The 114507-nt window shown below is 65.2% G+C and carries 100 protein-coding genes and 2 tRNA genes (2 of these 102 running past the window's edge); 43 read left to right on the top strand and 59 right to left on the bottom strand.

Going from position 1 to position 114507, the window contains the following annotated elements; genetic code table 11:
* On the top strand, positions 1-770 hold the 3' portion of the coding sequence (locus tag EN857_RS08005; RefSeq protein WP_127391347.1) for a zinc-binding dehydrogenase. 268 nt of this gene lie to the left of the window's left edge; the window shows 770 of its 1038 coding nt (coding positions 269-1038); the start codon falls outside the window, past its left edge; it ends in the stop codon at positions 768-770.
* 196 nt (positions 771-966) lie between these two features.
* Here the strand turns inward: EN857_RS08005 and EN857_RS07995 are convergent, their stop codons facing one another.
* The 3 genes from EN857_RS07995 to EN857_RS07985 form a co-directional block, all read right to left on the bottom strand.
* Positions 967-4098 (bottom strand): efflux RND transporter permease subunit, encoded by a 3132-nt coding sequence (locus EN857_RS07995; protein WP_127391348.1) that lies wholly within the window; start codon positions 4096-4098, stop codon positions 967-969.
* Entirely contained in the window at positions 4095-5258 is a 1164-nt protein-coding gene (locus EN857_RS07990) for an efflux RND transporter periplasmic adaptor subunit (protein ID WP_127391349.1), read from the bottom strand. Before EN857_RS07990 ends, EN857_RS07995 begins: the two co-directional genes overlap by 4 nt.
* Before the next feature lie 166 nt (positions 5259-5424).
* Positions 5425-6252, bottom strand: a complete 828-nt coding sequence (locus tag EN857_RS07985) for a MurR/RpiR family transcriptional regulator (protein WP_127284149.1) — start codon at positions 6250-6252, stop codon at positions 5425-5427.
* Positions 6253-6401: 149 nt separating this feature from the next.
* Here EN857_RS07985 and EN857_RS07980 point away from each other — a divergent pair, with 149 nt between their 5' ends.
* The 12 genes from EN857_RS07980 (at position 6402) to EN857_RS07920 (ending at position 21024) form a co-directional block, all read left to right on the top strand.
* A complete protein-coding gene (locus EN857_RS07980; RefSeq protein ID WP_127308953.1) occupies positions 6402-7199 on the top strand; it encodes an N-formylglutamate amidohydrolase in 798 nt (265 codons plus the stop codon).
* Between the two features lie 40 nt (positions 7200-7239).
* Complete coding sequence (locus EN857_RS07975) at positions 7240-8796, top strand: amino acid permease (protein WP_127284147.1); 1557 nt, start codon at positions 7240-7242, stop codon at positions 8794-8796.
* A gap of 87 nt (positions 8797-8883) precedes the next feature.
* Positions 8884-10254, top strand: coding sequence for a glutamine synthetase family protein (locus EN857_RS07970; RefSeq protein ID WP_127393994.1), 1371 nt, complete (start codon positions 8884-8886; stop codon positions 10252-10254).
* A 178-nt stretch (positions 10255-10432) separates the two neighbouring features.
* Entirely contained in the window at positions 10433-11821 is a 1389-nt protein-coding gene (locus EN857_RS07965; protein ID WP_127393993.1) for an aldehyde dehydrogenase family protein, read from the top strand.
* 20 nt (positions 11822-11841) lie between these two features.
* Entirely contained in the window at positions 11842-13014 is a 1173-nt protein-coding gene (locus EN857_RS07960) for an iron-containing alcohol dehydrogenase (RefSeq protein WP_128346300.1), read from the top strand.
* Between the two features lie 244 nt (positions 13015-13258).
* Positions 13259-14365 carry an ABC transporter substrate-binding protein gene (locus tag EN857_RS07955; RefSeq protein ID WP_127308957.1) on the top strand — a complete coding sequence of 369 codons (1107 nt, stop codon included), beginning with the start codon at positions 13259-13261 and terminating at the stop codon, positions 14363-14365.
* 61 nt (positions 14366-14426) lie between these two features.
* A complete protein-coding gene (locus EN857_RS07950) occupies positions 14427-15341 on the top strand; it encodes an ABC transporter permease subunit (protein ID WP_127308958.1) in 915 nt (304 codons plus the stop codon).
* On the top strand, positions 15338-16129 hold the full coding sequence (locus tag EN857_RS07945) for an ABC transporter permease (RefSeq protein ID WP_126058391.1): 792 nt from the start codon (positions 15338-15340) through the stop codon (positions 16127-16129). Before EN857_RS07950 ends, EN857_RS07945 begins: the two co-directional genes overlap by 4 nt.
* Before the next feature lie 11 nt (positions 16130-16140).
* Entirely contained in the window at positions 16141-17205 is a 1065-nt protein-coding gene (locus EN857_RS07940) for an ABC transporter ATP-binding protein (RefSeq protein ID WP_127393037.1), read from the top strand.
* A gap of 396 nt (positions 17206-17601) precedes the next feature.
* Complete coding sequence (locus tag EN857_RS07930) at positions 17602-19152, top strand: sodium:proton antiporter (protein WP_128346301.1); 1551 nt, start codon at positions 17602-17604, stop codon at positions 19150-19152.
* Positions 19153-19253: 101 nt separating this feature from the next.
* Positions 19254-20171: an endonuclease/exonuclease/phosphatase family protein gene (locus EN857_RS07925; RefSeq protein WP_127393036.1), complete on the top strand. Its 918-nt coding sequence runs from the start codon at positions 19254-19256 to the stop codon at positions 20169-20171.
* Positions 20172-20178: 7 nt separating this feature from the next.
* Positions 20179-21024, top strand: coding sequence for an EamA family transporter (locus EN857_RS07920; protein ID WP_128346302.1), 846 nt, complete (start codon positions 20179-20181; stop codon positions 21022-21024).
* A 12-nt stretch (positions 21025-21036) separates the two neighbouring features.
* Here EN857_RS07920 and EN857_RS07915 read toward each other — a convergent pair whose 3' ends face one another.
* The 13 genes from EN857_RS07915 to EN857_RS07855 all read right to left on the bottom strand — a co-directional run bounded on the left by EN857_RS07915 (position 21037) and on the right by EN857_RS07855 (position 35698).
* A complete protein-coding gene (locus EN857_RS07915) occupies positions 21037-21351 on the bottom strand; it encodes a Dabb family protein (RefSeq protein ID WP_127394099.1) in 315 nt (104 codons plus the stop codon).
* A gap of 10 nt (positions 21352-21361) precedes the next feature.
* Complete coding sequence (locus EN857_RS07910) at positions 21362-22990, bottom strand: choline dehydrogenase (protein WP_127394098.1); 1629 nt, start codon at positions 22988-22990, stop codon at positions 21362-21364.
* A 12-nt stretch (positions 22991-23002) separates the two neighbouring features.
* The gene (locus EN857_RS07905; protein ID WP_128346303.1) at positions 23003-23764 is read right to left on the bottom strand and encodes a 3-ketoacyl-ACP reductase; all 762 of its coding nucleotides are present in this window, start codon (positions 23762-23764) and stop codon (positions 23003-23005) included.
* Positions 23761-25263 carry a GMC family oxidoreductase gene (locus EN857_RS07900; protein WP_128346304.1) on the bottom strand — a complete coding sequence of 501 codons (1503 nt, stop codon included), beginning with the start codon at positions 25261-25263 and terminating at the stop codon, positions 23761-23763. Before EN857_RS07900 ends, EN857_RS07905 begins: the two co-directional genes overlap by 4 nt.
* Before the next feature lie 5 nt (positions 25264-25268).
* Positions 25269-26384 (bottom strand): ABC transporter ATP-binding protein, encoded by a 1116-nt coding sequence (locus EN857_RS07895; protein ID WP_127310893.1) that lies wholly within the window; start codon positions 26382-26384, stop codon positions 25269-25271.
* 25 nt (positions 26385-26409) lie between these two features.
* Entirely contained in the window at positions 26410-27354 is a 945-nt protein-coding gene (locus EN857_RS07890) for a carbohydrate ABC transporter permease (RefSeq protein ID WP_127391823.1), read from the bottom strand.
* On the bottom strand, positions 27351-28310 hold the full coding sequence (locus EN857_RS07885; protein WP_126058401.1) for a sugar ABC transporter permease: 960 nt from the start codon (positions 28308-28310) through the stop codon (positions 27351-27353). Before EN857_RS07885 ends, EN857_RS07890 begins: the two co-directional genes overlap by 4 nt.
* 125 nt (positions 28311-28435) lie before the next feature.
* Positions 28436-29689 (bottom strand): ABC transporter substrate-binding protein, encoded by a 1254-nt coding sequence (locus tag EN857_RS07880; RefSeq protein WP_126058402.1) that lies wholly within the window; start codon positions 29687-29689, stop codon positions 28436-28438.
* 58 nt (positions 29690-29747) lie between these two features.
* Positions 29748-31259, bottom strand: a complete 1512-nt coding sequence (locus tag EN857_RS07875) for an aldehyde dehydrogenase family protein (RefSeq protein ID WP_135858272.1) — start codon at positions 31257-31259, stop codon at positions 29748-29750.
* Positions 31260-31268: 9 nt separating this feature from the next.
* Positions 31269-32045 (bottom strand): enoyl-CoA hydratase/isomerase family protein, encoded by a 777-nt coding sequence (locus tag EN857_RS07870; protein WP_128346770.1) that lies wholly within the window; start codon positions 32043-32045, stop codon positions 31269-31271.
* Positions 32038-33639 (bottom strand): acyl CoA:acetate/3-ketoacid CoA transferase, encoded by a 1602-nt coding sequence (locus EN857_RS07865; protein ID WP_127391820.1) that lies wholly within the window; start codon positions 33637-33639, stop codon positions 32038-32040. Before EN857_RS07865 ends, EN857_RS07870 begins: the two co-directional genes overlap by 8 nt.
* Positions 33636-34652, bottom strand: a complete 1017-nt coding sequence (locus EN857_RS07860; RefSeq protein ID WP_127391819.1) for a Gfo/Idh/MocA family oxidoreductase — start codon at positions 34650-34652, stop codon at positions 33636-33638. The genes EN857_RS07865 and EN857_RS07860 overlap by 4 nt, the downstream gene beginning before the upstream one ends.
* Positions 34649-35698: a LacI family DNA-binding transcriptional regulator gene (locus tag EN857_RS07855; RefSeq protein WP_135858270.1), complete on the bottom strand. Its 1050-nt coding sequence runs from the start codon at positions 35696-35698 to the stop codon at positions 34649-34651. Before EN857_RS07855 ends, EN857_RS07860 begins: the two co-directional genes overlap by 4 nt.
* Before the next feature lie 238 nt (positions 35699-35936).
* Here EN857_RS07855 and EN857_RS07850 point away from each other — a divergent pair, with 238 nt between their 5' ends.
* The 5 genes from EN857_RS07850 (at position 35937) to EN857_RS07830 (ending at position 40992) form a co-directional block, all read left to right on the top strand.
* Positions 35937-37091 (top strand): dihydrodipicolinate synthase family protein, encoded by a 1155-nt coding sequence (locus EN857_RS07850; protein ID WP_127391817.1) that lies wholly within the window; start codon positions 35937-35939, stop codon positions 37089-37091.
* Between the two features lie 99 nt (positions 37092-37190).
* Positions 37191-38273 carry a GDP-mannose 4,6-dehydratase gene (gmd, locus tag EN857_RS07845; RefSeq protein ID WP_127391816.1) on the top strand — a complete coding sequence of 361 codons (1083 nt, stop codon included), beginning with the start codon at positions 37191-37193 and terminating at the stop codon, positions 38271-38273.
* On the top strand, positions 38270-39232 hold the full coding sequence (locus tag EN857_RS07840) for a GDP-L-fucose synthase (RefSeq protein ID WP_127391815.1): 963 nt from the start codon (positions 38270-38272) through the stop codon (positions 39230-39232). The genes gmd and EN857_RS07840 overlap by 4 nt, the downstream gene beginning before the upstream one ends.
* A complete protein-coding gene (locus EN857_RS07835) occupies positions 39177-40655 on the top strand; it encodes a hypothetical protein (RefSeq protein WP_245518494.1) in 1479 nt (492 codons plus the stop codon). The genes EN857_RS07840 and EN857_RS07835 overlap by 56 nt, the downstream gene beginning before the upstream one ends.
* A 133-nt stretch (positions 40656-40788) precedes the next feature.
* Positions 40789-40992 carry a hypothetical protein gene (locus tag EN857_RS07830; protein WP_127393614.1) on the top strand — a complete coding sequence of 68 codons (204 nt, stop codon included), beginning with the start codon at positions 40789-40791 and terminating at the stop codon, positions 40990-40992.
* A gap of 497 nt (positions 40993-41489) precedes the next feature.
* Here the strand turns inward: EN857_RS07830 and EN857_RS07825 are convergent.
* Both EN857_RS07825 and EN857_RS07820 read right to left on the bottom strand, forming a co-directional pair.
* A tRNA-Val gene (locus tag EN857_RS07825) sits at positions 41490-41564 on the bottom strand.
* A gap of 114 nt (positions 41565-41678) precedes the next feature.
* Positions 41679-42041, bottom strand: a complete 363-nt coding sequence (locus tag EN857_RS07820; RefSeq protein ID WP_006199474.1) for a response regulator — start codon at positions 42039-42041, stop codon at positions 41679-41681.
* A gap of 163 nt (positions 42042-42204) precedes the next feature.
* Here EN857_RS07820 and EN857_RS07815 point away from each other — a divergent pair, with 163 nt between their 5' ends.
* The gene (locus EN857_RS07815) at positions 42205-43146 is read left to right on the top strand and encodes an N-formylglutamate amidohydrolase (protein ID WP_127393615.1); all 942 of its coding nucleotides are present in this window, start codon (positions 42205-42207) and stop codon (positions 43144-43146) included.
* 317 nt (positions 43147-43463) lie between these two features.
* On the top strand, positions 43464-44237 hold the full coding sequence (gene hisN, locus EN857_RS07810; protein ID WP_127393616.1) for a histidinol-phosphatase: 774 nt from the start codon (positions 43464-43466) through the stop codon (positions 44235-44237).
* Positions 44238-44340: 103 nt separating this feature from the next.
* Here the strand turns inward: hisN and EN857_RS07805 are convergent, their stop codons facing one another.
* Positions 44341-45297: an alpha/beta hydrolase gene (locus EN857_RS07805; protein WP_127393617.1), complete on the bottom strand. Its 957-nt coding sequence runs from the start codon at positions 45295-45297 to the stop codon at positions 44341-44343.
* A gap of 455 nt (positions 45298-45752) precedes the next feature.
* Here EN857_RS07805 and EN857_RS07800 point away from each other — a divergent pair, with 455 nt between their 5' ends.
* Together EN857_RS07800 and EN857_RS07795 are read left to right on the top strand one after the other, a co-directional pair.
* Positions 45753-46220: an Hsp20 family protein gene (locus EN857_RS07800; RefSeq protein WP_126058414.1), complete on the top strand. Its 468-nt coding sequence runs from the start codon at positions 45753-45755 to the stop codon at positions 46218-46220.
* 148 nt (positions 46221-46368) lie between these two features.
* Positions 46369-47121, top strand: a complete 753-nt coding sequence (locus EN857_RS07795; protein ID WP_127392019.1) for a sulfite exporter TauE/SafE family protein — start codon at positions 46369-46371, stop codon at positions 47119-47121.
* A gap of 3 nt (positions 47122-47124) precedes the next feature.
* Here the strand turns inward: EN857_RS07795 and EN857_RS07790 are convergent, their stop codons facing one another.
* Both EN857_RS07790 and EN857_RS07785 read right to left on the bottom strand, forming a co-directional pair.
* Entirely contained in the window at positions 47125-48015 is an 891-nt protein-coding gene (locus EN857_RS07790; protein WP_127392018.1) for an MBL fold metallo-hydrolase, read from the bottom strand.
* Positions 48016-48041: 26 nt separating this feature from the next.
* Complete coding sequence (locus tag EN857_RS07785) at positions 48042-49094, bottom strand: low specificity L-threonine aldolase (protein ID WP_127392017.1); 1053 nt, start codon at positions 49092-49094, stop codon at positions 48042-48044.
* 480 nt (positions 49095-49574) lie between these two features.
* Here EN857_RS07785 and gltB point away from each other — a divergent pair, with 480 nt between their 5' ends.
* Complete coding sequence (gene gltB / locus EN857_RS07780; RefSeq protein WP_127392016.1) at positions 49575-54311, top strand: glutamate synthase large subunit; 4737 nt, start codon at positions 49575-49577, stop codon at positions 54309-54311.
* Between the two features lie 142 nt (positions 54312-54453).
* Positions 54454-55908: a glutamate synthase subunit beta gene (locus tag EN857_RS07775; protein WP_127392015.1), complete on the top strand. Its 1455-nt coding sequence runs from the start codon at positions 54454-54456 to the stop codon at positions 55906-55908.
* Here EN857_RS07775 and EN857_RS07770 read toward each other — a convergent pair.
* Positions 55905-57131, bottom strand: a complete 1227-nt coding sequence (locus EN857_RS07770; RefSeq protein WP_127392014.1) for a DUF459 domain-containing protein — start codon at positions 57129-57131, stop codon at positions 55905-55907. The genes EN857_RS07775 and EN857_RS07770 overlap by 4 nt on opposite strands.
* Positions 57132-57157: 26 nt before the next feature.
* A complete protein-coding gene (locus EN857_RS07765) occupies positions 57158-58381 on the bottom strand; it encodes a lytic murein transglycosylase (protein WP_127392013.1) in 1224 nt (407 codons plus the stop codon).
* A 202-nt stretch (positions 58382-58583) separates the two neighbouring features.
* On the opposite strand from EN857_RS07765, the gene galU reads away from it, so the two are divergent.
* Positions 58584-59498 (top strand): UTP--glucose-1-phosphate uridylyltransferase GalU, encoded by a 915-nt coding sequence (galU, locus tag EN857_RS07760; RefSeq protein ID WP_187331333.1) that lies wholly within the window; start codon positions 58584-58586, stop codon positions 59496-59498.
* Positions 59499-59611: 113 nt separating this feature from the next.
* Here the strand turns inward: galU and EN857_RS07755 are convergent, their stop codons facing one another.
* On the bottom strand, positions 59612-61411 hold the full coding sequence (locus EN857_RS07755) for an outer membrane beta-barrel protein (RefSeq protein WP_135858268.1): 1800 nt from the start codon (positions 61409-61411) through the stop codon (positions 59612-59614).
* Positions 61412-61619: 208 nt separating this feature from the next.
* Here EN857_RS07755 and EN857_RS07750 point away from each other — a divergent pair, with 208 nt between their 5' ends.
* Entirely contained in the window at positions 61620-62621 is a 1002-nt protein-coding gene (locus EN857_RS07750; protein ID WP_127392802.1) for a KpsF/GutQ family sugar-phosphate isomerase, read from the top strand.
* A gap of 80 nt (positions 62622-62701) precedes the next feature.
* Here EN857_RS07750 and EN857_RS07745 read toward each other — a convergent pair whose 3' ends face one another.
* The 12 genes from EN857_RS07745 to EN857_RS07690 all read right to left on the bottom strand — a co-directional run bounded on the left by EN857_RS07745 (position 62702) and on the right by EN857_RS07690 (position 75950).
* Positions 62702-63166 carry an NfeD family protein gene (locus EN857_RS07745; protein ID WP_127284907.1) on the bottom strand — a complete coding sequence of 155 codons (465 nt, stop codon included), beginning with the start codon at positions 63164-63166 and terminating at the stop codon, positions 62702-62704.
* 20 nt (positions 63167-63186) lie between these two features.
* Positions 63187-64137, bottom strand: coding sequence for an SPFH domain-containing protein (locus EN857_RS07740; protein WP_127284908.1), 951 nt, complete (start codon positions 64135-64137; stop codon positions 63187-63189).
* 158 nt (positions 64138-64295) lie between these two features.
* Entirely contained in the window at positions 64296-65360 is a 1065-nt protein-coding gene (gene hemH / locus EN857_RS07735) for a ferrochelatase (RefSeq protein ID WP_127284909.1), read from the bottom strand.
* Positions 65361-65521: 161 nt separating this feature from the next.
* On the bottom strand, positions 65522-67504 hold the full coding sequence (locus EN857_RS07730) for a bifunctional metallophosphatase/5'-nucleotidase (RefSeq protein ID WP_127392803.1): 1983 nt from the start codon (positions 67502-67504) through the stop codon (positions 65522-65524).
* 189 nt (positions 67505-67693) lie between these two features.
* The gene (locus EN857_RS07725) at positions 67694-68068 is read right to left on the bottom strand and encodes a hypothetical protein (protein ID WP_127284911.1); all 375 of its coding nucleotides are present in this window, start codon (positions 68066-68068) and stop codon (positions 67694-67696) included.
* A 171-nt stretch (positions 68069-68239) separates the two neighbouring features.
* A complete protein-coding gene (locus EN857_RS07720) occupies positions 68240-69685 on the bottom strand; it encodes a homospermidine synthase (protein ID WP_127392804.1) in 1446 nt (481 codons plus the stop codon).
* A gap of 132 nt (positions 69686-69817) precedes the next feature.
* Entirely contained in the window at positions 69818-70744 is a 927-nt protein-coding gene (locus EN857_RS07715; protein ID WP_128347013.1) for a DUF3445 domain-containing protein, read from the bottom strand.
* On the bottom strand, positions 70741-71028 hold the full coding sequence (locus tag EN857_RS07710) for a YciI family protein (RefSeq protein WP_127394285.1): 288 nt from the start codon (positions 71026-71028) through the stop codon (positions 70741-70743). Before EN857_RS07710 ends, EN857_RS07715 begins: the two co-directional genes overlap by 4 nt.
* Before the next feature lie 19 nt (positions 71029-71047).
* Positions 71048-71710, bottom strand: coding sequence for an aminotransferase class IV family protein (locus EN857_RS07705; protein ID WP_127394286.1), 663 nt, complete (start codon positions 71708-71710; stop codon positions 71048-71050).
* Complete coding sequence (locus EN857_RS07700) at positions 71659-72804, bottom strand: aminodeoxychorismate synthase component I (protein WP_128346138.1); 1146 nt, start codon at positions 72802-72804, stop codon at positions 71659-71661. Before EN857_RS07700 ends, EN857_RS07705 begins: the two co-directional genes overlap by 52 nt.
* 163 nt (positions 72805-72967) lie before the next feature.
* Entirely contained in the window at positions 72968-73756 is a 789-nt protein-coding gene (locus EN857_RS07695) for a proton-conducting membrane transporter (RefSeq protein ID WP_128274616.1), read from the bottom strand.
* A gap of 355 nt (positions 73757-74111) precedes the next feature.
* Positions 74112-75950 (bottom strand): M3 family oligoendopeptidase, encoded by a 1839-nt coding sequence (locus EN857_RS07690; protein WP_187331325.1) that lies wholly within the window; start codon positions 75948-75950, stop codon positions 74112-74114.
* 141 nt (positions 75951-76091) lie between these two features.
* Here EN857_RS07690 and EN857_RS07685 point away from each other — a divergent pair, with 141 nt between their 5' ends.
* The 3 genes from EN857_RS07685 to EN857_RS07675 all read left to right on the top strand — a co-directional run bounded on the left by EN857_RS07685 (position 76092) and on the right by EN857_RS07675 (position 80079).
* Positions 76092-77618: a sigma-54 dependent transcriptional regulator gene (locus tag EN857_RS07685; RefSeq protein ID WP_127286201.1), complete on the top strand. Its 1527-nt coding sequence runs from the start codon at positions 76092-76094 to the stop codon at positions 77616-77618.
* Between the two features lie 391 nt (positions 77619-78009).
* Positions 78010-79869: a DUF882 domain-containing protein gene (locus tag EN857_RS07680; protein WP_127286202.1), complete on the top strand. Its 1860-nt coding sequence runs from the start codon at positions 78010-78012 to the stop codon at positions 79867-79869.
* Between the two features lie 136 nt (positions 79870-80005).
* A tRNA-Gln gene (locus EN857_RS07675) sits at positions 80006-80079 on the top strand.
* 109 nt (positions 80080-80188) lie between these two features.
* Here EN857_RS07675 and EN857_RS07670 read toward each other — a convergent pair.
* The gene (locus tag EN857_RS07670; RefSeq protein WP_127286203.1) at positions 80189-80827 is read right to left on the bottom strand and encodes a 2-dehydro-3-deoxy-phosphogluconate aldolase; all 639 of its coding nucleotides are present in this window, start codon (positions 80825-80827) and stop codon (positions 80189-80191) included.
* A 171-nt stretch (positions 80828-80998) separates the two neighbouring features.
* Here EN857_RS07670 and EN857_RS07665 point away from each other — a divergent pair, with 171 nt between their 5' ends.
* Positions 80999-81928: a rhodanese-related sulfurtransferase gene (locus EN857_RS07665; RefSeq protein WP_127393550.1), complete on the top strand. Its 930-nt coding sequence runs from the start codon at positions 80999-81001 to the stop codon at positions 81926-81928.
* Between the two features lie 23 nt (positions 81929-81951).
* On the opposite strand, the gene EN857_RS07660 is transcribed toward EN857_RS07665, so the two are convergent.
* Positions 81952-82314 (bottom strand): nuclear transport factor 2 family protein, encoded by a 363-nt coding sequence (locus tag EN857_RS07660; protein WP_127311956.1) that lies wholly within the window; start codon positions 82312-82314, stop codon positions 81952-81954.
* Positions 82315-82515: 201 nt separating this feature from the next.
* Between EN857_RS07660 and EN857_RS07655 the strand changes: the two genes are divergently transcribed.
* Entirely contained in the window at positions 82516-83259 is a 744-nt protein-coding gene (locus EN857_RS07655) for a tellurite resistance TerB family protein (RefSeq protein WP_127285380.1), read from the top strand.
* A gap of 231 nt (positions 83260-83490) precedes the next feature.
* Positions 83491-84243 carry an SDR family oxidoreductase gene (locus tag EN857_RS07650; RefSeq protein WP_127285389.1) on the top strand — a complete coding sequence of 251 codons (753 nt, stop codon included), beginning with the start codon at positions 83491-83493 and terminating at the stop codon, positions 84241-84243.
* Positions 84244-84272: 29 nt separating this feature from the next.
* On the opposite strand, the gene EN857_RS07645 is transcribed toward EN857_RS07650, so the two are convergent.
* On the bottom strand, positions 84273-85457 hold the full coding sequence (locus tag EN857_RS07645; RefSeq protein WP_127285381.1) for a pyridoxal phosphate-dependent aminotransferase: 1185 nt from the start codon (positions 85455-85457) through the stop codon (positions 84273-84275).
* A gap of 83 nt (positions 85458-85540) precedes the next feature.
* Here EN857_RS07645 and EN857_RS07640 point away from each other — a divergent pair, with 83 nt between their 5' ends.
* Genes EN857_RS07640 through denD form a run of 4 tightly spaced genes read left to right on the top strand, consistent with a single transcriptional unit; the run spans position 85541 to position 88412 of the window.
* Positions 85541-86227, top strand: a complete 687-nt coding sequence (locus EN857_RS07640) for a GNAT family protein (protein WP_127285382.1) — start codon at positions 85541-85543, stop codon at positions 86225-86227.
* 13 nt (positions 86228-86240) lie between these two features.
* Positions 86241-87227: a cation diffusion facilitator family transporter gene (locus EN857_RS07635; protein ID WP_127393348.1), complete on the top strand. Its 987-nt coding sequence runs from the start codon at positions 86241-86243 to the stop codon at positions 87225-87227.
* Positions 87227-87433 (top strand): hypothetical protein, encoded by a 207-nt coding sequence (locus tag EN857_RS07630; RefSeq protein WP_127285384.1) that lies wholly within the window; start codon positions 87227-87229, stop codon positions 87431-87433. Before EN857_RS07635 ends, EN857_RS07630 begins: the two co-directional genes overlap by 1 nt.
* A gap of 1 nt (position 87434) precedes the next feature.
* Positions 87435-88412 (top strand): D-erythronate dehydrogenase, encoded by a 978-nt coding sequence (gene denD, locus EN857_RS07625; RefSeq protein ID WP_135858265.1) that lies wholly within the window; start codon positions 87435-87437, stop codon positions 88410-88412.
* A gap of 7 nt (positions 88413-88419) precedes the next feature.
* On the opposite strand, the gene EN857_RS07620 is transcribed toward denD, so the two are convergent.
* From EN857_RS07620 to EN857_RS07605, 4 genes are all read right to left on the bottom strand, one after another.
* The gene (locus tag EN857_RS07620) at positions 88420-89568 is read right to left on the bottom strand and encodes a nickel/cobalt transporter (RefSeq protein ID WP_187331334.1); all 1149 of its coding nucleotides are present in this window, start codon (positions 89566-89568) and stop codon (positions 88420-88422) included.
* A gap of 160 nt (positions 89569-89728) precedes the next feature.
* On the bottom strand, positions 89729-90397 hold the full coding sequence (locus EN857_RS07615) for a DUF1007 family protein (protein ID WP_127285386.1): 669 nt from the start codon (positions 90395-90397) through the stop codon (positions 89729-89731).
* 88 nt (positions 90398-90485) lie between these two features.
* Positions 90486-91385, bottom strand: a complete 900-nt coding sequence (locus EN857_RS07610) for a LysR family transcriptional regulator (RefSeq protein ID WP_127285387.1) — start codon at positions 91383-91385, stop codon at positions 90486-90488.
* A 3-nt stretch (positions 91386-91388) separates the two neighbouring features.
* Positions 91389-92588: an amidase gene (locus tag EN857_RS07605; RefSeq protein WP_127285388.1), complete on the bottom strand. Its 1200-nt coding sequence runs from the start codon at positions 92586-92588 to the stop codon at positions 91389-91391.
* Positions 92589-93128: 540 nt separating this feature from the next.
* Here EN857_RS07605 and odc2 point away from each other — a divergent pair.
* Positions 93129-94262 (top strand): ornithine/lysine decarboxylase, encoded by a 1134-nt coding sequence (gene odc2 / locus EN857_RS07600; protein ID WP_135858262.1) that lies wholly within the window; start codon positions 93129-93131, stop codon positions 94260-94262.
* Between the two features lie 98 nt (positions 94263-94360).
* Positions 94361-95068, top strand: a complete 708-nt coding sequence (locus tag EN857_RS07595) for an N-acetyltransferase (RefSeq protein ID WP_320319539.1) — start codon at positions 94361-94363, stop codon at positions 95066-95068.
* Positions 95069-95118: 50 nt separating this feature from the next.
* On the opposite strand, the gene EN857_RS07590 is transcribed toward EN857_RS07595, so the two are convergent.
* The 4 genes from EN857_RS07590 to EN857_RS07575 form a co-directional block, all read right to left on the bottom strand.
* Positions 95119-95403: an SCP2 sterol-binding domain-containing protein gene (locus EN857_RS07590; RefSeq protein ID WP_127310776.1), complete on the bottom strand. Its 285-nt coding sequence runs from the start codon at positions 95401-95403 to the stop codon at positions 95119-95121.
* A gap of 175 nt (positions 95404-95578) precedes the next feature.
* A complete protein-coding gene (locus tag EN857_RS07585; protein ID WP_127286090.1) occupies positions 95579-96103 on the bottom strand; it encodes a hypothetical protein in 525 nt (174 codons plus the stop codon).
* A 34-nt stretch (positions 96104-96137) separates the two neighbouring features.
* Positions 96138-96554 carry a hypothetical protein gene (locus tag EN857_RS07580; protein WP_127392410.1) on the bottom strand — a complete coding sequence of 139 codons (417 nt, stop codon included), beginning with the start codon at positions 96552-96554 and terminating at the stop codon, positions 96138-96140.
* Positions 96555-96561: 7 nt separating this feature from the next.
* Positions 96562-97116 carry a rod-binding protein gene (locus EN857_RS07575; RefSeq protein WP_245493300.1) on the bottom strand — a complete coding sequence of 185 codons (555 nt, stop codon included), beginning with the start codon at positions 97114-97116 and terminating at the stop codon, positions 96562-96564.
* Positions 97117-97394: 278 nt separating this feature from the next.
* Between EN857_RS07575 and EN857_RS07570 the strand changes: the two genes are divergently transcribed.
* Entirely contained in the window at positions 97395-97982 is a 588-nt protein-coding gene (locus tag EN857_RS07570) for a transglutaminase-like cysteine peptidase (RefSeq protein ID WP_127392409.1), read from the top strand.
* 42 nt (positions 97983-98024) lie between these two features.
* Here the strand turns inward: EN857_RS07570 and EN857_RS07565 are convergent, their stop codons facing one another.
* Genes EN857_RS07565 through flhA form a run of 3 tightly spaced genes read right to left on the bottom strand, consistent with a single transcriptional unit; the run spans position 98025 to position 101249 of the window.
* Positions 98025-98408 carry a hypothetical protein gene (locus tag EN857_RS07565; protein ID WP_127310775.1) on the bottom strand — a complete coding sequence of 128 codons (384 nt, stop codon included), beginning with the start codon at positions 98406-98408 and terminating at the stop codon, positions 98025-98027.
* Between the two features lie 4 nt (positions 98409-98412).
* Positions 98413-99165 (bottom strand): flagellar biosynthetic protein FliR, encoded by a 753-nt coding sequence (gene fliR, locus EN857_RS07560; RefSeq protein WP_127392408.1) that lies wholly within the window; start codon positions 99163-99165, stop codon positions 98413-98415.
* A complete protein-coding gene (gene flhA / locus EN857_RS07555) occupies positions 99162-101249 on the bottom strand; it encodes a flagellar biosynthesis protein FlhA (RefSeq protein ID WP_127392407.1) in 2088 nt (695 codons plus the stop codon). Before flhA ends, fliR begins: the two co-directional genes overlap by 4 nt.
* 140 nt (positions 101250-101389) lie before the next feature.
* On the opposite strand from flhA, the gene EN857_RS07550 reads away from it, so the two are divergent.
* The 4 genes from EN857_RS07550 to EN857_RS07535 all read left to right on the top strand — a co-directional run bounded on the left by EN857_RS07550 (position 101390) and on the right by EN857_RS07535 (position 105584).
* Positions 101390-101689, top strand: a complete 300-nt coding sequence (locus EN857_RS07550) for a putative quinol monooxygenase (protein WP_127392406.1) — start codon at positions 101390-101392, stop codon at positions 101687-101689.
* A gap of 146 nt (positions 101690-101835) precedes the next feature.
* Positions 101836-103617 (top strand): chloride channel protein, encoded by a 1782-nt coding sequence (locus EN857_RS07545; protein WP_127392405.1) that lies wholly within the window; start codon positions 101836-101838, stop codon positions 103615-103617.
* Between the two features lie 95 nt (positions 103618-103712).
* Positions 103713-105098 (top strand): FAD-binding oxidoreductase, encoded by a 1386-nt coding sequence (locus EN857_RS07540; protein WP_127392404.1) that lies wholly within the window; start codon positions 103713-103715, stop codon positions 105096-105098.
* Between the two features lie 117 nt (positions 105099-105215).
* Positions 105216-105584: a cupin domain-containing protein gene (locus EN857_RS07535; protein WP_127392403.1), complete on the top strand. Its 369-nt coding sequence runs from the start codon at positions 105216-105218 to the stop codon at positions 105582-105584.
* 29 nt (positions 105585-105613) lie between these two features.
* On the opposite strand, the gene EN857_RS07530 is transcribed toward EN857_RS07535, so the two are convergent.
* The 9 genes from EN857_RS07530 to EN857_RS07490 all read right to left on the bottom strand — a co-directional run.
* Positions 105614-107257, bottom strand: coding sequence for an MFS transporter (locus EN857_RS07530; RefSeq protein WP_128346275.1), 1644 nt, complete (start codon positions 107255-107257; stop codon positions 105614-105616).
* Positions 107258-107468: 211 nt separating this feature from the next.
* A complete protein-coding gene (asnB, locus tag EN857_RS07525; RefSeq protein ID WP_127393885.1) occupies positions 107469-109340 on the bottom strand; it encodes an asparagine synthase (glutamine-hydrolyzing) in 1872 nt (623 codons plus the stop codon).
* A gap of 150 nt (positions 109341-109490) precedes the next feature.
* Positions 109491-109757 carry a flagellar biosynthesis protein FliQ gene (gene fliQ / locus EN857_RS07520; RefSeq protein ID WP_126058467.1) on the bottom strand — a complete coding sequence of 89 codons (267 nt, stop codon included), beginning with the start codon at positions 109755-109757 and terminating at the stop codon, positions 109491-109493.
* Positions 109758-109779: 22 nt separating this feature from the next.
* On the bottom strand, positions 109780-110187 hold the full coding sequence (gene flgD / locus EN857_RS07515) for a flagellar hook assembly protein FlgD (RefSeq protein WP_127310921.1): 408 nt from the start codon (positions 110185-110187) through the stop codon (positions 109780-109782).
* A 5-nt stretch (positions 110188-110192) separates the two neighbouring features.
* Positions 110193-110630 (bottom strand): flagellar biosynthesis repressor FlbT, encoded by a 438-nt coding sequence (flbT, locus tag EN857_RS07510; RefSeq protein ID WP_127310922.1) that lies wholly within the window; start codon positions 110628-110630, stop codon positions 110193-110195.
* A complete protein-coding gene (gene flaF, locus EN857_RS07505) occupies positions 110627-110974 on the bottom strand; it encodes a flagellar biosynthesis regulator FlaF (protein ID WP_127286503.1) in 348 nt (115 codons plus the stop codon). Before flaF ends, flbT begins: the two co-directional genes overlap by 4 nt.
* A gap of 31 nt (positions 110975-111005) precedes the next feature.
* Complete coding sequence (locus EN857_RS07500; RefSeq protein ID WP_128346276.1) at positions 111006-112055, bottom strand: flagellar hook-associated family protein; 1050 nt, start codon at positions 112053-112055, stop codon at positions 111006-111008.
* 3 nt (positions 112056-112058) lie between these two features.
* A complete protein-coding gene (flgK, locus tag EN857_RS07495) occupies positions 112059-113492 on the bottom strand; it encodes a flagellar hook-associated protein FlgK (RefSeq protein WP_127393854.1) in 1434 nt (477 codons plus the stop codon).
* 30 nt (positions 113493-113522) lie between these two features.
* Positions 113523-114507: the 3' portion of a flagellar hook protein FlgE gene (locus EN857_RS07490; RefSeq protein WP_127310926.1), read on the bottom strand. 269 nt of this gene lie beyond the right edge of the window; the window shows 985 of its 1254 coding nt (coding positions 270-1254); its start codon lies beyond the right edge, outside the window; the stop codon is at positions 113523-113525.

The following is a 114507-nucleotide window of genomic DNA, read 5'->3' as shown; positions in this document are numbered from 1 at the left end:
CCGGCGGCGAGCCCTACGCAACGGGTCTGGCCGGCAAGCGCGTCGCCTTCGCCACCGGCCTGTCGAACTGGGGCGCCTGGGCCGACTATGCGGTCGCGGAAGCGGCGTCCTGCATCCCGCTGCTCGACACGGTGCGCGACGAGGATGCGGCGGCGATGATCGTCAACCCGCTCACCGCGCTCGCCATGTTCGACATCGTCAAGCAGGACAGCGAGAAGGCCTTTGTCATGACAGCCGGCGCCAGCCAGCTCTGCAAGCTGATAGCGGGCCTCGCCAAGGAAGAGGGCTACAAGCCGATCGTCACCGTGCGCCGCGACGAGCAGATCGCGCTGCTCAAGGAAGTCGGCGCCGCCCATGTGCTCAACGAGAAGGCGCCGGATTTCGAGGCCAGGCTGCGCGAAGTGATAAAGGCAGAGCAGCCGCGCATCTTCCTCGACGCGGTCACCGGGCCGCTGGCCTCGGCCATCTTTAACGCCATGCCGAAGCGCTCGCGCTGGATCGTCTATGGCCGGCTCGACGCGGAGCCGACGGTCATCCGCGAGCCGGGCCAGCTGATCTTCCAGCACAAGCATATCGAAGGCTTCTGGCTCGCTGAATGGATGCGCGAGCACCGCGACCGGATGGGTCCGGCGGTCATGGAGGCGCAGAAGCGCTTTTCCGACGGCCGCTGGTCGACGGATGTGACGGCGGTGGTGCCGCTGGAAGAGGCGATCGGCCGCGCGGCGGGGGAGCTCGCCAAACCGAACGGCAAGGTGTTCATCAAGCCGTAGGTTTTCCCTTCACCCCGTTCACGGGGAGAAGGTGCCCGAAGGGCGGATGAGGGGCGGCGCTGACGGCCGTGATTGGCCGTGCTGCTGGCGTTCGTCGTCATCGATACCAGGCGGCAATCTCGCAAGCTTGGTGCTGCCCCTCACCTGCCTGCCGGCATCCTCTCCCCGTATAGTGACGGGGAGAGGAGAGCTAGACCTACTCCGCCGGCTCGACGTTGGTGTAGGCGGCTTCCTCGAGCTCGCGCTTCAGCCGTGCTTCCTCGTGCGTCTTCGGCGTAACGAAACGGCCGAGCAGCAGATAGGCGACCGGGGTCAGGAACAGGGTCGAGACGGTGGCGAGGCCAAGCCCGCCGACGATCACCCAGCCGAGCGCAATGCGCGCCTCGGCGCCGGCGCCGACGGCCAGCACCAGCGGCACGCCGCCGAGCACGGTGCAGATCATCGTCATCATCACCGGGCGCAGGCGGATGATGGAGGCCTGCTCGATCGCCTCGCGCACCCCGAGCCCGCGGTCGCGCAGCTGGTTGGCGAACTCGACGATGAGGATGCCGTTCTTGGCCATGACGCCGACGAGCAGCACCAGGCCGATCTGGCTGTAGGCATTGAGGCTGGTCCCTGAGAGCAGGAGCGCGAAGATCGCGCATGCCAAACCCAATGGCACCGTCGCCATGATGATGATGGCGCTGACGAAGCTTTCGAACTGCGCGGCAAGCACCAGCAGGATGATGACCAGAGCGAAGCCGAAGATGGTGATCATGGCGCTGTTGGTCTCGCCCAGCGTCGCCGCCTCGGCGAGCGGCAGGATGCGGCTGCCCGGCGGCAAGAGCGGCGTGGCGATCTCCTCGGCGCGGCTCAGCGCGTCGCCGAGCGCGAAGTCGCCTGACAGGTTCGAGGTGATAGCGACCGACGGCTGCTGCTGCTCGCGCGTCAGCGACGGCGGCACGGCGCGTTCGGTCAGCGTGGCGATGGTCGACATCGGCAGGAAGCGACCGTCGCCGGTCTTCAGGAAGATGTTCTCGAGGTCGGTCGGGTCGTTGATCGGGTTGGTCGTCGACACCAGCTTCACGCCATAGCTGCGGTCGGCGATATAGACGTCGACGACGTCGTTGCCGTCGAGCATGGCCTGCAGCGTGTCGGCCAGCCCGGTGATGTCGATGCCGAGGTCGGAGGCGCGTTCGCGGTCGATGGCGACGGCAAGCTGGGGCTGGGTCGGGTCGACGGTGAGCCGTGGCGTCTGGAAGCGCTGATCCTTCTGCATCTCGGCAATGACCTTGCCGGCCGCCTCGCCGAGCGCCTTGCGGTCGTTGCCGACCAGCGCGAACTGCAGGCCGTTGCCGGCGCCGCGAATGCCAAGGCTGTTGGGCTGTACGGGGAAGACGCGCACGCTCGGCACCTGCCTCGTCAATCGGCTGATCTCGGCCACGATCTGCTGCTGGCTGCGCGCGCGCTCGCTCCACGGCGCCAGCGTCATCACCATGAAGCCTGAGTTGTAGGCGCCGTTCTGGCCGGCGTTTTCGAAGGTGCTGCGGATATCGCCGGAATCGCGTAGCGGCTGGATCAACCTCTCGATCTTCTGCATCTGCTCGGTCGTGTAGTCGAGGCTGACGCCTTGCGGCGCGCTGATGCGCAACAAGACGACGGCGCGGTCCTCGCTCGGCGTCAGCTCCTGGCGGATGGTGCCGAAAAGCGTGAAGGCGATGCCGGCAAAGAGCACGGCCACCAGCACCACCAGCCACGGCGCGTCGAGGCAGGCGTGCAGGCAGCGCCGGTAGGTCGCGTTCAGCGCGCCGCCGATGCGGGCGCCGACGCCCTTGCCGCCTTCATGGTGGAGCGAGGCGCTGGACAGCATGCGCGAGGCGAGCATCGGGCAAAGGGTGAGCGCGACCACGCAGGACAGAAGCACCGACATCGCCAGCACGAAGCCGAATTCGCGAAACAGGCCGCCGGTCTGGCCGGGCAGGAAGGAGATCGGCACGAAGACGGCGACCAGCGTCAGCGTGGTGGCGATGACGGCGAAGAACACTTCCTGCGCGCCGAGCACGGCGGCGGCGCGGGGCCCCATGCCTTCGTTGCGCCGGCGCACGATGTTTTCGAGCACGACGATGGCGTCGTCGACGACGAGGCCGGTCGCCAGCACCAGCGCCAGCAGCGTCAGGATGTTGACCGAGAAGCCGGCGAGATAGATCGCGGCGATGGTGCCGATCATGGCGACCGGCATCGACAGGCCGGGGATCAGCGTCGCGCGCCAGTCGAGCAGGAAGGCGTAGATGACGATCAGCACGATCGAGACCGAGAGCGCCAGCGCGATCTCGACCTCGTGCACGGCGCCGTTGACAAAGACCGCGTCGTCGCTGGTGACCTTGATCGACATGCCCTTGGGCAGGTTCTCCTGCAGCTTGGCGACCGCCGCCCTGACGCCGGTCGAGATGTCCAGCGTGTTCGATTCCGCCTGGCGGATGATGCCGAGGCCGATGCCGGTCTTGCCGTCCGAACGCAGCGCCGTCTGGCCGACGTCGGGGCCGAGCGTGACGGTGGCGACATCGCGGATGCGCGTCTTGCCGCCGACGGTGATGTTCTCGAACTCCTCCGGCGTCGTCACGTCCGCCGTCGTGCGCACGATCAGGTCCTGGTTGGTGGTGGTGATCGAGCCGGCCGGCGAATCGAAGGCGACCGAGGCAAGGGCCGTGCGGAGATCGGCGACGGTGAAGCCGTGGCTGGCGAGCTTGTTCTGGTCGACGTCGATGCGGAAGATCTTGTCGCGGTCACCGGAGACCTGGACGTCGGCGACGCCCGGGACGGCGGCGAGCTCGTCCTCGATCTGGTCCTGGACGATCACCGTCATGTCCTGCACCGACATGGTGTCGGAGGTGACCGCCAGTCGCATCACCGGCTCGGAATTGGCATCGGCCTTGACGATGCGCGGCGTGTCGGCCGTGTCCGGTATCTGGTTGGAGATGCGGCTGACGGCGTCGCGCACATCGGAGGCGGCGACGTCGAGATCGACACCGTCGTTGAACTCGATGGTGACGCGGCTGTTGCCGAAGGAGGAGGTCGACGAGATCGACTTGACGCCGGAGACGCGCGCGACCGCACCCTCGATCGTGTCGGTAAGCTCGCGATCGACGGTCTCGGCTGCCGCGCCCTCGAAGGTGGTGCTGACGGTGATGACGGGGCGGTCGACATCCGGCAGTTCGCGGATCTCGACGCCATAGAAGGCGGCAAGGCCGGCGACCGCGATCAGCGTGTTCAGCACCAGGGCCATGACCGGCCGGCGGATGAACAGCGCGGTGAAGCCGCTCTCGCTGGCGATGTTGGCGCCGCCGCTCATGGGTTGCCGGCTTCGGCGGCGCGCTGCTCCTCGCCGGCGATGCGGACCTCGCCGCCCTCGCTGACGCTCTGGGTGCCTTCGGTCACCACCATGTCGCCGCTGACGATCGGCGCGTCGATCAGCACTGTCTCGGTGTTGCGCTGGATGATGCGCACCGGAACGCGTTTGGCCTTGCCGTCGGCGACCGCCCAGACATAGGCGCCGTCGGACCCCCACAGGATGGCCAGCGGACTGACCGCCGGATAGGAGTCGCCCGGGAATTTCATGCTGATCTGGAACGACATGCCGGCGCGCAGCGAGTCCGCCGGGTTGGCGATCGTCGCCTTGACCAGCAGCGTGCGGCTGACCTCGTCGATATGGTTGTCGATTGCCGAGACCGTGCCGGTATAGACCTGGCTGGGGTTGGCGATCGGCGTCGCCGACAGTTGCGCGCCGACCTTGACGGCGGCGGCGAAGCGCTCGGGCACCAGGAAGTCGACCAGTATCGAGGAGCGGTCGTCGAGCGTGGCGATGGCCGACTGGCTGGTCACGTAATTGCCGGCGGAGATCGGCAGGATGCCGACCGTACCCGCTATGGGCGCCACGATCGAACGGCGCTGCAGGGCTAGCTCGGCGTCGCGCAACGACAGCTTGGCGTTGGCCAGCGCCACCTCGGCATCGGCGACGGCGACCGGCGTCGCGGCGTTCGAGGCCCGCAGCGACTTGACCCGGTCGAGCTTGTCCTGCGCGTCCTGCAGGCCGACCTTGGCGCGGTCCTCGGCAATCACCTCGGTGTCGGAATCGAGCGTGGCGATGACCTGGCCCTTGTCGACATGGGTTCCGGAGGCGACCAGGAATTGCACGAGACGTCCGGAACTGTAAGGGTTGACCGTCACCGAGGCGTTGGCTCGGCCGGTGCCGATCGCTTGCAGGCGGTCGTTGATGGTGGCGGTGCTCGCCGGCAGGGCGACGACATTGGCCGGTCGCCGGGTGCTGTCGCGACCGCTCGCCTGCCTTGCCGGGTCGACGGCGCCGGTCGTCTGCGCCGATGTCGCGGCATCGGCCCATTCGATGCCCCAGCGTGCCAGCACCTCATGCGCGCCGGGGAAAAAGCGTACCCAGGCGGCCGCGGCGGCCACCAGGATCACAAGCGCAAAAACGATCTGTTTCCAGGCGGCCATCGGCACTCCGGTCGGCAAAACGCCTACAGTTTCCCCAAGCAAAAAACGCAGCGACGCACCCCGGCAATGTGCGAAGCCACGCGATATCATGGCTTTATGGCAATTCTGCCGCTGCCGTGCACATTAAATCTGCGTAACGTTGGCCGGCCGCCGGACCAAAGGTTGCCTAGCGCAGCCCTTCCAGCTCACGGATGCGCTTGGCGCCGTCGGCCTCGAGCTGCCTCGTGACGGCGCCGATCAGCGTCTCGGCGACGACGAAGAGGGCGGCCGAGGAATCCCAGGCCGAGGGCACGGCGGTGCGCCCGGCGATGACATGGCGGGCGAAACGGGCGATCGGCGACAGCCACTGGTCGGTGAACAGCACGATCTGGACGCCGCGCTGATGCGCCGTCTCGGCAAAGCGCACCAGGCTGTCCTGGTAGCGCCTGATGTCGAAGATCACCAGCACGTCGCGCTTGCCCATGTCAATCAGCCGGTCGCGCCAGATGCTCTCCTGTCCGGCGAGGTGGTAGACGTCCGGCTGGACGATGGCGAGGTGGGCGGCCATGTAGCGCGCCAGCGGATCGGTGAAGCGGCCGCCGATCAGGAAGGTCTTGCCGCGCCGCTCGGCAAGTTTCGCGGCGATGTCGGCCAGTTGCTTGTCGGACAGGTGCCTGAAGGTCTCGCGCATGTTCTCGAGCGTCGCCTCGAGCATCGGCGACACCGCGCCGCCGCCGGGCGAGGCCGGGTTGAGCGTGCGCGATGCCGGCGACTGCAATTGCGCCGCCAGCTCGTCCTGAAGCGCCGACTGGAATTCCGGATAGTTCTGGAAGCCGAGACGGGCAACGAAACGCAGGATCGTCGGCGAGGACACGCCGGCGGCGGCCGAAAATTCGGCGACGGTCTTAAGCCCGATCAACGGATAGTTGGCGATCAGCGTCTGCGCCGCGCGCCGCTCGCCGGCCGGCATGGCGCCGATGCGGTCGGAAATCAGTTCGGCGATGCTGGAGATCATGGTTTTTCCCCCACCTATTGGCCCGGTCGACGCCGTTCCCCGAAATCGCGTTTGACAAAGCCGGACAAACTGTATGAAATCATCCGCAGGGACGCAATGAGACAAAATACGTAACATACGATACAGCGCTCCCGAGGGGACGACTGACTATGGAGACAGCACGGCCCGCCAGCCCTGCATCGCCTGAAACCGTAAGGGTGACCAACCCCGGCGGGGCGAGCCCATTTGTTCTGACTTGCGACCACGCCTCCAACTTCCTGCCGCCTGAATTCGGCACGCTCGGCCTGCCGACGGAGGACCTCTCCCGCCACATCGCCTGGGATCCCGGCGCACTGCCCGTCGCCCATCGCATGGCCGCCGCGCTCGATGCCACGCTGGTCGAAACCCGCATCTCGCGCCTCGTCATCGACTGCAACCGGCCGCTCGATGCGCCGGACCTCGTGCCTCCGGTCAGCGAGACCACGGTCATTCCCGGCAATGCCGGTCTGTCGGACAATCAGCGCGCCGCGCGTATCGATCTGTCGTGGCGGCCGTTCCATGACTCGATCGCAGGCATCATCGACGAGCGGCTGGCGCGCGGACAGGAAACGCGGCTGGTGTCGGTGCATTCCTTCACGCCGGTCTACAAGGGCAAGAGCCGGCCCTGGCACATCGGCATCATCCATGACGAGGACCGCCGGCTGGCAGCGCCCCTGATCGCAGCGCTCAAGCGGCTCGCCGGCGTCACTGTCGGCGTCAACGAACCCTATTCGCCGGCCGACCGCGTCTATTTCACGCTGGAACGCCATGCGCGCTCGCGCGGCCTTGCCTGCGCGATGATCGAAATCCGCAACGATGAAATCTCCGGCGAGGCCGGGCAGCGGAGATGGGCGGATCTGCTCACCGGCATTTTTTCTGATCTGGAGCCCGAGGAGGCCAGCGGCTCCCGACAACGCGCAGTGGGATAGTCAGTACAATCGGCCAGCTAAGAACTAAAGGGGACTTCAAATGGCAGCACCGGGTTATACCGAAGTTGATAAGGCGGAGGACGTAAAGCACCTCCACAGCATGGGCTACGCCCAGGAACTGGAGCGGCGCCTCAGCCGCTTTTCGAATTTCGCGGTTTCGTTCTCCATCATCTGCATCCTGTCCGGCGGCATCAATTCGCTGGCGCAGGCCACCTCCGGCGCCGGCGGCATCGGCATCGGCATCGGCTGGCTGGTCGGCTGCTTCGTCTCGCTGACCTTCGCGGTCGCCATGTCGCAGATCAGTTCGGCCTATCCGACGGCCGGCGGCCTCTATCACTGGGGTTCGATCCTCGGCAATCGCGGCACCGGCTGGGTGACGGCCTGGCTCAACCTGCTCGGCCTGATCACCGTGCTCGGCGCCATCAATGTCGGCACCTGGACCTTCTTCGTCGGCGCCTTCGGACCGGCGCTCGGCATCGAGGGCAATCTGACCAACCAGATGATCTTCCTGATCATCATCACCGGCGCCCAGGCGCTGATCAACCATCTCGGCATCAAGCTGACGGCGAAGCTCACCGACTTCTCGGGCTATCTCATCTTCTTAGGCTCGATCCTGATCGCGATCGTCTGCCTTGCCGCCGCCGAGACCTGGGATTTCAGCCGTCTCTTCACGTTCCACAACTACTCGGGCGAGGCCGGCGCCAATGTTTGGCCGTCGGTGTCGAATGCCTGGGTGTTCGCGCTCGGCCTGCTGCTGCCGATCTACACCATCACCGGCTACGACGCCTCGGCACACACCTCCGAGGAAACCATCAAGGCGGCCAGTTCCGTGCCGCGCGCCATGGTCATGTCGGTCATCTGGTCGGCCGTCTTCGGCTACCTGTTCCTGGCCGCCTTCATCCTGATGATCCCGAACATGGACGATGCCGCCAAGCAGGGCTGGAACGTGTTCTTCTGGGCCTTCGACCAGCGTGTCAGCCCCGGCATCAAGGAGTTCGTCTACCTCGTCGTGTTCGTTGCCCAGCTGCTGTGCGGCCTGGCGACGGTGACTTCGGCCTCGCGCATGATCTTCGCCTTCTCGCGTGACGGCGGCCTGCCGGGTTCGGCAGCGCTCGCCAAGGTCAGCCCGACCTATCGCACGCCGGTGGCGGCGATCTGGACGGCGTCGATCCTGTCGGTGCTGTTCGTCTGGGGTTCGACCCTGGTTTCGGTCGCCGGTACCTCGGCCTACACCATCGTGGTGTCCTGCACGGTCATCTTCCTGTTCCTGTCCTTCACCGTGCCGATCGTGCTCGGCATGCTGGCCTGGGGCACGCCGAAGTGGGACAAGATGGGCCCGTGGAACATGGGGCGTGCGATCTTCATGCTGTTCGGCGTCCTCTCCATTCTGTCGATGATCCTGATCTTCGTCATCGGCATCCAGCCGCCGAACGACTGGGCGCTCTACATCACCGTCGGCTTCTTCATCCTGACGGCGATCGTGTGGTTCGCGTTCGAACGCAACCGCTTCCAGGGCCCGCCGCTCGGCGACATCATCGCGGCGCGCCAGGCGGCGATCCAGGCGGCCGAACAGGCGGTCGGCGAAACCGGCCACTGACTTCCATAACCATGGCCATGGCCGGCCTCGCGCCGGCCATGGCTGCGTTTATCCCTCTCAACGACCAAGCGCTGGAGTGCCAAAAGAATGGCCGGAAATTTCTCGTTCGATCAGTTGAAGAAAGCGGTCTCCAATGGCGAGATCGACACGGTGTTGGCTTGCATCGTCGACATGCAGGGCCGGCTCGTCGGAAAGCGGTTCCTTGCCCAGTATTTCGTCGATTCCGCGCATGGCGAAACGCATGGCTGCAACTATCTGCTTGCCTGCGACATCGATATGGAGCCGGTGCCGGGCTACAAGGCGGCGAGCTGGTCGAAGGGTTATGGCGACTTCGTCATGAAGCCGGACCTTGCGACGCTGCGGCGGCTGCCGTGGCTCGAAAAGACGGCGCTTGTGATTTGCGACGTGCTCGACCACCACGACCATGAAGACCTCGCGCATTCGCCGCGCGCGATCCTGAAGAAGCAGGTCAAGCGCCTGAAGGATCGCGGCTATATCGGCTACTTCGCCTCCGAGCTCGAATTCTACCTCTTCAACGAGACCTACGATTCCGCCCGCAAGAAGCACTGGCACGGCCTCGACTCGGCCTCGCCCTACATCGGCGACTACCAGATCGGCATCACCACCAAGGAAGAAGGCGTCATGCGCCGGCTTCGCAACGAGATGGAAGCTGCCGGCATTCCGATCGAGAACTCCAAGGGCGAATGGGGCCCGGGCCAGGAAGAGATCAACGTGCGCTACGCCGAAGCGCTCGACATGGCCGACCGCCACGTCATCCTGAAGAACGGCGCCAAGGAGATCGCCGATTCCGAAGGCAAGTCGATCTCCTTCATGGCCAAGTACAATTACGGGCTCGCCGGCAACTCCAGCCACATCCACAATTCGCTGTGGAGCGCCGACGGCAAGACGCCGCTGTTCTTCGACAAAAACGCCGAATGGACGCTGTCGACGCTCGGCCAGCAATGGGCGGCCGGTCAGCTCAAATACGCCAAGGAATTCACCTGGTTCCTGGCGCCCTACATCAACTCCTACAAGCGCTTCCAGGCCGGCACCTTCGCGCCGACCAAGATCATGTGGAGCGAGGACAACCGCACCGCCGGTTTCCGCCTGTGCGGCGAGGGCACCAAGGGCATCCGCATGGAATGCCGGATCGGCGGCGCTGACTTGAACCCCTACCTCGCCTTCGCGGCGCTGATCGCGTCCGGCCTTGCCGGCATCGACGAGAAGCTGGAACTGCAGAAGCCGTTCGTCGGCGATGCCTACCAGGCCTCGCGCCTGCCCGAGATCCCGAAGACGCTGCGCGACGCCACCGAGACGCTGTCGAAGTCGAAGATGCTGAAGCAGGCCTTCGGCGAGGATGTTGTCGAGCATTATGTGCATACGGCCCGCTGGGAGCAGTTCGAATACGACCGCCGGATCACCGATTGGGAACTGCACAGGGGGTTCGAGCGGTACTAGGGTGCCGGGTTAGCGCCGGCGCTGCCCTCGCCCCTACGCTCTATCGGTGAAGAACGGGGAGGGGGCGTCAGCGCAGGAGTTTCGCCCTTCTCCCCGTATGGGGGAAGGTGGCGGCAGGCGGATGAGGGGCGGCGCCACGCCACATGATTTTCGATTGTTGTAAAACTGCGAGGAAGACATGACCGAGACGGTCAAACTCAAATCACCCATCGACGGCTCGATTTACGCCGAGCGGCCGGTCGCCACCGATCAGGCGATCAATGCCGCGGTCGAGCGCGCCAAGGCGGCGCAGGAGAAGTGGGCGGAGACGCCGGTCGTCGAGCGTGGCAAGTACATGCTGGCGATGCTCGAAGCGCTGGTCGCCATGACCGACGAGATCGTGCCGGAGATCGCCTGGCAGATGGGCCGCCCGGTGCGCTATGGCGGCGAGTTCGGCGGCGTCAAGGAACGCGTCAACTACATGGTCGAGATCGCCGAACAGGCGTTGAAGCCGGTCCTGGCCTCCAACCCGAAGGACGGCTTCCGCCGCTATGTGAAGAAGGTGCCGCTCGGCGTGGTCATGGTTATCGCGCCGTGGAACTACCCCTATCTCACCGCCGTCAACACCATCGTGCCGGCGCTGATGGCCGGCAGCGCGGTCATCCTCAAGCACGCGGCGCAGACGCTTCTGGTCGGCGAACGCTTCCAGCAGGCTTTCGACAAGGCCGGCCTGCCCAAGGGCCTGTTCCAGAACCTCGTCCTGAACCACGGCCAGACCGAGAGGCTGCTCGGCTCCGGCAAGATCGACCATGTCAACTTTACCGGCTCGGTCGCCGGCGGCCGCGCAATCGAGAAAGCCGCGGCCGGCACCTTCATGAGCCTCGGCCTCGAGCTCGGCGGCAAGGACCCGGCCTATGTGCTGCCCGACGCCAAGATGGACCATGCGGTCGCCAATCTGGTCGACGGCGCCTTCTTCAATTCCGGCCAGTGCTGCTGCGGTATCGAGCGCGTCTATGTTCACGAGAAGGTCTATGACGAGTTTGTCGAGGGCTTCATCGCCGAGACCAGGAACTATGTCGTCGGCAATCCGCTGGAGCAGGCGACGACGCTGGGGCCGATGGCGCAGGCACGCTTCGCCGACCTGATCCGCGAGCAGAAGGCCGAGGCGCTGCGCAAGGGTGCCACCGCGCATGTCAACATGAAGGTCGCCAGTGACAAGCCTGGCTCGCCCTATCTGGCGCCTGAAGTGCTCACCAATGTCGACCACCAGATGAGCGTCATGCGCGAGGAGAGTTTTGGTCCGATCGTCGGCATCATGAAGGTGCGCAACGACGAGGAGGCGATCGCTTTGATGAATGACAGTCCCTACGGGCTGACGGCATCTATCTGGACGCGCGACACCGAGCATGCGGCGGCGATCGGCGACCGCGTCGAGACCGGCACCGTGTTCATGAACCGTTGCGACTATCTCGATCCGGCGCTCGTGTGGACCGGCGTCAAGGACACCGGCAAGGGCGCAGCACTTTCGGCGATCGGCTACGACAATCTGACCCGGCCGAAATCATTCCACCTGCGTGAAGCGATCTGATTTTTTTCGAAAGACAAGCAATGTCCAAGCTCATCTCCAAATGGAACTACCCGACCACCGTCCGCTTCGGCGCCGGCCGCATCAAGGAACTGCCAGACGTGCTGGCAGCCACAGGCATCAAGCGGCCGCTCTTCGTCACCGATCCTGGGCTGGCGAAACTGCCGGTCGTCGCCTCGACGCTGAAGATCCTCGACGACGCCAAAGTTCCGTATGGCGTGTTTTCCGAGGTCAAGCCGAACCCGGTCGATTCCAACCTGACCGCCGGCATCGCGGTGTTCAAGAAGGGCAAGCATGACGGCGTTATCGCCTTCGGCGGCGGCTCGGCGCTCGACCTCGGTAAGCTGATCGCCTTCCAGGCCGGGCAGACGCGGCCGGTGTGGGACTTCGAGGATGTCGGCGACTGGTGGACGAGAGCCGATTCCGACGCGATTGCGCCGATCATCGCGGTGCCGACCACCGCCGGCACCGGTTCGGAAGTCGGCCGCGCCGGCGTCATCACCAATGAGGCGACGCACACCAAGAAGGTCATCTTCCATCCGAAGCTCCTGCCGGCGATCGTGATCGCCGATCCGGAGCTGTCGGTCGGCATGCCGGGCTTCATCACCGCCGGCACCGGCATGGACGCGCTGGCGCACTGCCTCGAAGCCTATTGCGCGCCGGGCTATCATCCGATGGCTGACGGCATCGCGGTGGAAGGCATTCGGCTGGTGTTCGAGAACCTGCCCAGGGCCTTCGCCAACGGCAAGGACCTGGTCGCCCGCGCCCATATGATGAGCGCCGCGGCGATGGGCGCGGCGGCCTTCCAGAAGGGGCTGGGCGCCATCCACTCGCTGTCGCATCCGATCGGCGCGCTCTACGACACCCATCACGGCATGACCAACGCCGTGTTCATGCCCTATGTGCTGGCCTTCAACCGCGACGCCATCGACGAGCGCATCGCCCGGCTCGCCGCCTATTGCGGCATCAAGGGCGGCTTCGATGGTTTCGCCAAGGCGATCATCAAGCTGCGCAAGGAGCTCAAGGTGCCGCATGCGCTGCCTGGCCTGATCAAAGGTCTCGACATGGACAAGAAGCGCAAGGGGCTGATCGCCGACATGGCGGTGGTCGATCCGACCGCCGGCGGCAACCCGGTCAAGCTGACCAAGAAGGCGGCACTCACGCTGCTGGAAAACGCCATCGCCGGCGCCGTCTGAGATCGATTTCAGGCGTCGGAATTGATCCGGAAAACGAGGGGAAAGGAAAGGGGAGAGGGCGAAAGACAAGGCGGGAAATAATTAGCCGGAAAAATAATCGCGAGGCGATTGCTACACCCGGTTAAAAAGAGTTTACTTTTTCGTACTGCGGGGTGCCGGTTTCACAAAGCTTTCATCTGGCTGTCACACGAAAACGATACCGCATCGCAGGCGTCCAACGGCGTCAGTTCAACGGAGAGAACACATGTTCAAATTCACGGGGAAAGTGCTTTCCCTTTCGGCCGCGACCCTGATGGTGTCGTCGGTGATTTCGTCCGCGGCTTCGCTGGATGAACTCGTCAAGGCGGCCAAGGCGGAGGGCGAGCTCACCACGATCGCGCTGCCGCATGACTGGTGCGGTTACGGCGCCGTCATCGATGGCTTCAAGGCGAAGTATCCGGAGATCAAGATCAACGAACTCAACCCGGATGCCGGCTCGGGCGACGAGATCGAGGCGATCAAGGCCAACAAGGACAACAAGGGCCCGCAGGCGCCTGACGTCATCGACGTCGGCCTGTCCTTCGGCCCGTCGGCAAAGGCCGACGGCCTGATCCAACCCTACAAGGTGTCGACCTGGGACTCGATCCCGGACAGCGCCAAGGATGCGGATGGCTTCTGGACCGGCGACTATTACGGCGTGCTGTCCTTCCTGGTGAACAAGGATCTGGTCAAGGAAGCGCCGGCTGACTGGGCCGACCTCTTGAAGGCAGACTATGCCAACACGGTTGCGCTCGCCGGTGACCCGCGCGCCTCGAACCAGGCCATCCAGGCCGTCTACGCCGCCGGCCTTTCCGGTGGCGCGGCCGCTGGCGAAGCCGCCGGCACCGCCGGTCTCGACTTCTTCAAGAAGCTCAACGCCGCCGGCAATTTCGTGCCGGTCATCGGCAAGCCGGCGACGCTCGCCCAGGGCCAGACGCCGATCCTGGTCACCTGGGATTACAACGCGCTTGCCGGCCGCGACACGCTGAAGGGCAACCCGCCCGTCGATGTCGTCGTGCCGAAGACCGGCGTCGTCGCCGGCGTCTACGTGCAGGCGATCAGCGCCTACGCGCCGCACCCGAATGCTGCCAAGCTGTGGCTCGAGTATCTCTACTCCGACGAAGGCCAGATCGGCTGGCTGAAGGGCTATTGCCACCCGATCCGCTTCAACGACCTCGCCAAGAACGGCAAGCTCCCGGCCGACGTGATGGCCAAGCTGCCGCCGGCCGAGGCCTATGCATCAGCTGTCTTCCCGACCCTCGATGAACAGGGCAAGGCCAAGGAAGCCATCACCAAGAACTGGGATGCCGTTGTCGGCGCCAACGTGAAGTAACACAATGTAAGGGCCGGGCGGCTTTGGCCGCCCGGCTCCTCTCCAAGACGGTAGCCGGCGCATGACCGATCTCTCCCTCTCCAATCAAGCCATTGCGGGGAAGACCGCGCCGCCCGCCGAGGCGCGAAGGCTGCGGCTGCCGACGCAGTGGCTCGGCGTCACGCCGTTCTTCGTCTTCGCGATCATGTTCCTGATCCTGCCCACGCTCTACCTGATGCTGGGCGCCTTCCAGAACGACGCAGGCGAGTTCACGTTCGAAAACATCGCGGCCCTGGCGCAGCCGTCGATCGTTGCCGCCTACTGGATTTCCATCAAGGTCAGCCTTGCCTCGGCTCTGATCGGCGCCTTCGCCGGGCTCGCCATCGCCATTGCCATCGTGCGTGGCGGCCTGCCGGACTGGATACGCTCGGCGACGCTGACATTTTCCGGTGTCGCTTCCAATTTCGCCGGCGTGCCGCTGGCCTTCGCCTTCCTTGCCACGCTGGGCCGGCTCGGGCTCGCCACCGTCATCCTGAACACCGTGTTTGGGCTGAACATTTACGCGCACGGCTTCAACATCCTGTCCTTCTGGGGCCTGACGCTGACTTATGTCTACTTCCAGATCCCGCTGATGGTGGTCATCATCACGCCGGCTATCGACGGGCTGAAGAAGGAATGGGGTGAAGCCGCCGCGACGCTCGGCGCGACCACGGCGCAGTATTGGCGCATGGTGGTCATTCCGGTGATCTGGCCGAGCTTCCTCGGCACCGTGATCCTGCTCTTCGCCAACGCCTTCGGGGCGATCGCCACCGCCTATGCGCTGACTGGTTCCTCGCTCAACATCGTGCCGATCCTGCTCTACGCGCAGATCCGTGGCGACGTATTGCACAACGCGCATCTCGGCTATGCGATCGCCTTCGGCATGATCGTCATCACCGGTCTCGCCAATGTCTTCTACATCTGGTTCCGGACCCGCTCGGAGAGGTGGCTCAAATGAAGTCCGGTAGATTCTGGGCCTGGGTCGTCTTCGCGCTGGGCGCGGCCTATTTCTTCATTCCGCTGATCGCGACCGTCGAATTCTCGATGCGCATGCGGCGCGGCGCCTATTCGTTCGACGCCTATCAGATCGTGCTGGGGGACGAGCGCTTCCAGGCCACATTCATGTATTCGGTAGTCGCGGCGATCTTCACCATCATCCTCGGCGTGCTGATCGTGGTGCCCGCGGCCTACTGGATCCGGCTGCGTCTGCCGCAGATCAGGCCGGTGGTCGAGTTCATCACGCTGTTGCCACTGGTCATTCCGGCCATCGTCATCGTCTTCGGCTACATCCGGATGTACGGCTCCAACTCGCCGCTGCCGTTCCTCGCCAGCGACACGGGCACCAACGCCCTGCTGGTCATCGGCTATGCGACGCTGGCGCTGCCCTACATGTACCGGGCGGTCGATACCGGGCTGCGCACCATCGATGTCAGGACGCTGACGGAAGCGGCGCAGATCCTCGGCGCCGGCTGGGGGACGATCATCACCCGTGTCATCCTGCCCAATGTGCTGATCGCGGTGTTGTCGGGCGCCTTCCTGACCTTCGCCATCGTCATCGGCGAATTCACCATGGCGAGCCTGCTCAATCGGCCGGCCTTCGGACCGTATCTGCAGAATATCGGCGCCAACCGCGCCTATGAGCCGGCGGCGCTTGCCATCATCGCCTTCGCCATCACCTGGGGCTGCATGTCGCTGATCCAGATCCTTTCCCGCTTCGCGCCGAAATCGGCGAACCGCCCGAACTGAAAGTCAAAGCCATGGCCGAGCCGTTCCTCTCCATCCAGCATGTGCGAAAGTCCTTCGGTGCCACGACTGTGGTCGAGGATTTCAACCTCGACGTTGCGCCGGGCGAGTTCGTGTCCTTCCTTGGCCCATCGGGCTGCGGCAAGACGACGGTGCTGCGCATGGTCGCCGGTTTCGAGGAGCCGAGCGCCGGCAAGATCGTGGTGGCTGGCAAGGACATCACGCGGCTGAAGCCCAACCAGCGCAATGTCGGCATGGTGTTCCAGGCCTACGCGCTGTTTCCCAATCTGACGGTGGCGCAGAACATCGGCTTCGGGCTGAAGGTGGCGGGCATGGCCAAGGCCGCCATCGATTCGCGCGTCGCCGAGATGCTCGACATCATCAAGCTGCCGCAGATGGCCGACCGCTATCCCTACCAGCTTTCCGGCGGCCAGCAGCAGCGCATCGCGCTGGCGCGCGCGATCGCGCCGAAGCCGAAGCTCTTGCTGCTCGACGAGCCGCTGTCGGCGCTCGACGCCAAGGTGCGCGTGTCGCTGCGCGAGGAGATCCGTTCGATCCAGAAGAAGCTCGGCATAACCACCATTTTCGTCACCCACGACCAGGAAGAAGCGCTGTCGATCTCCGACCGCATCGCCGTCATGTATGGCGGCAAGGCCGAGCAGGTCGGCACGCCGTTCGAGATCTACAACCGGCCGGCGACGAAGTTCGTCGCCAATTTCGTCGGCACACTCAACGTGCTGGAAGGCACGGTCACCGACGCCGCCGCCGGCAAGGTGCGTGTCAATGCGCAGGAGGTCGCGCTCCAGGGCAAGCTCAATGGCTCGAAGTCCGGCGACACGCTGTCGCTGGCGCTCAGGCCCGAGGCGATTTCGCTGGGGTGGCAACCCGGCCATGACACCAGCCTTTCCGGCGAGATCGCCGAAGTGCACTTCCTCGGCTCGGTCATCCGGGTGCGCGTCGGCATTGGCGGCAACACGGTGTCGCTCGACACGTTCAACAACTCGACGGCGCCACCGCCCGTGGTCGGCGAGAAGGCGGACATCTCGTTCTCGTCCGGCGACATGCTGGTTTTGCATTAGGAACAACGTCGTGGTTTCGCACGTCGTCGACCGTTGCAAACCATCAGGAGCCGATGTGTCCGCAATGACCAACCGTCGGCGCCGCCCCTCATCCGCCTGCCGGCACCTTCTCCCCGTATAGTGACGGGGAGAAGGGGCTGGCCGCGACGCCGGCGCCTCATTCCTCAACGGCGATAGTTAGCGAAATCATCGGTGCCGGCGTCTTTCTCCCCGTCACCATACGGGGAGAAATGCCCGGCAGGGCAATGAGGGGCAGCGCCGACCTGAGCGGCTAGCGTTGAAAATCCCGTCGAAGCCTTGGCCTGCCTCTTTCCAGGCAGGCCAAGGCTCCGACAATCAACAGCATCTTGCCGCTTTGCCACTGCCAAGCTCCTTGCTTCGTCGCTACGATAAGACATGGCCCTGTTCGAACTGACCCTTGTCCTGCTTTTGATCGCCGTCGCGCTGGCGGCGCTGTCGCGGCGGCTGGAGGTACCTTATCCTTCGCTGCTAGCCTTGGCCGGGGTGGGGATCGCCTTCGTGCCCGGCGCACCGACCATCGAGATCGATCCGGAACTGGCGCTTGCGCTGTTCATCGCGCCGGTGCTCCTCGACGCTGCCTATGACACCTCGCTGCGCGACCTGAAGCGCTACCGGCTGTCGCTGGCGCTGCTGGCGCTTGGCGCCGTCGTCTTCACCACCGTGGTCGTTGCCTTCGTCGGCTGGAAGATGGCCGGCCTGCCGATCGCGGCGGCGATCGCGCTCGGCGCCATCGTCGCGCCGCCGGATGCGGTGGCGGCGAGCGCTGTGCTCGGTCAGTTCAAGGTGCCGCACCGCATCACCGCCATCCTGCAGGGCGAGAGCCTGCTCAACGATGCGACCGCGCTGCTGATCTACAGGATCGCGGTTTCGGCCGCCATCGGCTCGGTCATGCTGAAGGACGCGGTGCCGGTGATCCTATTGTCGACGGTTGGCAGCGTCGTCGCCGGCTATCTGTTCGGCCGCTTCTCGCTGCTGACACTGACGCGCATCGAGGATGCGGCAAGCAGCACCGTAGTGCAGTTCGCCGGTACATTCGGTGTCTGGATAGTTGCCGACAGGCTCGGGCTGTCGGCTATCATCACCATCGTCGTCTATGCCATGACGATTGCGCGCACCGCGCCGCGCCTGATGTCGGCGCGCAGGCGCGTCAGCACCTATTCGGTCTGGGAATCGGCGGTGTTCGTGCTGAACGTGCTGGCTTTCGTGCTGATGGGCCTGCAGGCACGGTCGATCGTCGGCCGGCTCTCCGGCGACGGGCAAGGCGATGCCTTTCTCTTCGCCGCGACGGTGCTGGCCGTCGTCATCGCGGCGCGCCTCGTCTGGGTCGCGAGCTACGTTGCGGTCATGCGATGGGTTGCCCGCGTCGACGGTGAAGACAAAAAGCGCGATGCGCCGACATTTCGCGGCGCCGTGCTCGTCGGTTGGTGCGGCATGCGGGGACTGGTGACGCTGGTGGTGGCGATTGCGCTGCCGGCTGGCTTCCCGGGGCGTGACCCGATCGTGCTTGCCGCCTTCGCGGTCGTTCTCGGCACGCTGGTGCTGCAAGGCATGAGCCTGAAGCCTCTGCTCAGGATACTCGACTTCGAACCGGATACGACGATAGACCGCGAGGTGGCCGAGGCGCGCGTCGCCGTCATGCAGGCCGCGCTCGACGTCCTGAACCACAAGACTTCGGCCGCGGCGGCAGTGGTGCGCGAGCAGTATGAGGCGCAGCGCCGGGTCGCCGAGAACCCCGAGGACGCCCAGGCGGCGACCGAATACGACCGGCTGCGCCTCTATGCCATCAAGCGCCAGCGCGACGCGCTGGAGGAATTGCGCCGCAGCGGCACGATCGGCGACGAGGCCTATCACCGGCTGGAGGAGGAAATCGACTGGTCGGAACTGGCGGCGTCGCCGGCGGGGCGGTTCCAGCCGCTGACGACCTAGGCGGTTTACTCCTCCTGGCCTAGCCCCGTCGCCATTGCGGTCCATTGCAACACCATCACGGAACCGCTAGTGCCATCGCCGAAAGTTGAGCCGGGTAATCAATGAAGCTCGTCAGCTACAACATCCAGTACGGGTTCGGCAGCGACGGCCGCTACGATCTGGCGCGCGCCGCGCGCGTCGTCGACGGCGCCGACATCATCGCCTTGCAGGAGGTCGAGCGGCACTGGCAGCGAACCAACGAGGACGACCAGCCGGAAATTCTGTCGCGACTGCTGCCCGATTACCACTGGGTCTACGGCCCAGCTTTCGACATGGATGCCAGCGAGCGGCGCGACGGCCGCTTCGTCAACCGCCGCCGGCAGTTCGGGACCATGGTGCTGTCGAAGCTGCCGATCGTCTGGTCCAGGTTGCATACGCTGCCGCTGCGCCGCACCGTGCGCCCGCTCAACACGCGCAACGCCGCGCTCGAATGCATGATCCGCGCGCCGGCTGGTTCGCTCAGGGTGCTGTCGTTGCATCTCGCGCACATCGCCGCCGAGGAGCGGCTGGAGCAGATCGATTATCTGCTGGCCGAGCATCGCCGGGCGCCGTCGGACGGCGGCCCGTGGAGCGGCGCCGACGACGAACCGCAGCGCAACTGGAGCAATGGCGGGCCGGAGCCGGAGAACCCGCTGGCGGCAATCTGGCTGGGCGACTTCAACATGGAGCCTGATAGCGCCGAGTACCGGCGCATCGTCGGCGGCACACCGTACCACCGGGGGGCGGCCTATCGCGACGGTTTCGTCGATGCCGCCGCCGTCGCCAGCGAGCCGGTGGCCGATTTCCACACCCATGAAAAGATCATCGACGGCAGGCTGGCAAAGCGCCGGCTCGACCATTGCTTCGTCGGCGGCATGCTTGCCACGCGCGTGCGCTCGGTCGGCGCCGACATCGGCGAGATCGCGTCCGACCATTTTCCGCTGAGGATCGATATCGACCTCGAGACGCCAGGCCTCGCCACGACTTCCGGAGGCGGATGACCAAGGCATGACGCTTTTCGTCTTCTTCGCGGTGCTTGCCGCCGCCGCCATGCACGCGATCTGGAACGCGCTGGTCAAGGTGCATCTCGACCGCTTCCTGTCGATCACGCTGATGACGCTCGGCATGGGTTTCGCCGCGCTGCTCGTGCTGCCCTTCGTCAAGGTGCCGAAAGCCGAGGTATGGCCATTCATCCTCGCCTCGGTCTTCTTCCACATGGGCTACCGGACCTTCCTGATAGGCGCCTACAAGGCCGGCGATTTCGCCCAGACCTATCCGCTGGCGCGCGGCACGGCGCCGCTGCTCGCGGCACTCGGCGGCATGGTGGTCGTGCGGGAGGTCCCCGCGCCGCTGGCCATTCTCGGTATCCTGCTGTTGTCGGCCGGCACGCTGGTGATGTCGTTTCGCGGCGGCGTGCATCTGGAGCGCTTCAACCTGCGCGCTGTCTGCTTCGCGCTGGGCACCTCGATCTTCATCGCCAGCTACACGCTGTCCGACGGCAGCGGCGCGCGGCTGGCGGCGACCGCGACAAGCTATGCCGCCTGGCTGTTCGTCTGCGATGCTCTCTGGGCGTTGGTGCTGTGTCTCATCTTCCGGGGACCACAATCGCTGCCAGTGTTGGCGCGCGACTGGAAGGCGGGGCTGTTCACCGGTGTGCTCAGCGGCGCCGCCTACTGGATCGTCATGTGGGCGATGACCAAGGCGCCGATCGCCTCGGTGGCATCGCTGCGCGAGACCTCGATCCTGTTCGCCATGATGATCTCGGTCTTCGCACTGGGCGAGAAGATGACGCGCTGGCGCGGCGCCGCCGCGCTCAGCATCGTCGCCGGCGTCGTCGCATTGCGTCTGGGGTAATTTCTCGGCCGGTCAGTCGAGAATCTCCAGATCGACAACCATCAGCCCGTCGGTGCCGCCTTCGAGGGCGGCGACCAGCCTGGCGCCGGCACGCTGATGCGCCTCGTGCACCAGATAGGCGTCGCGGGCGGCGGCATCGCGGAAGTCGATGGTGAAGCCGTGGCTGAAGCCGCGCGCAAAGGGTTCCGGACTGACATTGGCGCTGAAATGGACCTTGTCCATGCCTTCGATCGCCCAGCGCAAAGCTTCCAGATCGGCGTGGATCGCCGCGCGTTCAGCCGGGCTGACGTCGCTGCGGAATTTGACGAAGACGCAGTGCCTGATCATGGCTCTCTCCTCAAGCGGCGCGGTTGCCGGAGAAAACGGCCGGCGGCAAAGGCTCGCGGCCGAGGATCAGGTCGGCGCCCTTTTCGCCGACCATGATGGTCGGCGCGTTGGTGTTGGAGGAGGGGACGCGCGGCATCACCGATGCATCGCAGACCCGCAGTCCCTCGATGCCGCGCAGCTTGAGTTCAGGCGTCACCACGGCCATGTCGTCATGGCCCATGCGGCAGGTGCCGACCGGATGATGGTCGGTCTTGGAACTGCGGCAGGCATAGTCGAACAGTTCGTCATCGCTCTGCAGGGCAGGGCCCGGCAGGACCTCGCGCAGCACGTAAGGGGCAAGCGCCTTCTGCCGCATGATGTCGCGCGCCAGTCTGAGGCCCTTGATCGACATGTCGCGGTCATAGGGATCGGACCAGTAGTTCGGGTCGATCAGCGGATGGTCGGCCGGGTCGGCGCTCTTCAGCCGCACCGTGCCGCGCGAGCGTGGGCGCAGGAAGGCGGAGTTCAGGGTGACGCCGGGGTTCTTAAGCTTCTCGACGCCGGCTTCGATGCCGGAGCCGAGGCCGAGGTGGAATTGGATGTCGGGCGAAGCGGCGGTCGGGTCGGCGTACCAGAAGCCGCCGGTCTCGAACAGGCTGGAGGCCACCGGCCCTTTCTTCAAAAGCAGATACTGCAGGCCGGCCCACATCGTGCGGTGCAGCTTGGCGTAGTTGTCGTAGGTGTGATCGCCGGTGCATTCGGCGATGACGAACAGGTCGAGATGGTCCTGCATGTTGGAGCCGACGCCCGGCAGGTCGTGGACTGGCGTCACGCCGACCGATCTCAGATGGTCGGCCGGGCCGATGCCGGACTGCATCAAAAGCTTGGGCGAACCGATGGCGCCAGAGGAGACGATCACCTCGCGCCCGGCGCGCAGGATCGTCTTTTCGCCGCCCGGCCTGTCGACGACCTCGACACCAACGGCGCGGCCCTTCTCGACGACGATGCGGGTGACCAGCACGTCTGTCCTGACGCTCAGGTTCCTGCGGGCGCGGATCGGCTTCAGATAGGCGACCGATGCGGACGAGCGCCGCGCGTCCTTCTGGGTCAGCTGGTAGTAGCCGACGCCCTCCTGGCTGGCGCCGTTGAAGTCCGGGTTGAAGGGGATGCCCATCTCCTGGCCGGCGCGGAAATAGGCTTCGCAGATCGGCAGCGGCGAGATCGGGTTGGAGACGCCGAGCGGCCCCTGGTCGCCATGGAAGTCGTTGGCGTAGCGCTGGTTGTTCTCGGCGCGCTTGAAATAGGGCAGCACGTCGCGATAGGCCCATCCGGCGAGGCCCTCTTCCTTCTCCCACGCGTCGTAGTCGCGGGCATTGCCGCGCGTGTAAATCTGGGCGTTGATCGACGAGCCGCCGCCGACCACCTTGGCCTGCGTGTACCAGAAGACGCGGTCCTTCATGTGCTTCTGCGGCACAGTCGACCAGCCCCAGGAGGCGATGCCCTTGGTCATCTTGGCGAAGCCCGCCGGCATGTGGATCAGCGGATGCCAGTCCTTGCCGCCGGCTTCCAGCAGCAGCACCGAATTCGAAGGATCCTCGCTCAGCCGGTTGGCCAGAACGCAGCCGGCGGGACCGGCGCCAACGATGATGTAATCGGTCATTGTCTCATCCGTTCAGAGCCGCGGTATGGAGAGCGCACCGTCGACATTGATGATCGAGCCGGTCGAAAAGCCGAACTTGCCGCTGGCAAGCGCGGCCACCACGGCGCCGATATCCGATGCCTCGCCCCAGCGTTTGGCTGGCACCAGACCGCCGTCGATCAGCGCGTCATATTTGGCGGCAACGCCTGATGTCATGTCGGTGCGGATGATGCCAGGCCGCACCTCGAACACGCCGATCCCTTCGGCAGCGAGTCGCAGCGCCAGGGTTTTCACCCACATCGACAGGCCGGCTTTCGAGACGCAGTAGTCGGCGCGTTCCGGCGAGGCCGCTTCGGCGCTGATCGAGGTGATGGTGATAATCGATTTCGCCTGATCGCTTGGTTTCGCCAGCATGGCCTTGGCGACGGCCTGGCTGAGGAACACGGTGCCGCGCAGATTGATGCCGAGGGCGCGGTCGAAATTCTCCGGCTTCAGCTCCAGCAGATCGCCGCGCACGACAGCGCCGACGCCGGCATTGTTGACCAGGCAATCGATGCGGCTGAAGGCGCCCATCGCAGTATCAACCAGCGCCGCGTGGGCGACGAGATCGGCGATGTCGCAGCTTGCATAGGCGAACTTCGCGCCGCGCGCGGTGATATTCCTGGCAAGTCCGTCCGCAGGCTTGTCGGCCAAGTCGGCGACCAGGATGTCGAAGCCGGCATCGGCCAATGCCTCGGCGCAGGCCAGTCCGATGCCCCGCGCGCCGCCCGTGATGATGGCCGCCGGGCGGGTCATGCGGCATGCTCCGTCTTGCGGATGTGCTCGGCCACGCGCAGCGCCTGCGCCGCGATCGACAGCGCCGGGTTGACCGCGGCCGAGGTCGGCAGGAAGCCGCCGTCGACGACAAACAGGTTCTGGTGGTCGTAGGCGCGGCAGAACGGGTCGAGCGGCGAGCTGCCCGGATCGTCGCCCATCCTCACCGTGCCGCACTGGTGCGAGGGCGTGCGCTTGTCGAAGGGACGCGACAGCACGATCGGATAGCCGCAGGCGCGGAAATTCTCGCGCATCACCTTGGTCAGGCCTTCCAGCGATTGCATGTTGGAGCGCCGCCACTGCATGACGATGTCCTTGCCGTCGACCATGATGCGGCTCTCCGGATCGGGCAGGTCCTCGCACATCAGGTACCAGTCGACGGCGTGGCCGGCCATGAAGTCGAGCGCGAATTTTGGCACCGTCTTCACATTGGCCCTCAGCATGTTGCCGTCGATCTTGCCGAGCAGCTGCACATTGCCGAGCGGCTTGCCGCCGTTGCCGTCCGACAGATAGTAATCGTTGAGCATCAAGGTCTTCTGGTAGACGGCGTCGTTGCGGCGGCGCGGGTCGATCGCCAGCATGGCGCTCGAATTGTGGTTCATGAAGTTGCGGCCGACCTGGTCTGAGCTGTTGGCGAGACCCTTTCCATCGGAGGAAGGCGAGCGCAGCAGGATCACGGCGGAGTTGACGGCGCCGGCCGAGAGGATGACCAGCTTCGGCGAGAGCGTTTTTTGCGCGCCCTTCTGCGTGTAGTGGATGGCGGCAATCGACCTGCCATCCGGCGATGCCTCCAGATAGTCGACATGGGCACCGGTCTCGAGCCGGATGTTCGGGTCGGCAAGGGCCGCCGCCAGCGGTCCGGTCTGCGCATCGACTTTGCCCTGGCCGGTGTTGGGAAAGGCATCCCAGCCTGTGCTGCCGTCCTTCAGCCAGGCGTCGATGTCGACGCCGAGCGGCAGCGATGCAGGATGCAGGCCGAGCCCCTTCAATTCGGCACGGGCGCGCGCGATCGGCGCCTCGTCGGGCACGGGTTTGAAAGCGTAAGGAATCGAATGGAAGGGCTCGGTCGGGTCTTCGCCCAGTGTGCCGCGCACGCGAAAAAGCTGTTCGGCCTTCGAATACCACGGCTCGAACTCCTCATAGGAGAACGGCCAGGCCGGCGAGACGCCGCCGAAATGCTCCATGGCGGAAAAGTCTTCCTTGCGGTAGCGGATCAGCACCGCGCCATAGAATTTCGAATTGCCGCCGACATAGTAGTAGTTGCCGGGATTGAAGGCTGCGCCGCCGGCCTCGCGCCACATCTCCTTCGGCCGGTAGTGGCCGTTGACGAAGATGGCGCGGGTGTCACGCGTCTCCGGCGTCGCCGGCAGCGGCTCGCCGCGTTCCAGGATCAGGATCGAGGCGCCACTGCCGGCTAAGCCGGAGGCGATCGTGGCGCCGCCGATGCCGGAGCCGATGATGACGATATCGGGGCTTGCCATGGCGGTCAGAGAATGCGCTTCTCGGTCGCCGGATCGAAGAACACAGCCTTGGTCAGGTTGAAGGCGAGCGGCGTCACCGTACCTGGCTGGATCTTGGCATCGGCGCGCAGCCGCGCCACCACCGCCTTGCCGCCAAGATTGGTGACGGCGAAGGTGTCGGAACCGGCCGGCTCGATCACCTCGATGTGGCAGTCGGCAGTGGCGATGCTGGAGGCGTTGCGTTCGGCGCCTTCCGGATCCGTCAGCGCCTCCGGACGGACGCCGAAGATGACCGGCTTGCCCTGGAAGGCCGACAAGCCGGGCGTAGCCCCGGCGAGCGGCAGCGAGATCGGCTCGCGCCCGTCGCGCTGCAGCACCACAGACAGCCCACTGCCATTGCCGCCGATCGTCGCCGGCACCAGGTTCATGGCCGGCGAGCCCATGAAATCGGCGACGAAGATGTTGGTCGGGTTGTTGTAGATCTCGGCCGGCGTGCCGAACTGCTGCACCTCGCCATCGCGCATCACGGCGATTTTGGTGGCCAGCGTCATCGCCTCGATCTGGTCATGGGTGACGTAGACGATCGTCGTGCCGGTGTTGGCGTGCAGGCGCTTGATCTCGATGCGCATGTCGACGCGCAGCTTGGCGTCGAGGTTGGAGAGCGGCTCGTCGAACAAGAACAGTTTCGGGTCGCGCACCAGCGCCCGGCCCATGGCGACACGCTGGCGCTGGCCGCCGGAAAGCTGGCTCGGCTTGCGCTGCAGCAGGTGGCCGATCTGCAGCACCTTGGCCACCTTGTCGATCGCCTTCTGGCGCTCTTCGGCCGGCACGCCGCGCATCTCCATGCCGAATGAGATGTTCCCGGCGACCGTCATGTTCGGATAGAGCGCGTAGCTCTGGAACACCATGGCGATGTCGCGCTTGGACGGGTGGAGATCGTTGATCGCGCGCCCATCGACGCGGATCTCGCCCTCGGTGATGTTTTCCAGCCCGGCGATGGTGTTGAGCAGCGTGGACTTGCCGCAGCCGGACGGACCGACCAGCACAAGGAAGCCGCCCTTCTCCAGCTCGACATTGATGCCCTTCAGGATCTCGACATTCCCGAAGCGCTTCTTCAGCCCATCAATTTCCAGAAAAGCCATGGTCGTTCCTTAAGCAAAAAGAGGGTCAGCCCTTGACCGCGCCCGCCATCAGCCCGCGCACGAAATAGCGGCCGGCGACGACGTAGACGAGAAGGGTGGGGAGGGCGGCGATCATCGCCGCCGCCATGTTGACGTTGTATTCGACGACGCCGGTCGAGGTGTTGACGACGTTGTTCAGCGCCACCGTCATCGGCATCACGTCGCCGGTGCCGGCATAGGCGGAAGCGAACAGGAAGTCGTTCCAGATGTTGGTGAACTGGTAGATCACGGTGACGACGAAGATCGGCATCGAATTCGGCAGCATGATGCGGCGGAAGATCTGGAAGAAGGACGCGCCGTCGACCTGCGCCGCCTTGATCAGTTCGGTCGGGAAGGCCTCGTAGTAATTGCGGAAGAACAGCGTGGTGAAGCCGAGACCGTAGACGACATGGACGAAGACGAGGTTGACCGTCGAATTGCCGAGGCCGAAATTGAACCCGGTCGCGTTCTGCAGGGTGACGCCGAAGCGGCCGATGCTGCCGAGGATCGTCGCCATCGGCAGCAGCACCGACTGGAACGGGATGAAGCAGGCAAACAGCATCATCGCGAAGACCAGCGTGTGGCCGCGGAAGCGCCATTTGGTCAGCACATAGCCGTTGAGCGCGCCGAGCAGCGTCGAGATCAGCACCGCCGGCACCACCATCTTGATGGAGTTCCAGAAGTAGCCCTTGATGCCGGCGCAGGTGAGACCGACGCAGGCCTCGCCCCAGGCCTTCCACCAGGGGTCGAAGGTCGGCGCCTGCGGCAGCGCCAGCATGTTGCCGTTCTGGATCTCGTCCATTGTCTTGAACGAGGTGACCAGCATGACGAAGAGCGGCATCAGGTAGAAGATCGCGAACAGCGCGAGCAGCCCGTAGATGACGATGCGGTTGATCGTCCTGCCGCTGATGCCGCTCGAGGTCGGGCGGGCGGGTGAGGCAACAGTGCTCATCGCGGCTTCTCCCTGAGCTCGGAATAGAGGTATGGCACGATGATCGCGGTCAGCGTCATCAGCATGATCACGGCGCTCGCCGAGCCGACGGCCATCTCATTGCGCTTGAAGGTGAACTCGTACATGAAGTTGGACGGCAGCCAGGCCGAGCCGCCCGGTCCGCCGCTGGTCAGCGCCACCACAAGGTCATAGGACTTGATGGCGAGGTGGGCGAGGACGATGAACGCCGAGAGGAAGACCGGCCGCAAGAGCGGAATGACGATGCGACGGTAGAGCTGGAAGGTGGTGGCGCCGTCGATCTGCGCCGCCTTCATGATCTCACCGTCGATGCCGCGCAAGCCGGCCAGAAACATCGCCATGATGAAGCCGGAGGCCTGCCAGACACCGGCAATCACCACCGTGTAGATGACGAAATCCTTGTTCTTGATCCAGTCGAAATGGAAGCTCGTCCAGCCCCACTGGTGCAGCGTCTGCTCGAGGCCGAGGCCGGGATCGAGGAACCATTTCCAGGCGACGCCGGTGACGATGAAGGAGAGCGCCATCGGGTAGAGGTAGATTGGTCTGAGCATGCCTTCGCCGCGGATCTTCTGGTCGAGCAGGATGGCCAGGAACAGGCCGAGCGCCAGGCAGATGAAGATGTAGAGGAAGCCGAAAATGCCCATGTTGGTGATCGAAGTGTACCAGCTCGAGGGCGGATCGCTCTCGAAAGTCCAGCGCCACAGCCGCTGATAGGCGCGGGCACCGGTGATGGCATAGGACGGGAAGGTCTTGGAGTTGGTGAACGACAAATAGATCGTCCACAGGATGAAGCCATAGACGAAGACGATCGTCGCCGCGAAGCTCGGCGCCAGCACGATCTTCGGCAGCAGATCCTGCAGCCGCGAGCGAACGGACGCACCTGGGCGGGCGTCGTGCTCCGGTGTCAGCTTCGCAGTGGTTTCGGCTACTGTGCTCATCGGCTCATCCAGTACCGGTTCGTCGGGGGCCGGCCGGCGCGACGCGCCAGCCCGGGCAATCCCGGACCTTGCCTCGGTGAAAGTCTCCCCCGCCCATGGCGGGGGAGATTTGTTTTGAGCGCCGCTTACTTGGCGTCGTCGATCGCCTTGACAAGCTCGGTCACGGCCTCGTCCGAGGTCTTGATCTGGCCATGGACGAACTTCGAGACGACGTCCTTGTAGGCGTTGGCGACGGCCGGCGGGGCGCCATAGCCCTGAGCCAGCGAGCCGAACAGCGTGCCGCCTTCGTTGGCGGCCTTCAGGTCGGCGATGCCCTTCTTGCCGCAAGCGTCGAAGTCGGTGTCAGGCACGTCGGTGCGGGCCGGAACCGAACCCTTGACGACGTTGAAGGCCGACTGGAAGCTCTTCGACAGCGTGGCGGTGGCAAGCGCTGCCTGGGCGGCCTTGCGGTCGTCCGGAACGTTGAACATGCCGAACATGTCGGAGTTGTAGATCACCGAGCCGTCGGTGCCCGGGAAGCGATAGCACAGGAAGTCGGTGCCCGGGGTCTTCTTGGCGGCGTGGAACTCGCCCTTGGCCCAGTCGCCCATGACCTGAACCAGCGCGTCGCCCTTGATGACCATGGCAGTGGCGAGGTTCCAGTCGCGGCCCGAGAAGTTCGGGTCGACATAGGTGACCAGCTTGGCGAGGTTGTCGAACGACTTCTTCATCGTGTCGGACTTCAGCGATTCCTCGTCGAGGTCGTTGAAGGCCTTCTTGTAGAATTCCGGGCCGCCGGTCGACAGCACGACGGAGTCGAACATCGTAGCTTCCTGCCAGTTCTGACCGCCGAGCGCGAGCGGGATGACGCCCGCGGCCTTGGCCTTGTCGAGCAAGGCGACGAAGTCGTCGAAGGTCTTCGGCTCGGCGCCGCCGATCTTGTCCATCACCGCCTTGTTGATCCACAGCCAGTTGACCGAGTGGACGTTGACCGGAGCCGCGACCCACTTGCCGTCATAGACCGAGAACTTCTGCAGGGCCGCCGGAACCGACTTGTCCCAGCCTTCCTTCTTCGCCGTCTCGGTCAGGTCGCCCATGACGCCGGCGGCGGCATAGTCGAGCACGGTGTAGCCGAGCATCTGAGAGGCGGTCGGGTAGTTGCCGGCCGCGACCATCGCCTTCAGCGCCGTCATCGCGGCGTCGCCGCCGCCGCCAGCCACCGGCACGTCCTTCCAGGCATAGCCTTCCTTGGACAGATCCTCCTTGAGGACGTTCAGAGCAGCCGCTTCGCCGCCCGACGTCCACCAATGCAGCATCTGCACTTCCTTGACGTCGGCGGCATGCGCCGAAAACGCAAAGGTCGACGCAAGAGCCGTTCCGATAAGCAGTTTGCGCAACATGTAGTTCCTCCCTTGTTGCATGCACATAACCGACGGATGTCCGCCGGGGTCTCCCAACTCAGCCGACCCACCAACCGGTGCGCTGGCCGCGATGAAACTGGATTGTCTTTTCCTCTGTATAGTCCTCGACAGCGCGCTTGCCGAGTTCACGTCCGAGACCGGACTGTTTGTAGCCTCCGAACGGCAGCTCGGGGTAACCTTCCATGAACGTGTTCACCCAAACCGTCCCCGAACGCACACTCCGCGCCACCGACATGCAGGTGTCGATGCTGGCGCTCCACACACCCGCAGACAGACCATAGGGCGTGTTGTTGGCGATGTGCAATGCCCTTTCAATCGATTCAAAAGTCAGCACGGAAAGCACCGGGCCGAACACTTCTTCGCGCGCGACGGCCATATCCTCGGTGACGCCGCGGATGATGGTCGGATCGAGATACTGGCCGGCGTTTGACGCGAGCTGGCGGCCGCCGGCATAGACGGCGCCGCCGTCGCCGGCCGCAGCCGTCACATAGCCGGCTACCTTGGCCAGATGGTCGGTGGAGATCATGGCGCCGACCTTGGTGCGATCGTCGAGCGGATCGCCGACCGTCACCCTTGCGGTCAGCGCCTTGACGGCGGCGAGGAAGTCGTCGGCGATCGCTTCATGCACGATCAGCCGGCTGCCGGCATTGCAGCATTCGCCGGCATTGAAGAAGCCGCCGAACACCGCGGCGTCGGCGGCGGCTTCGAGATCGGCGTCGGGGAAGACGATCTGGCCATTCTTGCCGCCGAGTTCCATCGACACCTTTTTCAGGGAATTCGAGGCGGCAGCCATGGTCATCTTGCCGACCCGGGTCGAGCCGGTGAAGGACACCATCTCGACCAGCGGATGGCTGACCATCGGCGCGCCGACATCGCCGCCCAAGCCGGCGAGGATGTTGACTACGCCGGCGGGGAGGCCTGCTTCGAGCAGGATGTCGCCGAGCACGAAGGTCGAGGCCGAGGTCATCTCGCTCGGCTTGACCACCGCCGTGCAGCCGGCGGCCAGCGCGAAGGGCAGTTTCTGGCTGACGATCAGGAAGGGGAAATTCCACGGCGTGATGATCGAGACGACGCCGATCGGCTCGCGCAGCACGACGCCGAGCATCGCGTCTCCGAGATTGGCATAGCTCTCGCCATGCAGCGCGCGGGAGAGCGAGGCGGCATAGCGCCAGATGTCGACGGCGCCGCCGATCTCGCCGCGCGCCTGGGCGATCGGCTTGCCGGACTCCAGCGCGTCGAGCCTGGCGATCTCTTCCAGTCGGACCTCGATCAGGTCGGCCGCCTTGAGCAGGATGGCAGCGCGCTCGGACGCCTTCATGCGCGGCCATGGGCCGGCCTCGAAGGCCTTGTGCGCGGCGGCCACCGCGGCCTCGACTTCCGCTTCGCCGGCCTGCGCATAGTGCGAGACGGTAAAGCCGTGGCCGGGGCTTCTGCGCTCCAGCACGCGGCCGTCGCGGGCCTCGACATGCTTGCCGTCGATCAGCAGCTTGTAGGTCTTCGGCGCCGCGGACGCCTCGGCCGGCATGGAAATCTTGAGGGGTGCGTTCATCGGATTCCTCTAGGACCTCGAAAAGGCCGGCTTCTGCTTGGCCTTGAAGGCATCGACGCCGGCCTTGAGGTCGCCGGTCAGCGCGATGAAGCCGCTGGCCAGCGCTTCCGTGGCTGCAGCACTCTCCTCGCCTTCGGCGACCGCGATCATCAGCTTGGCGGCTTCGGTCGCCAGCGGCCCGCGCTCGGCGATTTTTTCTCCCCATGTCCTGGCCTCGGCGAGCGCCTTGCCGGTCTCGACGACGCGGTCGACAACGCCGAGCGCAAGCGCTTCGCTCGCCAGCAGGACTTCGCCTCCAATGGTCATGCGCCGCACCGTCTGCGCGCCGAAGCGGCGCACGGCGCGCTGCGTGCCAGACCAGCCGGGGACGACGCCGATCGAGGTTTCGGGAAAGCCGAGCTTCACCTGCGTCTCCGCGACGCGGAAATCGCAGGCCACCGCCAGCTCCAGGCCGCCGCCCAGGGCATGGCCGGACAGCACCGCGATGGTCGGCTGCCGGAGCCGTGCCAGCCGGTCGAAGACACGGTGGCCATAGCGGACCCATTGCACCTGGAAATCGGCGGCGCTCAATCGCGCCCAGGCCTCGACGTCGCCGCCGGCGCAAAAGCCCTTGCCTTCGCCACGGACGAGCACGACACGCACGCCCTCAGCCAGCTCCGCCTCGTCAAGCGCCGCTTCGAGCGCGCGCAGCATCGGAATGTCCAGCGCGTTGAACTTTTCCGGCCGGCGCAGCGTGACGATGCCGATGGCGCCGTCCTGTTCGAAGCTGACGAGACGTTCAGCCATGCGCGCCTCCGAGCGAAGCGCCGCCATTCAGCAATAGGCCGATCGGCCGATCCTGGTAGAGCGACTCCGGCGTCACCTTGAGGTCATTGGCAATACCGAGCGGAATGTCGGCCTGCGCCAAGACATCGCGTTCCAGGTCGATGCCGGGCGCAAGCTCGGTCACCATCAACCCGTCGGGCGTCAGCTTCATCACGCAGCGCTCGGTGACATAGGTGATGTCCTGCCCTTGCGCGACCGCGCGCTTGCCGGAGAAGGAGATGTGCTCGACCTCTTCGACGACCTTCTTGACCTTGCCTTCCTGGTCGATGCGGATGCCGCCGTCGGCCAGCGACAGCTTGGCGCCGGCGTTGAAGAAGCCGGAGAAGACGATCTTCTTCGCCCGCGAGGTGATGTCGACGAAGCCGCCGGCGCCGGCGGTGACATGCGGCCGCGCCGAAAGTTTCGAGACATTGACCGAGCCATGGCGGTCGATCTGCAGGAAGGACAAGAGCGAGGCGTCGAAGCCGCCGGCCTGGAAGTAGATGAACTGGTGCGGCGAGGGCATGATCGCCTCGGCATTGGAGGCGCAGCCGAACTTGAAGTCGAGCAGCGGCACGCCGCCTACAGCGCCCTGCTCGATCACCCAGGTGACCTTGCCGTGCTGGCCTTCCTCCAGAAGGATGCGCGGCACGTTGGCGGAGATGCCGAAGCCGATGTTGACGGCCATGCCGTCGCGCAACTCCATGGCGACGCGGCGCGCGATCACCTTCTGGACGTTCATCTCCGCGTTGCGGAAGGTCGACAGCGGCCGGAAGATCTCGCCGGAGATCGCCGGATCGTAAGGGGTCAGCGTCGTCTGCAACTGGTCGGGCGCGACGACGATGTGGTCGACGAGCACCCCAGGCACACGAACGTCGTGCGGCTTCAGCGTGCCGTTCTCGACGACGCGTTTGACCTGGGCGATGACGACACCGCCATTGTTGCGGGCGGCGAGAGCCTGCTCCAGCCCGCCGAGATAGGCGCCTTCGTGCTCATAGGTGAGGTTGCCGCGCTCGTCGGCGGTGGTGGCGCGGATGATCGAGACGTTGGGAACGATGGCGCGGAAATAGAGCCATTCCTCGCCGTCGAACTGCTGCACCGATACGATCGGCTCGCTGGCCGCCGCGTTCATGGCGCAGCCCTGGTGGCGGGGGTCGGCGAAGGTGTCGAGACCGACCTTGGTCAGCACCCCCGGCCGCTTGGCGGCGGCCTCGCGGTGCATGTCGAACAGGATGCCGGACGGCACATTGTAGGCCGCGACCGAATTGTCGCCGATCATCTTCCAGATCTGCGGCGGCTCGGCGGATGACGGGCCGGAAGGGTAGGAGCCGCAAAGCGTGCGCTTCAACAGGCCGGGTTTCGCCAGATGATCGATGCCCTTGATGCCGTACATGTCGCCTGCGGCGATCGGGTGCAGCGTGGTGATGGCCTTCGGGTGGGCTTCGGCATCGAAGCGCTCGCCGATCGCGGCAAGCACGGCATCCGGGCAGCCGAGGCCGCTCGATGACGACACCGACACGACCATGCCGTCCTTGATCAGGCTGGCAGCCTGCGCCGCGGAAATGACCTTGCTCACGCCGCGCTCCCGAGTTTCGGATCGATGGTGACGGCCTTGCCCGATTTGGCCGATTGCAGCGCGGCTTCAGCCGCCGCCAGCGACCAGACACCGTCCTCGCCGGTGGCGGAAGGCCGGCCTTCGCCGCGGATCGCGGCATGGAACTGGCGCAGCGAGCGCGCGTAGAGGTCCTCGCGGTCGAAGCTCAGCTCTTCCTCGCCGGCGCCCGTGCGTAACAGCACCGAGCCGACCGGCTTCTGGGTCATGACATTGGTGGCGAACAGCGAACCTTCCGAGCCGTGCACCTCGAAGCCGGTGCCGGCGAATTTCGTCGTGAAGCCCTCATGCGACTGGGCAATGACGCCCGATTTGAAGCGCCAGATGCACATGGCGCCGTCCTCCAGCCCGCTGCCGGCCATGCCGACGCTTTGCGTGAAGGCGGAAATCTCGACCGGATCGTCGCCGAGCACGAAGCGCAGCGTGTCGGCATCGTGCACTGTGATGTCGAGCACCACGCCGCCGCCAGCCTCGGGCCTGCTGATGCGCCAGCCCTGCAGGTTTTCCGGCAGAAAGACGGAATGGAAGACGCGCGCGGCGATTGGCTTGCCGATCCTGCCGGCGGCGATCGCCTCGCGCATGGCGCGATGCGCGCCGGCATTGCGCAGATGATGGTTGGTGCCGAGCACGACGCCGGCAGCGTTGGCGGCGGCGACCATCTTCCTGGCATCGGCGCTGGTCAGCGCCAGCGGCTTTTCGCACAGCACATGCTTGCCCGCCTCGATCGCGGCAAGCGCTTGTTCGAGATGCAGCTCGTTGGTGGTCGAGATGTAGACGGCGTCGACGCCGGCGCCGAGCAGATCGGCGAGTGCCGAGACGCCGCGCGGAATGCCGTTCTCGCCGGCATAGGTGTTGGCGCGCTCGGGGCTGGAGCTCATCACCGCAACGACCTCGCCATCGCCCTGCGCGCGGATAGCGTTGATCACGAACTGTCTGGCGATCGTGCTGGCGCCGATCAGTCCCCACCTGACGGTCATGCCGCGTCTCCCATTCCCGGACGGCGCGGGCGGGCCGGCCCGCAGCTTTCCCTGACCACCAGGTTGACCGCGCCGATGTGGTCCTCGGCGCGGGTGGTGCGCGACTGGATCATCTTCAGCATGGCATGGGCGGCGCGCTCGCCGAGGCCGGCCGCGTCGACCGCGACGCTGGTCAGCGCGGGCATGTAGTGTTCGGCCTCGGTCACGTCGTCGAAGCCGACGACGGCGAAATCCGCGCCGGGCTCCAGTCCGTGCTTGCGCAGCGCCAGCATGGCGCCGAAGGCGACCGCGTCGTTGAAGCAAAGCGCGGCCGTCGGCGGCTCGGCCATGGCAATGGCGGTATCCAGGCAAGCGATGCCGCCCTTGCGGCTGGTCTCACCTTCGAAGACCAGCGTGTCGGCGGCGGCAATGCCCAGCGTCGCGCAGGCCTCGCGGAAACCGCCGAGCCGCTCGTGATAGACGACGAGGTCGGAAGAACCGCCGAAGAAGGCCAGCCGGCGATGGCCCTTGCCGATCAGGTGGGCGGTGGCGAGAAAGGCGCCGCGATGATTGTCGGGCGCGATCACCGGGATGCGGCTCTCGGGCAGCCGGCGCATGGCGAAGACAACCGGAACGCCGGCTGTCTCGATGCGGCGGAAAGCGCCCGGCGTGGTGCCGCGCGCCGGCGACACGATCAGCCCGGCGACGCCCTGCTCCATCAGCGACTTCAGCACTTCTTCCTGGCGCACCGGGTTCTCGGCCGTGTTGGCGATGAAGGGCACGATGCCGGCCGACTGGAAGACGCGCTCCATGCCGACCGCCAGCTCGGTGAAGAAGGGATTGGTGAGGTCGTTGATGACCATGCCGATGACGTTGGAGTGAGCCTTGCGCAAATTGGCGGCGCCGCGGTTGTAAACGTAGCCGACATCCTCGATCGCCTTGCGCACCTTGACCGCCGTCTCGGGCCGGATCAGCCCGCTGCCCTGCAGCACGAGCGATACCGTCGACTTGGACACGCCCGCCTCGCGGGCGATGTCGAGTATCGTCGCCTTGGCCCGGCTGGCCATCCAGATCGTTCCTCCCAATTGGTCAAATTTATTGGAACGTTCTAATCATGGGATGCAGCGAGAGTCAATCCGGTTTTCTGGAAAACGGAAAAATCGACAATTCTCTTACGTCAACGCCTTATTCGGTAAGGGAAGTTGTGTTGCGTTGCAGCATTCCGGCGAACCGAGCGCCAAAATCATAAAGCTTCTTGATTTATTGGAACGTTCCATCTATAGGCGCTGCCAAAGGGAGAGTTTCATGGACATCACCTTGCCAGGCGAGGGTGGCCGCCGCGCCAGCTACCGGCTTCTCGGCCGGCCTGCGCAGCCGGTTGCCGGGGCGCGCTTTTCGCGCATCGCCTATGCCGCCGCCCATGTCGTCGCCGACCCGCTTGCGATGACCGACCCGTGGTCGCTGCCCGTCGTCGACTGGGACAGGACGATGGCGTTCCGCCATCACCTGTGGCGCCTCGGCTTCCGCATCGCTGAGGCGATGGACACCTCGCAGCGCGGCATGGGTTTCGACTGGGCAAGCGCGAAGGAATTGATCCGCCGCTCGATCGCAGAGGCGCGGACCGTCGAAGGGGCCGATCTCGCTTCCGGGGCGGGCACCGATCATCTGGCGCCTTCCGCGGCGAGCACGCTCGACGATGTGATTGCCGCCTATGAGGAGCAGTTCGGCTTCATCGAGGGGCAGGGCGGCAAGGCGATCATGATGGCGAGCCGGGCGCTGGCGGTGGTCGCCAAAGGTCCCGACGACTATGCCCGCGTCTACGACCGGATTCTGTCGCAGGCGTCCGGCAAGGTGATCCTGCACTGGCTGGGCGACATGTTCGACCCGGCCCTGAAGGGATACTGGGGCAGTGGTGATTTCGAGACGGCGCTCGATACGGTCGTGGCCGTCATCGAGCGGCATGCCGGCAAGGTCGAGGGCATAAAGATATCGCTGCTCGATGCCGGCAAGGAGGTGGCGCTGCGGGACCGGTTGCCGGACGGCGTCGTCATGTTCACCGGCGACGACTTCAACTACCCCGAGATGATCGCCGGCGACGGCAGCAAGCACTCGCATGCCTTGCTCGGGATTTTCGACGCCATCGCGCCGGTCGCCAACGCGGCGCTGGCCAGGCTAGCCGATGGCGACCGCGCCGGCTATGACGCGCTGATGGCGCCGACGGTGCCGCTGTCGCGCAAGATCTTCGAGGCGCCGACCGAGTACTACAAGGCCGGCATCGTCTTCATGGCCTGGCTCAACGGCCACCAGGAGCATTTCGCGATGGTCGGCGGCATGCAGTCGGCGCGCGGCATCCTGCATTATGCCGATGTGTTCCGGCTGGCCGACCAGGCGGGATTGCTGGCCGATCCCGAGCTTGCGGTGGCCAGAATGAAGAGCCTCTGCGCCGTCGCGGGTATTTGACCGCGACGCCCGATCGGTTCCGATCGAAGACCACAAATTTGCCTTGGCCGGACAAATCTGTTTTCCCTATCCGTCCCGAGGGGCGGGCGAAGACGGACAATGACGGGCAAAGTGGCGCTCATCACCGGCGTGACCGGGCAGGACGGAGCCTATCTGGCGCAATTGCTGCTTGAGAAGGGCTACGTCGTCCACGGCGTCAAACGCCGTTCGTCCTCGTTCAACACCGGGCGCATCGACGACATCTATGTCGATCCGCATGAGCGCGACGCGCGCCTCTTCCTGCACTATGGCGATCTGACCGACGCGGCCAACCTGATCCGCCTCGTGCAGGAGACGCGGCCCGACGAAATCTACAATCTCGGCGCCCAGAGCCACGTCCAGGTGAGTTTCGAGGAACCGGAATACACCGGCAACGCCAATGCGCTGGGGACGCTCAGGCTGCTGGAGGCGATCCGTATCCTCGGCCTTGAAAAGTCGGTGCGCTTCTATCAGGCCTCGACCTCCGAGCTCTACGGCCAGGCCTCGGAAGCGCCGCAGAACGAGACCACGCCCTTCCGTCCGCGCTCGCCCTATGCGGCAGCCAAGCTCTACGCCTACTGGACGACGGTCAACTATCGCGAGGCCTATGGCATGTTCGCGGCCAACGGCATCCTGTTCAACCATGAGAGCCCGCGCCGTGGCGAGACCTTCGTCACCCGCAAGATCACGCGCGCCGTGGCCGCGATCCATCACCGGCGGCAGGATACGCTCTATCTCGGCAATATCGACGCCAGGCGCGACTGGGGCCATGCGCGCGACTATGTCGAAGGCATGTGGCGCATTCTCCAGCACGATGAGGCCGACGACTTCGTGCTGGCGACCGGCGAGACGCATTCGGTGCGCGAATTCGTCGAGCTGGCTTTCGCCGAGACGGGACGCACCATCCAATGGCAGGGCCAGGGCGCCGACGAGGTCGGCATCGACGCCGGCTCAGGTGCGATTGTGGTGCGCATCGACCCGCGCTATTTCCGGCCGACGGAGGTCGACCACCTGGTCGGCGACGCGTCCAAGGCCAGGGAGAAGCTGGGCTGGTCGCACAGGACCGGGTTCAGGGAGCTGGTGGCGGAAATGGTGCAGGCCGATCTCAAGCGTTCGGCCGGCGCCATAGCGGCCGGTGAACGTGGCTCGGGGGCGAGTTCATGATTTTCGATCTCAGGGGAAAACGGGTGTTCGTCGCCGGGCATCGCGGCATGGTCGGCTCGGCGATCGTGCGCCGGCTGGCGGGCGAGGACTGCGAGATCCTGACGGTCGCGCGCAGCGAGCTCGACCTGCTCGACCAGGCCGGCGTGCGGCGCTGGATGGCCGAGCACAAGCCGGACGCGGTGGTCATGGCGGCCGCCAAGGTCGGCGGCATCCTGGCCAACGACACGCTTCCGGTCGACTTCCTGCACGAGAACCTTGTCGTGCAGACCAATGTCATGGAGAGCGCGTTTCGCAGCGAGGTGCAAAAGCTGCTGTTCCTGGGCTCGTCCTGCATCTATCCAAAACACGCGCCGCAGCCGATCCCGGAAGACGCGCTGCTGACCGGGCCGCTCGAGCCCACCAATGAATGGTATGCGGTCGCCAAGATCGCCGGGCTGAAACTCTGCCAGGCCTACCGGCGGCAATATGGCGTCGACTACATCTCGGCGATGCCGACCAACCTCTATGGTCCGGGCGACAATTTCGACCTGACCAGCAGCCATGTCGTGCCGGCCCTGATGCGCAAGGCCCATGAGGTCAAGCGCGCCGGCGAGCGGACCCTTCAGGTCTGGGGATCGGGCAGGCCGATGCGCGAGTTCCTGCATGTCGACGATGCCGCCGACGCGCTGGTCTGGCTGTTGAAAAACTATTCCGGCGATGGCCACGTCAATGTCGGCTCGGGAGAAGACATCAGCATTGGGGAGCTTGCCCGCACGATCCTGTCCGTGGTCGGCGTCGAAGCCACGGTGACCTTCGACGCGACCAAGCCGGACGGCACGCCGCGCAAGCTGATGGACGTGTCGCGCCTGTTTGCCACGGGCTGGCATCCGCGCTACTCGCTGCGCGATGGATTGGAACAGACCTATGCGTGGTTTCTCCGGCATGCCGAGAAAGGCGACGTCCGCCTCGGCGCGGGCTGAACCGCAATCGCCGCTGATTGCCGCAACGCGAAGGGACGGGCTGGGCAGCCGCCTTCTGGCAATGGCCAATGCAAAGTCGGTCGCGGACGCGTTCGACTACCGCTTCGGCTTCACCTGGAACCGGACGTCCGTTGCGGACAAGACCTTCCACGTCGTCGATGTCGTAGACAGGATCTTCTCCGCCAAATTCATCGAACGGCATTGGCTGGGGGCACGGATCAGAGAATCCGATTTCGACGTTCTCGATGCGGCCACCCTCAAGCGGCTCAGTCTTGAAGCTGGCAAGCGACCAGGCAATCCGAGCGGTTGGATCTGCGACGACTTTCGCGTCCTGGATCCTTTTCGCGGCGAAGAAGCCGGGCTCTTCGACGCATCCCGGGCGCTGCGCAGCTTCGGCTTCTCGGACAGCGTGCGGCAGGCGACCGACGCAGCCGCCCGCAATCGATTTCCACGCCCCATGGCCGCGCTGCATTTGCGCAGCGGCGACATTGTCCGTGGCAAATACCGGACGCGGCTGGTCTTCGGTCGCAAGGTCATCCCCGCGACGCTGGCCAAGGCGATCGTGAGGGAGTTGTCCTCGATGGGCCTGGCGACGCTGCTGATCGGAGAGGACCGCGCCACGCTCGACTATCTGAAGGCTGAAACCGGGGCGTCGCTGGCGGAGGACTTCGGAGCCGGCGCGTTCGAGGACCGGACGCAGCGGGCATTCTTCGAAATGGCGTTGATGGCGCAATGCCAGCGGATCCATGCAGGCAGCAGCATCTTTGCCTCGATTGCGTCGCTGATGGGCGGCATTCCCCTGATCGAGACGAACACCCTGTTCGATAAATCCCGAGCCGCGGAAATCATCCTGGACGAATTGAAGGATCGCCACGCCGACTATCATCCGCTCGAGGCTGCCTTCGGCTATCAAGCGGCCTTTCTCAACCTGGAAGACCGGATCGGTCCCGCGCAGGCGCGTGACATCCTCGAGAGGGCTCACGGGCTGGATCCGCAAAACGACGTCTATGCCCTGAAAATGGCCTCGGCCTATTTTCGCGAGCACGACTATCCGTCGGGAGAGGCTGTCTTGCGGTCGCTGATGGCAGCGCAATTCCAGGCCCGCCCGCAAATCCCATTGCCGATGATGAAAGTCCTCGGGGACGAGGCTTCGGGCGGCTTTGTCTTGATGAGAGACTTCGAATTCTTCCTCGCGGCGGCCAGGGCTGGCTATCCTTGTGCTGCTGCGTGCTCGGCCTGGATCCGCCAGCAGGTGTCGGCCGAGAGGAAGGCGGCGCTGGCGATGGCGCGGCAGTCGGTGACAGCGGAGCCGGCAAATCGCATGTTCAGGAAAATCGAACGGCGAATAAGGCAGGGTCGAAAACCGAAAGCGGGGCGGCTGGCGAAATTGAGGTGGCGGCTCGCCGGACTGGCGCGGTTCTAACGCTCCGCGCCGAACCAGGAGGCGCGATCGCCCGGGGCATCGTTCGCCGATTTTTTCCGATTCGTTTGAACCAATCCATCGAGGGGCGCGACCCAGCGCCGCGTAACAAACGCGGTCATCAAGGAGAACGCCCATGTTTACTGTTTCAAGAAACGTCTTGCTTGCCGTCGTCGCCGCTTCGGTGGTCGCGGGCTGCAAGGCGACCACCCCCCGGGATTGCGACAACCTCAAGCCGAACGTCACCTATCACGGCAAATGCTGCGGCATTGGCGATGCGCCGTGCCGCGAAGGCAAGAACGGCAATCACGACCACAGGCCCGATCCCCGGCCGCAGTGAAGGCGGGGGATCAAGGCCGCAGGGAGTAGGTCGGGTCGTACTCCACCTTTTAGTTGCATCCTTCGTTCAATTGGTTGTGTTCCAGTCATATTGGCTGGCACGTATATGTTTGATAGCCGGCGCCCGCCCTTCGATGACCACGCCGGTCAGGCTCGGCATCTGCTGGCCTCCCCGCCACAGATGCCGGGCCGCTCCTTCCTCTGCGGGCGCTTCCGGTGCATCGGTCCTCTTACAAGACCTCGGCGGGGCGATTTGCCCAACAGGAGGTCGCAGCTGCAATCATCCAAAGCAGCTATCGCCGCGCCAGTCAGCGTCTTCGGCTGCTGCGTCGAGCATGCTAGATCGACATCTCGGAAGCGGGCGCACGCTTGGCATGTCCGCCAAGACGGTCGACAAGGCGCACGGTCATCAGCGCGATTTGTAAAAGGAGGCGGCCGAGAACGAGCGGTTTTTTGCGTGCCCCACGACGGAGGCCGGTCGCCAAGCTATTGAAAGGATGGTGGGCGTGACAAGGATTGAACTTGTGACCCCTGCAATGTCAATGCAGTGCTCTCCCGCTGAGCTACACGCCCATCCGATGCCGCGCATACACCATTTTTGATCCAGCGCGTCAATAGGTGGAAAAACGAAAGAAGGGCTCGTTTTGTCGCGCCCCGAAGGCGCGCCGCGATCGAGCCGGAAACGCCTCAGGCCGCCTGCAGCATCTTTTCGACCTCGTTGACGAGGTCGCGCAGGTGGAACGGCTTCGACAGTACCTTGGCGTCCTTCGGTGCCTTGGAATCGGGATTGAGCGCGACGGCGGCGAAGCCGGTGATGAACATCACCTTGAGGTCGGGGTCGATCTCGGTGGCGCGGCGCGCAAGCTCGATGCCGTCCATCTCCGGCATGACGATATCGGTCAGAAGCAGCGAGAACGGCTCCTCGCGCAAGCGCTCGTAGGCGCTGGCGCCATTGTCGAAATCGCTCACCTGATAGCCGGCGCGCTCCAGTGCCTTGACGAGGAACCGGCGCATATCGTCATCGTCTTCCGCCAGCAGAATGCGTGCCATCATATCCCGTCCGAATCACCCGCCCAACCTTGGCGCCGGGCTAGCCCGTTAACCATCCTGTATATGAGGAGGTGACGGTAAACATCAAGTGAACGAAGGCCGTATTATACTCAGTTCGGGCAGGGGTTCGGGGCGCCTAAAAGCTGGACATGCGGCTGTCGAAATGGCAGTTTTGACTCATGATGCAGTGCTGTTTCCCGGTTCATTCACATTGAAGACGGCAGCCGAGGATTTTTCGGTCGTTCCACCCTTCGAAATCCGATCGGGCGCCGAGCAGCGCGTCCCCTTCCTGTTCAACTCGCCGCATAGCGGCCGCCACTATCCCGAACGCTTCCTGGCCATGGCCAGGCTCGACCGCAACGCCATCCGCCGGTCCGAGGATTGCTACGTCGACGAATTGTTCGGCGGCGCTGTCGCTCTCGGCGCGCCGCTGCTGGCGGCGAATTTCCCGCGCGCCTATCTCGACGTGAACCGGGAACCCTGGGAGCTCGACCCGCGCATGTTCGCCGAGCCGGTGCCGTCCTTCTGCAACATCCGCTCGGCGCGGGTTGCCGGCGGGCTCGGCACCGTGCCCAAGCTCGTCGGGGAGGGGCTCGACATCTATTCCGGCCGCTTGCCGCTGGCCGAGGCTGTGGCGCGCATCGAGACCGTGTACAAGCCCTATCACGAGACGCTCAAGCGGCTTTTGACCCGCACGCATGCCAGGTTCGGCTACGCGGTGCTGATCGACTGCCATTCGATGCCGGCAAGCATCAGGGTCGGCGACAACGGCGTGCGACCGGATTTCATCATCGGCGACCGTTTCGGGATTTCCGCGACGGCGGCGCTGACCGAGACGGCGATCGCCCTGCTCACCGGCATGGGCTACACGGTGGCCCACAACAAGCCCTATGCCGGCGGCTTCATCACGGAGCATTATGGCCGTCCGGCGCGCCATCTGCATGCGCTGCAGATCGAGGTCAATCGCGGGCTCTACATGAACGAGCGGACGTTCCAGAAATCCGCCGGCTTCGACGCGCTTGCCGACGACCTCACCCGCTTCTCGGCCGATCTGATGGCGATGCCGGACCATCATTTCGTCGATCTGCCGCTGGCCGCCGAATAAAGCCAGGCGCTCCCCGCCCGCGCCGCGAGCCGGTGAAAAAAAGACCGCATCGTTTTCACGACACGGTCGAAGTCTAGGGAGGAAACGCCCAAGGAGGGCATGGACAGGAAAACCTGTCCGAGAACAAATCTATTGTGCGATGCACAAATGTCAATCGACTTCAGGCTTTTTTAATTCACAGTGAATGGGAAATTGCGTTTCGGTGGCGTTTGCGTGACATTCAGGCAACAGTTGCCGCGGCGCTAAAGTGATCCCTCCCCTTGTTCCGGCAGGAAATCATCGGCAAAGGACGGCATGCTGCAAAGCGGGAGAATCAGTTGGACATCAGCATCGACTTTATCCGGCGCATCGCGCATGCCGCCGCCGCCGAGACCTTGCCGCGCTTCCGCAGCCAGGGCGCGGTAACCAACAAGGAGGCTGGCAGCTTCGATCCGGTCACCGAAGCCGATCGCGAGGCCGAGCGGGCGATCCGCGCACTGATATCGGCCGAGTATCCCGATCACGGCATTCTCGGCGAGGAGCACGGCAGCGAGAACATCTCCAGCCGGCATGTCTGGGTGATCGATCCGATCGACGGCACGCGTGCCTTCATCTCCGGCCTGCCGGTCTGGGGAACGCTGGTCGGACTGACCGTCGAGGGCGACGCCGTCGCCGGGCTGATGTCGCAGCCTTTCACCGGCGAGCTGTTCTATGCCAACGCGTCCGGTTCCCACTATGAGGGTCCGGGCGGGCCGCGCAAGCTTGCGACGCGCAAGACGACCGACCTCGCCAAGGCGACGCTGTTCACGACGACGCCGGCGCTGTTCAAGGGCGAGGCGCGCACGCGCTACGACCAGTTCGAAAAGCAGGTCCAGCTCGCCCGCTACGGCACCGATTGCTATGCCTTCGCCATGGTCGCCGCGGGAAGCGTCGACATCGTCGCCGACCCCGGGCTGAAACCCTATGACATCGTGGCGCTGATCCCGATCATCGAGAAGGCGGGCGGCGTCGTCACCACGTTTGAGGGCGGACCGGCGGAGAAGGGCGGGGACATCCTCGCGGCGGCGACGCCGGAGCTGCACGCGGCGGCGATGGCTGCTCTGCGCGGCTGAGAGCCCGCGGTCGATCCCCGGGCGCGACTGACGGCCGTTGGTCCTGAGAGCAGGCTGTCAGCTGTCCTCGGTCATGGACGCCATGACAGTGCCCGGGCGCTGATCAGGGCGCGTCGCCGGTTCCGGGAATGAAGGCGTCGAAGGCGGCGAGAAGCTGCTCGCGATAGAGGTCCTTCTCCTGCAGGATCTCGTGGCGGGCGCCGTCGATCATCAGCAGCGAGCCGAGGCGCAGGCGCCTGGCATAGGCTTCCACCGCCTTGGTCGAGACGACCTGGTCGGCACCGGCGGCGATCACCAGCATCGGAACCTGGATCGCGCCCATGAAATCCGGATCGCTTATCTTGACGGAGGCCTCGGCCGCCGCCTTCAGCCAGCGGATCGTCGGCCCGCCGAGCGCCAGTTGCGGCCAGGCTTCGTAGATGCCGGTGTTGCGCCGGTAGCGCGCGGGATCCGACGTCACCTTGTTGATCTCGAACGGCGTCGTCTCCTTCGGCCGCGGTCCCATGGCGGCATAGAGCCGGCCAAGGCCGATCGCGCAGAACACCGCGCAGACGCGGCGGACGGTGCTTATCGACACCGGCAGATCGGGCAAGGTCAGGAAAGGCGCGATCAGCACCATGCGCCGCACCCGATTGACCATCGAAGGCGAGGCGAGCAGCGCGACCACCGCCCCGGCGGAATGGGCCAGGATGTAGTAGGGCCCGCGACAGTCAGGCAGCACCACCTCCTCGAAGAACTGCTCGAGATCGCTGGCGTAGTCGCGGAAGCTGCGGACGTAGCCTCGCTGCCGGTCGCCGATCAGCCGGTCGGAGCCGCCCTGGCCGCGCCAGTCGAGCGTGGCGACGCCGAAGCCGCGGCCGCAAAGATCGCGGATGGTCTCGAAATATTTCTCAACGCACTCGTTGCGCCCGGTGAGCAGGACCACGGTGCCCTTGAGCGGGCGGGTGGTGGCGGCAAAGACGCCGTAGCGGATCTTCTTGCGGTCACGCGTGGTGAAGAAGCCGCCGGCGGCGTTCTCCGGCGGCGGATTGTCCGGCGTCTGATAAAAGAGATCCGTCATTCGGCGTTTCGTTCTTTGCTCCGTCGCCCGAGCTGGCGAGGCGTCGCATGGTGATAGACGGCCATGCGGCAAAAGCAAAGGCGTCGCGAAGGCGAGGTGGAGACAACGAACGAGGCCGGAAGCAGCGTTGGCGGCCTCCGGCCTCTGTCGATCCGGGAGGAAGGGACGTTAACACCCGGCTCGGCCTCGTCGCGGCGTCTGTTGGGCGCGCCGCCTGATCCTTGATCCTGGCCACACCCTAACGCCGCCTGGCTGAACGCAGGCCGAAGCCGCGGTTCATCTGCCGTTCATCGAGGCGGAGATGTCGTGTCCGCAAAAAGTCTTGAAATGCCCTTTTGCGCTTCCCAAATGTCTGGTGCGGTCGCCGATGTCGGGACCGCTGGCCCATCCGAAACGCCATTCCGGGTTTCGCAGCGGCCAAACGCAAACTCTGTTGCTCAGTAGGAGAACACCTCATGCGTCACGTAGATTTTTCCCCGCTTTATCGTTCGACCGTCGGTTTCGACCGGCTCTTCACCATGCTCGATTCGCTCGGCCAGCCCGACGGCGCGCAGACCTATCCGCCCTACAACATCGAGCGCACCGGCGAGAACGCCTACCGTATCTCGATGGCGGTTGCCGGCTTCTCGGAAGACGAGATCTCGATCGAGGCCCACCGCAACGTGCTGACTGTCAAGGGTGAGCGCAAGGAAGAGGGCAATGGCGAGGGCTCCGAGCTGCTCTATCGCGGCATTGCGTCCAGGGCTTTCGAGCGGCGTTTCCAGCTCGCCGACCATGTCGAGGTCGAGGGCGCCACGCTGAAGAACGGCCTGCTCTTCGTCGACCTCAAGCGCAACATCCCCGAGGAGCTGAAGCCGCGCAAGATCGCGATCACCCAGTCCTCGGACAAGGCCAGGCAGATCGAGGCCAAGGCGGCCGCCTAAGCGCGGGCTCCAGCCTCAAAAGTCCGTCTCCTCCCGAGACGAAAGCGGCGCCGAAAGGCGCCGCTTTTTGTTTGCGCGGATTTCTGTGCCATCCGCAACAAAGGCTTCTGGCCCTTTTGAAGCAGGCGCCGGCCCAGCATGAAGGGCGATGTCCGATTTTTCCCTGGCGCTGACGGCAACCATCGCCATCACCTTCCTGCTGGCCGGCATGGTCAAGGGCGTGACCGGCATGGGCTTGCCGACGCTGGCGATGGGGCTTCTGGGCACGGTCATGCCGCCTGTCACCGCGGCCTCGCTGCTGATCGTGCCGTCCTTCGTCACCAATGTCTGGCAGCTGTTCGCCGGGTCGAGCTTCGCGTCGATCCTGCGCCGGCTGTGGCTGATGATGGCCGGCATCATGGTCGGCACGATTGCCGGCGCGCGGCTGCTCGCCAGCGACAATGTCAAATGGACGACCGCCGGCCTCGGCGCCGCCCTTGTCCTCTACGCCGCCTACACACTCCTGGCGCGCCAGCCCGGCATTCCGGCCCGGGCAGAGCGCTGGCTGTCGCCCATCATCGGCGTCCTCACCGGCCTCGTCACCGGCGGCACCGGCGTCTTCGTGGTGCCGGCCGTGCCCTACATCCAGGCACTGGGGCTCGGCAGGGACGACCTGATCCAGGCGCTCGGCCTTTCCTTCACCGTGTCCACCATCGCGCTGGCGCTTGGCCTCGCCTCGCACGGAGCGTTCGAGGTGGAGCATCTCGCGATGTCGTCGCTGGCGGTGCTGCCGGCCCTGCTCGGCATGTGGCTCGGCCAGCTGCTCAGGCAGCGCATCAGCCCGGCGACCTTCCGGCGCTGGTTTCTGATCTTCCTGATCGTGCTTGGCCTGGAGCTGCTGGCGCGGCCGTTCCTGGGCTAGCCATTAGCCCTTTGCCGCCAGCACAGCCTCGACATTTTGTCGGTGAACGGCTTCGTATGGCGCGAAATACTCGACGGCCGTCGAGGCAAACATGTCCGCGCCGAAGGTTCTCAGATCCTGCTTGGCCAGGTCAGGCTCTTGCCGGCAGGCAAGGAGTTTTCGAACATAGGCCTGGGTCGCGGCGATAAGGCTTCTGTCATAGCCACCCGCTGCAATTGTTTCGCAGGAACCGTGGTTGGGCAGGATGCGATCGAACCGCCAGCCGGCCATGCGCTCGAGGTCGATCAGATGTTCGGCGAGACGCTCCGGTTCGGAGACATAGGTGATCGAGTCCTCCAGCGTGTCGCCCGCCAGCAACAGGCCGGCATCGGGCATCAGCAGGACCGTCCCGTCATGGCTGTGGATTTCGACCTGGCGGAGTTCGACGGGGATCGCTCCGACGGTCAGATGGAGGTTGTTATCGAATATCCTGTTGGGGAGCACGAGCGGCCTGATCGGCGGGTTGCCGCCTTCGATCTCGGCCCGGCCGCGTTCAAGGGCCGAGGCTGTGAGGCGGTTGGCGATGATCTCGCAATCATGGAACACCTCGTTGCCGGCAATATGATCGTCATGCCAGTGGCTGAGCACGACGCGGATCGAGGTCACGCCCATCTCTTCGAGTGTCCGCCGGACAAGGCGGGCGTGGGGCAGGGATATATGCGTGTCATAGACAAGCGCTTGCGATCCATCGACGATCGCATAGGTGCAAATGCCCAGCGTATAAGCGCCGTCGTCGAGCCAGTTCGGCTCCTCCGACCAGATGCGAACGCCATCGAGGCGGCCATCATAGAAGCCGACAACGTTTGGCGCCGGACGAACCAGCCGCATGGTCGAGCCGAGAGAGGGCCTGGTCATCCGGTTACTCCCGATCGCTGCAACGCTTAAGGGGCGAGCAGTTGCCCGAGGCGATCGATCTCTTCCGTCGCGGTGGCGAAGCTGGCGACGAAACGGTAGATCGCCTCGTTGTCGCCGAGATGGCCGTCAAAACCTTGCGGCACGCCCCATTCGTAGAATTTGGCGCCAGCCGCCTGCAGCCTTTCGGCGATAGCGCGGTCGAGGATGGCGAAAACCTCGTTGGCTTGCGGCAGCCATGCCAGCCTGCCCGTCGGCGCGTCCTCAATCGTCTCGGCCAAATGCGCGGCCATGGCATTGGCATGGCCTGCCATCCGCAGCCAGAGGTCATCGGTGAGATAGGCTTCGAACTGGGCCGAGATGAAGCGGGCCTTGGAGAAGGTCTGGCCGGCGCGCTGGCGAAGCAGGCGCAGGTCCTTGCCGACCTCCGGATTGAAGATCACGACAGCGTCGGCCATCCAGCAGCCGTTCTTGGTGGCGCCGAAGGAGATGATGTCGACGCCGCTCTTCCAGGTCATCTCGGCCGGCGTGACACCGGTCGCGGCGATGGCGTTGGCGAAACGGGCACCGTCCATGTGGAGCGGCAGGCCGTGGCGACGGCTGACCTCGGCGATCGCCTTGACGTCGTCGACAGCGTAGACCGTGCCGACTTCGGTCGCCTGGGTGATGGTCACGGCCATCGGCTGGCCGCCGGGCGCGAGGTCCCGCGAATAGCGCTGGATGGCCTTGTCCAGCGCCTGCGGGTTAATGCGACCCAGAGGCCCGGGCACCGGCATCACGCGCGCGCCGCCCGTGTAGAAACCCATCGCGCCGAATTCATCGACATTCACGTGTGCTTCGGAATGGCAAAGCGCGATGCCGCCGATACGGTTCAACGCCGCCATCGACAACGCGTTCGCCGCCGTGCCGGTGGCGACGAAGAACACCTGAACGTCGCGCTCGAAGATCTCGTTGAAGCGGCGGTAGACGGCGCGGTCCAGGTCTCCGTCGCCATAGGCGGTGGCGATGCCGGCGGCGTGCCGCGAAAGGTTGGCAGAGATGTCGGGATGGACGCCCGCCCAGTTGTCGGATGCAAAGAACATCGAGAGGTCCGTAGCTGATTTGCAGAAGCCGGCGCGACTTGACCGTTTTGGTCTTGCAAGTGCAAGGGGCCAACTGCCGGGAAAGCGGTGATGCCAGCCGAAGCTGAGATCGGCGGACGACTGAACCTTGCGTTGCGCCTCCATCTCACGAAATTTTGTGTCGCATCCCGGCCAAGATTTTTGTGAATCGGTCTTGTGCGGGCGTCTGATTTCTGCCATAAAAAATTTAGGACAGTAGTGCTGTCTTATTTTGTCGCGCAAAACAGGCCGGACTGGCGTATCATATGGGCCATTCCGGCCGTTGCCGCGCGCGACGGGTAGACGGCTCGGCTCTGGCCTGTACGATACCGGATACGACCCAGGCGGCCAGCCGCATGGTTCGGCAAGGATTTCGCAAGACGTGCAGCAAGGATGAAGGGGAAGCAACGCGCTTCCCGAGGCAAACCAGCGCCCGAAGGGCTGGGAACGGAGGATAGGACGATGACGGAATTGACGCCATCTGCGATCAACGGCCGGGCCGCGCAGACGAAAGCGGCAACCGTCAAAAATACCTCCCTGACCAATGCCGGGCGCGCCGCCAACGGTTTCGCCGCCCAGGGCCTTTACGATCCGCGCAATGAGCACGACGCCTGCGGCGTCGGCTTCATCGTCAACATGAAGGGCGTGAAGTCGAACCAGATCGTCAAGGATGGTCTGGCGATGCTGGAGAACCTCACGCATCGCGGCGCCGTCGGCGCCGATCCGCTGGTCGGCGACGGCGCCGGCGTTCTGGTGCAGCTTCCCGACAGCTTCTTCCGCGAGGAGATGGCAGCCAAGGGCATCGACCTGCCGCCGGCGGGCCAATACGGCGTCGGACACTGGTTCATGCCGCAGGACGCGGCGCTGCGCGCCCATATCGAGGACATCATCACCGAATCGGCGCAGTCCGAGGGGCTGCCGCTGATCGGCTTTCGTGACGTTCCGGTCGACAATTCGTCTTTGTCGAAGGCTCCGGACATCGCGGCATCCGAGCCGTTCCACCGGCAGGTCTTCATCGGCCGCACGGCCGACATACCCGACGACGAAGAGTACGAGGCCAGGCTCTATCTGCTGCGCAAGGTCATATCCGGCCGCATCTATGCCGAGAACGACAACAAGGACATCGGCGCCTATTGCGTGTCGCTGTCGGCGCGCACCATCGTCTACAAGGGCATGTTCCTGGCCTACCAGGTCGGCGCCTACTACAGGGATCTCAGCGATCCGCGCTTCGAAACGGCGCTGATCCTGGTCCACCAGCGCTTCTCGACCAACACCTTCCCGTCGTGGAAGCTGGCGCACCCGTACCGCATGGTCGCGCACAACGGCGAAATCAACACCGTGCGCGGCAACAACAACTGGATGGCCGCTCGCCAGGCCTCGGTCGATTCCGAGTTGTTCGGCAACAACATCTCGAAGCTGTGGCCGATCTCCTATGAGGGCCAGTCGGATACGGCGTGCTTCGACAACGCGCTCGAATTCCTGTTCCAGGGCGGCTACAGCCTGAGCCACGCCATGATGATGCTGATCCCGGAAGCCTGGGCCGGCAACAAGCTCATGGATCAAGACCGCAAGGCCTTCTACGAATACCATGCGGCGCTGATGGAGCCGTGGGACGGCCCGGCGGCGGTCGTCTTCACCGACGGACGCCAGATCGGCGCCACGCTCGACCGCAACGGCCTGCGCCCGGCGCGCTATATCGTCACCGATGACGACCGGGTCATCATGGCCTCCGAGGCCGGCGTGCTACCGGTGCCGGAGGAAAAGATCGTCCAGAAGTGGCGGCTGCAGCCCGGCCGCATGCTGCTGATCGACCTGGAGAAGGGCCGCATCATCTCCGACGAGGAGATCAAGTCGGAGATCGCGACCAGGCACCCCTACAAGAATTGGCTCGCCAACACGCAGCTCATCCTGGAAGATTTGAAGCCGGTCGAGCCGCGCGCTTTGCGCAAGGACGTCAGCCTGCTCGATCGGCAGCAGGCGTTCGGCTACAGCCAGGAAGACACCAAGCTGTTGATGTCGCCGATGGCCACCACCGGCCAGGAAGCGGTCGGCTCGATGGGCACCGACACGCCGATCTCGGCGATGTCGGACAAGTCGAAGCTGCTCTACACCTATTTCAAGCAGAACTTCGCACAGGTCACCAATCCGCCGATCGACCCGATCCGCGAGGAGCTGGTGATGAGCCTGGTGTCGTTCATCGGGCCGCGGCCGAACATCTTCGACCTGGTCGGCAATTCGCGCCGCAAGCGGCTCGAGGTGCGCCAGCCGATCCTGACCAATGGCGATCTGGAGAAGATCCGCTCCATCGGCCACACCGAGGATCGTTTCGACACCAAGACGATCGACATCACCTATGGCTCGAACGAAGGCGCTGCGGGCATGCAAGGCGCCATCGACCGGCTCTGCGAGCGCGCCGAGGCGGCGGTTGCCGGCGGCTACAACATCATCATCCTGTCCGACCGCCAGCTCGGGCCGGACCGCATCGCCATCCCGGCGCTGCTGGCGACGGCCGCGGTGCACCACCATCTGATCCGCAAGGGCTTGCGCACCTCGGTTGGCCTGGTGGTCGAATCCGGCGAGCCACGCGAGGTGCATCATTTCTGCTGCCTCGCCGGCTACGGCGCGGAAGCGATCAACCCCTATCTCGCCTTCGACACGCTGCTCGACATGCACAAGCGCGGCGAGCTGCCGGAGGAGGTCGACGCCTACGAAGTGGTCTCGCGCTACATCAAGTCGATCGGCAAGGGCATCCTCAAGGTGATGTCCAAGATGGGCATCTCGACCTACCAGTCCTATTGCGGCGCGCAGATTTTCGACGCCATCGGCCTGAAGTCGGACTTCGTCGAGAAGTACTTCACCGGCACCGCGACGCTGATCGAGGGCGTCGGGCTGGACGAGATCGCGGCCGAGACGCTCAGCCGCCACACCGACGGCTTCGGCAACGATCCGGTGCTGCGCAACGGCCTCGAGGTCGGCGGCGAGTACATGTACCGCATGCGCGGCGAGGCGCATATGTGGTCGCCAGACGCGGTCGCCACGTTGCAGCACGCCGTGCGCCAGGGCTCGTGGGACACGTTCAAGGACTATTCGGCGCAGATCGACAGCGAGACGGCCCGCGCCCAGACCATTCGCGGCCTGTTCAAGATCAGGCTCGCCGAAGAGACCGGCCGCAACAAGGTCGCGCTCAACGAGGTCATGCCGGCGGCAGAGATCGTCAAGCGCTTCTCGACCGGTGCGATGTCGTTCGGCTCGATCTCCAGGGAAGCGCACACGACGCTGGCGCGCGCCATGAACGCCATCGGCGGCAAGTCGAACACCGGCGAGGGCGGCGAAGAGTCGGACCGCTATCTGCCGCTGCCCGGCGGCGGCAAGAATCCCGAGCGCTCGGCGATCAAGCAGGTCGCGTCAGGGCGGTTCGGCGTGACGGCGGAATATCTCGTCAACTCGGACGTCATGCAGATCAAGGTCGCGCAGGGCGCCAAGCCCGGCGAGGGCGGACAGCTGCCCGGACACAAGGTCGACGCGACCATCGCCAAGGTCAGGCATTCGACGCCCGGCGTCGGCCTGATCTCGCCGCCGCCGCATCACGACATCTATTCGATCGAGGATCTGGCGCAGCTCATCTACGACCTGAAGAACGTCAACCCGGCGGCCGACGTCTCGGTCAAGCTGGTGTCGGAGGTCGGCGTCGGCACGGTCGCGGCCGGCGTTGCCAAGGCGCGCGCCGACCACATCACCATCTCGGGCTATGACGGCGGCACCGGCGCTTCGCCGCTGACCTCGCTCAAGCATGCCGGCAGCCCGTGGGAAATGGGCCTCGCCGAGACGCATCAGACGCTGGTGCTCAACGGCCTGAGGTCGCGCGTGGCGCTGCAGGTCGACGGTGGCCTGCGCACCGGGCGCGACGTCATCATCGGCGCGCTGCTCGGCGCCGACGAGTTCGGCTTCTCGACCGCGCCGCTGATCGCGGCCGGCTGCATCATGATGCGCAAGTGCCACCTCAATACCTGCCCGGTCGGCGTGGCGACGCAGGATCCGGTGCTGCGCAAGCGCTTCAAGGGCACGCCCGAGCACGTCATCAACTTCTTCTTCTATGTGGCGGAAGAGGTGCGCGCGCTGCTCGCCGAAATGGGCTTCACCCATCTCGACCAGATCATCGGCGACACCGATCTTCTGGAGAAGCGCGACGTGATCCAGCACTGGAAGGCGCGCGGGCTCGATTTCGGCAAGATGTTCTTCAAGCCCGATGCGCCGCACGAGGCGGTGCACTGGACCGAGCGCCAGAAGCACCCGATCGACGACGTGCTCGACCGCAAGCTGATCGAGCTGGCCAAGCCGGCGCTGGAAGCCAAGCAGGCCGTGTCCATCGAGCTGCCGATCCGCAACGTCGACCGTTCGGCGGGCGCGATGCTGTCGGGCGAAGTGGCCAAACGCTTCAAGCACAAGGGCCTGCGCGAGGACACGATCCAGGTCAAGCTTACCGGCACCGCCGGCCAGTCCTTCGGCGCCTTCCTGGCGCGCGGCGTCTCGTTCGAGCTGGTCGGCGCCGGCAATGACTATGTCGGCAAGGGCCTGTCGGGCGGCCGTATCGTCATCCGCCCGCCGGAAGAGGCCAAGATCGTCGCGGCTGACTCCATCATCGTCGGCAATACTGTGCTTTACGGCGCGACCGAGGGCGAAGCCTATTTCGCCGGCGTCGCCGGCGAGCGCTTCGCGGTGCGCAATTCGGGCGTCGCGGCAGTCGTCGAAGGCGTCGGCGACCATGGCTGCGAATACATGACCGGCGGCATCGTCGTCGTGCTCGGCAAAACGGGGCGCAACTTCGCTGCCGGCATGTCGGGCGGCGTCGCCTATGTGCTGGACGAGAAGGGCGATTTCGCCGAGCGCTGCAACATGGCGATGGTCGAGCTGGAGCCGGTCCCCGAGGAAGACGACCTCATGGAGAAGCTGCTGCATCACGGCGGCGATCTCGACCATAAGGGTCGCGTCGACGTCTCCGGCGACATGACCAGCCATGACGAGGAGCGGCTCTATCAGCTGATCTCGAACCACGTGCATTTCACGGGCTCGGTGCGCGGCCGCGAGATCCTCGACAACTGGACGGCGTTCCGGCCGAAATTCCGGAAAATCATGCCGGTCGAGTATCGCCGCGCGCTGATCGAGATGGAGCGCATGCGCATGAGCGTGGCGGCCGAATAAGCATTGGACGGGCCGGAGAGATGGATCTCCGGCTGCCATCCTCACCAACAATCCTGACCCCGGACTGCGGTTGCCATGGCGGCCTTATGGGGTTAACGGGTGCGCCGACAAGTGCGTGCCTTCGGACAGCAGGGACTGGACTATGGGCAAGGTAACAGGGTTTCTCGAGATCGACCGGCAGGTGCACAAGTACCAGCCGGCCTCCGACCGCATCCGGCATTTCCGCGAATTCACCTTGCCGATGTCGGACAAGGAGGTCGAGAAGCAGGCCGCACGCTGCATGGATTGCGGTATTCCGTTCTGCCACGGGCCGACCGGCTGCCCGATCCACAACCAGATTCCCGACTGGAACGACCTCGTCTACAATGGCGACTGGGACAATGCGATCCGCAACCTGCATTCGACCAACAACTTCCCGGAATTCACCGGCCGCATCTGCCCGGCGCCGTGCGAGGAAGCTTGCACGCTGAACCTCGAGGACATTCCGGTCGCCATCAAGACCGTCGAGCAGGCGATCGCCGACAAGGCCTACGAGACCGGCCATATACGGCCCTATCCGCCGGAGAAGAAGACCGGCAAGCGCGTCGCCGTCATCGGTTCCGGCCCGGCCGGCATGGCGGCGGCCCAGCAGCTCGGCCGCGCCGGCCATGACGTGCATGTCTATGAGCGCGAGAGCCGTCCGGGCGGGCTGATGCGTTACGGCATCCCGGACTTCAAGATCGAGAAGCACTATATCGACCGCCGCATCGAGCAGATGCAGGGCGAGGGCGTGACCTTCCATTGCGGCGTCAATGTCGGCGTCGACAAGCCTGTGGCCGAACTGCTCGCCGAACATGACGCGGTGCTCTATTGCGGCGGCTCGGAAATGCCGCGCGCCGCCAACATCCCGGGCGACGACCTCGGCGGCGTGCATGACGCCATGCCCTATCTGGTGCAGCAGAACCGCCGTGTCGGCGGCGAGCCGATCCAGTCGGTGGCGTGGCCCTCGCATCCGATCATCGCCAGCGGCCAGCATGTCGTCGTCGTCGGTGGCGGCGACACCGCTTCCGACTGCGTCGGCACCGCCTTCCGCCAGGGCGCGGTGCGCGTCACCCAGCTCGATATCCGCCCGCAGCCGCCGGAGAAGGAAGACAAGCTCGCCGTCTGGCCCTACTGGGCGACCAAGATGCGCACCTCGTCCTCGCAGGCCGAGGGCGCCGAGCGCGAGTTCCAGGTGGCAACGCTTGAATTCATCGGCGAGGACGGCCAGCTGACCGGCGTCCGCTGCTGCGAGGTCGACGAGAAGCGCAAGCCGATCGCCGGCACCGAATTCGTCATCCGCGCCGATCTCGCCTTCATCGCCATCGGCTTTGCCGGGCCGGCCGCCACCGGTGTGGCGAGCGAGCTGGATGGGCAGATGAAGATCGTCACCGACAGCCGGCGCTCGAAGAACGTCGAGGCCAATGACCGCGACTACAAGACCAGCGTCGACAGGCTTTACGCGGCGGGCGACGTGCGCCGTGGCCAGTCGCTGGTGGTCTGGGCGATCCGCGAGGGCCGTCAGGCGGCGCGCTCGATCGACGAAGCGCTGATGGGATCGAGCGTGTTGCCTCGTTAAGGGTTGATAGCCGTCGTCGTATCCGGTGTCGCGGCTGACGTTGCGGGCTGGGTTTTCGGCGGCCAGGAGAAATCGTCGGCGCGGCCGGGCGAGGCAGCGGGCGCCTTGCCCTCGATGACGAGTTTTTCGCCGGGCAGGTTCGGATTTGGCTTCGCGGGGGCCGCCGCCCCGAGAAGCTCGGAGCCGCCGTCCAGCGCCGGATCGCCAAGCAGCATCGGCACGGTGCGGTCGATCACGATCGGAGCGGCATTGGGCGCCGGCGCTTCGACCGGGGCGCCCGCCGGCGCGGAGACTGTCGTCACGCTTCCGGGCGCTGCCAGCCCGAGGATCTTGGCCAGCGGCTTTTCGGTGTAGAAGGCAAGCTTGCGCTTGCCGGCCTTGGAGACATTGATGCCGTCGTCCGAGCGCAGCCGCACCGCCTGGCCGTTGATGTCGGGGCCGGTGATGACGAAGGCGCCGTTCTCGTCGACGAAACCGTCCCAGACATCGACGAACTCGCCGCCATGCTTTTCGGCGGCCGAGCGGTAGATGTCGTTGAAGGCCAGCATGTCCGAAGTCATCTTCGGCAACCGGAAAGCCGGCATGCCGACCCACAGGAACGGCACCTTGGCCTCCGCGATGGCCTTGCCCAGCGCATCGGTGCGGCGCTCATATTCCTTGGTCCAGTTCTCGGATCGCGGCTGTTCGCGCACGTCGCCGACCTTCATCTGCTGGCGGTCGTTGGAGCCGAGCATGACGACGACGACCGATGGTTTCTCGGTCTCGATCAGCGTTTTGATCTGTTCTGGCCAGTTGTAGAAATCATCGCGCACGAAGCCGGAAGAACCGTTGCTGCGCACCGCGATCCTGACGCCGGCGTTTTCGGCGAAGGCGGTGTCCAGGCCTTCGCCGAGACCGCTCGCCATGAAATCGCCGACCACCAGCACGGCGCGGGCATCCGGCGTCTTCTCGACGATCGGCGTCTGTGGCTCTGCCGGCAGGCGCGGCTTGGATTTCCTGGTCTTTGCCTTCGGCCTTGCCTTCTGGATGTCGAGCGGCGGCTCGAAGCGCTCGCTGCGGCGCGGGAACAGCAAGTCACGCAGCGACCAGCCGCGGCTCTGCTCCTCCTGCGCCATGGCGGGCGTGTGGAAGGCGCTGGCCGCAGCCACCGCCAGGACGGCGAGGGCCAGGATCAGGATCGGCGTGCGGCGAACGATCGCCCGTATGCGCCCAGCCGAAACCAATCACTTCCTCCGTCCCTGAAGCGGTCCTATTTCTTGCGGAGCCATTTGAGCACTTCCATGCTCGGATAGCCATCCTGGGTCAAGCCGGCCTTCGCCTGGAAGGCCATGATGGCGGCCTTCGATCCCTCGCCGATCTTGCCGTCGAACTTGCCGTCATAGTAGCCGTGCTCGGAAAGCCGCTGCTGCAGTTCCTGCCGCTCCTCGAAGCTCAGCTTGGTGAAGGGCCGTTTCCAGTCCTGCACCAGGCCGCTGCCACCAGCGATCTCGTCGGCAAGAAGGCCGACGGCGAGCGCGTATTTGTCGGCGTTGTTGTAGGCCTTGATGACCGAGAAGTTCTTGATCATCAGGAAGGCCGGCCCACCGCGGCCGTCGGGCACTTTCAGCGTCGCCTTGTCGGAGCCGTTCTTGAACGGCTTGCCGTTGGCCCTGACGACGCCTAGCGCCTGCCATTGCGCCAGCGTCTTCGAGCCGGCGGGGAGCTTGCCGGCCGGCAGGACGACCTCGTAGCCCCAGGTCTTGCCGGCCTGCCAGCCGTTCTTCCGCAGCAGATTGGCGGCCGTCGCCAGCGCATCGGGGATCGAGTTCCAGATGTCGCGCTTGCCGTTGCCGTCCATGTCGACGGCATAATGCTGGTAGCTGGTCGGGATGAACTGGGTGTGGCCCATGGCGCCGGCCCACGAGCCGCTGAGATGGCTTTCGTCGATATCGCCGCTCTGCAGGATCTTCAGCGCCGCGATCAGCTGGGTGCGGGCGAATTTCGAACGCCGCGGGTCGGCATAGCCAAGCGTCGCCAGCGAGCGGATGACATTGCGCATGATGTCGTTGCGCTTGAGGATCTCGCCATAGTTCGATTCCATCGACCAGATGGCGAGCAGGATGTTGCGGTCGACGCCGAACCGCGCCTCGATCCTGTCCAGCCACGGCTTCCATTTCCTCGCCATCTGCTGGCCGACGGCGACCGACTGGTCGTGCACGCGGTTGTCGAAATAGTCCCAGGCGGGTGCCGTGAACTCGGGCTGGGTGCGGGCCTTTTCCAGCACGACCGGATCGACATCGGTGATGTTCCTGAAGGCCTGGTCGTAGATCGCACCGGAGACGCCGCTCTGCACCGCCGTGGCGCGGAAGCTGGCGACCCATTGCCGGAATCCGGCATCGGCGAAAGCAGGTCCCGCGGGCATCAGCAGGGCAAGCGACAGGCTGGCCGCCGTCACGACGCTTGCAAGGCGCTTTGCGGTGCTGCGAACGGACATCTGTTCCTCCTTTTTCGTATCAGGAAGATCATTCATCGCCGAACCCGGTTAGTATTTAGTTTACCATAGGTGGGGGCGGGAACGAAAAGACGCGACGATGCTTTACGCACTGCAAGTTTTGTAAACTCGGCGTTCCTTACATCTCGATTCCGGCGCGAAAATGTCTCAGAACGGGATTGCGGAGCGCGTAATCAAGCGGATAATTGGCAGCATGAAGAGAGTTCGCAAAGCAGTCTTCCCGGTCGCTGGTCTCGGTACGCGGTTCCTTCCCGCCACCAAGGCAATTCCCAAGGAAATGCTGACCGTCGTCGACCGACCGGTCATCCAGTATGTGGTCGACGAGGCGCGCGACGCCGGCATCGAGCATTTCATCTTCGTCACCGGCCGCAACAAGGCGGTCATCGAAGACCATTTCGACGTCCAGTTCGAGCTCTACGACACGCTTGCCCAGCGCGGCAAGGACGACCAGCTCGCCCGCCTGCAGCGGCTGCAGCCGGCGCCGGGCCAGACCAGCTTCACCCGCCAGCAGGTGCCGATGGGGCTCGGCCATGCCGTCTGGTGCGCCCGCGAACTGGTCGGTGACGAGCCCTTCGCGCTGCTGTTGCCCGACATGATCATGCAGTCGGAAAAGAGCTGCATGAAGGACATGGTCGAGCTCTATGCCGAGACCGGCAACAACATCATCGCGGTGCAGGAGTGCGATCCGGCCGAGGCGCATAAATACGGCATTGTCGGCCGCGGCGAGGATACCCATCACGGCTTCCGCATCACCGGCATGGTCGAGAAGCCGAAGGCAGGCACCGCGCCCTCGAACCTGTTCATCAACGGCCGCTATATCCTGCAGCCGGAGATCTTCGGCATCCTCGAAGGCCAGGAGCGCGGCGCCGGCAACGAGATCCAGCTCACCGATGCGATGCTGAAGCTGGAGAAGCAGCAGCCCTTCTACGGCTACCACTACCAGGGCCGCACCTTCGACTGCGGCTCGCCGGAAGGCTTTGTCGAGGCCAATGTCGCCTTCGCTTTGTGGCGCAGAGACATGAATGAGAGCATGGCCGGCGTCATCCGCACGCTGCTCGACGAGATGAAGCCGTCCGAGCGGCGGGGCGCGGCGCTGTAGAGCAATTCCAGGAAAAGTGCGAGCGGTTTTCCGTCCGGAATTGCATCAAAACAAAAGGATAGAGCGGTTCGCCGTTTCGTTGAAACGGTGAAACGCTCCAGGCGCCGGCCTCCTCAGCGCTGCACCTTCAGCCCCAGGAAGATGCTGTTGGCGACATAGTCGCGGCCGGGCAGGTTGCTGTTCAGCTTCTCGGTCCTGACCCTTGTGGTGAGGCCGGCATAGCGGTTCAGCCACCACGTCAGGCCGGCCTCGGCGCTCAGGATCAGGTCATGGCCGTCGGAGCCGGTATAGTCGCGCCAGTCGAGGCCAAGCGCGGAATTCGCCGTCAGATTGGCGCGGACCTGGCGTTCGCCGGTAAGCCTGCCCGAGTAGAGCACATCGCCACTTTCCCCGGCCGTGGTGGTGCTCTCGATGGTGGTCCTGCCTGTGAGCCCGACGATGGTGCCGCGCTCGGGCGACCATTTGAGATCGGCGTTGACGTAGGGCCCCGCATTGGCCGGCAGGCGGTCGTCGTCGATCGCTTCGCGCAGCCAGCCGACGGAGAATTCGCCCGACAGTTTGTCGTCCATGTCGAGTTCGAGGCCGGCGCGCGCCCCGAGCCTGGTCGAGGAACGTTCGTACAAGTTGCTGTCGAGGCGCAGATCATAGACCCGTCGCCCTGCCTCCACCTCGACAAAAGGCGTTATGGCCGGCGAAACCTGATAGCCGGTGCGCAAGGTCGCGGAATAGAGCGTGGAGTCGCGGTCCTTCTGCGACAGTGTGGTGCCGTCCGAAAGATCGGCGTCGCCATAGAAGTCATGCGTGATCGCGCCGGTCAGCGCGTAGCGCATCTTGCCGACGTCCTTCTCGATGCCGAGGCTGCCGTCCACGGTCTGCCGCAGCGGCTGCGAAGTGACGCCGGCGATGGCGTCCGGCGAGGAGGCCGATTCCGGCACCGCCTCGTAGCCGAGCTTGGCGATGGCGCGCAGCTCGTTGTCGAGGTCGACGTTGAGCTGGCCTTCGATGCGGCCTTGCGCGTCGTTGATCTTCTGGCCCGAAACCGTGTTGCGGAAAATGCCGTAGCCGTCGATCGTGGCCGAGTTCTCGCGCCAGTCGGAGGTCGCGGAAAAACGCAGCGCCGTCTCCGACAGCACCGCCGACGTGCCGCCGCTGCTGGCATCGGCATTGGACGTCGCGGTGAAGCCCTGCTCCAGCGTCGGCCGGAAGACGAAGCTGCCGACCTTGATACCGGTTGCGGCGAAGGGGTCATCCTCGGGCTTGATCTTCTGGCCTTCGATCGAGGCGGTGCGCTCGGCGCCGGGGTCAAGCTTCTGCCTGTCGACGCTGTCGATGGTCACGGCGCGACGATTGGCGCCGTCCTGGTCCTCTCCGGCGGTTCCAGTGTCTGCGGTAGTGGTGGTCCCGGTCGCCGTTGGGTCGGTCTGCTGCTTGGTCTTCTTCTTGTCGGCGGCCTTTGTCTTTTTCTTCCCGGCGGTGTCGTTGTCCGCCTTCTTGTCCGCATCGTCGGCGCGCTGTTTGGCGGTTGAGGTCCGGCGCGGCTTGGGCGGAGAAGGGTTCTCGACGAACGGATCGTCGGTGGCGGCAGGCTGGTCGAAGATGCTGTCGTTCGCGGCCGTTCCATCGGTCTCGTCAGGCACTGCGCCGGGGCTGGCCGGCGAATAGGTGTCGGCCGGAGCGTCGGCGGTCGCGGTCGCGGGCCCGTTCAGATCCTGGGCACGAGCCCTGCTCATCTGCCTGACCTTGCGCTGCTGGTCCGACAGGATCGCCGATTCCGAAACCTCGCCGCGCAACTCGGTTTCCTGGGCATGGAGCGGCATCGGCCGCAGCAAAGCGAGGACGCTCGCCGCCAGCAACAGCGTGCTGACGGCCTTGCCCGTTCGACCTCTTTTCGTTTCAGGCTGGGCCCCGGTCATCGTCACCACTGCTTGCGCGGCGCGGGCGCGCCATACTTACCGAACCGTAAATGGGGATGGTTAACGGAGGGTTGAGGCGGGCGGTTCTCTCGCGCATTCGGTGTCCCGCATGTCGAAGCCAAAATGGTGCGTCAGGAGAGGGCCGCCATCGACCGCAGGTGGCATTTCTGTTGGACAGGCGGGCGGCGAAGCGCTAAGCGCATCAGCCATGCATGCAGGGTCCCCAGAAAAGAAGCGCCCGGACAGGCAGGCTTCGATCGATTCGGCGCTGAGAACCGTGGCGACCGAGCAGGCCGGCATGGCTGCATTTGCCGCCGCGCTCGAGAACGGGTTGGCCGAGCCATTCGCACGCGCCGTCGAGCTGATTTCGGGCATCGAGGGCCGCGTCATCGTCACCGGCGTCGGCAAGAGCGGCCATATCGGCTCCAAGATCGCCGCAACGCTGGCCTCGACCGGCACGCCCGCCTTCTTCGTCCATCCGGCGGAAGCCAATCACGGCGATCTCGGCATGATCGCCAAGGACGATGCCATCGTCGCCATGTCGTGGTCGGGCGAAAGCAAGGAATTGATGGGCATCGTCGCCTATTCCAAGCGTTTCTCGATCCCGCTGATCGCCATCACGTCCGGCGAGACCTCGGCACTGGCGCGCGCCGCCGACGTGGTGCTGCTCCTGCCGCCCGCGCCGGAGGCCTGTCCGCACGGCCTGGCACCGACGACATCGGCGCTGCTGCAACTGGTCATGGGCGACGCGCTGGCCATTGCGTTGCTCGAGGCGCGGGGCTTCACGCCCGACCATTTCCGCACCTTCCATCCAGGCGGACAGCTCGGCGCCAATCTCACGCAACTGCGCGAGATCATGCATGTCGGCGAGCGTCTGCCGCTGGTGCCGTCGGGCACCGGCATGCGCGAGGCGATCATCGAACTCTCGCGCAAGGGCTTCGGCTGCGTGGCGATCAGCGGCGCCGATGGGGCGCTGATCGGCATCATCACCGACGGCGATATCCGCCGCCATATCGCCAACGACCTTCTGGCGATGAGCGTCGATCAGGTGATGACCAGGAAACCAAAGACGGCGACGCCGGACACGCTGGTGGCGACGGCCCTGCAGACCATCAACACCTCCGCCATCACCAGCCTGATGGTGGTCGAGGACGGACGTCCTGTGGGGCTCGTCCACCTGCATGATCTGCTGCGGATCGGCGCGGCCTGAAAAAGGCGCGTCACGCTCGGGAAGCCCTACGCGACACGCCCTGATTTTCTGTTTCGAAAGCGCTGCGCGCTTTCGGGCAATCAGACAGCTTCGACAGTCAGTTCCAGGTCGGTATCGGCCGAACTGACGACGCGCACTTGCGTGCCGGCCGGCAGGTCGGGACCCGACACGCGCCACAACGTGTCGCCGAGCTTGATGCGGCCGCGGCCGTCCTTGATCGGTTCGGCAAGGGTGGCCATCTTGCCGACCTGCTGCGCGCCGCGCCGGTTGAGCAGCGGCTGGTCGGTCGCGTCATGACGCCCGCCAACCAGCTTCTTGCCGGCGAAGGCCGAGACCAGCGACAGCGCCAGGAAGGCAAGGACCTGGACTTCCCAGGTCCAGAAGCTTGCGTCCCAGATGAGCAGCGAAATCAGGCCGATCACCAATGCGGCGATGCCGATCCACAGCATGAAGATGCCGGGTGCTATGACCTCCATAACCAGGAGGACGAGGCCCAGTACCATCCAGTTCCACGGACCAAGTTCGGAAATGATACGGTCGAACATGGGAGCAGCCTCCTATGATCTCAGTTGTCGCCGGACTTGACGACCGGCGGGCGCGAACCCTGCCGCGTCGCGGCAGCCGGTCCGCCATCTTTGAAGACTTCCTTGGCGATCTCGCCAATGCCGCCCAGCGTGCCGATCAGCGACGAAGCCTCAAGCGGCATCAGCACGATCTTGCTGTTGGTGGCCGAACCAATCCTGGTCAGCGCTTCGGTGTATTTCTGCGCGATGAAGTAGTTGAGCGCCTGGACGTCGCCCTTGGAGATCGCCTCCGAAACCACTTGCGTCGCCTTGGCTTCGGCCTCGGCCGAGCGCTCGCGCGCCTCGGCGTCGCGGAAGGCGGCTTCCCTGCGGCCTTCGGCCTCGAGGATCTGCGACTGCTTCAGGCCTTCGGCGGCCAGAATCTGCGCTCGCTTGTTGCGCTCGGCGGTCATCTGGCGGCCCATCGATTCGATCAGATTGGCCGGCGGATTGATGTCCTTGATCTCGACGCGGGTGATCTTGATGCCCCACGGGTGTGCCGCCTCGTCGACGACGCGCAGCAGGCGCTCGTTGATGGCGTCGCGGTTCGACAGGAGTTCGTCGAGGTCCATCGAACCCATGACAGTACGGATGTTGGTCATCGTCAGGTTGAGAATTGCGTTCTGCAGGCCGGAGACCTGGTAGGCCGCTTGCGCCGCATTGAGGATCTGGAAGAAGGCGATGCCGTCGACACCCACAATGGCGTTGTCGCGGGTGATGATTTCCTGGCTCGGAACATCGAGCACCTGCTCCATCATGTTCATCTTGGCGCCGATACGGTCGACGAACGGCACGATGAGGTTGAGGCCCGGGCTCAGTGTTTTGGTGTAACGGCCAAACCGCTCCACGGTATAATTATAACCTTGCGGGATTGTCCTGATGCCTTTGATAAGAAGCACCAACACCAGAAAGGCAAGTGCACCAATCGCAATACCGAAACCACTGAAGTCCATTTGAATCTCCCTCAGATGCCGGCCATGGCGTTGATTCCAGGCAGCCGACTTCACCAAACACTTAGGTGTGTTTCAATAGTGTTACAATCAGGTGATCGCTCATTATTAGTGGATGGAAGAGCGCGACAGGGGCGATCGATCGCCTCAACGCAGCGGGCTCACACCCAGCCGGACAGCTCGCGCCGCGCCAGCGCCTCGATCACCGCCATGCCTTCGGCGCTGTCGTTGAGGCAAGGGATATGGGCGAAGTTCTCGCCTCCGGCATGATGGAAGGTCTCGGCCGCCTCGCGGCCGATCTCGTCCAGCGTTTCGATGCAGTCGACGGAAAAGCCGGGATTGACGATGGCGATCGATTTGACGCCGTCCTTGGCGAGCTTCTCGACCGTGACGTCGGTGTAGGGCTGCAGCCATTCCTGGGCGCCGAAGCGCGACTGGAAGGTGGTGATCAGCTTCTTCTCGTCCCAGCCGAGCTTCTGGCGCAGCAGCCTCGTCGTCTCCAGGCAATGGGCCTGATAGGGGTCGCCCTTGTCGGAATAGGGTTTTGGGATGCCGTGGTAGGAAGTGATGACCACCTCCGGCGCGAAGTCGAGGCTGGCCAGATGGCGTTCGATCGAGCGGGCAAGCGCCTCGATGTAGACAGGCTCGTCATAGTAGGGCGGCACGCTGCGGATCGCCGGCGCGCGCCTGATCTTCATCAGCGCGCGAAACAGTTGGTCGTTGGCGGTCGCCGTGGTCGTCGCCGAATATTGCGGATAGAGCGGAAAGGAAAGAATGCGGTCGCAGCCCTGCTCGACCAGTTTTTGGGCCACGCTCGCGGTCGATGGATTGCCGTAGCGCATCGCCCAGTCGACGACGACATCGGGCAGGTCACCAAACGCTTGGGTAAGCTTCTCGGCCTGGGCGCGGGTAAAGGTGCGCAGCGGCGACTCGTTCTTCTCCCGGTTCCAGATCCTGGCGTAGTTGGCGCCCGACTTCTTCGGACGGGTGGTCAGAACGAGCCCGTAGAGGATCGGGTACCAGATTGCCTTGTTGAGCTCGATGACGCGCGGATCGGAGAGGAACTCCCTGAGATAGCGCCACATCGGCTTGAAGTCGGTGCCGTCGGGCGTGCCGAGATTGATCAGCATCACGCCGACCTTGCCCGCCTTGGCCGGCGCGGGACCAGCCAGCAGCGCGCCTGCGGCCTGCGCGGCTTTGGGATCGATCGGGCTGGTCAACGTCATCAAGGGGTCTCCGGGCATCGCGAAACCAGCGATGGCGGGGCCAAATTAGCGATACGCCGTCGGTTTTCAATGCCGCGTCTGGCCGCACCTTAATACGCATGCCGGAAAGCAGAAACCCGCCCGGTTGCCCGGACGGGTTCGTCGATTTGCTGCGGCAGGAGTTATTTGGCGGCGGGCGGGATGGCCAGCGTCCCGCCGATCGGCAGCCGGTGCGCCTCGAAACCCTTGTTGGCGCCGGAGATCAGCTTCCACTTGGTGCCATCGTTATAGGCCTTCTTGGCCAGATCCCAGAAGGTGTCGCCGGCGACGATGACGTGGCTGGCCTCGGCTGGCGCTGCCTCGGCCGGCTTTGCCGGTTCCGCTGCCGGTGCCGGTGCAGCTTCGGCGGGCTTGGCCGGTTCGGCCGCGGGAGCAGGGGCCGGCGCCGCCGCAGGTGCCGCCTCAGCCGGCTTGGCCGGTTCTGCTGGAGCTGGCGTTGCCGGTGCAGCCTCGGCCGGCTTCGCCGGTTCGGCGGCGGGCGCCGCCGCGACGGTCGCCGCGATCTCGGTAATGCGGCCGTCGAGCTTGGGTGTATACGGCCGGTGCGCGCCGAGATAGTCGGCGACCACCTGCTCCAGGCCCGGGCCGTAGTCATAGGCGTTCTTGGCCTTCTCGGCGAAGACCTTGTAGCCGTCGCCGCCTTGGCGGACATAGTTGTTGGTGGCGACCATATAGTCCTTGTCGGGATTGATCGGCGCCCAGGCGCCGCCTTCCATCACCTCGACCGACTTGACGCGTCCGGCATTGGGCGCGACCGATTTGTCGAAGGAATATTTCAGACCGGCGACCTGCGGGAAGCGCCCGGCGCCGTCCTCGATCTGGCTGAGGCCGCTTTCCAGCCCGGCGACGAGGTCCTTGCCCGAGATCTGGAAGGTCGCCAGCGTGTTCTGGAAGGGCAGCACGGTCAACACCTCGCCCATGGTGACGGTGCCCTGGTCGATCGAGGCGCGCAGGCCGCCGCCATTCGAGATCACGATCTCGACGCCCTGGCCCTTGACGCGGTCGAGAATGGCGTCGGAGACGAGGTTGCCCATCTCGCATTCGCGGGCGCGGCAGTTGTCGCGGCTGCCGTCGATCGGCTTGGTGGTCTCGGCCACTTCCTTGTTCTTCAATTCCTCGATCGGCGCGCCGAGCTCCTTGATGCGGGTGAGCACGGCCGGATCGGGCGTGATCGACTTGTCGAGAAAGATCGGGTCGCCGCTCGCTTCCTTGACGACGCCGTTGTCGTCGAACACGACCTTGAACTCGCCGAGATATTTCGAATAGGAGGCCGCCTGCACCACCGGCACCTTGGAGCCGTCGGGGTTGTCGACCATCGTCGGGTAGGGGCCGGCCGCCTTCGGATCGGTGTTGGACAGAAGCGTGTGGCTGTGGCCGCCGACCACGACATCGATGCCCGGGATCTTGGCGATGACATCGCGCTCGCGGTTGTAGCCGATATGGGTAACGGCGATGATCTTGTTGACGCCTTGCGCCTTCAGTTTCTCGACCTCGGCCGTGATCGACTTGACGTCGTCCTCGATGGCGATGTTCGGGCCGGGCGAAGCGAGTTCCGGCGTGTCGTTGGTCACCGCGCCGACAATGCCGATCTTCTGGCCGCCGACCTCAAGCACGATCGATGGCTTGATCTTGCCGGCGGCGCCGGACTTGTCGTTGGCCACCACATTGGCGCTGACGACCGGGAACTTCGCCTTGTCGAGATAGGGCACAAGTGCTGTCTCGCCGTCGTCGAATTCATGGTTGCCGAGCGTCACCGCGTCCGGCTTGATCTGGTTGAGGAATTCCTCCTCCGCGGCACCCTTGTAGGTGATGTAGAACAGCGAGCCCTGGAAGCTGTCGCCCGCATTGAGCAGCAGCACGTTCTGACCCTCGAGCTTCTTGCGCTCCTGGGCGATCGCGGTGACCAGCCGGCCGGCGCCACCGACGCATTCGCCCTTTGTCTCCTCCTCGGCGGAGCACGTCGACTCGTATTTGTTGTTGCCTTCGATGCGGCTGTGCCAATCGTTGAAATGCAGGATGTTCAATGTGTAGTCGGCAAAAGATGCTCCGGCCGACAGGCCAAGCGCTGACGCGGACAGGGCTGCAATAGCGGCAAATTTCTTCATCTTCCTCTCCCGGATGAACCTCATCAGAGGTGTCTAGCGCCATCGCTTGACTGCAGCACGACAGCCAGCTTCGAGGCATGTTCACATCGCGTTTCGGTCGATGCAAGGGGAAATCAGGACGAGGTTGCCGGCACAAAAAAGACGGCGGCTCGCGCCGCCGTCCGCTATCAGGATAGATGTCTTACCGGCTCAGACGCGACGCGTCAGCACGAAGTTCTGCCCGCTGGCGCTGGTGCAGTTGAGCTGGCTGGTGGAGATCATCAGGCAGTTGAAGCTGACCGGCGTCTGGCGGATCAGCGAGGTGCCGTGGATCTCGACCGAGGTCGCGCCCGTCATGGTGTAGCTGCCTTCGGCGAGCTTCTGGCCGGTATCGGTGGCGACGGTGGTGAAGGCGCCGGCGGTGAAGCTCGACAGACCGGTGCCCTTGGCGTCGATCCAGGAGCCTTCGACGCCTTTCGGTCCGGCCGACATCGGCGGCTCGGAAGGGCCGACGGTGGAGCAGGCGGAAGCGGCCAGCAGGCTTGCCGCCGCGCCCGCCGAAAGCAATTTGCGTGCAATGGTCATGATCAAAATCCTCTCCTCTCGCGTCGGCCCGAAGTCGGTTCGAAGCACGGCGCGGACATTCATAGTGCTAGAGCGTACTCTCCAAACGGACGCACGTCGCTCCAGGCCGCGCCCCTTCAATCGCCCGATTTCCGGGCGATTGCAAGGCAGTCGGATAGGCTGACGGCGCTGCTATCGCACCAGGATGTTGCGGAATTGCCACGGGTCGTTCTTGTCGAGATCCTCGGGGAAAAGACCCGGACGGTGATCGAGCGGCGTCCAGTCGGTGTAATAGCCCTTGACCGGTCCGAGATAGGGCGATTGCACTTCAAGACAGCGCCTGTAATCCATCTCGTCCGCCTCGACGATGCCGGCTTCGGGATTTTCCAGCGCCCAGACCATGCCGGCCAGCACCGCCGAGGTGACCTGCAGGCCGGTGGCGTTCTGGTAGGGGGCGAGCTTGCGGGCCTCGGCGAGCGACAGCTGCGAGCCATACCAATAGGCGTTCCTGTCATGGCCGTAGAGCAGCACGCCGAGCTCGTCGATGCCGTCGACCAGCTCGTTCTCGTCAAGCACGTGATGGACAGGCTGCGCCTTGCCGGCAGCGCCGAACATCTCATGCAGCGACAGCACCGCGTCGTTGCAAGGGTGATAGGCATAGTGACAGGTCGGGCGGTAGTGGACCTTGCCCTTCTTGCCGCGCAAGGTGAAGAAGTCGGAGATCGAGATTGCCTCGTTGTGCGTCACCAGGAAGCCATATTGCGCGCCGGGTGTCGGGCACCACGAGCGCACGCGGGTGTTGGCGCCGGGCTGCTCCAGATAGATCGCCGCCTGCGAGCCGTGCTTGTGCTTTTTGGCGTTCTTCGGCATCCAGGTCTCATGCGTGCCCCAGCCGAGCTCGGCCGGTTGCAGACCCTCCGAGACGAAGCCTTCGACCGACCAGGTGTTCCAGAACACGTCCATCGGCTTCGGCTTCTTGGTGCGCTGGGTGTCGCGCTCGGCGATGTGGATGCCCTTGACGCCGGCCTTCTTCATCAGCTTGGCCCAGCCTTCGCGATCATTCTGCGCCGACTCGGCGAACTCCAGGCCGAGATCGGTGGCGAGGTTGACCAGCGCCTGCTTGACGAACCACGAGACCATGCCCGGATTGGCGCCGCAGCAGGAGATCGCCGTGGTGCCGCCGGGGTTGCTGGCGATTTCCTCGCGCACGCTCTCGCGCAGCGCGTAGTTGGTACGCGCGGCATTGTCGGCCTTGTCGTCGAAATAGAAGCCGAGCCAGGGCTCGACCACCGTGTCGACATAGAGCACGCCGAGCTTGCGGCAGAGCTTCATCAGTTCGAGCGAGGAGGTGTCGACCGACAGGTTGACGCAGAAACCCTGGCCGCCGCCATTGGTCAGAAGCGGCGTCAGCAGCTTCTTGTAGTTCTTCTTGGTCACCGCATCCTGCACGAAGGTGATGCCGCGCTCGTCGAGGAGCTTGCGGTCGGTGTCGCGCGGGTCGATGACCGTCATGCGCGACTTGTCGAACTTGAAATGACGTTCGATCAGCGGCAGCGTTCCCCGTCCGATCGAGCCGAAGCCGATCATCACGACGGGACCGGTGATTTCACCGTAAACGGGCCAGTTTTCATTCGCCATTTTTTCAGACACTCCTTCAAACATAGGGAAAAGCAGGGCAATTGCGCCGGACGGTCAAGCGCTACACCACAGATCATTGTCACAAACCAGCGAAAAGCGCCAACCACCGGCCAGGCCAGCCCGGCGGCGTGGTTAAGCCGCCCTGGCCATATCGGCGAGGAAGGCGACCAGGCGGTTGCGGTCGGATGTCAGGCCCTTGTAGTCGAGCTGTGCCTGGTCGAGCGCCTCAAGCTGCGCGGCGAAGGATGCCGCGAGCGTTGCCCTGTCGGGATGGCGGGCCAGCACCTTGAGCGGGTCGAGATGGATGCGGATGGTGAACAGGATGTCGCGCGAGACCGGCAGCTTACGCGACGTCTGGCGCTCGACGCGGATGAAGGCGTGGGCGTCGACGTCGCCATCATGGAAGCGCGAGGGCCGATTGGTGGCGCGGTCGATGCGCTGCAGGTTGGAAAGCGGATGATAGAGCGCGTCGCCGGCCTGGATCGACCAGTTGTAGCGCTCGACCGCCTGGCCCTGGAGACCGTCGAACATGCGGTTGATCAAGTCGGCCGGACGCGTGCCTGGTCCGAAGCCGGGCACCGGCGCATGGATCCGCTGTAGCGGCTTGCCGAATTTTTCGGTGAGCGACCAGGATGAGGGAAAGCAGAGCGAGCCGGCGGCCAGCCGCCAGCCGCTTTCGTCCCGGCGCATCAGGATCAGATCCTCCTGGACGAGCAGGGATGCCCTGACGAGCGGCGCCTCGCGCAAGGCCGCGGTCGGACCGCCGCCGCTCTCGGCGCCGATGACCTCGACGCCGGCGCTGATGCCGCGGTGGGTACCGGGGTGCTTCGCCGCGAGATAGGCGACGACGAGGTCGAGCACCTCTTGCTGCGCCTCGCGCGTGCCGTCTTCCTCGACAAAGACCTTCTCGGGGATTTCCGCGTAGAGCCGGCGCTTCTCGGCGAGGTGGGCAGGCAAGTTCTCGTCGACATCGAGCCATTGGTCGAGGCCGAGCGGTTTCAGCCCGATGGTGAAGGGCTTTGACGAGCCGTCATAGGGCGTATGGGCGGGCCTGCTCATAATTCCTTGAACGCGTCCAGCTGGGCAACGGTCATTTTCGCCGTGAATTCGGTGACATCGTAATCGGCAGCGCCTGCCCTGGCGAAAGGATCGTCCGCCAGCCTGGCATCGAGCACGTCACGCGGACCACGCGCGATGATGATGCCGCCGGTCCTTGGCCGCTTCGGCCCGGAGGCGACGAAGATGCCTTCGGCGTAGCAGGCTTTCAGCCATTCGACATGCGCGGGCCCCAGCCGGTCAATCTCGGTCAGCGGCACCTTGTAGTTCAGCGAAACGACGAACATCGCATTCTCCCAGCCTGCGTCAGGACAGTTTTGCGGGGATCAGGCCGCGCAGCGAATTGCCGACGTAGACCGCACGGGCGGCCTTCAGATCGTCAAGGGTGTAGATCGCTTCGGCGGCGCGGCCTTCATCCAGAAGCTCGCCGCGCAATACGCCAGGCAAGAGGCCGCAGTCGAGCCGGGGCGTTGCCAGCACGCCGTCGCCGAAATCGGCGAAGAGATTGGTGATCGTGCCCTCGCAGAGCTCGCCGCGCTCGTTGGCGAGCAGCACCTCGTCGGCGCGGCTGGCGAGATATTCGGCGCGCGCGTGCTGGTAGGCATCGCGGCGGCTGGTCTTATGGCGAAGCAGCGTATCGCCGGAATCGAGGCGGACGCGCGCCAATTGCAGCCGCCAGACCTTGTCGGCGGCGAGCGGCTCATAGGGCTGCGCGGCGGCCGTCACCTCGCCGTTGCGCGCAAGGACGAGGCGGGTGCGCAAGGGGACGGTTTGCCGGCCAACCGTGTCCATCAGCACTTCGCCGACCTGTTGCGGATCGCAGGCGAAGCCGAGTTCCGCCGCAGATGCGTAGAGCCGCGCGAGGTGACGCTCGAAGCGCAGGAAGCCGGAGCCCGGCTCCCAGCGCATGGTCTCGATCAGCTCGAAATCGGCACGGTTCCCGTCGCGAAGCGCGCTTTCAAGAGACACTCCAGGTACTCCTCCTCGGCGGTGGAATCGAAGACGACGCCGCCGCCGACATTGTAGACGGCCTCGCCGCTGGAAAAGAGCGAGATGGTGCGGATCGCCACGGAAAAACGCATCGTGCCGCCGGGCGCGATCCAGCCGATGGCGCCGCAATAGACGTCGCGCGGCACGGCTTCGAGATCGTGCAGGATCTCCATGGCGCGGATCTTCGGCGCGCCGGTGATCGAGCCGCAGGGAAACAGCGCCGCAAGAACCTGGCGGATGCCGACATCGGGCAGCAGTCTCGCCCGCACGCGGCTGACCATCTGGTGCACGGTCGGATAGGTCTCGATGCGGAACAGTTCCGGCACCTCGAGCGTGCCGACCTCGCTGATCAGCGAGATGTCGTTGCGCAAGAGGTCGACGATCATGCGGTTCTCGGCCTGGTTCTTCTCGTCCTTGCGCAGGAACGATTTCAGGCGCGCGTCCTCGGCCCTGGTCGCGCCGCGCGGCGCCGTGCCCTTCATCGGATGCGTCTCGATCATGCCTTCGGCGTCGATCTCGAAGAACAGCTCCGGCGAGCGTGACAGCACGATCGGATCGCCGAGCGCAATCAGCGCGCCGTATTTCACCGGCTGGCGCTCGGTCAGCGCGTCGAAGGCGGCGAGCGGGTCGCCGGACCATTGCGCCCGCACCGGAAAGGTCAGATTGCCCTGGTAGCAGTCGCCCTTGCGGATGTGGTCGTGCAGCCGCGCGAAGCGCTTCGCATAGTCTTGCGCCGACCAGGCGGCGCGGGCGTCGAAGATCGGGCCGTTGGTCGCGGGACCGGGACGGCGCGGCACCGCCTGTTCGGCAGGAGCGTCGAAGATGCCGAGGCAGACCAGCGGCGCGCGCCGGCCCTCGGGAAGCAATGGCACCAGCTTCGGCTCGAGCAGATATCCCGCTTCATACGAGAAGTAGCCGGCCAGCCATTTGCCCGCATCGGAGGCCGCCTGCGCGGCTTCAAGCGCCGCGGGGAAATCGTCCGCGTCGTGCGCGACGATGATCTCGGCCGGCCGGTCGAAGACCAGCTGGCGGCCGCTCTCGTCGTTGCGGAAAATGGCGGACGGCAGGGACATGGCTCGAGTGTTCGGTCGGTGGTGCAGCGATCGCTCTATATGGGGGTGCGCCGGCGCGCAATCGAGGGAGCGGCGTCGAGGGCCGCAAAGGCGGCTGGACCAAAGGAAAGCGGCGGTGTCCATGCGCACCGCCGCTTTGTCATGCGCCGGAAGCGCAAGCCGATCAGGTGTTGCTGGCGGTTCCCGCGGTCGGGAAGCGGCGGGCGAATTCCGTTTCGTCGCCGGCGGCGAGCAGCTTCGCCTGCTCGATCCATTGCTCGCGCGCGATGCGTCCGTCGAAATTCAGCACCTCCTCGATGCGCTTGACGTCGTCGGCCGTCCAGGCGGCGATCTGGGCGTAACTTGTAACCCCAAGGCCTTTGAGCAGCTTTTCGTTGACCGGGCCGATACCGATCAGCCGGCGCAAATTGTCGGCCGTCCCTGTCGCCGGCTTGTCTGCTGCCGGCGCTGACTGGGCCGGTGCAGGCGCGGCTGTCTTTGCCACCGCGTTGGGGGCCGCGGCCTTGGGCGCGGCGGCCGTCCTTGATGCCGCAGGCTTTGCGGCGGCAGGTTTGGTTGCCGCCGGCTTTGCAGCGGCAGATTTGGCAGCGGCCGGCTTGGCGGCTGCGGGCTTGGCCGAAGCCGGTTTGGCCGGAGCAGGCTTGGCGGCAGCAGGCTTGGCCGCTGCTGGCGTCGAGATCAGCGCCGCGGGCGCTGGAGCGGAGGCCTTCGCCGCGCCGGATCCAGCCGGCGCTTCGCGCAGCCGGCGCTCGAGATCGGCGCGGGCACGACCGCAAGCATCGAGCTCACCGGTCAGCCGGTCGGCATCGGCACGCACCTTGTCGCGCTCGCTGCGCGTGCGCTCGAGATCTCCGCGCAGGCCGTCGAGCTCGCCGCCCAGGCGACCCCAGATGAACCAGCCGGCCACCACACCCACGATGAACGCCAGGAGCATGTAGAAAAAAGTGCTCATTCTCTCTCTCCAGTCCGATCCGTCTGCCGTGGCCTGGAGTGACGACCTTGGCGCAAGACCGTTCGATGGTTCCGCTAGGCGGAACAGCCGGCTTCAATCGAGCTGTCGGCGATCGGCTCTTCGCCATGGCCAACGGCCGCATCGCATTCGCCGAAGGTCGCCACCGGCCGAGATTGTCCCTTGCCTGAGCTCCGGCTGAGCTTGAGGCCGGACGCTATCATACGGCTTGTGGAAAGCTAACGGAAAAAATTCCCGGAGAGTCATTGAAGAACAAATATTTATGCCAAGAATAGGCCACTCCCAACACGCGTTCCGTCTAAACTATTCTGGCGACGCTCAGGGGCAGGGCCACCCTTCACTTGTCCAGCGCTTCCAGCTCGTCGATCAGGCCGCCGATCACACCGAGCCCGATCTGCCAGAAGGCGGGGTTGGTGGCGTCGAGACCGAAGGGCGCCAGCAGCTCGGAATGATGCTTGGTGCCGCCGGCGCGCAGCATCTCGAAATACTTCTCCTGAAAGCCGCGCTCGGCATTCTGGTAGACCGCGTAGAGCGAGTTCACCAGGCAATCGCCGAAGGCATAGGCGTAGACATAGAAGGGTGAATGGATGAAGTGCGGGATATAGGTCCAGAACACTTCGTAGCCGTCGCGCAGCTTGATCGCCGGGCCGAGGCTCTCGGCCTGCACCTCCAGCCAGAACTGGCCGAGCCGGTCGGAGGTCAGCTCGCCGTTCTTGCGCTCGGCATGCACCTTGCGCTCGAATTCGTAGAAAGCGATCTGGCGCACCACGGTGTTGATCATGTCCTCGACCTTCTGGGCGAGCATGGCCTTGCGCTCGCGCCGGTCGGTGGTCTGGTCGAGCAGCGAGCGGAAGGTCAGCATCTCGCCGAAGACGGAGGCCGTTTCGGCCAGCGTCAGCGGCGTCGAGGCCATCAGCGCGCCCTGGCCGCCCGCCAGCACCTGATGCACGCCATGGCCGAGCTCATGCGCGAGCGTCATCACGTCGCGCGGCTTGCCCATGTAGTTGAGCAGCACATAGGGATGCGCCGACGGCACGGTCGGATGGGCGAAGGCGCCGGGCGACTTGCCGGGCCGCACCGGCGCGTCGATCCAGTTGCGGTCGAAGAAGGTGCGGGCGATTTCGGCCATGTCGGGCGAGAAGCGCTGATAGGCCGACAGCACCGTGTCCCGGGCATCGTCCCAGCGGATGACAGCCTGCGGGGTCTCGGGCAAGGGCGCGTTGCGATCCCAGTGGTTCATCACTTGCATGCCGAGCCAGCGCGCCTTCATCGCATAGTAGCGATGCGACAGGCGCGGATAGGCCTCGCGCACGGCGGCTGCCAGGGCGTCGACCACGCTGCGCTCGACGCGATTGGCGAGGTGGCGTGAATCGGCGATGTCCTCGAAGCCGCGCCAGCGGTCGGAAATCTCCTTGTCCTTGGCCAGCGTGTTGGTGATCAGCGTGAAGGTGCGCAGATTCTTGCGGAAGGTCGCGGCCAGCGCCTCTGACGCCTGGCGGCGGACTTCGCCGTCGGCGTCCTGCAAGCGGTTCAGCGCCGGTTCCAGCGCCAGCTCCTCGCCGCCGACGTCGAAGCGCAGATCGGTCATCGTCTCGTCGAACAGCCGGTTCCAGGCGCCGCGTCCGGTGATCGACTTTTCATGGAAAAGCTGCTCGACCCGATCCTCGAGCTGGTAGGGCTTGTCCTTCCTGAGGTCGAGCACCCAAGGCCGATAGTGGGCAAAGCCCGCGTCGGCGGCGAGCGCGCCCTCGATCACCGCGTCGTCGATCAGATTGAGTTCGAGTGCAAAAAACAGAAGATGCGCGCTGGCGTCGGTCATCTTCTCCTGGATATCGCCATAGAGCTTGGCGCGCTGCGGGTCGGCGGTGTTGCCGGCATAGACCAGCCCGGCATAGGAGACGATGCGGCCGATCAGTTCCTCCAGCGACTCATAGGCGCGCAACGCTTCGCCCAGGCGGCCGGCGGCGCCGCGCTCGGCCTCGGCGGCAAGCGTGCCTTTCCAGCGCGTCTCGAAGCTGATCGCATCCTGCGCCGCCTTGGCGATGTCGCGCTTCAGCTCGGCCGCTTGCATGCCGGAATAGAGGTCGGCGAGGTTCCATTCCGGCAGGTCGCCGAGCTCCGCCGCGCCGTGACCGGACGCTACCGCCGCGAGCTGCCCATCAGAAACCATGCGCATCAAATACCTTCCAGAAGCTGGGGAAAGAGAGAAGCCGGTCAAATCCTAAGGAATTCGTTCACCGGGTTTTTTGAAACCTTATTTAGAACCCTGTGCCAAGATGATCCATGGGGATTTCTCGGGCCAGGCATCAACACAGTCATGACAGGTTCCATACTCATAGTCGATGACGATCCCGTGCAGCGCAGGCTGCTCGAGGCGGCAGTGACGAAATTCGGCCACGGCGCGATCGTCACCGACGGCGGCGAGGCCGGCCTCGGGGCTCTCGACGGACCCGGCGCGCGCGATGTGTCGGTGGTCATTCTCGACCTCGTCATGCCCGGCCTCGACGGCATCGGCGTCCTGAAGGCGATGCGCGAGCGCGGCATCCACGTTCCGGTCATCGTGCAGACCGCGCAGGGCGGCATCGAGACCGTCGTATCGGCGATGCGCCACGGCGCCTTCGATTTCGTCGTCAAGCCGGCCTCCCCCGACAGGCTGCAGACGGCGATCTCCAACGCGCTGAAGGTCGAGGCGGTCGAAGACGAGATGAAGCGCACGTCCAGGCGGCGCGGCGGCCACCTGACCTTCAAGGACCTGATCACGCACAGCCCGGCGATGGACCGGGTGATCCGGCTCGGCCAGAAGGCGGCGGCGTCCAACATCCCGATCCTGATCGAGGGCGAATCGGGCGTCGGCAAGGAGCTGGTGGCGCGCGCCATCCAGGGCAGCGGCGACCGCCGCTCGAAACCGTTCGTCACCGTCAATTGCGGCGCCATCCCCGACAACCTCGTCGAATCGATCCTGTTCGGCCACGAAAAGGGCTCGTTCACCGGCGCCACCGACAAGCACACCGGCAAATTCGTCGAGGCGCATTCGGGCACGCTGTTCCTCGACGAGATCGGCGACCTGCCGCTCGACGTCCAGGTCAAGCTGTTGCGCGCGGTGCAAGAGGGCGAGGTCGATCCGGTCGGCGGTCGTTCGACGGTCAAGGTCGACATCAGGCTGATCTCGGCGACGCACCGCAATCTCCTGCAGCAGGTCAAGGACGGCCGTTTCCGCGAGGATCTGTTCTACCGGCTCAACGTCTATCCGATCTTCGTGCCGCCGCTGCGCGACCGCCGCGACGACATTCCCTATCTGGTCAGGCATTTCATGGAGAAGGTGGCGCCTGCCGATCCGCGTCACCGTCCGCAAGGCATCTCGGCCAGGGCGCTCGCCATGCTGCAGGCCTATGACTGGCCGGGCAACATCAGGCAGCTGGAGAACGCCGTCTTCAGGGCCTCCGTGCTGGCCGAAAGCGAGCTGCTGACGGAAGAGGAGTTTCCGCAGATCCGCGCGCAACTGGAAGGCACGGTCAAGCTCGATGTCGAATTTGCCGCGCCAGCGCCTGAGCTGAACGGTGACGACGACGTGGCCGGCGAGCCGGGGGTGGTCGTGGCCGAGCCCGATCCGCCGGCAAGGCTGCAGCCGCGCTTCGGGACGCTGCGGGCACTGGACGAGCGCGGCAATGTACGCGCTCTGGCCGAAGTCGAACTGGAAATGATCAAGCTCGCCATCGACCATTACAATGGCCAGATGAGCGAGGTCGCGCGCCGTCTCGGCATCGGCCGTTCGACCCTCTACAGGAAGCTCAAGGAATACGGCATCGACCCGGAAAGCGGCCGCATCGAGCGCCTTGCATCCTGACCCGCCGAGCCCTGTTCGCAAGCTCCGGACCAGTTCCGTCCCCTGGTGCGGGCCCGCTCGGCATTGATCGCGGCGCCGGCGGCGCCGCAGCGACTCGATTATGGCTGCGATCACGCAATTGAGGCCCGCGGTAACAGATTGTGTTTCGGCCAAAGGCGGAAAAATGATCTAAACCAGCAATTTACCAAGAAACGCAGTGCAACATTTTTGACGGGATATCGCCACGGTGTTACCGCATTTCGGCTTCAATAAGCGATGATTAACCATTAGGATCGATATTCGGATGTGAGAACAACACATCCGTTTGGGCAAATCCGGGGACAAACGGCAGCCTGCAAGGCCATTTGATTTGAACCAAGTCGAACGACACACAGACGGGCGGCATTATCACATGAGCGTCTGGCCGAGATGGCTGGCTGCTGTGATTGTTGCGCTTGGTTTCCTCGCCGCGGCCGTGACCGGCGCCAGCGCCGAAGTTCGTTCGCTGAAGCTCTATCACCTGCACACGCACGAAAAGGCCGAGATCGTCTACAAGCGCAATGGGCGCTACGATCCCGAGGGCCTGCGCAAGATCAACATCATCCTGCGTGACTGGCGCCGCAACGAACCGACCAAGATGGATCCGCGGCTGCTCGACCTGGTCTGGGAAGCCTATCGGCAGAGCGGCGCCACCGACTACATCCAGGTCGTCTGCGGCTATCGCTCGCCGGCGACGAACTCGATGCTGCGCAGCCGCAGCCGGGGTGTCGCCGAGAAGAGCCAGCACATGCTCGGCAAGGCGATGGATTTCTATATCCCCGGCGTGCCGCTGAAGAAGCTGCGCAACATCGGTCTCAAGATGCAGGGCGGCGGCGTCGGCTACTATCCGTCGTCGGGCTCTCCGTTCGTGCATATGGATGTCGGCAATGTGCGCCACTGGCCGGGCATCAGCCGCCAGGAACTGGTCGGGGTCTTCCCGAACGGCAAGACGCTGCACGTGCCGAGCGACGGCAGGCCGCTGCCGGGCTACGAACAGGCTTTGGCCGCCTACAAAGCCCGTAAGGGCGCCGGCACCCCCAACATCGAACTGGCCAGCGCCGGCGGTTCGACCAAGCGGTCCGGCGGGCTGCTTGCTGCCTGGTTTGGCGGCGGCGATGACGAAGCGGACGACAGCGCCGATGTCGCGACTGCCGCGCCTGCGCCCAAGCCGAAGAGCGCGAAGCCGGCCGCGGTCGCCAAAAGCAGCAACCTGCCTGGCATCGCGATCGTGTCACCCAAGGACGCGCAGCGCGCCAACATTCCACAGATCGCCGACGACAATTCGGCCGATTCGGAACCTGAGCAGGACACGCCGGAGACGATCATCGCGGCGCTGCCGCCAAAGGAGGTCCCGCTGCCGGACTTCGCGCCGCGTCCGAAGACCGATGTCGGCCAGCAGGCGCCTGAGAACGTGCCGTTCGGCGTGGCCGACGCCTCGACGACGACCGAGCAGGGGGTGGCGACTGCGCATGCGCCGGTCAGCGTGCCTTTCGGCATGACCAATCCGACTGCTGCGGATGCCGCGACTGCTGCCGCAGATCCAGCGCAGGTCGCGGTCAACAACATCCCGCTACCGACATGGCGTCCTGACCGTTCGTTGCCGGCCGATCTCGCAGCGCAGGACAAGAGCGTGCTGCTGGCGCTGGCCGACACCGCCCAGCACAACAAGACCGCGACCGATGCGTTCTCGGTCCTGCCCAGCGCGCGTCCGGATGAGGCCAAGGCGGACGAGGTCAAGCCGGATGAAGTCAAGGCCGTTCTAGACGAGGCCAACGCCACGAGCGAGGCCAGTGTCGCGAGTGGCGACTATCAGGTCGCCTCGCTCGAGCCGCGCTCGGCATTCAACGATCCGTCCGGCGTCGATGCGGCCTCGCCGCGCGACGCCATCGCCAGCCGCCCGGCCGGTTCCGATCCGGCGCTGGCAATCGGTGCCGGCGTGAAGACGACGCGCAAGGAAGCCAGGGCCAGCGCCCGCGACCTGAAGCCTGGGCCGAAGGCAATGGTGGTTGCCGCCGCGCCGCAGGCCGCGCGCTGGGCACTGAACAGCGGCGAATACGTCGCCACGGTCTCCGGCGCCACGACGGCGCCGCGCTATGCCTACAACATCGTGCATACGCCGCCGAGCGAGGTCTATACGGCGGGCTTCCAGGCCGACAACCAGATGGCGGATGCCAACCGGTTCACCGGCAATGCCGTGAAGTTCCTCTCGGTCGCCCGTTTCCAGACCAAGTAGGCGACAGGCCAGACAATCGCAAAGCCGCGCCGGGCGACCCGCGCGGCTTTTGCTTTTGAGGCAGGCAATCCGCGGCGCCGTTCGGGTCGGCGCTGGCTTCGGCGGGGCCGGGATGCTAACGACGTGACGCCTGCTTTCCCGCTTCGTCTAACGGTAGGACAGCGCCCTTTGAAGGCGTGAATCGTGGTTCGAATCCATGAGCGGGAACCAGCGGCTGCCGACCCGTCAGCAACCGGCTCGGGCCTGCGCATCGCGCGCTGATTGCATTCCAGGCAACTGGCCCGGTCGGTAGCCGGCCGGGTCTTTCGTGTCCCGGACGCTACTTCTTGAGCTGGCTCGCCGCGCGGGCCAGGGCCTCGATCTCGTCCCACTTGCCGGCCTTGACCATGTCGTCCGGCGCTACCCAGGATCCGCCGACGCAGACGACGTTGGGCAGGGCGAGATAGTCGGCGGCGTTCTTGGCGCTGATGCCGCCGGTCGGGCAGAACTTCACGTCGGCGAGCGGCGAGGCGAAGGCCTTCAGCGAGGCAATGCCCCCAGATTGCTCGGCCGGGAAGAATTTCAGGAAGCGCAAGCCGGCCTCGCGGGCAGCCATGATCTCGCCGGGCGTGATGGCGCCCGGCAAAAGCGGCACCTCGCTGTCCTTCGCCGCCGCCAGGAGCTGGCTGGTGATGCCGGGGCTGACGATGAATTTCGAGCCGGCGCGTGCTGCCTGGTCGAACTGCCCGGCGTCGAGAATGGTGCCGGCGCCGACGATGGCGTCCTCGACCTCGCCGGCGACGCGCCGGATCGCTTCCAGCGCATCGGAGGTGCGCAGCGTGATCTCGATCGCCGGCAGGCCGCCACGGGCGAGCGCGCGGGCTAGCGGCACCGCATCGGCGACATTGGCGATCTTGAGCACCGGTATGACCGGCTGGCCATTGAGGAGCGACAGGAGCTTCTCGGTCTTGCTGGGCATTCGCTTGGTCTCTCCGGTATCGATCGATTTCAACCGATTAGCAGAAGGGGTATCCCGAGTCCACGAAACGAGGCGTGTCGCGATGTCACGTACCGGCGGCGCCGCTTCCCCGGATGGCGGCTGGCCGGCTCCGCCTTGAATCGGCTTTCACCACGGTTTAGTGGCATGGCGATGACAATTTCCACCCGAACCAATTCTGTGCGCGTCGCCGCGCTGTACAAATTTGCCCGGCTCGACGGCTTCGAGGCGCTGCGCGCGCCGCTCGCGGCGTTCTGCTGCGGGCGCGGCATCAAGGGCACGCTGCTGCTTGCGCATGAGGGCATCAACGGCACGGTTGCCGGCAGCGAGGCCGACATCGCCGCGCTGGTCGACCATCTGAACTCCATCGAAGGCCTCGCCGGCCTCGAGGTCAAATACAGCGCCGCCGCCGACATGCCGTTCCACCGCATGAAGGTTCGGCTGAAGCGCGAGATCGTCACCATGGGCGTCGAGGATCTCGATCCGGCGACCAGCGCCGGCACCTATGTCGCGCCCGCCGACTGGAATGCACTGATCTCGGACGAGAACACCATCGTCATCGACACCCGCAATGCCTATGAAGTGTCGATCGGCACCTTCAGGGGCGCGGTCGATCCGGCGACCGCAAGCTTCCGCGAATTCCCGGCCTGGGTCGAGCGGCATCGCGACCAACTCGAAGGCCGCAAGGTGGCGATGTTCTGCACCGGCGGCATACGCTGCGAGAAGGCGACGGCCTATGTGAAGTCGCTCGGCTTCGAGGATGTGTTCCATCTGAAGGGCGGCATCCTCAAATATCTGGAACAGGTGCCCGCCGAAGAGAGCCTGTGGCAAGGCGAATGCTTCGTCTTCGACGAACGTGTGTCGGTGTCGCATGGCCTTGCCGAAGGCGAGGCCGAACTCTGCCGCGCTTGCCGGCATCCGCTGACGGTCGAGGACCGGCTGTCGCCGCGCTATGCGGCCGGCGTGTCCTGCCCGCATTGCCACGAGGTCCGCTCCGACGAGGATCGCGCCCGCTACACCGAACGCCAGCGACAGGTCGAACTGGCCACCGCGCGAGGCAAAGGCCCCCATATCGGCAGCTAGCACCGCTGCCGACCTTCGTCGCATCACCACGCGACGGAGTAGCGGTCGATGACCCACAGCCACGTGCCATCCGCTTGCCGGCGGGCGACCTCGGTGGTGATGGTGCCGTCGGGAAGCCGGGTCGAGGTGAGCGCCAGGTCGCCATTGATCGCCGCGGGCCGCTGTTCGCCGCGCTGGAATTTTCGCCCCGTCGCGATGATCTCGGCGAACAGCGCGCGGATGGCCTCGCGGCCACGCGTTAGATCCTTCTCGCCGCTGTCGATGACGGCGTCGGGCGCGAACAGCGCCACCATGCCGTCGATGTCGCCGGCCCATTGCCGGGCGATCAAAAGACGTTCCAGGTCCTGCGGATCACGCGCCGGCTGGCGGTCCTGCTCATTGGCCATTGCAAGGCTCCTCTCCTCGACAGAACCCAGACTAGGCCAGACCGAGGCCGGTTTCGACACATCGGTTCCAACTTCGAGGCGCGCCCGCATTTGTCGCAAAGCGCCTGCCCGTCATTGTAATGTCAGCATGCGGGACCTACGTCTGCGACGTCCAAACCTGCTCGTCCATGTTTCGGCGCGGGCCCAATTCTGGAGGCATTGATGTTCGATCCCAAGAAGCTTCTCGACGATCTGCTCGGCTCGCAGGTTCCCGGCACCAGCGGCACCGTCCGCGACAAGGCCGGCCAGGCCGTGCAGATGGCCAAGGACAATCCGCTGGCCGCCGGCGCGCTGGCCGCGGTGCTGCTTGGAACGGGAACCGGCCGGCAGGTGACGGGCACCGCCATCAAGCTCGGCGGGCTGGCCGCGATCGGCGGCCTCGCCTACAAGGCCTACCAGAACTACAAGGCCGGCAACGCGCCGGCCGAGACGCCGGCTGCCGGCGAGCCCGAACTCTTGCCGCCGCCCAAGGATACCGCCTTCCACCCCTCGCAGGCCCCGCAAGGCGAGGAGGAGTTCACGCTGACGCTGGTGCGGGCGATGATCTCGGCGGCGAAGGCCGACGGCCATGTCGATGACGAGGAGCGCCAGAAGATCGCCGGCAAGCTGCAGCTCGCCGGCATCGGCACCGAGGCGGAACAATTCCTGATGGCGGAGCTGGAGAGCCCGCTCGACCTGGATACGCTGGTCGCCGGCGCCCAGACCGACGCGCAGAAGCTCGAACTCTATACGGCCTCGCGCCTTACCATCGATCCCGACACGCGCGCCGAACGCGGCTATCTCGACCTGCTTGCTGGCCGTCTCGGCCTGCCGGACGCGCTGGTCGACCACGTCGAGGCGACGGTGTCGGCGGCCAAGGTGCCGGTTTCCGACAAGCCCGGAACCTCGCCCAATCCACGCTGGTGAGGCGGAGGCGGAACAGCCGACGCCGCGCACGGTAACGTCTCGTTAACCGAGGAAGCGCATCATTCTAAGCAGTCGGACCGGCTTTTCCTCCTCCCAAGCCCGGTTCAGATCAGGGCGGTCGCCAATGACCGCCCTTTTTGTCGGGCCTGATGGCTGACAGTTGGCTTGCCATCGCTTGCGTCATTTGCGATGCCAAGTTGCAGCGATGACCGGAGGACACCGATGACTGCCATGACAGAGAAAACCGCCATCGTTACCGGCGCCGGCACAGGCATCGGCAAGAGCGTCGCCACGGCGCTGCTCAGGAACGGCTGGAACACGGTGTTCTGCGGACGCCGCAAAGCGGTGTTGGAGGAAGCGATCGCCGAGGCCGGCAAGACCGAGGCCAAGGCGCTGGCGGTTGCCTGCGACATCAGCAAGGCCGATCAGGTCGACGATCTGTTCGAAACGGTGGTCGAAGCCTTCGGCCGCGTCGACCTGCTCTTCAACAATGCCGGCATGGGCTACAAGTCGACGCCGATCGACGAGATCCCGGTCGAGGTCTGGAACGATATCGTCGGCGTCAACCTCACCGGCTCGTTCCTGTGCGCCCGCGCCGCCTTCGGCGCCATGCGCCGGCAAAAGCCTATGGGCGGCCGCATCATCAACAACGGCTCGGTGTCGGCCTATGCGCCGCGTCCTGGCTCGGTGCCCTACACGGCGACCAAGCACGCCATCACCGGGCTGACCAAGACGCTGGCGCTCGACGGCCGGCCCTACGACATCGCTTGCGGCCAGATCGACATCGGCAATGCGCTGACCGAGATGGCGCAGCCAATGACGGTCGGCGTGCCGCAGGCCAACGGTTCGATCGCCGCCGAGGCGGTGATGGATGTCGAGCGCGTCGCCGACGCCGTCGTCCACATGGCCAGCCTGCCGCTCGACGCCAACGTGCTGTTCATGACGGTGATGGCGACGAAGATGCCGTTCGTCGGGCGCGGGTAGCGCCCGACCTTCCCGCGAGGGAAGCGAGGTCACTTCTTCAAGAAGGTCTCGATCCGCTCCAGCGCGCGCAAGATGTTCTCCTCGGAATTGGCGTAGGAGAGCCTGATATAGCCTTCGCCGAGAGTGCCGAAATCGGGACCGCCGATCAGCGCCACGCCGGCGTCCTCGAGCAGTGCCGAGGCGAGCTTCTTGGCCTTCCAGCCGGTCTTCGAGACATTGGGGAAGGCATAGAAGGCGCCCTTCGGCGTGATGCAGGAGATGCCCGGCAGCGCGTTCAGCCCCTCGACCACGATCTTTCTGCGGTTGTCGAAGGCGCGCATCATCTTTTCGACATCGTCCTGCGGGCCGTCGATCGCGGCGATGCCGGCATACTGGCTCGGCGCGTTGACGCAGGACCAGCAATTGACCGCCAGCTTGCGCACTTTGTCGTAGAGATGCGCGCCCTCGTCGCCGTTCGGCCAGATCGACCAGCCCATGCGCCAGCCGGTCATCGCCCAGGTCTTCGACCAGCCATTGAGCACGATCAGCCGGTCGCGGATCTGCGGGAAGTTGAGCAGCGAAAAATGCGTCTCGCCGTCATAGGTCATGACGTCGTAGATCTCGTCGGAGAGGATGGCGACATGCGGATGCGCCTCCAGCCCCTTGACCAGCTTCTCGATTTCGGCGCGCGGGGTGACGCCACCGGTTGGGTTGGCGGGCGAGTTGAGGATCAGCAGCCTGGTCTTCGGGGTGATCAGCGCCAGCGTCTCGTCGGCAGAGAAGGCGAAGCCGTTTTCCTCGCGGATCGGCACCGGCACCGGGGCGGCGCCGGTGAACTCGATCATCGAGCGATAGATCGGAAAGCCGGGATCCGGATACAGGATCTCGGCGCCCGGCTCGCCGAACATCAGGATCGCCGCGAACATGGTCGGCTTGCCGCCGGGCAGGATCATCACGTTCTCCGGTGAGACCTCGACACCAGTGGTGGTCAGCGTGCGGCGCACGACCGCCTCGCGCGTCGCCAGCAGGCCGTTGGCCGGCGTATAGCCATGGTGGCCGTCGCGCAGCGCCTTGATCGCCGCCTCGACGATGTGCTGCGGCGTCTTGAAGTCCGGCTGGCCGATGCCGAGATTGACGATGTCGCGGCCCTGATGGGCAAGTGCGGTGGCGCGCGCCAGCACCGCGAAGGCATTTTCCTCGCCGAGCCGGTCGAAAGCCGCGATCGTGTGGAGCATTTTTCCCGTTCCTGTGGTTCTTACTGTGGGCGAGCGTTTTTGTGAGCGTCCTTCGGCAAAAGTCAAACGGATTGGAGTTTTCGGTGTCGGAAAATCTCAAGGATTGGCAGCCGCGCCCGCGCCCCGAGCGCAAGGTGCTGGAAGGGCGCCATGCCAGGCTCGAACCGCTGAGCGCCGCAAAGCACGGCGACGGCCTCTACGAGGCCTCTTCGGTGTCCGATATCGGTGGCCGCTTCGCCTGGCTGCCCGACTATCCGCCGGAAACCCGCGACGCTTTCCAGCCGTGGCTGGACAAGGTCGAGGCCAGCGAGGATCCGCTGTTCTTCGCCGTCATCGACAAGGCGAGCGGCAAGGTCGCCGGGCGGCAGACGCTGATGCGCATCGACCCTGCCTATGGCGTGATCGAGATCGGCAACATCTATTGGGGGCCGCTGATCTCGCGCAAGCCGGCGGCGACCGAGGCGCAGTTCCTGTTCATGAAATACATCTTCGACGATCTCGGCTATCGCCGCTACGAATGGAAATGCAACAACCGCAACGAGCCGTCGAAGCGCGCCGCCGAGCGTTTCGGCTTCAAGTTCGAGGGCATTTTCCGCCAGCACCTTGTGGTCAAGGGAGAAAACCGCGATACCGCGTGGTACTCGATCATCGACAAGGAATGGCCGGCGCTGCGCGAAGCCTACGAGGCATGGCTCGATCCGGCCAATTTCGACGATGAAGGCCGCCAGAAGCGGCGGCTCGAGGATTTCCGCGCCGCGTCCGGCGCGTAGCAGGAGTTCCGCGATGGCGCACAGCCACGATCATGGGCCTGGAGGGCATGGCCACAGCCATGGCGCGGGCCATGTGCATGGCTCGACCGACAAGAAGCGGGTGCTGATCGCCGCCTGCCTGACCGCCGGCTTCATGGTCGCGGAGGCTCTCGGCGGCCTGCTGACGGGATCGCTGGCGCTGCTTGCCGATGCCGGCCACATGCTTGCCGATGCGATCGCGCTCGGGCTCGCGTGGTATGCCTTCCATCTCGCCGGCCGCCCGGCCACGGTTCGCCTGACCTACGGGTTCGGCCGGGTCAAGACGCTGGTCGCCTACACCAACGGCATCGCCATCTTCGCCATCGCGCTGTGGATCGTCTACGAAGCCTGGGGCCGCCTGATGGCGCCGGCGCCGGTGCTCGGCGGGCCGATGCTGGTGGTCGCGACCGCCGGCCTGCTGGTCAACATCGCCTCTTTCTTCGTGCTGCATGGCGGCGACCGCGAAAGCCTCAACATGCGCGGCGCCATCCTGCATGTGCTGGGCGACCTGCTCGGCTCGGCCGCGGCCATCGCGGCGGCCCTGGTCATCCTGGCGACGGGCTGGACGCCGATCGATCCGATCCTGTCGGTTCTGGTCTCGCTGCTGATCCTGTGGACGGCGTGGTCGCTGATGCGCGAGGCCGCTCATGTGCTGCTCGAAGGCGTGCCGGCGAGCCTCGACCGCGACGTGATCGCCAAGGATCTGGAAGTCGCGGTCAAGGGCGTGCGCGAGGTGCACCACATGCATGTCTGGTCGCTCGACGGTTCGAGCAACATGGCGACGCTGCACGCCTGCCTGAACGACGGGGTCGACGCGCACAGCGCGGTCAGCGCCATCAAGAAGCGGCTCGCCGCCGAGCACGGCATAAGCCATGCCACCGTCGAACCGGAATTCGGGCATTGCGCCGACGATGATGACGATCACGATCACGACCATGATCACGCGCATCATGCGGCGCCGCATCGCGGTCACTATCACTGATGGATCGCGATACACGCAATGCCGCGCTTGGCGCGTTCTGGGTGCTGCTCCTGTTCGGCATCGCCGCCTATTTCCTGCCGCGGGTGATGCTGGCGGCCGGCAGCGTCTCGACCATCCTGGCCGCCGCCATCGCGGCCGTCTTCATGGTGGCGATTTTCGTGGTCTTCTGGCTGCGTGGCCGCAGCCAGCGCAAGAAGGATCCTTGAGATGCGCGTGTTGATTACGGGCGCCGCCGGCATGGTCGGCCGCAAGCTGATTGCCCGGCTGGCCAAGGACGGGCAGCTGCGCGGCCGCAAGATCAGTGCGCTCGAGCTGCACGATATCGTGGCGCCTGAAGCGCCCGCCATGCCGGGGGTCGATGTCTCCCTCCACACCGGCGACCTTGCCGCGCCGGGCGCCACGGCAAGCCTGCTCGCGGCGCAGCCGGACGTGATCTTCCATCTGGCCGGCATCGTGTCGGGCGAGGCGGAAGCCAATTTCGACCTCGGCTACCGGGTCAATCTCGACGGCACGCGCGCGCTGTTCGACGCCGTGCGTCTGGCGGGGTTTGCGCCGCGCCTCGTCTTCACCTCGTCGATCGCGGTGTTCGGCGCGCCGTTCCCGGATGTCATCCCGGACGAGTTCCACCCGACGCCGCTGACCTCATACGGCACGCAGAAGCAGATGAGCGAGGCGCTGCTCGCCGACTATACGCGGCGCGGCTTCTTCGACGGCATCGGCATCAGGCTGCCGACCATCTGCGTGCGGCCAGGCAAGCCGAACAAGGCGGCCTCGGGGTTCTTCTCCAGCATCATCCGGGAACCGCTCGCCGGCCAGGAGGCGATCCTGCCAGTGCCGCGCTCGGTGCTGCACACCCACGCCAGCCCGCGCTCGGCGGTGAACTTCCTGATCCATGCGGCGGAGATCGACGGCGCCGCCGTCGGGCCGCGCCGCAACCTTACAATGCCTGGCGTCGCCGTCACCGTCGGAGAGCAGATCGAGGCGCTGGAACGGGTCGCCGGATCGAATGTGGCGAAGCTGATCCGCGAGCAGCCCGACGACACCATCTGGGCGATCGTCAAAGGCTGGCCGACACGGTTCGAGGCGAAGCGCTCAAGGGAACTTGGGTTCGCCGCCGAGACGAGTTTCGACGAAATTATCCGCGCCCATATCGAGGACGAACTGGGTAACAAATTGGCGGGTTGATCCGCCGTCAGACGCCGCCGGTCAGGCTGGCCGACAGCAGCAGCAGCCCCACCACGAAGATGAACGCCGCGCCGCCGATCTCGACGAAGGAATGGATGCGGTTGCCCATGCGGCCGTCGCCGGCGAAATAGACGGCCCAGTTCTTGGCGGTCACCGCAAGCGTCGCCAGGGCAGATACGGTGATCGCTGTGCCGATCGACATGGCGAGCACCGACAGCAGGCCGCCCAGCCAAAGCCCGTTGAGCAGGGCAAAGCTCAGCACGATCAGCGCACCGGAGCAGGGGCGGATGCCGACGGCGGCCACCGCCGACCACGCCGTGCGCCAGTCGAAATGGTCGCCCGACAGCAGCGCCGGATCGGGCGCGTGCGAATGGCCGCAGGTCTCGCAGACTTCGCCGGCGGCGTGGTCATGATGGTGGTGATCGTGCGCGCCGTGGTCGTGGCGATGGTGATCATGCGCGCCGTGGCCATGCGCGTGCGAATGGTGGGCCGCGTGGTCGTCCTGGTCGTGCGTGTGAAGCGCGTGGGCATGCGCGGCGTGCGAATGACCCGCATGTGAATGCCCTGCGTGCGAATGGCCGGCATCCGAGTGTCCTGCATGCGAGTGCCCGGCATGGGCCGCCGAGAGGCTGTAGGCCGTGCCGGCGCCGAACAGGCGGCGGATGGCGGGACCCGCCTTGCGCCAGAGCAGCCAGGCGCCGAACAGGGTGACCAGCACATAGCTCGAGATTTCCAGGAACCATGCCGCGTCGGTCATCGACACCGCGGTGCCGCGCAGCACGAAATAGGCGAGCATCATGACCACGACCGCCGTCAGCCCCTGCAGCAGCGCCGAGACGAAGGACAGCATGATGCCGCGCTTCAGCGCCACCTCATTGGCCACCATGTAGGACGAGATCACCGCCTTGCCGTGTCCGGGGCCGGCGGCATGGAAGATGCCATAGGCGAAGGAGAGGCCGATCAGCAGCCACAGCTTGCTGCCGTCCTGGCGCATCGCCTTCATCGCGCTAGCCAGCGCATGGTAGAATTCCTGCTGGCGCAGGTTGATCCACATCAGGATATGGGCGAACGGACCGCTGGCGGAGGGCGCCATGCCGTCATTGGTGCCGATGCCGAGCGAGCTCTGCGCATGGGCGACGCCCGGCAGATGCGTCATCACCAGGGCGGCGGCCAGGAGGCCGAGTGCTAAACGGATATTCGTGGGATACCCCACGAATATCCGCCTAGATTCCCTTGTTTGCCGCAGGTTCCGATCGCAAAACCGCAGGACACTTTTGCGGAACCTGCTTGCGCGCAGCGACGGTTTCATCACCGATCTATCCTTCCGGCGGGCAGTTCAGTTCGAGCTTGGTGGCGAAGATCTTGCTCATGTCGGTGCCTGTCGGATCGTTGAAGAAGGCTTCCGTCAGGGTCTTCTGGTTCTGGGCGATCGCCTCATCCGGGTCGGGGCGGACGACCTTCCTGGTGCAGGTCGAGGGCAGGCCCTCGACGGTCAGGTTCGAATCGTCGGTGAAGTCGATCGCGGTGTAGAAGGTCGGGTCATAGACGCCGATGTCGATCTTGCCGGTGAGCTTGATCGGGGCCTTCGGTTCGGATTCGAACAGGATGATCAGCTGGTCATTGTCGAAATTGGCCATCAGGTGCGGCGGCGGGGTCATCGCCACATCCTTGCCGTCCTGGGTGACGAGCTGGAAATAGTTGAACTCCGCCAGCGAGGAATGGACGGTGTCGGCCACTTCCTTCAGCTCCTTGTCGTCAAGCTTCAGGTCGGAGTTCTTGTCGAACTCCATCATCACCGTACTCGAAAACAGGTCGTCGAAACGCCAGAGATGGCGCAACGCCTTCACACTTTGGTGATCCTCGCTGAGGATGACGTCGAGTCGCGCTTCGGCGAAGACGTGGGGATGCACCTCGGCCGGTCCGACCGCCGCGAACGTCGCCGCCAAGGCGGAAGACAGCATGATTGCTTGCCGTTTCAGGTGCATTTGCGGATGGCGATTCCGTGGCTTTGGATGGTTGCCCGAGAGTTACCAAAAAGGGGGCGAAATTGGGACCGCGTCGGCTGCCGGCGTGTCAGGCGCTTTCTCGCGTCTTGAACCACTGCACCAGGAAATCGACGAAGACGCGCACCTTTGCCGGCAGATAGCGCCGGTGCGGATAGACGGCGAAGATGCCGCTGCCGGAGAGCAGGCGGTCGTCCAATGCCGTCACCAGACGGCCGCTCTCGATCTCGGGGATGGCGATGAAATCGGGCAGCATGGTGAAGCCAAGGCCGGCAACGGCGGCAGCCCGCGCGGTCATCGGGCTGTTGACCTCGATCGGGCCGGATACCGACACGCTCATCGTCTCGCCGGCGTCGCCCTTGAACGGCCAGTTGGTCAGCCAGCGGCCATTGGTGTCGATGATGCAGGGGATGCGGGCGAGGTCCTGCGGACGCATCGGCATGCCGTGCTTGGCGATTAGGTCCGGAGATGCGCACAGCCTGACCGAAAAGGGCGCAAGGCGCCTCGCGATCAGCGAGGAGTTCTCCAGCCTGGAGATGCGCACGGCGAGGTCGAAGCCCTCCTCGACCAGGTCGACGAAACGGTCATCGAGATGGATGTCGAGCACGATGTCGGGATGCTCCTTGGCGAAGTCGATCAGCGACTGGCCGATCGGCGCGTCGGCGAAGGTACGCGCCGCCGAAAGCTTGATGCGGCCGCGCACATCGCCGGAGGATTCGCGCACCGCATCGGCCAGGCTGTCGACCTCGCGCACGATCTCGGAGGCGCGCCTGTAATAGGTATGGCCGGCCTCGGTCATCGAGAACTGCCTGGTAGTGCGGTTCAGGAGCAAGGCGCCGAGCTCGTCCTCCAGCTCGCGCACATATTTCGACAGCAGCGCCTTGGAGCGGCCGATCTTGCGCGCGGCGGCCGAAAAGCCTTCGGCCTCGACGACGTCGATGAAGGCGCGCATGCGGGTCAACGTGTCCATGGCTCAGGCCTTTCGTGCGGCGTCGAGGAGTTTTCGGCCGAGCCGTATCAGGGCGACATCGCTCCCGGAAGGGCCGAGCAGCGACAGGCCGAACGGCGCGCCGTCGACCGATCCGAGCGGCAGCGTGATCTGCGGGAAGCCGGAGAGGCCGGAGAGGCACAATAGATGCAGCGCCCTTTCGCGGTAGGTCTGCAGCTGTTCCGGCGCGCTGTTGACGAGCGGCGCCGCGCCCGGAACGGTCGGCAGGACGAGAAAGCCATGGCTGCCGAGCAGGGCGGCGAGCTCGGCACGGAAGGCCAGCCGGCGGGTCGTCTCGGTTTCGACCGTCCTGGCATCGACGGCACGGCCAAAAGCAAAACGCTCGTCGACGCCCGGCCCGAGACCGCGCTCGCCGCTGCTGATCCAGTCGCCATGCTCCTGCCATGCCTCGAAGGCCTGCAGGCGGCGAAAGCACCAATAGAGCTCGTCGGGGAAGGAGGTGAAACTGTACTCCACCTGCGCATGCTCGCCGATGACGGAAGCGGCGAGCGCCTTCATCCTGGCATATTCGGCGGCCTCGGCCGGACCCGACACCAAGGCGTCCAGCCAGCCGATCGACAGTGGCAGGTTGAGCGCATGCTGATGCGGGTCGCGGCCGAGCAGCAGCTTGCCGACCGCCTCATAGGTTTCGATGTCGTCGGCGAACCAGCCGAAGGTGTCGAAGCTCGGGGCGAGCTTCATGGCGCCGTCGAGCGATATGCGGCCATGCGTGGCGCGCAGCCCGATCAGGCCGCAAAAACTCGCCGGCGCGCGGATCGAGCCGCCGGTGTCGGAGCCGGTGGCGATGTCGGCGAGCTTGCCCGCCACCGCCGCCGCCGATCCCGATGATGAGCCGCCGGTGACGCGCTCGGGCGCGGCCGGGTTCACCGGAAACGGAAAGTGCGCGTTCTGGCCCATCAGCGAGAATGCGAGCTCGTCGGTCTGGGTCTTGCCGACGAATCGCGCGCCGGCATCGAGAATCATCTGCACCGCGGGAGCGGTCCGCGACGCCGCGTGAGCCGCTGCGAACTTGCCTGGATTGCCGCAGCCGGTGCGATAGCCGGCGACGTCGTAGATGTCCTTCACCGCCAGCCTGAGACCAGCCAGCGTGCCCAATTGCGCATGCGCGACAGGCATTTGGCGAAGGTTCAGGAAGGCGTTGAGCGGTCCGTGCGTGCCTGTCATCGTTCGATATCCGGATACGGTAATCCGTAGATTGTTCGATGCCGGAAATTTTACAACCGCAGCTTACGATTTTTATTGATTGTGAAATCCTACGCTCTTATATCGCGCTTGCCCAAAGTCGCACGTGCCTGTGGGTGTCCGCCGATCCTCGAATGGTGAGGGCAATCGGTAAGGTAACTGGAGCCAACCACTCCAGTCGGTCAGTGGCCAACCACAAGATCGAGGACACCTTGAAGCAACGACGGTGCGGGCCTTTCTGGTTCTCTTCCGGTTGTCCAAAGACCGGGGTTACTAAAGAGGCACACCTTCATTGCCGGCAGTGCGGACGGGTCTCCCATCCAAGCCAAGGCAGACAAAGCGAACCGAGGCCGGGCAAGGCCAAGGTTCACCGCCGCGAGACGGCATTTCATGGTTCCGGGGTCTCCACCGGCTGGTTCCATGGATATTCCGTCCCGCCTTTGTCCACCGCGTGTTCGCGAGGCCGACAGCCCGCGTCCCGCAGCCTTATTGCGCGCCGAAAGGCGTTATGGAGAGACCCCGATGGCCACCCAGCGCATCCTTGACTTCCTCGCCACCCGACGTCCGAACGGCCCATGCCTCGTCGTCGACCTCGATGTCGTGCGCGACAATTTCCGCGCCTTCGAGAAGGCGTTGCCCGATTCCAAGATCTACTATGCGGTGAAGGCAAACCCGGCGCCGGAGATCCTGCGCCTGCTTGCTGCGATGGGCTCGTCCTTCGACACCGCATCGGTTGCCGAAGTCGAGATGGCGATGGACGCGGGTGCGCCCGCGGACCGCATTTCCTTCGGCAACACCATCAAGAAGGAGCGTGACATCGCGCGCGCCTTCCATCTCGGCATCCGCCTGTTCGCGGTCGACTGCGTCGAGGAGGTCGAGAAGATCGCCCGCGTCGCACCCGGCGCGCGCGTGTTCTGCCGCGTGCTGACCGACGGCGAGGGCGCCGAATGGCCGCTGTCGCGCAAGTTCGGCTGCGTCCCGGCGATGGCGGTCGACGTGCTGCGCCACGCCAAGGCGCTCGGCCTCGACGCCTATGGCGTGTCGTTCCATGTCGGCTCGCAGCAGACCGATCTCACGGCCTGGGACCGCGCGCTGGGCGATGCCAAGAAGGTGTTCGCGACGCTCGCCGACGAGGGCATCGTGCTCAAGATGGTCAACATGGGCGGCGGCTTTCCGACCCGCTACCTGAAGGACGTGCCGGTGGCGCAGGCCTACGGCCAGGCGATCTTCTCGGCGCTGCGCAAGCATTTCGGCAACGCGCTGCCCGAGACGATCATCGAGCCGGGCCGCGGCATGGTCGGCAATGCCGGCGTCATCAAGTCGGAAGTCGTGCTGATCTCGAAGAAGGCCGAAAATGACAATGTGCGCTGGGTGTTCCTCGACATCGGCAAGTTCGGCGGTCTCGCCGAGACCATGGACGAGGCGATCCGCTACCCGATCGTCACCGCGCATGACGGCAGCGAGACCGCGCCTTGCGTGCTCGCCGGCCCGACCTGCGATTCGGCCGACGTGATGTACGAGAAGACGCCCTATCCGCTGCCCCTGTCGCTGACCATCGGCGACGAGGTGCTGATCGAAGGCACCGGCGCCTACACGACGACCTACTCCTCGGTCGCCTTCAACGGCTTCGAGCCGCTCCGATCCTACGTGATCTGACCGGTTCGCAAGGACCGTTCAGATCATCCCAGGTGGGCGCCTGTCGCCCACCCGGGCTCGCTTGTGGAACAGATCTCCGCTCGTGAAGGATCGCGGACATGGACTACCTGATCAAATCGGCCATTGCGGACACCGACATTGCCCCCTCATCCGGCCCTTCGGATCAGCTCTTCTTCGCGGGGGAGAGGAGCCCGATGGCAGCGCTTGCGCCCTCCCTTGCCCAATGGGCACAGGCTGGCTCGCGCGGCGAGCCGGGTGAGGGGGCCTCACAGGCTCCGGCATTCGCCATCGTGGCCGAAAGCGCCGGCGATATCGAAGCGCGCGAGGACCTGCTCGACCGTGCCATGGGGCCTGGGCGGCGCAGGAAGTCGTCGGAGAAGTTGCGGCGCGGCCGCCGGCCGTCGGAAGGCCTGGCCTTCGTCGCGCGCGATGCCTCGGGCGCGGTGCTCGCCACCGTGCGGCTCTGGGATGTGAGCTTGGGCGAGGGCGGTGCGGCGGCACTGCTGCTTGGCCCGCTGGCCGTCGATCCCGCGCTCAAGGGCGCCGGTATCGGCTCGGCGCTGATGCGCCATGCTGTCGCCGAGGCGGCGCGCCTCGGCCATGGCGCGATCCTGCTCGTCGGCGATGCGCCCTACTATGGGCGCTTCGGCTTCTCGGCGGCGAAGACCGGCGCGCTGGCGATGCCCGGCCCCTATGAGCGGCACCGGCTGCTGGCGCTGGAGCTGGTGGAAGGCGTGCTCGACGGCGCGCGCGGCACGCTGAAGGCTGCCGGGCGCAAGCTCAAGTCGCTGCCACTGGTGGCCTGAGACAGAAACGCCGCCCACGGGGCGGCGTTTTGCTTGGTTTTTCGAGAAGGTCAGCCGAGCAACTGGCTGAGCGCCATGGCGACGGTCATGTCGCCCTCGATCTTTATCTTGCCGGACATGAAGGCCATGGTCGGGTTGAGGTCGCCGGCGATCAGCGAATCCAGATCGTCGAGCGAAAGCTTGACGGTGCAGTCGGTCGGCGCGTCGGTGGTCGAAACGCTGGCGCCGTCGATGACGATGACGCCGTCGCTGCCGGTATCGAACTTCACCGAATGCTCGAAGCCCGCGCTTGCCACGCGCGACTTGATCCTGTCGGCAATCTCCTGAACGCTCACGGCGGTTCTCCTCATCTCGTTGCGTTTGATGCGCGGCGGCGCTTTGCCCGGCGCATGTCGCGATCACGGTCGCTGACGCATATAGCTTCGCATTGACGTTTACGTCAACGTGGTGGCGATGCGTCATCTCGCATCACCTCGGCAGAGCGGTAGGCCGCCGTGCCTCGGCGGGCGATCAATGCTCCGCCTGGAAAGGCTTGGTCATTGCTTGCGCGGTCTCGCCGGCATTCTTGCGGCGGCGCAGCGCGTTGTCGCGGATCTCGTCCTTGGACAGGAAGTTGACCTGGTCGACCAGGACGTCGTGCACCAGCTCGACCCCGACGCGGGCGTTGATGGTGTCGTGGATCGCCTTGCGGAAAGTATCGAGATCGATCGTGTCCTTCTTGGTGAAATCGATCTGCGGGTTGGAATAGAGATAGGAATAGACCTGGTCGGTGATCAGCGCCTGCGCCGGGATCGACAGTTTCTTTATCTGCTCGGGCTCGACCGTGTAGACGAGCTTGGTGAGAAAATAGCCGTCGATCCTGCCGTCGCGGATCAAGGGCACCGAGATGATGTCGGTCTTGACGTAGTCGAGGCCGCCCAGCATCGGCTTCGGCGTCTCGCCGACGCCGGCCTTGCCGGCCGCCTGGAACGAATAGAACACGGCGCCGAGCGTCGCTGCGCAGATCCAGATCGCGGCGGCGATGAACTTGATCACCGGTCGTTCCCTCGCATGGGCCTCGCGGCCGAAGTCATGCCCGGGCCCAGCCGAATTCGCGGGCCGAATAGGTGCCGTCGGCCTCGGCGCGCTGGATGGCGTTCTTCAAGAGATTGGCGACCTCGTTGACGGCGTTGAGATGGGCAAGGATCGCCGCCTCGTTCTTGGCCAGCTTCTGGCGCAGCCGCGCCAGCCCCTCGCGATGCTGCTCCAGGAATTCGATCTCGTTGGCGCCCTTCATGGCGCGGGTCAACTCATAGAGGTAGCGGCTCTTGCGGGCGTTGGAGGCCTTGAGGTCGTAACCTGTGCTGGCGCGGATGCCCGCTGTCTCCTCGTCGACCGCTTCCTCGATGCGGCCGATGATGGCGGCGAGGTTTCCAGGTCGCGCGAACTGGACGGGCGCTTCCGAGGTCCGCGCCGGCAGGTTGGAGAGTTCGGATTGGTCGGCCATGAGGATCCTAAATTTTCGTCTCGGTTTCTATGGTCGTGTCGTCGCCGGTCATCGACCGCGCGGCCTGGCGCTGCAGCTCCTGCACCATCGAGGTCGACAGCCGGGTCTGCTGGTCGATCTCGGTCTTTTCCGGCCCACCCGAAACCGGGCCGACAGGCACGGTGCGCTTGCCGTCCATGTAGTGGTCGGCAAGCAGCGACCTGGCGATGCCGATGCCGCCGCGCGCGGCCATCGCATTGGCCATCTGCTCGGCCATCTGCGATTTCCACATGTCGCCGGCGAGGCCCTTGCCGTAAACGCCCTCGGTGTCCTTGGGCATCATGTTCTGGATGAAGGTCTGCAGCACCATCGCCTCGAAGCGCTGGAACTTCTTCTCCGGATTTGCCGCCTCGGCCTTGTCCGCCGTGGCGCGGGAAAGCATGGTGCCGGTCGTGGCGACCGAAAACGCGTCGGAGGCGCCGTCGGTGCGTTTCGCCAGTGCGGCCCGCGCGGCCTCGACATCCGTCGGCTCGGCGGCGCGGGCAACGTCCAGAACGATGTCGCTGGGTGGAGAGATTGCCAAAAAAGTCCGCCTCTTGCCGATTTTCGTGGCACGGACAATGGCGCAACAAGCTTGCGGCAGGCTTGCGGAGAGCGAGGCGACGCGATCGGCGCCGGACCGATACGCGGTCGGCGAGAATCCCTCTGCCGGCCAACGCCGCGACACGGCTTCAAGTCTTATTTTTCGAAGTATTAATACGTTAACGGCGCTGCCTCGCTAACGGCCAAATTGGGCAGTTTAGAAACCGCTCATTAACCCGCTCCCCTCATCCTCAAGTCCACGCACTGGAGACGTTGATCGTGAAACGCGATGTCGCGCTGATCGCATTCTTGCTGTCGCTTGCCTGCCCGTTCGCCTCGCAGGCCGGGACGATCATGGAAACCAGCGGCAAGGCGTTCGCGCCGCCTGCCTTCTTTTCGTTCTGCAGTCGCCAACCCAGCCTGTGCAGCACCGCCGGGGGAAGGAAGGTCGTTGCCCTGCAGCCGGGACTGAGTTCCGAATTGAAGCAGGTGAACCGCTCGGTCAATTCGCGCATAACAGAGCTCAGCGACCAGGCCACCGTCGGCAAGGAAGACGACTGGCGCGTGCCGACCGTCTCCGGCGATTGCGAGGACATCGCGATCCTGAAGAAGCTCGAACTGATGAAGCGCGGCTGGCCGGCTTCGGCGCTGCTGCTGACCGTGGCAAGCTATCACGGCGAAGGGCATACGGTGCTGACGGTGCGCACCAGCGAGGGCGACCTGGTGCTCGACAATCTCACCAACTCCGTCCGCGACTGGTCCAGCACCCCATACAGCTATTTCGCCCGGCAGGCGCAGGGCAATGGCAAGCGCTGGGAACGGATCGGTGCAGCCAGGCCGGTCAAGGCCACCGCGACGGGCGGCTGACGCTTCTCAGGGCGCCGTCCAGCGCCAAGGCGGAAGCCACCGCTATTCCTGTTCCCGTTTCTGGGCGATCAGATCAAGCCGCTCGCGGTCGGAGCGTTCGCGCTCGTCGCGGCGGCGCACGTCCTTGTAGGCGCGCTCGACCATGTTGGTGCGTGCAGTCGCCGTGGCGATGAGGCCCGCTTCCTGCCTGGCACTTTCCAGGCTGGCCTCCTGGCGCACCAGGGCGTTGGCGATGCGGCGATGGTAGAGGTCGGGGAACAGGCCGGCCAGCGACTGGTCCGCGTCGAAATGCTCGACCAGTTCCCTTGCCTCGGCCTCGGCGGTTCCCGCCGCCGCCACGAATGTCGCATGGCGCGTCTCGTGCAGAGCCTTCAGCTGCTCCTGCACCTTGACCAGTTTCCGCAATCGCTCCTTGCGCGTGGTCATCGCTTCACCGGGCGAGCGTCAGGTCGACAAAGCCATCGACGAACAGCGACAGCAAGGTGCCGATGGCGAAATAGAAGATGATCAGCCCGCCGGCGATGACGAAGGGCAGCGAGATGAAATAGACCGGGATCTGCGGCGTCAGCTTGTTGACGAAGCCGATGGTCAGGTTGACGAGGATGGCATAGGCCACGAAGGGGCTGCCGAGGCGGATGACCAGGAAGAAGGCGTCCGACACCGTGTCGGTGACATCGACCAGCGCTGCCTGCGGGTTGAAGAAGACATTGACCGGCGCGACCGCATAGGAGGCGACCAGGGCGCGTACGATCTCGTGGTCGAAATCGAAGACGAAGAGCAGCAGCAGCGCCGAGAACGAGATGATGGCGGCAAGCGCCGCCTGCGGTTCCGGCTCCTCGATCGCCGGCCCGCCCGAGCCGCCATAGCCGATCAGCATGGCGATGGCCGAGCCGATGAAGCGCAACGCCTCCATGTAGAGCCTTGTCATGGCGCCGATCAGCCCGCCGACCAAAAGCTCGGAGACGATCATCGGCGCCAGGATCTGCGGACGCGGATCGACATAGGGGTAGATCCGGTCCCAGAGGAAGGCGAGCAGGCCGCCGGTGGCGGCGACCGACACGAACAGCCGCACCTGGATCGGCACGCGGGCGCTCGACAGGCCCGGCATCAGCATGAAGCAGGCGCCGATGCGGCAGAAGGCGAGGAAGGCGGCGATGACGACGCCTTGCGAGAGCGCGCTCACGAGATCGTCCCGAGCACCTTGATCTCGACGCCTTTGGCGATCTCGACATGGGAGAGAACGGGGAGCGTCGTGAACAGGCGCTCGATGATCATGCGCACATAGGGCCGCGCGTCGGGCGCGGTGACGAGGACAAAGCGCTCGCCAGCTTCGAGATGCTTGCGGATCGCCTTGGTCGCATCCTGGCCGAATTCCTCGAGCTGGCGCGGGTCGATGTCGAACTCGCGCACCTCGCCCTTGGCGTCGCGCTTGAGGCTCTGGTGGAAGGCTAGGTCCCAGCGGTTGCCGAGGCGCAGCACCTTGAGCATGCCGCCCTCGGAAAGATCGCCGCAGATCTGCTGCGCCATGCGGATGCGGACGTGCTCGACGATCTGCTCGGTGCGCCGCACATGCGGCGCGATCTCGGCGATGGCCTCGATGATCAGATGCAGGTTGCGGATCGAGACGCGCTCGGCGAGCAGAAGCTTCAACACTGCCTGCAGGCCGGGATAGGAGATGTGCGAGGTGCAGATCTCGTCGGCGAGCTTGCGGTACTCCGGGTCCTGTCTTTCGAGCAGCGCCTTCATGTCCTTGTAGGAGAGCAACTGCGGCAGGTTGTTGCGGATCACCTCGGAGAGGTGGGTGAGCAGCACCGACATGTTGTCGGCATAGGTGTAGCTCTCGCGCTTGAGGTCCTCGGCGAAGGTCTCCAGCACCGAGAAGGCGCGCATGCCGAAGGCCGGCTCGCGGATCTCCTCGCCGGGCAGGTCCGGCACGTCGCGGGTGCCGAGCAGCACCATGATCTCGCCGACGCGCATCTGGTACTCGGCGACGACAGTGCCGTGGACCTTGATCTGGTAACTCTTCGGCGGGATGGCGAAGTCGTCGGCGACGCGCACTTCGGGCACGACGAAGCCGTATTGCTGGGCGAATTTCTTGCGCATCTTGGCCATGCGGAAGACCAGCTCCTGATGCGACACCAGCAGGCGCGTCGACAGCTGCTTGCCGATCAAGAGCTCGATCTCGGCGGTGGCAAGCGAGGCCTTGACCGAGTTCTTCTCCTCCTCGGCCTTTTTCGCCTTCTCCTCGTCCTTCAACGCCGCGGCGGCGGCCATGGCGCGGTTGTGGCGCAACGGGATGACGTAGCCGAGACCAGCCATGCCGCCGGCAAGGGCAAAGAACGGGAACAGCGGCAGGCCGGGCATGAGGCAGAGGATGACCAGCAGGAAGGCGGCGACATAGAGCGCGCGCGGGTGTGCGCCAAGCTGGCCGAACACGGCCTGGTTGGCCGAGCCGCGGGTGCCGCCCTTGGAGACCAGCATGCCGGCGGCGAGCGAGACGATCAGCGCCGGAATCTGGGTGACGAGACCATCGCCGACCGACAGCTTGATGAACACGTCGGCGGCTTCGCCCATGCCCATGCCGTGGCGGATGTAGCCGATGGCGATGCCGCCGACGATGTTGATGGCGGTGATGATGAGGCCGGCGATGGCGTCGCCGCGCACGAATTTCGAGGCGCCGTCCATCGAGCCGAAGAAGGAGGATTCCTCTTCCAGCTCGCGGCGGCGCAACTGCGCCGTCTTCTCGTCGATCATGCCGGCGGAAAGGTCGGCGTCGATCGACATCTGCTTGCCGGGAATGGCATCGAGGGTGAAGCGGGCGCCGACCTCGGCGATACGGGTGGCGCCCTTGGTGATGACGATGAAGTTCACCACGATCAGGATCAGGAAGACAATCAGGCCGATGACGAAGTCGCTCGACATCACCAGCTTCGAGAAGCCCGAAATGACATAGCCGGCCGCGTGCGTGCCTTCATTGCCGTGCGACAGGATCATGCGCGTGGTGGCGATGTTGAGCGACAGCCTGAGCATGGTGGCGATCAGCAGCACGGTCGGGAAGGAGGAGAAGTCGAGCGGCCGCTGGATCCACAGCGCCACCATCAGGATCAGCACCGACAGCGCGATCGAGAAGGCGAGGCCGATGTCGATGAGGAAGGCCGGGATCGGCAGGAACAGCACGGCCAGGATGATGACGATGCCCAGCGCGAAGAAGACGTCGCGGCCGTTCTTGGCCGCCAGGCCCGCCGGGATTGTTTCGCTGATCGCCATATCGTCCTCAAGTCTCCAGCCCGCCGAACGCGCGGCAGCCTTTCGAGCCTAACCGGCCAAGCTTGCGCGAAGGTGGGAGACTGGCTACTGCCGATGGCGCGGCATCCTCAGCCGCGGGCAACCTTCAGAAGGGGACCGGCATGCTCGTGATCATCGGCACCATCCGCTTGCCGGCGCACAGGCTGGACGAGGCAAGGCCGGCCATGCAGACGATGGTTTCGGCGAGCCGCGCCGAGCCGGGCTGCCTCGAATATTCCTACGCGCAGGATGTCCTCGACGCCGGGCTGATCCGCGTCACGGAGGTGTGGAGCGACAGGGCCGCGCTCGAGGCGCATTTCCGCTCGCCGCACATCGCCGACTGGCGATCGAGCTGGGCGGCGCTCGGCATCGGCGACCGCAAGCTCGTGCTCTACGAAGCCGGCGACGCCAGGCCGACCTGACAGAGCAGCCTGCATCGATATCGTCGCGATTGCCGCAGCGCCAAAATGGCGCCACATGCAGTCGGCATTGCAATTGCCACGCAATGCCGCCGGGCGTATCAGGCCGGCAGCTCTCCATTCCCTTCGGATATCGGCCAACCGCTCCGATGACTGCCACAAACCACAGCCAAGTCTATGCCCGCCGGCTGCGCGCGGTGCTGATCCGATCGATCCCGCTGCTCGAGGCCCGCGGCATCGTCATCGTCGTGCTTGCGGGTGTCGTCGGGGTGATGTCGGGCGCGCTGGTCACCGGCATGAGCGAACTGGTGCAGGGCATGCACTGGCTGCTTTACGGCGTGCAGCCGGGCGGCCGGCTGTCGGCGATGTTTTCGCTGGCAAGCCCGGTGCAGGCGATGATCCCGGCGATCGGCGGCATCCTGCTTGGGCTGAGCGTGATCTGGCTCAGGAAGCGCAAGTTCCGCACTCCGGTCGATCCGATCGAGGCCAACGCGCTCTATGGCGGGCGTATGTCGCTCACCGACACGTTCATCATCGTCGGGCAGACGGTGCTGTCCAGCGGCTTCGGCGCCTCGGTCGGGCTGGAGGCCGGCTATACGCAGGTCGGCTCTGGTCTGGCGTCGCGGCTGGCGCGCGCCTTCAGGCTGCGCCGCAACGACGTGCGCATCCTCGTCGGCTGCGGCGCCGCCGGTGCCATCGCCGCCGCCTTCGACGCGCCGCTGACCGGCGCTTTCTACGGCTTCGAGCTGATCATCGGCATCTATTCGGTCGCCAATGTCGCGCCGGTGATGACGGCGGCCATCTGCGCCTCGCTGACGGCGGAAGTGTTTGGCGTCGTGCCGTTTCCGCTGGAACTGTCCGGCCTGCCCGCGCTGACCGCCAGCCAGTACATCCCATTCCTGCTGCTCGGCCTGCTCGGCGGTGCGGCCTCGATCGCCATCATGCACCTGGTCAGCCTGATCGAGCACGGCTTTGCCCGGCTGTCGGTCGATGCGTCGCTGCGGCCCTTCATCGGCGGCATCCTTGTCGGGCTGCTCGGGCTGGTGACGCCGCAGGTGCTGTCCAGCGGCCATGGCGCGCTGCATCGCGAGTTCGCGATGAACTATGGGCTTGGCGTCGTTGCCAGCGTCTTCGTGCTGAAGCTGGCGGCCTCGGCGATCTCGCTCGGCTCGGGGTTTCGCGGCGGCCTGTTCTTCGCCTCGCTGTTCCTCGGCGCGCTGCTCGGCAAGGTCTTCGCCGGCGTGATGGCATTCGCCTCGCCGGCGACCGGCATCGATCCGGCGGTCGCCGCCGTCGTTGGCATGACCTCGCTCGCCGTCGGCGTCGTCGGCGCGCCGCTGACGATGACCTTCCTGGCGCTGGAATCGACGCGCGACCTGACGCTCACCGGCGTCGTGCTGGCGGCGTCGCTCATGGCGGCGATGCTGGTGCGCGAGACCTTCGGCTATTCGTTCTCGACCTGGCGTTTCCACCTGCGCGGCGAGACCATCCGCAGCGCCCACGACGTCGGCTGGATGCGCAGCCTCACGGCCGGCTCGATGATGCGCAAGGATGTCCGCACCATCGATGCTGCGACGACGCTCGGCGCCTTCCGCAAGGCGGTGCCGCTGGGCTCGGCGCAGCGCGTCATCGCGGTGGATGAGGGCCAGCACTATGTCGGCGTGCTGATCGTGGCGGAACTGCACAGCGAGGTTTCGGATGGCGAGACGCCGGTGCGCGCACTCGCCCGGTTCAAGGACGCCGTGCTGGTGCCTTCCATGAACGTCCAGACGGCGGCCGAAACCTTCCAGCGCGCCGGTGCCGAGGAACTGGCGGTGGTCGAGGATTTCGCCGATCGCGTCGTGCTTGGCCTTTTGACCGAAAGCCATCTGATGCGGCGCTATGCCGAGGAACTCGACAAAGCGCGACGGGACCTCTCCGGCGAAGGCTAGCGGCTTTCGCCGGCGCCTGCAATGATCAGGCTGACGACAGCACAGCAGACACGACGCCCACCTGATCCCTTCACCCTCCCTCCGGAAATTCTCCCATGCAAGCCAAGCGCAACGGCGACATATCGTTCTGGTATGCGGATATCGGCGGGGTTCCCGCGCCGCGGCCGCCCTTGCCCGGCGATATCGAGGCCGATGTCGCCATCGTTGGCGCAGGCTACACCGGCCTGTGGACCGCCTACTATTTGAAGAAGGCGAGACCGTCGCTGCGCATCGCGCTGATCGAGCGCGAATTCGCCGGCTTCGGCGCGTCGGGCCGCAATGGCGGCTGGCTGTCGGGCGGCTTCACCTGGTCGCGCGAGAAATATCTCAAGACCTCGACCCGGCAAGGTGTCAGCGCCATGCAGGCGGCGATGGTCGGCTGCGTCGACGAGGTGATCCGGGTGGCGGCCGCCGAAGGGATCGATGCCGACATTCGCCGCGTCGACAATCTGACGGTGGCCACCAACCCGGCGCAGCTCGAACGCGCCCGCGAGGAGTGCGAGACGATCCGCGCTTGGGACGTCGATCCGAACCGCGTCGAGATGCTCGATCAAGCGGCGACGCGGGCGCGCATCAATGTCCGCGACGTCCTTGGCGGCTTCGTCGTCCATGGCCAGGCGCGGGTGCAGCCGGCCAAGCTGGTGCGCGGCCTTGCCGCCGCCGTCGAGCGGCTGGGTGTGCCGATCTACGAGCAGACGACGGTGACCGCCACCGCCAAGGGCTGCGTGACGACCAACCGCGGCACGGTGCGAGCGGAAACCATCATCCGCGCCACCGAGGGTTTTACCGCCGGCATTCCCGGCGAGGAACGGACCTGGCTGGCGCTCAACAGCGCGCAGATCGTGACCGAGCCGCTGTCGCCTGAACTGTGGCGCGCGATCGGCTGGGAAGGGCATGAGCTGCTCGGCAGCGCCGCCCATGCCTATTGCTATGCCCAGCGCACGCGCGAGGGGCGCATCACCATGGGCGGGCGCGGCGTGCCCTATCGCTACGGCTCGCGCACCGACGTCAACGGCCAGACGCAGCAGGCGACGATCGACCAGCTGCATCAGATCCTGACGACGCTGCTGCCGCAGACGGCGGGCTGCCGCATCGAGCATGCCTGGTGCGGCGTGCTCGGCGTGCCGCGCGATTGGTGCACGACGGTTGGCCTCGACCCGACGACCCGCATCGGCTGGGCCGGCGGCTATGTCGGGCTGGGTGTCTCCAGCTCCAATCTTTCGGGGCGCACGCTCGCCGACCTGATCCTCGGCCAGGACACGGAACTGACGCGCCTGCCCTGGGTCAACCGCAAGGTGCGGCGCTGGGAGCCGGAGCCCTTCCGCTGGCTCGGCGTCCATTCGATGTACCAGCTCTACCATCTCGCCGATCGCCGCGAAGCCGCCGGGCTTTCGCACACCTCGAAGCTTGCCGCCCTGGCCGACGCCATCACCGGCCACTAGAGCAGTTCCCCGTTTCACGGAAACGGCGGCCTGCTCTAACTCATTGTTTTGACGCAATTCCGGACGGAAAACCGTTCACACTTTTCCTGGAATTGCTCTATTGCGGATCAGCATTTCATGGAGCCCAATTTGATCGATCTTTCGACTTTCCACGACCTCGCCACGGCCGATATCGGGGCGTTCTCGCCGAAGCCGACCTCCATCGAAGGCGACCAGGTCGAGGCGGTGCGCTCGTTCTTCCAATCGCCGGACGGGACCGTCGATATCGGCATCTGGGAATGCACGCCGGGCCGCTTCACCGCCGATCGTTCAGGCTCGTCGGAGATTTGCCACATCATCTCGCGCCGGGTCGAAGTAGCGCGCGCCGATGGCGAAAGGCGTGAACTCGGTCCGGGCGATCTGCTCGTCCTGCCGCAAGGCTGGAAGGGCGAATGGCTGATCAGGGAGACCACACGCAAGCTCTATATGATCCAGAGCGCCCCCTGATCGCAGGCGACGACCGATCCCGAACCGGGTCAGTGCTCGATCGGCCCCCTCGGTGAGACCAAGGCGGTGCCGGCGGTGGTCGGCCGCTCGATCATGCGGCGCACATGCGGCGGTTCCCCGCCGCTGTGCAATGCCCGGATGCGTTCGCCGACGACGGCGTCGGCATGGGTCGCCCGCCTGTTGTGGCGGATATACTCCAGCCAGGTCGGCGTGTGGTAATGCTCGATCCACACGGATGGATTTTCCAGGTCGCGCGCCAGTGTCCAGTTGCGGGCGCCGTCACGGCGGCGGATGCGGCCGCGCTCGGCCATGGTGGCGAGGAACTCCGGCACGTCCTCGTCGCGAATGATGTACTCGATCATGATGGCGATCGGGCCGCTGCGCGGCTTGAGGTCGAGCCCCAGATGCGGCTCCTTGAAGCGGTTGAGCGGATCGAGGTTGAGCACCGCATGCTGCGGCAAGGGCAGGACGAGGCCGATGGCGCCACCCGCCAGCATGGTGATGCTGGCCGCGATCAGCGCGGTCTCGGCGCCATGCGAGTCGGCGACGACGCCCCAGACCCAGCTGCCCAGCGCGATGCCGCCGAAGGTCGCCGTCTGGTAGACCGAGAGCACCCGGCCGACCACCCAGCGCGGTGTCGACATCTGCACCGTGACGTTGAAATGCGACAGCGCGAGCACCCAGCAGGCGCCGCCGATGAGCAGGCCGAGAGCGGTCTGCCAGGCGTGAAGGCTGACGGCGGCGTTGAGGGCGCAGACGGCGAAGCCGCCAAAGGCCATGCGCACCATCGTCTCCGAGGACAGCAACTGCCTCAGCCGCACGCTGATCAGCGCGCCGCCGACGGCGCCGATGCCGAAGGCGCCGAGCATGATGCCGTAAGTCAAGGCATCGCCCTTGACGACATCGCGCGCCACCAGCGGAAGAAGCGCCAGCACCGCGCCGGCGCTGAAGCCGAAGGCCGAGCCCCGGACCAGCACCTTGCCGATGTTGGGCGACATTGCGACATAGCGCAGGCCGGCGCCCATCGCCGCGCCAAGCGTCTCGCGCGGCAAGGTCTGCGCCGGTATCTCCGGCTTCCAGCGAAACAGCACGATGATCAGGCCGATATAGCTCAGCGCATTGGCGGCGAAGGCCGCGGCGGCGCCCGCTGCGGCGACGATGACGCCGCCGATCGCCGGGCCGACGCTGCGCGTCAGGTTGAAGCCCATCGAGTTCAGCGCGACGGCCGCCGGCACCTTGGAACGCGGCACCATGTCGCCGACCGAGGCTTGCCATGACGGGCTGTTCAGCGCCGTGCCGCTGTCGATCAGGAAGGTGAAGGCGAGCAGCGTCCACGGCGTGATCAGGCCGAACCAGGTGAACAGCGTCAGCAGCGCCGAGACGACCAGCATGAAGGTCTGCGCCACCAGCATCACCTTGCGCCGGTTGAAGCTGTCGGCGATGGCGCCGGCGACCAGCGCGAACAGCATGATCGGCAGCGTGGTCGAGGCCTGGACCAGCGCCACCTGGTAGGACGAGGTGGCGATCGTGGTCATCATCCAGGCGGCGCCGACGCCCTGGATGAGACCGCCGAAATTCGACACCAGGCTGGCCGACCAAACGGCCCGGAAGATGCCGTGGCTGAACGGCGCCAGCGCCGAGACGCGTTCGCTGTCCGGCTCGTCATCGATCATCCGCGCTGTCCCGCTTCACACGCCGTTGGCCTGCCGCCGCGGCTGTCCTCTCCGGAGATGGAGCATGGCGACGCGGGGCGGACCGTTGCTTGAAAAAGATTATGCTCCAACAACAGGATAGCGAGGCAAAAATGCGTCGTTACGCGGCTAAGCCAATGGTCTGGCCGCCTTGGACCAACCGCCCGCCGGGCGTACGGTTGGGCCGAACCGCTTAACCAGACGCTTCTGCGGCCGCGGCATGCAGCGCATGGGTGAGGTTGCCCGCCGTTTCGCCGCCGGCATGAAGGCGCAGGAACAGTTCCATGCCGACGAGGCGTAGTCGCGAGGCTTCGTCGCGCCTCGCCAGGTCGACAAGGTCCTCGACGGCGGCGGCGGGCCATTTCAGCGCGTCGCGCAGATAGCCGCCGCGCAGCAGGCCCTGGCTGCCCTGGGTGAAGCCGGACGAGATTTCGAAACCCTTCTTCGGTGCGTAGACGTTCTCGCGCGGCAGGTGCTTTTCGGCGACCTTCTTCAATAGCCACTTGCCGGTCTTGCCGCGCAATTTCTGACGCCTCGGCAGATGGATCGCGAAGTCGATCAGCCGGTTTTCGATGAAGGGAACCCTGAGCTCGACCGATGCCGCCATGCTCAGCCGGTCATGCCGGTTAAGCAGGTCCTGCAAATGCGAATAGAGATCGTAGAGACAGCATCCAAGGAAGGCGCGATCGCCGAGCGGCGTCACCGGTTCGAGCCGGTCGAAGATCCTGGTCTGCAGGAAATTGAGCTCTGGCGATAGCGACCTCAGCACGAGATTGCGCTCCGAGGCCGAGCTGTTGCCGGTCGATGTCTTGAATGGCGCATGGCGCAGGCGCCCGAACTTGCGATCGAGCCAGCGCTTCGAGCGGAACAGCCGTCCCGGCCAAGACCATGCCTGCCAGGCCCGCATGCTTTCGGCCTGCCATTTGTAACCGCCGAAGAGTTCGTCGGCACCTTCGCCGGTCAGCAGCACCTTGACGCCGTCGGCCCGGCATTGCTCGGCCAGCGCCAGAAGCCCGACATGGCTTGCGTGCCAGCCGTCGCTCTCAAGGTGCCAGACCGCTTTCGGCCAGAGCTCGAAGAACCGGTCCCTGTCGACCGGCACCCGGCGCAGCGGGACGCCGGCGCGGCGGCCGGTCCGTTCGGCGTTCTCCGCCTCGCTGCGGCCAAGCCGGGGGTCGACGACATAGCCGTGGATTTCCGGCCTGAAGCGCTTCGACAGCGCTGTAATCAGACCGGAATCGACGCCGCTGCTGCAGGCCGTGGCGATGCTGGCGTCGGCGATGCAATGGATATCGATGCTGTCTTCGATCAGCGCTTCGAGCTTCGCCATATGCTCGTCGTCGGAGATGCGGTCGCCGGTGATGCGCGCCGCCTCCAGCACATCGAGGACGTGCCAGAAACAGCGCTTCTCGATGCCGGCGTCGGTGATCTTCCAGAGGCCCGCCGGCGGCAGGCGTTCGATGCCGTCGAACAGGCTGAAGCTCGAATCGCGGTGCTGCCAGGCAAGCCGCAAGGTGATCTCGCGCGCGTCGATGCGGCGGCCAAAACCGTCGCTGGCGAGGATCCCCTTGTCCTCGGAAGCGAACAGGATCCGCTCGGCCGTCTCGGCCACCGCCATAGGCTTGATGCCGAGGCGGTCGCGGGCGAGCCACAGGGCGTTGTCGCGCGCGTCGAAGTAGGCAAAGGAAAACATGCCGTCGAACAGCGGCACCGCCTTTTCAGGACCCCAATGATGCAAGGCCTGCAGAACCACTTCGGTGTCGGAGACGCTGCGGAAAATACAGCCTTCCGCCTCGAGCGTCTGGCGCAGCGAGCGGTAGTTGTAGACCTCGCCATTGTAGGCGAGCACGCCCTTGCCGCATGCGGTCAGCATCGGCTCGCGGGCGGCGGGAGAGGGATCGATGATGGCAAGCCGGCGGTGACCCAGGGCGAGCCGGCTGCTGCTCCAGCTGTCATGGTCGTCCGACCCGCGATGCGCCAGCGCCTGCATCATGCGGGCGATGTCCGACAGGTCGCCGGCGCCGATCGGGTCCCGCTTTCGCCAGACGCCGGCTATTCCGCACATGGCCTGCCGGCCGGTTTAGTCTGCCCCATGATTTTTCGAACACCGCCTGAGACCAGTGGCGCCCACGCCGCGCAATTCACAATCTAGCCGCTACCGGGCTGCCCGCAAGCCGTCAGGAGAGCGCAAGGAACAGGCACTCCGCGTTCCGCGTCAGAAGCCGTGCTCGATGCGCTCGAAGATGACGTTGGTGAAGGCCGATATCTGACCGCCGATGAATGGGCCGGTCAGCGCCACCACCAGCATGATGGCGACGATCTTCGGCACGAAGGTCAGCGTGATTTCCTGGATCTGGGTCAGCGCCTGGATCAGCGCGATGCCGATGCCGACCGCCATCGCCACCAGCACCACCGGCGCGGAAGCGGTCAGCACCGTCCACACCGCGTATTGGACGATATCGAGGGCGTCGGCCTCGTTCATGGGTCGTGACCGAGCCTGTCGCCTAGCTCGCCGCCTTGACCGAAACGCCCGAGGTGACGGGAACTTCGGTGCCGTTCTGCAGCACCGCGATGAGGCCGCTGCTGGCCAGGCGCACGGAGGCCACCGTGCCCGTCGTCTTGCCGTCGGCGGAGGTGATCGAGCGGCCGATCAGGGCATCGGCCTGCGACAGGGCCGAGGACTGCATGATCTGGTCGAGCTTGGTGTTGGTCTGCACCGATTGCTCGACCTGCGAGAAGGTGGCGAGCTGGGCGACGTACTGTGTCGAGTCCATCGGCTTGGTCGGATCCTGGTTCTTCATCTCGGCGATGAGGAGCTTCAGGAACGACTGGTAGTCGACCGCGGTCTTCGAGGTCGACGTGGTGGTCGAGTTGGCACCGGTCGGTATGGTGGTCGTCATGTCCACGGTCATCGGCATCAAGCTCCTACGGCCAGCGGGCGCGCCGCGCCCGGAATATCGTCATTGCCGCCAAGCGCGCGGCGTTCGAGCGGATAGAGCGCGCGGATCGCCTTCAGTGCCTCATAGACATGGTCCTCGCCGACCATGCGGTCGATCTGCTTCAGCGCGCTGCAAATCTCACCGTCCTCGAAGCTCGCCAGCAGCATGGGCAGCGAGCGGCGGAACATGTCGCGCGCCTCGGAGGCGCTCGCCGGGTTCATCAGCATGACCTGCAGGATGAAATAGAGCTGCCTGAGCGGGGTCGACGCCTGATCGGCCTGGATGACGTGGCTTTCGAGCAGGAACTGGACGTCGTTCATCAGCTCGATTGTGACCTTGCGGTCGACGCGGATGACGGCGCCGTTGATGTAGATCTTCTCGTTCGGCTTCAGCGATATCTTCAGCGTGTTGGTCATTGGATGCCGTCCCGGATGATCTGGGAGACCTCGATCAGGCCTTCGAAATTGTTGGTGCGGCCCTGGCGGATGTCCTCGGCCTCGCGCAGCAGCCACAGGCCGATGGAGATCAGGTTGGCGCGCAGCTCCTTGGGCAAGGCGTTGTCGCTGGAGCCGAGATCCTCGACGAAGGTGGTCCAGATGCGGTTGGTGAAGTGCAGCGCCTCGATCGCTTCCATGGAATCCTGCCCGACTGCGGCCGCGGCCGACAGCATGTCGATCGAGCGGGTGAGCAATTCCCGCTCGCGGTCCTTGGCGTCGGAGACGGAGTCGGTCTGGATGTCGGCGTAGGAGAATTGATACATCGTCGGGGCTCTGCCGTTCCGGTGGAAGTTTTCAGGTCAGGTAATTCAGCAGGCTGAGCTGCTGCAGGCGCGCGGTCAACGCGAATGAGGTCTCGATATGCTGCGTCAGGTCGGCGATGCGGGTCGCGGCTTCGGCGGGATCGACGCCCTCGAGATCGATGATGTGCTTCTCGAACAGGTCGACCTGGGTCTTCATGCGGTCGCTGGCGTCGGAGACACGTTTCTGGGTTAGGCCGACCTCCGAGCGCACCTGGACGATGCCGCCGATGGCCTCGCCGACCAATGTCTGGGCGCGGCTGACGACGGTGTTCTTGGCGGCATCGCTGATGTTGCCGGAGAACAGGTTGGCGACCATCGCCGCCGCCATGGCGAGCTTGCGGATGCCGTCCTCATTGGCGCTGACCGAGGTCTGCGTGGTCTCGTTCAGCGCGATGCGGCTGGTGATCTGCTCGTCGGTGGCGTTCGACCAGGTGCCTTGCCAGCCCGAGCCGAGGAATTGCGGCTCGACGCTGGTGGTGATGAAGTCGTCCATCTGGGCGGCAGTGATGTTTGCTGCGGCCGGATCGCTCTGGGTGAAGCCGAAATAGGCGACGAAGGAGGCGTCGAAAGCGGCTTTGGCGGGCGAGCCGGCGGCGGTGAAATCGTCGACCGGCTTGACGTCGGTGTTGGTGCCGGCGAACAGATACTCGCCATTCACGCTGGTGTTGAGGATGCCGGTCATCTGCTGCAGCGCCGACGCGCCGGCCTGCTGGGTGATGCTGGTCGAGGAATCGCCGGACACGGCGCTGGTCAAGGCCGAAAGAAAGTTCTGCGCGACGTCGGAGAGCTGGCCGAGCGCATCCTGCGTCGACGTCAGCCGGGCGGCGACCAGCGCGTTGGAATCGATGATGCCGTTCAGCCGGTCGAGATCGCGCTGGAAGGTCACGGCCTGGGTCGTGCGCCCGCCGAGCGCCAGGCCGACATCGGCGACCTTGCCGGTCGTTGACTCCTTCGTCGCCTTGACCAGATCGGACTGCATGCGCATCTGCTGGTAGCGCATGGCGTTGGATATTGCGGCTGAGGAGACGGCTGTCGCTTTCATCGATTATCCCACGGCATTCATCAGGGCGTCCAGCATGTCGTCGACGGTCTTCATCATGCGGGCGGAGGCCTGGTAGGTGTGTTCGAGGTCGAGCAGCAGCGACATTTCCTGATCGACATTGACGCCGGTGTCGTTGGACAGCGCCTCGGCCGTGCGCGTGGCCAGCGCCTCCTTGGCGTCGGCGGTGGTCGAGGCCTGCTGGCGCACGCCTTCGAACCAGCCGATCGAGTTGGCGGCGTAGTCGGCGACGCTGGATGTCGCCGTGATACCGGCGGCGGCATCGAAAGCCATCGGCTGGTCGAGCCGGTCGCCATAGGCGATCAGGAGGTTGGCGTAGGACGAGCCGGAAGTGTTGAGCACATAGGCAGCGCCATTGGCGCCGCCGTCGCGCAGCAGCGCCGGGGTCATGGCGGCGTTGACGCTGATCGAGCCGGCAAGGCCGTCGACCAGCGTGCCGGCGGCGGGAATGGCGGGCGCGCCGGACCAAGTGAACAGGCCGGCGGCATCGGGCTGCGACGAGGAGGTCTCGGCAAAGGCGGTGATAAGCCCGCGGGCGGTCTCGTCGAGCTGGCTCTGCATGGTGGCGGCGACGCCGTCGCGCAAGGTGATCAGGCCGGCGAGCTTGCCGACGGCGCTGGTATTGCCGCCGCTGCCAGCCGAGAGCGGAACGTTGTCGATGGAGATGGTGTTGCCGGGAATGCCGGCGGTGTAGCCGGACGAGGGCGTGAAGGTCACCGAGCGCGGCACCGTCTCGAACAGCGTCGTGCCGTCCGTGGTGGTGATGACCATGTCGTTGTCGCCGCGCGTGAAGGTCGAGACGGGAACATATTCGGCGATCTTCTTCAGGATCGCGTCGCGCTGGTCGAGCGCGTCGGAAACGTCGGTGCCCGAACGGGTTCCGGAAATGACGGCCTTGTTGGCGTCCTGGAACTGGCTGAGCAGCTTGTTGAGGTCATCGACCGCGGTGGCGATCTGACCGTCGGTCTGGGTGCGGAAATCCTGGATCGCCTGGGTGCCGTCATTCAGCGAGCGCACGACGTCCCTGGCCGCGTCGATGACGCTGGCGCCCAGATTCTGGTTGGACGGGGTCGTCGCATAGAGCTGCAGCGCCTGCTGCAGATTGGCGATCGCGGTCGAGGGCGAGGACGCGTTGTCGACGCCGTTGACGGCCAGCTCCAGCTGGTCCATGCCGCTGTAAAGCGCGCTCTGGCCGCTCCATGCGGAGAGGGCGCTCAAATTCTGCCGGAACAGGAGGTCGCTGGCCGCCCGCTGGATCACCACCGAGCGGGCGCCCGGCGCCGTGCTGGTGACGACAGCCGTGCGGCGGGCATAGTCGCTATTGGAAGCATCGGCGACGTTGCGCGAGACGATGCTGGTCTGCTTCGAGGTGGTCAGGAGCGCCGACTGTGCGATGCTCAAGGCGGAGGTCAGCGACATGCGGGTCTTTCACGGGCCGAGGCCCGACAGTTATCTCTTCAGGTTGACAAGGACATCCATCAGGTCGGAACCGGTCTGGAAGACTTTCGAATTGGCGGTGTAGCTGCGCTGCGCCGCGATCATGTTGGTCAGTTCCTCGGCGATATCGACGTTGGAATTTTCCAGCGCGCCGGAGACGATCGAGCCGAGCTTGCCTTCATTGGCGAAGCCGATGCGCACCGCGCCGGAATCGGTGCTCTGCGCGTAGACGTTGCCGGGCAGCGCGGTGAGCCGGTCCGGGCTCGTCACGTCGGCCAGCGGGATCTTGTAGAGCGGCTTGGTGGAGCCGTCCTCATATTGCGCGTAGATGATGCCGTCCTGGCCGATCTGGATCTTCTCGATCGTGCTCGGCGCGTTGCCGTTGACTTCGGCCTCGGAAACCGTGAAGCCGGTGCCGAGCTGGGTCAGCTTCGACATGTCGAGGGCGAGGGTGGAGCCGTTCGGCACGGTGAAGGAGATGCCGGTGGTGGCGCCGGTGAGCTTGCCGGTGGTGGTGTCGAAAGTCAGGTTGGCCGAGGCCAGGGCGCCGCCGGTATAGGGGAAGGACGTGCCGGCCGTGGCCTTGGACTGATCGAAGACCGAGACCTCCCAGGCGCCTGAGCCGGTGTTGGTGAAATAGACGTCGAGCAGCACCTTGTTGCCGAGATTGTCGTAGGCGACCAGCGACGACTTCGAGGTGTATTCAGCGGTCGCGCTGTTGCTGGACGGCAAGGCGCCCGCAGGCGGGGTGGCACCCGCCGGCAGATTGCCACTGAAGACGCCTTCGGTGCTCGGCGTCGCGGTCATTTCCTGGTCGGAGATCTGCACCGGCTCCAGGCCCTCGAAACCGTTGGCCGTCGCCGCCGGATCGCCATTGGCGTAGCTGTAGGCCATCAGCTGATAGCCGGCGGCATTGACCAACCTGCCCTGGGCGTCGGCGACGAAGGCGCCGGCGCGGGTCAGATAGGGCGTGCCGCTCGGATCCTGCACGACAAAG

Source organism: Mesorhizobium sp. M4B.F.Ca.ET.214.01.1.1, assembly GCF_004791545.1.
Lineage (GTDB): Bacteria > Pseudomonadota > Alphaproteobacteria > Rhizobiales > Rhizobiaceae > Mesorhizobium > Mesorhizobium abyssinicae.
This window is presented reverse-complemented; position numbering and strand designations above follow the sequence as displayed.

What these genes read in the sequence shown, in the direction of transcription:
- EN857_RS07995 (WP_127391348.1), bottom strand. Translation starts at nt 4,098, where the DNA reads ATGAGCGGCGGCGCCAACATCGCCAGCGAGAGCGGCTTCACCGCGCTG.
- EN857_RS07990 (WP_127391349.1), bottom strand. Translation starts at nt 5,258, where the DNA reads ATGGCCGCCTGGAAACAGATCGTTTTTGCGCTTGTGATCCTGGTGGCC.
- EN857_RS07985 (WP_127284149.1), bottom strand. Translation starts at nt 6,252, where the DNA reads ATGATCTCCAGCATCGCCGAACTGATTTCCGACCGCATCGGCGCCATG.
- EN857_RS07980 (WP_127308953.1), top strand. Translation starts at nt 6,402, where the DNA reads ATGGAGACAGCACGGCCCGCCAGCCCTGCATCGCCTGAAACCGTAAGG.
- EN857_RS07975 (WP_127284147.1), top strand. Translation starts at nt 7,240, where the DNA reads ATGGCAGCACCGGGTTATACCGAAGTTGATAAGGCGGAGGACGTAAAG.
- EN857_RS07970 (WP_127393994.1), top strand. Translation starts at nt 8,884, where the DNA reads ATGGCCGGAAATTTCTCGTTCGATCAGTTGAAGAAAGCGGTCTCCAAT.
- EN857_RS07965 (WP_127393993.1), top strand. Translation starts at nt 10,433, where the DNA reads ATGACCGAGACGGTCAAACTCAAATCACCCATCGACGGCTCGATTTAC.
- EN857_RS07960 (WP_128346300.1), top strand. Translation starts at nt 11,842, where the DNA reads ATGTCCAAGCTCATCTCCAAATGGAACTACCCGACCACCGTCCGCTTC.
- EN857_RS07955 (WP_127308957.1), top strand. Translation starts at nt 13,259, where the DNA reads ATGTTCAAATTCACGGGGAAAGTGCTTTCCCTTTCGGCCGCGACCCTG.
- EN857_RS07950 (WP_127308958.1), top strand. Translation starts at nt 14,427, where the DNA reads ATGACCGATCTCTCCCTCTCCAATCAAGCCATTGCGGGGAAGACCGCG.
- EN857_RS07945 (WP_126058391.1), top strand. Translation starts at nt 15,338, where the DNA reads ATGAAGTCCGGTAGATTCTGGGCCTGGGTCGTCTTCGCGCTGGGCGCG.
- EN857_RS07940 (WP_127393037.1), top strand. Translation starts at nt 16,141, where the DNA reads ATGGCCGAGCCGTTCCTCTCCATCCAGCATGTGCGAAAGTCCTTCGGT.
- EN857_RS07930 (WP_128346301.1), top strand. Translation starts at nt 17,602, where the DNA reads ATGGCCCTGTTCGAACTGACCCTTGTCCTGCTTTTGATCGCCGTCGCG.
- EN857_RS07925 (WP_127393036.1), top strand. Translation starts at nt 19,254, where the DNA reads ATGAAGCTCGTCAGCTACAACATCCAGTACGGGTTCGGCAGCGACGGC.
- EN857_RS07920 (WP_128346302.1), top strand. Translation starts at nt 20,179, where the DNA reads ATGACGCTTTTCGTCTTCTTCGCGGTGCTTGCCGCCGCCGCCATGCAC.
- EN857_RS07915 (WP_127394099.1), bottom strand. Translation starts at nt 21,351, where the DNA reads ATGATCAGGCACTGCGTCTTCGTCAAATTCCGCAGCGACGTCAGCCCG.
- EN857_RS07910 (WP_127394098.1), bottom strand. Translation starts at nt 22,990, where the DNA reads ATGACCGATTACATCATCGTTGGCGCCGGTCCCGCCGGCTGCGTTCTG.
- EN857_RS07905 (WP_128346303.1), bottom strand. Translation starts at nt 23,764, where the DNA reads ATGACCCGCCCGGCGGCCATCATCACGGGCGGCGCGCGGGGCATCGGA.
- EN857_RS07900 (WP_128346304.1), bottom strand. Translation starts at nt 25,263, where the DNA reads ATGGCAAGCCCCGATATCGTCATCATCGGCTCCGGCATCGGCGGCGCC.
- EN857_RS07895 (WP_127310893.1), bottom strand. Translation starts at nt 26,384, where the DNA reads ATGGCTTTTCTGGAAATTGATGGGCTGAAGAAGCGCTTCGGGAATGTC.
- EN857_RS07890 (WP_127391823.1), bottom strand. Translation starts at nt 27,354, where the DNA reads ATGAGCACTGTTGCCTCACCCGCCCGCCCGACCTCGAGCGGCATCAGC.
- EN857_RS07885 (WP_126058401.1), bottom strand. Translation starts at nt 28,310, where the DNA reads ATGAGCACAGTAGCCGAAACCACTGCGAAGCTGACACCGGAGCACGAC.
- EN857_RS07880 (WP_126058402.1), bottom strand. Translation starts at nt 29,689, where the DNA reads ATGTTGCGCAAACTGCTTATCGGAACGGCTCTTGCGTCGACCTTTGCG.
- EN857_RS07875 (WP_135858272.1), bottom strand. Translation starts at nt 31,259, where the DNA reads ATGAACGCACCCCTCAAGATTTCCATGCCGGCCGAGGCGTCCGCGGCG.
- EN857_RS07870 (WP_128346770.1), bottom strand. Translation starts at nt 32,045, where the DNA reads ATGGCTGAACGTCTCGTCAGCTTCGAACAGGACGGCGCCATCGGCATC.
- EN857_RS07860 (WP_127391819.1), bottom strand. Translation starts at nt 34,652, where the DNA reads ATGACCGTCAGGTGGGGACTGATCGGCGCCAGCACGATCGCCAGACAG.
- EN857_RS07855 (WP_135858270.1), bottom strand. Translation starts at nt 35,698, where the DNA reads ATGGCCAGCCGGGCCAAGGCGACGATACTCGACATCGCCCGCGAGGCG.
- EN857_RS07850 (WP_127391817.1), top strand. Translation starts at nt 35,937, where the DNA reads ATGGACATCACCTTGCCAGGCGAGGGTGGCCGCCGCGCCAGCTACCGG.
- gmd (WP_127391816.1), top strand. Translation starts at nt 37,191, where the DNA reads ATGACGGGCAAAGTGGCGCTCATCACCGGCGTGACCGGGCAGGACGGA.
- EN857_RS07840 (WP_127391815.1), top strand. Translation starts at nt 38,270, where the DNA reads ATGATTTTCGATCTCAGGGGAAAACGGGTGTTCGTCGCCGGGCATCGC.
- EN857_RS07835 (WP_245518494.1), top strand. Translation starts at nt 39,177, where the DNA reads ATGCGTGGTTTCTCCGGCATGCCGAGAAAGGCGACGTCCGCCTCGGCG.
- EN857_RS07830 (WP_127393614.1), top strand. Translation starts at nt 40,789, where the DNA reads ATGTTTACTGTTTCAAGAAACGTCTTGCTTGCCGTCGTCGCCGCTTCG.
- EN857_RS07820 (WP_006199474.1), bottom strand. Translation starts at nt 42,041, where the DNA reads ATGGCACGCATTCTGCTGGCGGAAGACGATGACGATATGCGCCGGTTC.
- EN857_RS07815 (WP_127393615.1), top strand. Translation starts at nt 42,205, where the DNA reads ATGGCAGTTTTGACTCATGATGCAGTGCTGTTTCCCGGTTCATTCACA.
- EN857_RS07805 (WP_127393617.1), bottom strand. Translation starts at nt 45,297, where the DNA reads ATGACGGATCTCTTTTATCAGACGCCGGACAATCCGCCGCCGGAGAAC.
- EN857_RS07800 (WP_126058414.1), top strand. Translation starts at nt 45,753, where the DNA reads ATGCGTCACGTAGATTTTTCCCCGCTTTATCGTTCGACCGTCGGTTTC.
- EN857_RS07795 (WP_127392019.1), top strand. Translation starts at nt 46,369, where the DNA reads ATGTCCGATTTTTCCCTGGCGCTGACGGCAACCATCGCCATCACCTTC.
- EN857_RS07790 (WP_127392018.1), bottom strand. Translation starts at nt 48,015, where the DNA reads ATGACCAGGCCCTCTCTCGGCTCGACCATGCGGCTGGTTCGTCCGGCG.
- EN857_RS07785 (WP_127392017.1), bottom strand. Translation starts at nt 49,094, where the DNA reads ATGTTCTTTGCATCCGACAACTGGGCGGGCGTCCATCCCGACATCTCT.
- gltB (WP_127392016.1), top strand. Translation starts at nt 49,575, where the DNA reads ATGACGGAATTGACGCCATCTGCGATCAACGGCCGGGCCGCGCAGACG.
- EN857_RS07775 (WP_127392015.1), top strand. Translation starts at nt 54,454, where the DNA reads ATGGGCAAGGTAACAGGGTTTCTCGAGATCGACCGGCAGGTGCACAAG.
- EN857_RS07765 (WP_127392013.1), bottom strand. Translation starts at nt 58,381, where the DNA reads ATGTCCGTTCGCAGCACCGCAAAGCGCCTTGCAAGCGTCGTGACGGCG.
- EN857_RS07755 (WP_135858268.1), bottom strand. Translation starts at nt 61,411, where the DNA reads ATGACCGGGGCCCAGCCTGAAACGAAAAGAGGTCGAACGGGCAAGGCC.
- EN857_RS07750 (WP_127392802.1), top strand. Translation starts at nt 61,620, where the DNA reads ATGCATGCAGGGTCCCCAGAAAAGAAGCGCCCGGACAGGCAGGCTTCG.
- EN857_RS07745 (WP_127284907.1), bottom strand. Translation starts at nt 63,166, where the DNA reads ATGTTCGACCGTATCATTTCCGAACTTGGTCCGTGGAACTGGATGGTA.
- EN857_RS07740 (WP_127284908.1), bottom strand. Translation starts at nt 64,137, where the DNA reads ATGGACTTCAGTGGTTTCGGTATTGCGATTGGTGCACTTGCCTTTCTG.
- hemH (WP_127284909.1), bottom strand. Translation starts at nt 65,360, where the DNA reads ATGACGTTGACCAGCCCGATCGATCCCAAAGCCGCGCAGGCCGCAGGC.
- EN857_RS07730 (WP_127392803.1), bottom strand. Translation starts at nt 67,504, where the DNA reads ATGAAGAAATTTGCCGCTATTGCAGCCCTGTCCGCGTCAGCGCTTGGC.
- EN857_RS07725 (WP_127284911.1), bottom strand. Translation starts at nt 68,068, where the DNA reads ATGACCATTGCACGCAAATTGCTTTCGGCGGGCGCGGCGGCAAGCCTG.
- EN857_RS07720 (WP_127392804.1), bottom strand. Translation starts at nt 69,685, where the DNA reads ATGGCGAATGAAAACTGGCCCGTTTACGGTGAAATCACCGGTCCCGTC.
- EN857_RS07715 (WP_128347013.1), bottom strand. Translation starts at nt 70,744, where the DNA reads ATGAGCAGGCCCGCCCATACGCCCTATGACGGCTCGTCAAAGCCCTTC.
- EN857_RS07710 (WP_127394285.1), bottom strand. Translation starts at nt 71,028, where the DNA reads ATGTTCGTCGTTTCGCTGAACTACAAGGTGCCGCTGACCGAGATTGAC.
- EN857_RS07700 (WP_128346138.1), bottom strand. Translation starts at nt 72,804, where the DNA reads ATGTCCCTGCCGTCCGCCATTTTCCGCAACGACGAGAGCGGCCGCCAG.
- EN857_RS07695 (WP_128274616.1), bottom strand. Translation starts at nt 73,756, where the DNA reads ATGAGCACTTTTTTCTACATGCTCCTGGCGTTCATCGTGGGTGTGGTG.
- EN857_RS07690 (WP_187331325.1), bottom strand. Translation starts at nt 75,950, where the DNA reads ATGCGCATGGTTTCTGATGGGCAGCTCGCGGCGGTAGCGTCCGGTCAC.
- EN857_RS07685 (WP_127286201.1), top strand. Translation starts at nt 76,092, where the DNA reads ATGACAGGTTCCATACTCATAGTCGATGACGATCCCGTGCAGCGCAGG.
- EN857_RS07680 (WP_127286202.1), top strand. Translation starts at nt 78,010, where the DNA reads ATGAGCGTCTGGCCGAGATGGCTGGCTGCTGTGATTGTTGCGCTTGGT.
- EN857_RS07670 (WP_127286203.1), bottom strand. Translation starts at nt 80,827, where the DNA reads ATGCCCAGCAAGACCGAGAAGCTCCTGTCGCTCCTCAATGGCCAGCCG.
- EN857_RS07665 (WP_127393550.1), top strand. Translation starts at nt 80,999, where the DNA reads ATGACAATTTCCACCCGAACCAATTCTGTGCGCGTCGCCGCGCTGTAC.
- EN857_RS07660 (WP_127311956.1), bottom strand. Translation starts at nt 82,314, where the DNA reads ATGGCCAATGAGCAGGACCGCCAGCCGGCGCGTGATCCGCAGGACCTG.
- EN857_RS07655 (WP_127285380.1), top strand. Translation starts at nt 82,516, where the DNA reads ATGTTCGATCCCAAGAAGCTTCTCGACGATCTGCTCGGCTCGCAGGTT.
- EN857_RS07650 (WP_127285389.1), top strand. Translation starts at nt 83,491, where the DNA reads ATGACAGAGAAAACCGCCATCGTTACCGGCGCCGGCACAGGCATCGGC.
- EN857_RS07645 (WP_127285381.1), bottom strand. Translation starts at nt 85,457, where the DNA reads ATGCTCCACACGATCGCGGCTTTCGACCGGCTCGGCGAGGAAAATGCC.
- EN857_RS07635 (WP_127393348.1), top strand. Translation starts at nt 86,241, where the DNA reads ATGGCGCACAGCCACGATCATGGGCCTGGAGGGCATGGCCACAGCCAT.
- EN857_RS07630 (WP_127285384.1), top strand. Translation starts at nt 87,227, where the DNA reads ATGGATCGCGATACACGCAATGCCGCGCTTGGCGCGTTCTGGGTGCTG.
- denD (WP_135858265.1), top strand. Translation starts at nt 87,435, where the DNA reads ATGCGCGTGTTGATTACGGGCGCCGCCGGCATGGTCGGCCGCAAGCTG.
- EN857_RS07620 (WP_187331334.1), bottom strand. Translation starts at nt 89,568, where the DNA reads ATGACGCATCTGCCGGGCGTCGCCCATGCGCAGAGCTCGCTCGGCATC.
- EN857_RS07615 (WP_127285386.1), bottom strand. Translation starts at nt 90,397, where the DNA reads ATGCACCTGAAACGGCAAGCAATCATGCTGTCTTCCGCCTTGGCGGCG.
- EN857_RS07610 (WP_127285387.1), bottom strand. Translation starts at nt 91,385, where the DNA reads ATGGACACGTTGACCCGCATGCGCGCCTTCATCGACGTCGTCGAGGCC.
- EN857_RS07605 (WP_127285388.1), bottom strand. Translation starts at nt 92,588, where the DNA reads ATGACAGGCACGCACGGACCGCTCAACGCCTTCCTGAACCTTCGCCAA.
- odc2 (WP_135858262.1), top strand. Translation starts at nt 93,129, where the DNA reads ATGGCCACCCAGCGCATCCTTGACTTCCTCGCCACCCGACGTCCGAAC.
- EN857_RS07595 (WP_320319539.1), top strand. Translation starts at nt 94,361, where the DNA reads ATGGACTACCTGATCAAATCGGCCATTGCGGACACCGACATTGCCCCC.
- EN857_RS07580 (WP_127392410.1), bottom strand. Translation starts at nt 96,554, where the DNA reads ATGGCCGACCAATCCGAACTCTCCAACCTGCCGGCGCGGACCTCGGAA.
- EN857_RS07565 (WP_127310775.1), bottom strand. Translation starts at nt 98,408, where the DNA reads ATGACCACGCGCAAGGAGCGATTGCGGAAACTGGTCAAGGTGCAGGAG.
- flhA (WP_127392407.1), bottom strand. Translation starts at nt 101,249, where the DNA reads ATGGCGATCAGCGAAACAATCCCGGCGGGCCTGGCGGCCAAGAACGGC.
- EN857_RS07550 (WP_127392406.1), top strand. Translation starts at nt 101,390, where the DNA reads ATGCTCGTGATCATCGGCACCATCCGCTTGCCGGCGCACAGGCTGGAC.
- EN857_RS07545 (WP_127392405.1), top strand. Translation starts at nt 101,836, where the DNA reads ATGACTGCCACAAACCACAGCCAAGTCTATGCCCGCCGGCTGCGCGCG.
- EN857_RS07540 (WP_127392404.1), top strand. Translation starts at nt 103,713, where the DNA reads ATGCAAGCCAAGCGCAACGGCGACATATCGTTCTGGTATGCGGATATC.
- EN857_RS07535 (WP_127392403.1), top strand. Translation starts at nt 105,216, where the DNA reads ATGGAGCCCAATTTGATCGATCTTTCGACTTTCCACGACCTCGCCACG.
- EN857_RS07530 (WP_128346275.1), bottom strand. Translation starts at nt 107,257, where the DNA reads ATGATCGATGACGAGCCGGACAGCGAACGCGTCTCGGCGCTGGCGCCG.
- asnB (WP_127393885.1), bottom strand. Translation starts at nt 109,340, where the DNA reads ATGTGCGGAATAGCCGGCGTCTGGCGAAAGCGGGACCCGATCGGCGCC.
- fliQ (WP_126058467.1), bottom strand. Translation starts at nt 109,757, where the DNA reads ATGAACGAGGCCGACGCCCTCGATATCGTCCAATACGCGGTGTGGACG.
- flgD (WP_127310921.1), bottom strand. Translation starts at nt 110,187, where the DNA reads ATGACCGTGGACATGACGACCACCATACCGACCGGTGCCAACTCGACC.
- flbT (WP_127310922.1), bottom strand. Translation starts at nt 110,630, where the DNA reads ATGACCAACACGCTGAAGATATCGCTGAAGCCGAACGAGAAGATCTAC.
- flaF (WP_127286503.1), bottom strand. Translation starts at nt 110,974, where the DNA reads ATGTATCAATTCTCCTACGCCGACATCCAGACCGACTCCGTCTCCGAC.
- EN857_RS07500 (WP_128346276.1), bottom strand. Translation starts at nt 112,055, where the DNA reads ATGAAAGCGACAGCCGTCTCCTCAGCCGCAATATCCAACGCCATGCGC.
- flgK (WP_127393854.1), bottom strand. Translation starts at nt 113,492, where the DNA reads ATGTCGCTGACCTCCGCCTTGAGCATCGCACAGTCGGCGCTCCTGACC.